Source organism: Chimaeribacter sp. YP20170169 (assembly GCF_056739715.1).
Genome location: NZ_CP176824.1, coordinates 1,321,109 through 1,436,451, shown reverse-complemented (window position 1 = coordinate 1,436,451; position 115,343 = coordinate 1,321,109). Strand labels below are relative to the sequence as shown.

The 115,343-nt window shown below is 60.4% G+C and carries 94 protein-coding genes, 5 tRNA genes and 8 pseudogenes (2 of these 107 running past the window's edge); 56 read left to right on the top strand and 51 right to left on the bottom strand.

What is annotated here, in order from left to right:
• From ACK3SD_RS06360 to ACK3SD_RS06320, 9 genes are all read left to right on the top strand, one after another.
• Window positions 1-291 carry the 3' portion of an efflux transporter outer membrane subunit gene (locus ACK3SD_RS06360; protein WP_481127149.1) on the top strand. Its footprint begins 1,089 nt before the window's first position, so 291 of the gene's 1,380 nt are visible here — the last part of the coding sequence; the start codon falls outside the window, past its left edge; its stop codon occupies window positions 289-291.
• Between the two features lie 1,767 nt (window positions 292-2,058).
• Window positions 2,059-2,541, top strand: coding sequence for a type VI secretion system tube protein TssD (gene tssD / locus ACK3SD_RS06355; protein WP_481127148.1), 483 nt, complete (start codon window positions 2,059-2,061; stop codon window positions 2,539-2,541).
• Between the two features lie 2 nt (window positions 2,542-2,543).
• Window positions 2,544-2,903: a tlde1 domain-containing protein gene (locus ACK3SD_RS06350; RefSeq protein ID WP_481127147.1), complete on the top strand. Its 360-nt coding sequence runs from the start codon at window positions 2,544-2,546 to the stop codon at window positions 2,901-2,903.
• On the top strand, window positions 2,867-3,337 hold the full coding sequence (locus tag ACK3SD_RS06345) for a hypothetical protein (RefSeq protein ID WP_481127146.1): 471 nt from the start codon (window positions 2,867-2,869) through the stop codon (window positions 3,335-3,337). The genes ACK3SD_RS06350 and ACK3SD_RS06345 overlap by 37 nt, the downstream gene beginning before the upstream one ends.
• Window positions 3,338-5,034: 1,697 nt before the next feature.
• Complete coding sequence (locus ACK3SD_RS06340) at window positions 5,035-6,249, top strand: HlyD family secretion protein (protein WP_481127145.1); 1,215 nt, start codon at window positions 5,035-5,037, stop codon at window positions 6,247-6,249.
• Complete coding sequence (locus ACK3SD_RS06335) at window positions 6,246-7,814, top strand: DHA2 family efflux MFS transporter permease subunit (RefSeq protein WP_481127144.1); 1,569 nt, start codon at window positions 6,246-6,248, stop codon at window positions 7,812-7,814. Before ACK3SD_RS06340 ends, ACK3SD_RS06335 begins: the two co-directional genes overlap by 4 nt.
• Window position 7,815: 1 nt before the next feature.
• Window positions 7,816-9,378, top strand: a complete 1,563-nt coding sequence (locus tag ACK3SD_RS06330; RefSeq protein WP_481127143.1) for an efflux transporter outer membrane subunit — start codon at window positions 7,816-7,818, stop codon at window positions 9,376-9,378.
• A gap of 394 nt (window positions 9,379-9,772) precedes the next feature.
• Window positions 9,773-10,990 (top strand): conjugal transfer protein TraF, encoded by a 1,218-nt coding sequence (locus tag ACK3SD_RS06325; protein ID WP_481127142.1) that lies wholly within the window; start codon window positions 9,773-9,775, stop codon window positions 10,988-10,990.
• A 72-nt stretch (window positions 10,991-11,062) separates the two neighbouring features.
• On the top strand, window positions 11,063-12,331 hold the full coding sequence (locus tag ACK3SD_RS06320) for a DUF445 domain-containing protein (RefSeq protein WP_481127141.1): 1,269 nt from the start codon (window positions 11,063-11,065) through the stop codon (window positions 12,329-12,331).
• Window positions 12,332-12,369: 38 nt separating this feature from the next.
• On the opposite strand, the gene ACK3SD_RS06315 is transcribed toward ACK3SD_RS06320, so the two are convergent.
• Window positions 12,370-13,467, bottom strand: a complete 1,098-nt coding sequence (locus tag ACK3SD_RS06315) for a glycerol dehydrogenase (RefSeq protein ID WP_137762747.1) — start codon at window positions 13,465-13,467, stop codon at window positions 12,370-12,372.
• A 533-nt stretch (window positions 13,468-14,000) separates the two neighbouring features.
• On the opposite strand from ACK3SD_RS06315, the gene ACK3SD_RS06310 reads away from it, so the two are divergent.
• Window positions 14,001-14,270, top strand: a complete 270-nt coding sequence (locus ACK3SD_RS06310) for a hypothetical protein (RefSeq protein ID WP_481127140.1) — start codon at window positions 14,001-14,003, stop codon at window positions 14,268-14,270.
• A gap of 103 nt (window positions 14,271-14,373) precedes the next feature.
• On the opposite strand, the gene ACK3SD_RS06305 is transcribed toward ACK3SD_RS06310, so the two are convergent.
• Window positions 14,374-16,023 carry a glucan biosynthesis protein D gene (locus ACK3SD_RS06305; RefSeq protein WP_481127139.1) on the bottom strand — a complete coding sequence of 550 codons (1,650 nt, stop codon included), beginning with the start codon at window positions 16,021-16,023 and terminating at the stop codon, window positions 14,374-14,376.
• A gap of 555 nt (window positions 16,024-16,578) precedes the next feature.
• On the opposite strand from ACK3SD_RS06305, the gene ACK3SD_RS06300 reads away from it, so the two are divergent.
• Window positions 16,579-17,160: a flavin reductase family protein gene (locus ACK3SD_RS06300; RefSeq protein WP_481127138.1), complete on the top strand. Its 582-nt coding sequence runs from the start codon at window positions 16,579-16,581 to the stop codon at window positions 17,158-17,160.
• Window positions 17,161-17,164: 4 nt separating this feature from the next.
• Here the strand turns inward: ACK3SD_RS06300 and ACK3SD_RS06295 are convergent, their stop codons facing one another.
• A complete protein-coding gene (locus ACK3SD_RS06295; protein WP_481127137.1) occupies window positions 17,165-18,019 on the bottom strand; it encodes an AraC family transcriptional regulator in 855 nt (284 codons plus the stop codon).
• A gap of 315 nt (window positions 18,020-18,334) precedes the next feature.
• Between ACK3SD_RS06295 and ACK3SD_RS06290 the strand changes: the two genes are divergently transcribed.
• The 3 genes from ACK3SD_RS06290 to ACK3SD_RS06280 all read left to right on the top strand — a co-directional run bounded on the left by ACK3SD_RS06290 (window position 18,335) and on the right by ACK3SD_RS06280 (window position 22,681).
• Window positions 18,335-20,176 carry a DUF2264 domain-containing protein gene (locus tag ACK3SD_RS06290; RefSeq protein WP_481127136.1) on the top strand — a complete coding sequence of 614 codons (1,842 nt, stop codon included), beginning with the start codon at window positions 18,335-18,337 and terminating at the stop codon, window positions 20,174-20,176.
• Window positions 20,177-20,237: 61 nt separating this feature from the next.
• A complete protein-coding gene (locus tag ACK3SD_RS06285; protein WP_481127135.1) occupies window positions 20,238-21,506 on the top strand; it encodes an oligosaccharide MFS transporter in 1,269 nt (422 codons plus the stop codon).
• Window positions 21,507-21,526: 20 nt separating this feature from the next.
• Entirely contained in the window at window positions 21,527-22,681 is a 1,155-nt protein-coding gene (locus tag ACK3SD_RS06280; RefSeq protein ID WP_481127134.1) for a glycoside hydrolase family 88 protein, read from the top strand.
• A gap of 29 nt (window positions 22,682-22,710) precedes the next feature.
• Here the strand turns inward: ACK3SD_RS06280 and ACK3SD_RS06275 are convergent, their stop codons facing one another.
• On the bottom strand, window positions 22,711-23,412 hold the full coding sequence (locus tag ACK3SD_RS06275) for a GNAT family N-acetyltransferase (protein WP_481127133.1): 702 nt from the start codon (window positions 23,410-23,412) through the stop codon (window positions 22,711-22,713).
• A gap of 857 nt (window positions 23,413-24,269) precedes the next feature.
• Here ACK3SD_RS06275 and rcsA point away from each other — a divergent pair.
• Window positions 24,270-24,899, top strand: coding sequence for a transcriptional regulator RcsA (gene rcsA / locus ACK3SD_RS06270; RefSeq protein WP_137762739.1), 630 nt, complete (start codon window positions 24,270-24,272; stop codon window positions 24,897-24,899).
• A gap of 519 nt (window positions 24,900-25,418) precedes the next feature.
• Here rcsA and dsrB read toward each other — a convergent pair.
• The 7 genes from dsrB to ACK3SD_RS06235 all read right to left on the bottom strand — a co-directional run bounded on the left by dsrB (window position 25,419) and on the right by ACK3SD_RS06235 (window position 29,577).
• Entirely contained in the window at window positions 25,419-25,613 is a 195-nt protein-coding gene (dsrB, locus tag ACK3SD_RS06265; protein WP_137762738.1) for a protein DsrB, read from the bottom strand.
• A 298-nt stretch (window positions 25,614-25,911) separates the two neighbouring features.
• Window positions 25,912-26,121, bottom strand: coding sequence for a transcription antiterminator/RNA stability regulator CspE (gene cspE / locus ACK3SD_RS06260; RefSeq protein WP_168195817.1), 210 nt, complete (start codon window positions 26,119-26,121; stop codon window positions 25,912-25,914).
• A gap of 337 nt (window positions 26,122-26,458) precedes the next feature.
• Window positions 26,459-26,800 carry a hypothetical protein gene (locus ACK3SD_RS06255; RefSeq protein ID WP_137762736.1) on the bottom strand — a complete coding sequence of 114 codons (342 nt, stop codon included), beginning with the start codon at window positions 26,798-26,800 and terminating at the stop codon, window positions 26,459-26,461.
• A gap of 100 nt (window positions 26,801-26,900) precedes the next feature.
• Window positions 26,901-27,911, bottom strand: coding sequence for an AI-2E family transporter (locus tag ACK3SD_RS06250; RefSeq protein ID WP_481127132.1), 1,011 nt, complete (start codon window positions 27,909-27,911; stop codon window positions 26,901-26,903).
• 84 nt (window positions 27,912-27,995) lie between these two features.
• Window positions 27,996-28,664, bottom strand: coding sequence for a metallophosphoesterase (locus ACK3SD_RS06245; protein WP_481127131.1), 669 nt, complete (start codon window positions 28,662-28,664; stop codon window positions 27,996-27,998).
• A 193-nt stretch (window positions 28,665-28,857) separates the two neighbouring features.
• Window positions 28,858-29,007: a hypothetical protein gene (locus ACK3SD_RS06240; protein ID WP_168195816.1), complete on the bottom strand. Its 150-nt coding sequence runs from the start codon at window positions 29,005-29,007 to the stop codon at window positions 28,858-28,860.
• Between the two features lie 231 nt (window positions 29,008-29,238).
• Entirely contained in the window at window positions 29,239-29,577 is a 339-nt protein-coding gene (locus ACK3SD_RS06235) for a hypothetical protein (protein ID WP_481127130.1), read from the bottom strand.
• A gap of 179 nt (window positions 29,578-29,756) precedes the next feature.
• On the opposite strand from ACK3SD_RS06235, the gene ACK3SD_RS06230 reads away from it, so the two are divergent.
• On the top strand, window positions 29,757-30,518 hold the full coding sequence (locus tag ACK3SD_RS06230; RefSeq protein WP_481127129.1) for a DUF2076 domain-containing protein: 762 nt from the start codon (window positions 29,757-29,759) through the stop codon (window positions 30,516-30,518).
• A gap of 16 nt (window positions 30,519-30,534) precedes the next feature.
• Here ACK3SD_RS06230 and ACK3SD_RS06225 read toward each other — a convergent pair whose 3' ends face one another.
• The 3 genes from ACK3SD_RS06225 to ACK3SD_RS06215 form a co-directional block, all read right to left on the bottom strand.
• A complete protein-coding gene (locus ACK3SD_RS06225; RefSeq protein ID WP_137762731.1) occupies window positions 30,535-30,798 on the bottom strand; it encodes an ABC transporter ATP-binding protein in 264 nt (87 codons plus the stop codon).
• An 84-nt stretch (window positions 30,799-30,882) separates the two neighbouring features.
• On the bottom strand, window positions 30,883-31,230 hold the full coding sequence (locus ACK3SD_RS06220) for a phage holin family protein (RefSeq protein ID WP_481127128.1): 348 nt from the start codon (window positions 31,228-31,230) through the stop codon (window positions 30,883-30,885).
• An 82-nt stretch (window positions 31,231-31,312) separates the two neighbouring features.
• Window positions 31,313-31,486, bottom strand: coding sequence for a hypothetical protein (locus ACK3SD_RS06215; RefSeq protein WP_481127127.1), 174 nt, complete (start codon window positions 31,484-31,486; stop codon window positions 31,313-31,315).
• Window positions 31,487-31,950: 464 nt separating this feature from the next.
• Between ACK3SD_RS06215 and ACK3SD_RS06210 the strand changes: the two genes are divergently transcribed.
• Window positions 31,951-32,334, top strand: a complete 384-nt coding sequence (locus ACK3SD_RS06210) for a helix-turn-helix domain-containing protein (protein WP_481127126.1) — start codon at window positions 31,951-31,953, stop codon at window positions 32,332-32,334.
• 124 nt (window positions 32,335-32,458) lie between these two features.
• On the top strand, window positions 32,459-32,815 hold the full coding sequence (locus ACK3SD_RS06205) for a hypothetical protein (RefSeq protein WP_481127125.1): 357 nt from the start codon (window positions 32,459-32,461) through the stop codon (window positions 32,813-32,815).
• A 71-nt stretch (window positions 32,816-32,886) separates the two neighbouring features.
• On the opposite strand, the gene ACK3SD_RS06200 is transcribed toward ACK3SD_RS06205, so the two are convergent.
• Window positions 32,887-32,976, bottom strand: a tRNA-Ser gene (locus ACK3SD_RS06200).
• Window positions 32,977-33,069: 93 nt separating this feature from the next.
• On the opposite strand from ACK3SD_RS06200, the gene mtfA reads away from it, so the two are divergent.
• The 3 genes from mtfA (at window position 33,070) to ACK3SD_RS06185 (ending at window position 34,564) form a co-directional block, all read left to right on the top strand.
• The gene (mtfA, locus tag ACK3SD_RS06195; protein WP_481127505.1) at window positions 33,070-33,834 is read left to right on the top strand and encodes a DgsA anti-repressor MtfA; all 765 of its coding nucleotides are present in this window, start codon (window positions 33,070-33,072) and stop codon (window positions 33,832-33,834) included.
• Window positions 33,835-33,929: 95 nt separating this feature from the next.
• Window positions 33,930-34,005, top strand: a tRNA-Asn gene (locus ACK3SD_RS06190).
• A 483-nt stretch (window positions 34,006-34,488) separates the two neighbouring features.
• A tRNA-Asn gene (locus ACK3SD_RS06185) sits at window positions 34,489-34,564 on the top strand.
• A gap of 17 nt (window positions 34,565-34,581) precedes the next feature.
• On the opposite strand, the gene ACK3SD_RS06180 is transcribed toward ACK3SD_RS06185, so the two are convergent.
• Window positions 34,582-36,057 (bottom strand): EmmdR/YeeO family multidrug/toxin efflux MATE transporter, encoded by a 1,476-nt coding sequence (locus tag ACK3SD_RS06180; protein ID WP_481127124.1) that lies wholly within the window; start codon window positions 36,055-36,057, stop codon window positions 34,582-34,584.
• Window positions 36,058-36,454: 397 nt separating this feature from the next.
• Window positions 36,455-37,375: a nitrogen assimilation transcriptional regulator NAC gene (gene nac, locus ACK3SD_RS06175; protein ID WP_481127123.1), complete on the bottom strand. Its 921-nt coding sequence runs from the start codon at window positions 37,373-37,375 to the stop codon at window positions 36,455-36,457.
• A 359-nt stretch (window positions 37,376-37,734) separates the two neighbouring features.
• Here nac and ACK3SD_RS06170 point away from each other — a divergent pair.
• The 6 genes and pseudogenes from ACK3SD_RS06170 to ACK3SD_RS06145 all read left to right on the top strand — a co-directional run.
• Window positions 37,735-37,810: transfer RNA gene (locus ACK3SD_RS06170), tRNA-Asn, on the top strand.
• A 479-nt stretch (window positions 37,811-38,289) separates the two neighbouring features.
• The gene (gene dctP, locus ACK3SD_RS06165; protein WP_481127122.1) at window positions 38,290-39,342 is read left to right on the top strand and encodes a TRAP transporter substrate-binding protein DctP; all 1,053 of its coding nucleotides are present in this window, start codon (window positions 38,290-38,292) and stop codon (window positions 39,340-39,342) included.
• 429 nt (window positions 39,343-39,771) lie between these two features.
• Window positions 39,772-41,505 (top strand): hypothetical protein, encoded by a 1,734-nt coding sequence (locus tag ACK3SD_RS06160; RefSeq protein ID WP_481127121.1) that lies wholly within the window; start codon window positions 39,772-39,774, stop codon window positions 41,503-41,505.
• 149 nt (window positions 41,506-41,654) lie between these two features.
• Window positions 41,655-44,752, top strand: a pseudogene (locus ACK3SD_RS06155) (beta-galactosidase).
• 142 nt (window positions 44,753-44,894) lie between these two features.
• Window positions 44,895-44,970 (top strand) — tRNA-Asn (locus ACK3SD_RS06150).
• A 171-nt stretch (window positions 44,971-45,141) separates the two neighbouring features.
• Window positions 45,142-45,304: pseudogene (locus ACK3SD_RS06145) on the top strand (Arm DNA-binding domain-containing protein); the annotation flags it as partial.
• A gap of 22 nt (window positions 45,305-45,326) precedes the next feature.
• On the opposite strand, the pseudogene ACK3SD_RS06140 reads toward ACK3SD_RS06145, so the two are convergent.
• Together ACK3SD_RS06140 and ACK3SD_RS06135 are read right to left on the bottom strand one after the other, a co-directional pair.
• Window positions 45,327-45,455 (bottom strand): annotated as a pseudogene (locus ACK3SD_RS06140) (IS5/IS1182 family transposase); the annotation flags it as partial.
• Window positions 45,456-45,677: 222 nt separating this feature from the next.
• Window positions 45,678-45,932 carry a hypothetical protein gene (locus tag ACK3SD_RS06135; protein ID WP_481127120.1) on the bottom strand — a complete coding sequence of 85 codons (255 nt, stop codon included), beginning with the start codon at window positions 45,930-45,932 and terminating at the stop codon, window positions 45,678-45,680.
• Window positions 45,933-46,264: 332 nt separating this feature from the next.
• On the opposite strand from ACK3SD_RS06135, the gene ACK3SD_RS06130 reads away from it, so the two are divergent.
• Window positions 46,265-47,545, top strand: coding sequence for a zinc-dependent alcohol dehydrogenase (locus ACK3SD_RS06130; protein WP_481127119.1), 1,281 nt, complete (start codon window positions 46,265-46,267; stop codon window positions 47,543-47,545).
• Window positions 47,546-47,661: 116 nt separating this feature from the next.
• Entirely contained in the window at window positions 47,662-48,888 is a 1,227-nt protein-coding gene (locus ACK3SD_RS06125; RefSeq protein ID WP_481127118.1) for a zinc-dependent alcohol dehydrogenase, read from the top strand.
• A gap of 105 nt (window positions 48,889-48,993) precedes the next feature.
• Here ACK3SD_RS06125 and ACK3SD_RS06120 read toward each other — a convergent pair whose 3' ends face one another.
• From ACK3SD_RS06120 to ACK3SD_RS06065, 12 genes and pseudogenes are all read right to left on the bottom strand, one after another.
• The gene (locus ACK3SD_RS06120) at window positions 48,994-49,632 is read right to left on the bottom strand and encodes an RpiB/LacA/LacB family sugar-phosphate isomerase (protein WP_481127117.1); all 639 of its coding nucleotides are present in this window, start codon (window positions 49,630-49,632) and stop codon (window positions 48,994-48,996) included.
• Window positions 49,633-49,704: 72 nt separating this feature from the next.
• Window positions 49,705-50,466, bottom strand: coding sequence for a 2-dehydro-3-deoxy-D-gluconate 5-dehydrogenase KduD (kduD, locus tag ACK3SD_RS06115; protein ID WP_481127504.1), 762 nt, complete (start codon window positions 50,464-50,466; stop codon window positions 49,705-49,707).
• 143 nt (window positions 50,467-50,609) lie between these two features.
• The gene (locus ACK3SD_RS06110; protein WP_481127116.1) at window positions 50,610-52,184 is read right to left on the bottom strand and encodes an MFS transporter; all 1,575 of its coding nucleotides are present in this window, start codon (window positions 52,182-52,184) and stop codon (window positions 50,610-50,612) included.
• 226 nt (window positions 52,185-52,410) lie between these two features.
• Window positions 52,411-57,555 carry a RecQ family ATP-dependent DNA helicase gene (locus tag ACK3SD_RS06105; RefSeq protein ID WP_481127115.1) on the bottom strand — a complete coding sequence of 1,715 codons (5,145 nt, stop codon included), beginning with the start codon at window positions 57,553-57,555 and terminating at the stop codon, window positions 52,411-52,413.
• Between the two features lie 229 nt (window positions 57,556-57,784).
• A complete protein-coding gene (locus ACK3SD_RS06100; RefSeq protein WP_481127114.1) occupies window positions 57,785-59,227 on the bottom strand; it encodes a SulP family inorganic anion transporter in 1,443 nt (480 codons plus the stop codon).
• Window positions 59,224-59,853, bottom strand: a complete 630-nt coding sequence (locus ACK3SD_RS06095; RefSeq protein WP_137762703.1) for a carbonic anhydrase — start codon at window positions 59,851-59,853, stop codon at window positions 59,224-59,226. The genes ACK3SD_RS06100 and ACK3SD_RS06095 overlap by 4 nt, the downstream gene beginning before the upstream one ends.
• A gap of 330 nt (window positions 59,854-60,183) precedes the next feature.
• The gene (locus ACK3SD_RS06090) at window positions 60,184-60,645 is read right to left on the bottom strand and encodes an N-acetyltransferase family protein (protein ID WP_481127113.1); all 462 of its coding nucleotides are present in this window, start codon (window positions 60,643-60,645) and stop codon (window positions 60,184-60,186) included.
• A gap of 60 nt (window positions 60,646-60,705) precedes the next feature.
• Entirely contained in the window at window positions 60,706-61,356 is a 651-nt protein-coding gene (gene alkB, locus ACK3SD_RS06085; RefSeq protein ID WP_481127112.1) for a DNA oxidative demethylase AlkB, read from the bottom strand.
• Window positions 61,337-62,421: pseudogene (gene ada / locus ACK3SD_RS06080) on the bottom strand (bifunctional DNA-binding transcriptional regulator/O6-methylguanine-DNA methyltransferase Ada). Before ada ends, alkB begins: the two are co-directional and overlap by 20 nt.
• Before the next feature lie 86 nt (window positions 62,422-62,507).
• The gene (locus tag ACK3SD_RS06075; protein WP_481127111.1) at window positions 62,508-63,521 is read right to left on the bottom strand and encodes an alpha/beta fold hydrolase; all 1,014 of its coding nucleotides are present in this window, start codon (window positions 63,519-63,521) and stop codon (window positions 62,508-62,510) included.
• A gap of 202 nt (window positions 63,522-63,723) precedes the next feature.
• Window positions 63,724-64,056 carry a PTS system regulator TmaR gene (gene tmaR, locus ACK3SD_RS06070; RefSeq protein WP_137762698.1) on the bottom strand — a complete coding sequence of 111 codons (333 nt, stop codon included), beginning with the start codon at window positions 64,054-64,056 and terminating at the stop codon, window positions 63,724-63,726.
• 134 nt (window positions 64,057-64,190) lie between these two features.
• Window positions 64,191-65,255 (bottom strand): FUSC family protein, encoded by a 1,065-nt coding sequence (locus ACK3SD_RS06065; RefSeq protein WP_481127503.1) that lies wholly within the window; start codon window positions 65,253-65,255, stop codon window positions 64,191-64,193.
• Window positions 65,256-65,427: 172 nt separating this feature from the next.
• Between ACK3SD_RS06065 and ACK3SD_RS06060 the strand changes: the two genes are divergently transcribed.
• Complete coding sequence (locus ACK3SD_RS06060) at window positions 65,428-65,796, top strand: GtrA family protein (protein ID WP_137762696.1); 369 nt, start codon at window positions 65,428-65,430, stop codon at window positions 65,794-65,796.
• Window positions 65,793-66,725, top strand: coding sequence for a glycosyltransferase family 2 protein (locus ACK3SD_RS06055; protein WP_481127110.1), 933 nt, complete (start codon window positions 65,793-65,795; stop codon window positions 66,723-66,725). Before ACK3SD_RS06060 ends, ACK3SD_RS06055 begins: the two co-directional genes overlap by 4 nt.
• On the opposite strand, the gene ACK3SD_RS06050 is transcribed toward ACK3SD_RS06055, so the two are convergent.
• Both ACK3SD_RS06050 and ACK3SD_RS06045 read right to left on the bottom strand, forming a co-directional pair.
• The gene (locus tag ACK3SD_RS06050; protein WP_481127109.1) at window positions 66,722-66,988 is read right to left on the bottom strand and encodes a hypothetical protein; all 267 of its coding nucleotides are present in this window, start codon (window positions 66,986-66,988) and stop codon (window positions 66,722-66,724) included. The two genes, ACK3SD_RS06055 and ACK3SD_RS06050, sit on opposite strands and share 4 nt — an antisense overlap.
• A gap of 67 nt (window positions 66,989-67,055) precedes the next feature.
• Window positions 67,056-68,135 carry a mechanosensitive ion channel family protein gene (locus ACK3SD_RS06045; RefSeq protein ID WP_481127108.1) on the bottom strand — a complete coding sequence of 360 codons (1,080 nt, stop codon included), beginning with the start codon at window positions 68,133-68,135 and terminating at the stop codon, window positions 67,056-67,058.
• 1,029 nt (window positions 68,136-69,164) lie between these two features.
• Between ACK3SD_RS06045 and ACK3SD_RS06040 the strand changes: the two genes are divergently transcribed.
• A complete protein-coding gene (locus ACK3SD_RS06040; protein WP_481127107.1) occupies window positions 69,165-70,397 on the top strand; it encodes a hypothetical protein in 1,233 nt (410 codons plus the stop codon).
• Window positions 70,398-70,599: 202 nt separating this feature from the next.
• Here the strand turns inward: ACK3SD_RS06040 and ACK3SD_RS06035 are convergent.
• Window positions 70,600-71,096 (bottom strand): annotated as a pseudogene (locus ACK3SD_RS06035) (integrase); the annotation flags it as partial.
• 179 nt (window positions 71,097-71,275) lie between these two features.
• Between ACK3SD_RS06035 and sbcB the strand changes: the two are divergent.
• Entirely contained in the window at window positions 71,276-72,703 is a 1,428-nt protein-coding gene (sbcB, locus tag ACK3SD_RS06030) for an exodeoxyribonuclease I (protein WP_481127106.1), read from the top strand.
• Window positions 72,704-73,014: 311 nt separating this feature from the next.
• Window positions 73,015-73,222: pseudogene (locus ACK3SD_RS06025) on the top strand (IS3 family transposase); the annotation flags it as partial.
• 110 nt (window positions 73,223-73,332) lie between these two features.
• Here ACK3SD_RS06025 and ACK3SD_RS06020 read toward each other — a convergent pair.
• From ACK3SD_RS06020 to ACK3SD_RS05990, 7 genes and pseudogenes are all read right to left on the bottom strand, one after another.
• Window positions 73,333-73,575 (bottom strand): annotated as a pseudogene (locus tag ACK3SD_RS06020) (DUF943 family protein); the annotation flags it as partial.
• A 179-nt stretch (window positions 73,576-73,754) separates the two neighbouring features.
• A complete protein-coding gene (locus ACK3SD_RS06015) occupies window positions 73,755-73,901 on the bottom strand; it encodes a DUF3289 family protein (protein ID WP_481127105.1) in 147 nt (48 codons plus the stop codon).
• Window positions 73,888-74,295 carry a DUF943 family protein gene (locus tag ACK3SD_RS06010; RefSeq protein ID WP_137762691.1) on the bottom strand — a complete coding sequence of 136 codons (408 nt, stop codon included), beginning with the start codon at window positions 74,293-74,295 and terminating at the stop codon, window positions 73,888-73,890. The genes ACK3SD_RS06015 and ACK3SD_RS06010 overlap by 14 nt, the downstream gene beginning before the upstream one ends.
• Window positions 74,288-75,544: a PAAR domain-containing protein gene (locus tag ACK3SD_RS06005; RefSeq protein ID WP_481127104.1), complete on the bottom strand. Its 1,257-nt coding sequence runs from the start codon at window positions 75,542-75,544 to the stop codon at window positions 74,288-74,290. The genes ACK3SD_RS06010 and ACK3SD_RS06005 overlap by 8 nt, the downstream gene beginning before the upstream one ends.
• 112 nt (window positions 75,545-75,656) lie before the next feature.
• A complete protein-coding gene (locus tag ACK3SD_RS06000) occupies window positions 75,657-75,815 on the bottom strand; it encodes an MbeB family mobilization protein (RefSeq protein WP_481127103.1) in 159 nt (52 codons plus the stop codon).
• Window positions 75,816-75,978: 163 nt separating this feature from the next.
• Entirely contained in the window at window positions 75,979-77,367 is a 1,389-nt protein-coding gene (locus tag ACK3SD_RS05995; protein ID WP_481127102.1) for an APC family permease, read from the bottom strand.
• 331 nt (window positions 77,368-77,698) lie between these two features.
• A complete protein-coding gene (locus ACK3SD_RS05990; protein WP_481127101.1) occupies window positions 77,699-79,117 on the bottom strand; it encodes a glutamine synthetase family protein in 1,419 nt (472 codons plus the stop codon).
• A gap of 279 nt (window positions 79,118-79,396) precedes the next feature.
• On the opposite strand from ACK3SD_RS05990, the gene puuD reads away from it, so the two are divergent.
• The 3 genes from puuD (at window position 79,397) to ACK3SD_RS05975 (ending at window position 82,169) form a co-directional block, all read left to right on the top strand.
• Window positions 79,397-80,179 carry a gamma-glutamyl-gamma-aminobutyrate hydrolase gene (gene puuD / locus ACK3SD_RS05985; RefSeq protein ID WP_481127100.1) on the top strand — a complete coding sequence of 261 codons (783 nt, stop codon included), beginning with the start codon at window positions 79,397-79,399 and terminating at the stop codon, window positions 80,177-80,179.
• On the top strand, window positions 80,176-80,733 hold the full coding sequence (puuR, locus tag ACK3SD_RS05980) for an HTH-type transcriptional regulator PuuR (protein ID WP_481127099.1): 558 nt from the start codon (window positions 80,176-80,178) through the stop codon (window positions 80,731-80,733). The genes puuD and puuR overlap by 4 nt, the downstream gene beginning before the upstream one ends.
• Window positions 80,734-80,891: 158 nt before the next feature.
• Complete coding sequence (locus tag ACK3SD_RS05975; RefSeq protein ID WP_481127098.1) at window positions 80,892-82,169, top strand: NAD(P)/FAD-dependent oxidoreductase; 1,278 nt, start codon at window positions 80,892-80,894, stop codon at window positions 82,167-82,169.
• Window positions 82,170-82,172: 3 nt separating this feature from the next.
• Here ACK3SD_RS05975 and ACK3SD_RS05970 read toward each other — a convergent pair whose 3' ends face one another.
• The 4 genes from ACK3SD_RS05970 to yieE all read right to left on the bottom strand — a co-directional run bounded on the left by ACK3SD_RS05970 (window position 82,173) and on the right by yieE (window position 86,971).
• A complete protein-coding gene (locus tag ACK3SD_RS05970) occupies window positions 82,173-82,964 on the bottom strand; it encodes an ABC transporter ATP-binding protein (protein WP_481127097.1) in 792 nt (263 codons plus the stop codon).
• Entirely contained in the window at window positions 82,961-84,043 is a 1,083-nt protein-coding gene (locus ACK3SD_RS05965; protein WP_137762681.1) for a FecCD family ABC transporter permease, read from the bottom strand. The genes ACK3SD_RS05970 and ACK3SD_RS05965 overlap by 4 nt, the downstream gene beginning before the upstream one ends.
• A gap of 379 nt (window positions 84,044-84,422) precedes the next feature.
• Window positions 84,423-85,895, bottom strand: a complete 1,473-nt coding sequence (locus ACK3SD_RS05960) for an amino acid permease (protein ID WP_481127096.1) — start codon at window positions 85,893-85,895, stop codon at window positions 84,423-84,425.
• Between the two features lie 188 nt (window positions 85,896-86,083).
• A complete protein-coding gene (gene yieE, locus ACK3SD_RS05955) occupies window positions 86,084-86,971 on the bottom strand; it encodes a DNA-binding transcriptional regulator YeiE (RefSeq protein ID WP_137762679.1) in 888 nt (295 codons plus the stop codon).
• Window positions 86,972-87,218: 247 nt separating this feature from the next.
• Between yieE and ACK3SD_RS05950 the strand changes: the two are divergent.
• Together ACK3SD_RS05950 and nfo are read left to right on the top strand one after the other, a co-directional pair.
• Window positions 87,219-88,277 (top strand): annotated as a pseudogene (locus ACK3SD_RS05950) (YeiH family protein).
• Window positions 88,278-88,345: 68 nt separating this feature from the next.
• Entirely contained in the window at window positions 88,346-89,209 is an 864-nt protein-coding gene (nfo, locus tag ACK3SD_RS05945) for a deoxyribonuclease IV (RefSeq protein ID WP_481127095.1), read from the top strand.
• A gap of 46 nt (window positions 89,210-89,255) precedes the next feature.
• Here nfo and fruA read toward each other — a convergent pair whose 3' ends face one another.
• Genes fruA through fruB form a run of 3 tightly spaced genes read right to left on the bottom strand, consistent with a single transcriptional unit; the run spans window position 89,256 to window position 93,045 of the window.
• The gene (gene fruA / locus ACK3SD_RS05940) at window positions 89,256-90,965 is read right to left on the bottom strand and encodes a PTS fructose transporter subunit IIBC (RefSeq protein ID WP_481127094.1); all 1,710 of its coding nucleotides are present in this window, start codon (window positions 90,963-90,965) and stop codon (window positions 89,256-89,258) included.
• Window positions 90,966-90,979: 14 nt separating this feature from the next.
• Window positions 90,980-91,918, bottom strand: coding sequence for a 1-phosphofructokinase (gene fruK / locus ACK3SD_RS05935; RefSeq protein ID WP_137762675.1), 939 nt, complete (start codon window positions 91,916-91,918; stop codon window positions 90,980-90,982).
• A complete protein-coding gene (gene fruB / locus ACK3SD_RS05930; protein ID WP_481127093.1) occupies window positions 91,915-93,045 on the bottom strand; it encodes a fused PTS fructose transporter subunit IIA/HPr protein in 1,131 nt (376 codons plus the stop codon). The genes fruK and fruB overlap by 4 nt, the downstream gene beginning before the upstream one ends.
• A gap of 249 nt (window positions 93,046-93,294) precedes the next feature.
• Here fruB and ACK3SD_RS05925 point away from each other — a divergent pair, with 249 nt between their 5' ends.
• The gene (locus ACK3SD_RS05925) at window positions 93,295-93,717 is read left to right on the top strand and encodes a nucleotide triphosphate diphosphatase NUDT15 (RefSeq protein WP_481127092.1); all 423 of its coding nucleotides are present in this window, start codon (window positions 93,295-93,297) and stop codon (window positions 93,715-93,717) included.
• Window positions 93,718-93,846: 129 nt separating this feature from the next.
• Entirely contained in the window at window positions 93,847-95,103 is a 1,257-nt protein-coding gene (locus ACK3SD_RS05920; RefSeq protein ID WP_481127091.1) for a sugar efflux transporter, read from the top strand.
• Here the strand turns inward: ACK3SD_RS05920 and ACK3SD_RS05915 are convergent, their stop codons facing one another.
• Window positions 95,104-95,358, bottom strand: coding sequence for a YkgJ family cysteine cluster protein (locus tag ACK3SD_RS05915; protein ID WP_481127090.1), 255 nt, complete (start codon window positions 95,356-95,358; stop codon window positions 95,104-95,106). It abuts the gene before it with no gap.
• 229 nt (window positions 95,359-95,587) lie between these two features.
• Between ACK3SD_RS05915 and mtr the strand changes: the two genes are divergently transcribed.
• Window positions 95,588-96,826, top strand: a complete 1,239-nt coding sequence (gene mtr, locus ACK3SD_RS05910; protein WP_481127089.1) for a tryptophan permease — start codon at window positions 95,588-95,590, stop codon at window positions 96,824-96,826.
• Window positions 96,827-96,947: 121 nt separating this feature from the next.
• Window positions 96,948-97,523, top strand: a complete 576-nt coding sequence (gene yeiP, locus ACK3SD_RS05905) for an elongation factor P-like protein YeiP (protein WP_137762669.1) — start codon at window positions 96,948-96,950, stop codon at window positions 97,521-97,523.
• A gap of 39 nt (window positions 97,524-97,562) precedes the next feature.
• Here yeiP and uxuA read toward each other — a convergent pair whose 3' ends face one another.
• Window positions 97,563-98,765, bottom strand: a complete 1,203-nt coding sequence (gene uxuA, locus ACK3SD_RS05900; RefSeq protein ID WP_481127088.1) for a mannonate dehydratase — start codon at window positions 98,763-98,765, stop codon at window positions 97,563-97,565.
• A gap of 339 nt (window positions 98,766-99,104) precedes the next feature.
• On the opposite strand from uxuA, the gene ACK3SD_RS05895 reads away from it, so the two are divergent.
• Window positions 99,105-100,577: a mannitol dehydrogenase family protein gene (locus tag ACK3SD_RS05895; protein WP_481127087.1), complete on the top strand. Its 1,473-nt coding sequence runs from the start codon at window positions 99,105-99,107 to the stop codon at window positions 100,575-100,577.
• Here ACK3SD_RS05895 and ACK3SD_RS05890 read toward each other — a convergent pair.
• Window positions 100,574-101,974: an aminotransferase-like domain-containing protein gene (locus ACK3SD_RS05890; protein ID WP_481127086.1), complete on the bottom strand. Its 1,401-nt coding sequence runs from the start codon at window positions 101,972-101,974 to the stop codon at window positions 100,574-100,576. The two genes, ACK3SD_RS05895 and ACK3SD_RS05890, sit on opposite strands and share 4 nt — an antisense overlap.
• A gap of 183 nt (window positions 101,975-102,157) precedes the next feature.
• Here ACK3SD_RS05890 and ACK3SD_RS05885 point away from each other — a divergent pair, with 183 nt between their 5' ends.
• From ACK3SD_RS05885 to ACK3SD_RS05830, 12 genes are all read left to right on the top strand, one after another.
• Entirely contained in the window at window positions 102,158-103,237 is a 1,080-nt protein-coding gene (locus tag ACK3SD_RS05885; RefSeq protein WP_481127085.1) for a hypothetical protein, read from the top strand.
• On the top strand, window positions 103,227-103,487 hold the full coding sequence (locus ACK3SD_RS05880; RefSeq protein WP_240775729.1) for a 2Fe-2S iron-sulfur cluster-binding protein: 261 nt from the start codon (window positions 103,227-103,229) through the stop codon (window positions 103,485-103,487). The genes ACK3SD_RS05885 and ACK3SD_RS05880 overlap by 11 nt, the downstream gene beginning before the upstream one ends.
• Window positions 103,488-103,490: 3 nt before the next feature.
• Complete coding sequence (locus ACK3SD_RS05875; RefSeq protein ID WP_481127084.1) at window positions 103,491-104,225, top strand: iron-containing redox enzyme family protein; 735 nt, start codon at window positions 103,491-103,493, stop codon at window positions 104,223-104,225.
• A gap of 24 nt (window positions 104,226-104,249) precedes the next feature.
• Window positions 104,250-105,497: an ATP-grasp domain-containing protein gene (locus ACK3SD_RS05870; RefSeq protein ID WP_481127082.1), complete on the top strand. Its 1,248-nt coding sequence runs from the start codon at window positions 104,250-104,252 to the stop codon at window positions 105,495-105,497.
• Window positions 105,494-106,657, top strand: a complete 1,164-nt coding sequence (locus ACK3SD_RS05865) for an ATP-grasp domain-containing protein (protein ID WP_481127081.1) — start codon at window positions 105,494-105,496, stop codon at window positions 106,655-106,657. The genes ACK3SD_RS05870 and ACK3SD_RS05865 overlap by 4 nt, the downstream gene beginning before the upstream one ends.
• The gene (locus ACK3SD_RS05860) at window positions 106,654-107,898 is read left to right on the top strand and encodes an ATP-grasp domain-containing protein (RefSeq protein ID WP_481127080.1); all 1,245 of its coding nucleotides are present in this window, start codon (window positions 106,654-106,656) and stop codon (window positions 107,896-107,898) included. Before ACK3SD_RS05865 ends, ACK3SD_RS05860 begins: the two co-directional genes overlap by 4 nt.
• Before the next feature lie 193 nt (window positions 107,899-108,091).
• Window positions 108,092-109,072 carry a CobW family GTP-binding protein gene (locus tag ACK3SD_RS05855; RefSeq protein ID WP_481127079.1) on the top strand — a complete coding sequence of 327 codons (981 nt, stop codon included), beginning with the start codon at window positions 108,092-108,094 and terminating at the stop codon, window positions 109,070-109,072.
• Window positions 109,073-109,131: 59 nt separating this feature from the next.
• The gene (locus ACK3SD_RS05850; RefSeq protein WP_481127078.1) at window positions 109,132-109,836 is read left to right on the top strand and encodes a phosphatase PAP2 family protein; all 705 of its coding nucleotides are present in this window, start codon (window positions 109,132-109,134) and stop codon (window positions 109,834-109,836) included.
• 446 nt (window positions 109,837-110,282) lie between these two features.
• A complete protein-coding gene (mepS, locus tag ACK3SD_RS05845; protein WP_481127077.1) occupies window positions 110,283-110,858 on the top strand; it encodes a bifunctional murein DD-endopeptidase/murein LD-carboxypeptidase in 576 nt (191 codons plus the stop codon).
• A 165-nt stretch (window positions 110,859-111,023) separates the two neighbouring features.
• The gene (locus ACK3SD_RS05840) at window positions 111,024-112,601 is read left to right on the top strand and encodes a cyclic di-GMP phosphodiesterase (RefSeq protein WP_481127076.1); all 1,578 of its coding nucleotides are present in this window, start codon (window positions 111,024-111,026) and stop codon (window positions 112,599-112,601) included.
• A gap of 96 nt (window positions 112,602-112,697) precedes the next feature.
• Complete coding sequence (locus tag ACK3SD_RS05835) at window positions 112,698-114,509, top strand: extracellular solute-binding protein (RefSeq protein WP_481127075.1); 1,812 nt, start codon at window positions 112,698-112,700, stop codon at window positions 114,507-114,509.
• Between the two features lie 29 nt (window positions 114,510-114,538).
• Window positions 114,539-115,343 carry the 5' portion of a microcin C ABC transporter permease YejB gene (locus ACK3SD_RS05830; RefSeq protein WP_481127074.1) on the top strand. The gene runs 284 nt beyond the window's last position, so the window shows 805 of its 1,089 coding nt (coding positions 1-805); the start codon lies at window positions 114,539-114,541; its stop codon lies off the right edge, out of view.

Sequence of the window (115,343 nt, the reverse complement as noted above, 5' to 3'; positions counted from 1 at the left end):
CGCCAGAGCGTGCTGACCGCCTTTGAGGAGGTGGAGAACTATCTGGTCAAGCTGAACACGCTGGAGGGCGAACTGGCCACCCAGCGCCGCGCCGCCGATGCCGCCGCGGAGTCCGCGCGCGTGACCTACAACCAGTACCAAGCCGGGATGATTGACTATCTGGATGTCGCCACCACCGAGGCGACGCGCCTGTCGCAGCAGCAGAGCGTGCTGTCGTTGCAGGGCGAGCAACTGGTCGCCAGCGTGCAGTTGATTGCCGCGCTGGGGGGCGGGTATGGGGGGCCTGGCTGAGGCCCGGGCAGCCAGTTTTAGGCACTGGAGAGTGCCAGTGGCCGCACTGGGGCCGGAGCAGGGCCTGCTGGCGCGCTGGCCCTGCACCACGCGGGCGTGTTTAACCTTCGGTTTGTCTCTGTCTTTGGCTTCTGTATTTTCTCTCGGCCACGCTGGGGCCGGAGCAGGGTTTCGGTTGTTTGGGTTCCTTTTTCTGCTTTGGCTCCCGAGCCTCAACCGAGCAGGGCCTGCCGGCGCGCCGGCCCTGCACCCGCGCGCGTTGGGTGAAGTGGCTAATCATTGCCCGCTCTCGCGGGTGACCCTCGTTGCGTCTCCGGGCTTTCGGGCCGGCCCAGACGCGCTCCCGGCGCGGCTGGCCCTTTCGCGGGCGTCCTGCCCGCTCACCCGGCCCTGCGACTTCACTCGGCAATGATTTAACGCCCCCACCATTGTGCAAATGCTTGGCTATATAAAGGGATGATTTAGGCATCGTGGGTGCCTGTAGCTCCGTTAGGCCGGAGACGGGTTTCGGTTGTTTGGGTTCCTCTTTCTACCTGTGCTCCCGAGCCTCAACCGAGCAGGGCCTGCCGGCGCGCCGGCCCTGCACCCGCGCGCGTTGGGGTGGAATGGCTAATCATTGCCCGCTCTCGCGGGTTCCCTCGCTGCGTCTCCGGGCTTGCGGGCCGGCCCAGACGCGCTCCCGGCGCGGCTGGCCCTTTCGCGGGCGTCCTGCCCGCTCACCCGGCCCTGCGACTCCACTCGGCAATGATTTAACGCCCCCACCTCCTCTGCAAATGCTTGGCTATGTGAGGAAAAAGTTGGGGGGATATTTGTGGGGTGTTGTGGGTGGGCATCACGGGTGCCTGTAGCCGCGCTAGGCCGGAGAAGGGTTTCGGTTGTTCGGGTTCCTCTTTCTACCTGTGCCTCGGCACCTCAACCGAGCAGGGCCTGCCGGCGCGCCGGCCCTGCACCACGCGGGCGTGTTCACCTTCGGTTTGTTTATGTCTTTTTCTGCTTTAGCTTTCGTGGCTATTTTTGGCCTCGCTGAGGCCGGAGCAGGGTTTCGGTTGTTTGGATTCATTTGTCTACCTGTACGCCTGCGCCTCAACCGAGCAGGGCCTGCCGGCGCGCCGGCCCTGCACCCGCGCGCTGGGGTGAAATGGCTAATCATTGCCCGCTCTCGCGGGTGACCCTCGTTGCGTCTCCGGGCTTGCGGGCCGGCCCAGACGCGCTCCCGGCGCGGCTGGCCCTTTCGCGGGCGTCCTGCCCGCTCACCCGGCCCTGCGACTCCACTCGGCAATGATTTAACGCCCTCACCGTTTCTGCAAATCCTTGGCTATGTAAGGAAGGAATAGGGGAGTTCGTTATATATGTGGAGTGTCGTGAGGGCATTGTTGTTGCCTGTATCCTCACTAGGCCGGAGCAGGGTTTCGGTTGTTCGGGTTCCTTTGTCTACCTGTACGCCTGCGCCTTAACCGAGCAGGGCCTGCCGGCGCGCCGGCCCTGCACCCGCGCGCGTTGGGTGCCCCGGCTAATTATTGCCCGCTACTGCGGGTTCCCTCCGTCAGCTTCCGGCCTGTCGGCAATAATTAAACGCCCCCACATCCCCTGCGCGCTGTAAGTATGTGAGGAAATAGTAGGCATCTGGTTTTATTAATATTTTAAATAATTAACTTATTATAAAAAAATTATCAACCCCTGCTTAATATAGTATTTTACAACGATTAATATCAGTCTTTCTTCTACTAAGGCATATTTAATTATGCTAATAAATAGTTGGAGAATGAGATGGCTATACCTATTTACTTGTGGCTTACCGACGACGGCGGACATCAGATAAAGGGTGGGGTTGAAATTATTGGTAGAGAACGGAGCATCGAGATTTTAGAGTACATGCACAACATTATGCTTCCCGTAGATGATTTGAATGGAAATATAACAGGAAAAAGAATACATAGCGGATTTAGCTTTGCTAAAGAGAAAGACCCTTCATCAGCCTATCTTTATCAAGCATTAACCTCAGGAAAAAGACTAAAATCAGCCGCATTCTGCTTCTATAAAATAAATGATCACGGTGAAGAAGAAGAGTATTTTAGAGTCACACTGGAAAACTCAGTCGTTTCCAACATTCACTCATATTTTCTAAACGTTAAAAATCCAAAATACTCAAAGTATTCTCACTATGATTATGTAGAATTATCTTACGAAAAGATATCCTGGCATTATCTTCAAGGGAATGTTATTTATACTGATAGTTGGAATGGAGTATAGTCATGTGGGTTTACAAAGTAAATTCGGGCATGCTTTATCATAATGGGACGTTTGTAGAAAAGGGCTATTCTGGAGCGGTAGGTTATAGGAATGACAGTAGTTTTGAATGTTTAAAAGATAAAGGCCCTATCCCAAGAGGGGAATACATTATAGGGAAACCTTTCAATCATCCCAAAACTAAAGCATATACTATGAGGTTAACGCCAGTTCATACAAACAATATGTGTGGGCGCGATGCATTTATGATACATGGCGATAGCATTAATAAACCTGGAACTGCGTCAAACGGATGTATTATTCTATCATTCTTAACCCGGAAAGAAATATGTTCAAGCAACGACACTCGCCTTCTTGTAGAGTAATATTTCTACTTAGCCTCGCCTTCATAAGCCCTGTGTTTGCTGCTGGCCCGGATTGCAGTGACATAAACCGCTGGCCGACGCAAAGCACCGCGAATAGGTTATCTGATTTTGGCATTCCTGCTGCTACCATCCAGTTTGAAAAAACCAAAACGACACTGATTGCTTCAGAAGCCATGAGCAAGTCGCAACGGGAGGCATGGCTACTCCGAGAAAATGAACGTTCGCACCAATTAGGTTTTGCCAACAGCAATAATTCTTTGGTCGATAAAAATTTCCCGAAAATTATTTATAAACAGCTCTACCGCGTAACATTTACTGATAAATCCGAGCGGCACGTTGAATTTATTATCACGACACTCGCGTCTGATGAAGAGTGCTCTATCGGCGTTGAATCTGTCGCCTTAATATCAAAAGAAATCATCTGGCCGAATTAAAAAACACCCAATGTTTATAAGTACAACGCCAACAACTCTTTCCTCACATAGCCAAGCATTTGCAGAAACGGTGGGGGCGTTAAATCATTGCCGAGTGGAGGCGCAGGGCCGGGTGAGCGGGCAGGCCCTGCTCGGTTGAGGCTCCAAGGCACAGGTAGACAAAGGAACCTAAACAACCGAAACCCTGCTCCGGCCTAAACGCGGCAACAGGCCACAGTAAGCCTCACCCACAACACCCCACAAATAAAAATCCCCCCAACTCTTTCCTCACATAGCCGAGAATTTGCAGAAACGGTGGGGGCGTTCAATTATTGCCGACGGAGGATTCCGGGCCGGGTGAGCGCACAGGGATGTGCGCGAAAGTGGCAGTCGCGCTGGGAGCGCGTCTGCCGCGGCCCGACAGCCCGGAAGCTGACGGAGGGAACCCGCGGTAGCGGGCAATAATTAGCCGAGGCACCCAAAGCGCGCGGGTGCAGGGCCGGCGCGCCGGCAGGCCCTGCTCGGTTGAGGTGCCGAGGCACAGGTAGAAAGAGGAACCCGAACAACCGAAACCCTGCTCCGGCCTAAACGCGGCAACAGGCAACAGCAAGCCTCACCCACAGCATCCCACAAATAAAAATCCCCCCAATTCTTTCCTCACATAGCCAAGAATTTGCAGAGGAGGTGGGGGCGTTCAATTATTGCCGACGGAGGATTCCGGGCCGGGTGAGCGCACAGGGATGTGCGCGAAAGTGGCAGTCGCGCTGGGAGCGCGTCTGCCGCGGCCCGACAGCCCGAAGACGCAGCGAGGGTCACCCGCGAGAGCGGGCAATGATTAGCCATTTCACCCCAAAGCGCGCGGGTGCAGGGCCGGCGCGCCGGCAGGCCCTGCTCGGTTGAGGCTCGGGAGCCAAAGCAGAAAGAGGAACCCAAACAACCGAAACCCTTCTCCGGCCTGACGAGACCACAGGCAATAATAATGCTCCCGCGACACTCCACATATATAAAGAACTCCCCTATTCCTTCCTCACATAGCCAAGCATTTGCAGAAATGGTGGGGGCGTTAAATCATTGCCGAGTGGAGTCGCAGGGCCGGGTGAGCGGGCAGGACGCCCGCGAAAGGGCCAGCCGCGCCGGGAGCGCGTCTGGGCCGGCCCGCAAGCCCGGAGACGCAGCGAGGGTCACCCGCGAGAGCGGGCAATGATTAGCCATTCCACCCAAAAGCGCGCGGGTGCAGGGCCGGCGCGCCGGCAGGCCCTGCTCGGTTGAGGCTCCGGGGCACAGGTAGAAAAAGGAACCCAAACAACCGAAACCTTGCTCCGGCCTCAGCGAAGCCGCACACAACAAAGAAGCCAAGCAGAAAAAGACATAAACAAACCGAAGGTGAACACGCCCGCGCTGGCAGGCCCTGCTCGGTTGAGGCTCCGAGGCACAGGTAGAAAAAGGAACCCAAACAACCGAAACCCGTCTCCGGCCCCAGCGGGGCTACAGGCACCCAAGAGTGCCTGAAACCTTCCCCCGCCCCCAGCGGAAGTCCAGGTATCCACCATCCCCAAACCCACCTTTACACTTATTGACAAAACGTGCCCTTTCCCCCTGGAATACCTGCGTTTTCAGGCTATTCCCGGCAGCATACTTGCAAACTCTCGATTAGGCTCTAGCTTGAAAGAGTCACTTTTATTGGCGCAGCGGTTTGCTGCCATAACATGATGAGACCTATGAACAGCGATAAAAATAACGCGTCACAGGACGCATCTGCACCGGAGGAGTCCGGGCATCGGGATAACGCCCAGCATCAACACGATAATGGGCAGGGCAAACAGGAAAAACAGGACAACCAGAAAGGATCGGGTAACGATCAGGATAAACAGGACGATAAGGAGGGCGGCAAGCGCAAAGGCCCCGGCAAGAAGCCGCTGATTATCCTCGGCGTGGTGGTGGTGGTGATTGTCATCGTCGCGCTGATCTCCTGGTTCCTGACACGTAACCAGGAGACCACCGATGACGCCTTCACCGAGGGCGACGCGGTGACCATCGCGCCAAAAGTGGCTGGCTATGTCACGGATCTGGCGGTCAACGACAACCAGCTGGTGAAAAAAGGCCAACTGCTGGTGAAGATTGACCCGCGTGACGCCGTTGCGGAGCGTGACCGCGCGCAGGCGCAGCTCGGCACGGCGCTGTCGCAACTGCACCAGTCGCAGGTGCAACTGGATCTGGCGAAAGTGCAGTATCCGGCGCAACTGGCACAGGCCAAAGCGCAACAGGCGCAGGCAGAGGCCAATCTGGTCAACGCGCAGGCGGATTATAAACGCCAGCGTGGCGTTGACCCGCGTGCCACGACCCAACGCAACATCGATGCCGCCAATGCGCAGCTGCGATCCGCCGCCGCGCAACTGGAGAACGCCAAGGCGCAGGTACAGGTGGCATCACAGGTGCAGTTGCAGATCCGCCAGGCTCAGGCCAACGTCGAGGCGGCCCAGCAGCAGGTCGAGCAGGCGAAGGCCCAGCTGGAAACCGCCAACCTTAACCTCTCCTACACCGAGGTGCGCGCGCCCTTTGATGGCTACGTCACCAAACGCAATGTCCAGCTCGGCACGCTGGTACAGGCCGGATCCTCGCTGTTCTCGCTGGTCTCGCCCAACATCTGGGTCACCGCCAACTTCAAGGAGTCCCAACTTGAGCGGATGAACCCCGGCGACAAAGTGGAAGTCAGCATCGATGCCTACCCGGATATCGAACTGCATGGCCACATCGACAGCATCCAGCAGGGGTCGGGATCGCGCTTCTCCACCTTCCCGGCGGAAAACGCCACCGGCAACTATGTGAAAATTGTCCAGCGCGTGCCGGTGAAAATCGTTATCGACAGTGGGCTGAACCCCAACCAGCCGCTGCCGCTTGGCCTGTCGGTGGTGCCTAAGGTCACGGTGGAATGAGCAACGATCGTCAATGGCAACCCGCCAGCAACCCATGGGCGGTGGCGGTGGTGGTGACGCTGGCGGTGTTCATGGAGATCCTGGACACCACCATCGTCAACGTGGCGCTACCCCACGTCGCCGGCTCACTCTCCTCCAGCTATGATGAGTCCACCTGGGTACTCACCTCCTATCTGGTGGCGAACGGCATCGTGCTGCCCATCTCGGCCTTCCTGAGCCGGGTGTTCGGCCGCAAGACCTACTTCCTGATCTGCATCACCATGTTCACCGTCAGCTCCTTCCTGTGCGGCATCGCCACCGAACTGTGGCAGATGATCCTGTTTCGCGTCATGCAGGGCTTCTTCGGCGGCGGGCTGCAACCGGTGCAGCAGTCAGTCTTGCTGGATTACTTCAAGCCAGCCGATCGCGGCAAGGCGTTCGGCCTCTCCTCCATCGCCATCATCGTCGCGCCGGTGGTTGGCCCGACGCTCGGCGGCTGGATCACCGATCACTACAGCTGGCGCTGGGTCTTTTTGATCAACATCCCGGTCGGCATCCTGACGGTGCTGGCGGTGATGCAACTGCTGGAAGATCCGCCGTGGGAGAAGAAAGTCGAGAGCAAGAAGCTGAGCATCGACTACATCGGCATCGGGTTAATCGCCCTCGGCCTCGGCTGTTTGCAGGTGATGCTCGACCGCGGCGAGGATGATGACTGGTTCCAGTCCAGCTTTATCGTGCTGTTCGCCACGCTGGCGGTGATCGGCATCGTCGGCGCTGTCTACTGGCTGTTCTACGCCAAACGGCCGGTGGTGGATCTGCGCTGCCTGCTTGACCGCAACTTCGCGGTCGCCAGCCTGCTGATGGCTGGCATGGCGATGATCCTCTACGGCAGCTCGGTACTGATGCCACAACTGGCGCAGCAGCAACTGGGCTACACCGCCACCCTCTCCGGGCTGGTGATGTCGCCGGGGGCGATATTGATTGTGCTGTCGATCCCGCTGGTGCTGAAGCTGATGCCGATCATACAGACGCGGATCATCATCGCCTTCGGCTTCTTCCTGCTGCTGATGTCATTCGTCTACTCCAGCCATCTGGTGCCGAATGTCGATTTCGAAACCATGGTGCTGATGCGCAGCGCGCAGTCTATCGGGCTGGGCTTCCTGTTCGTGCCGCTGACCACCATCGCCTTTGTGACGCTGTCACCAAAATTGAACGCCGATGGCGCGGCGCTGTTCACCATGTTCCGTAACGTGGCCGGGTCGATCGGCATTTCGTTGGCGACGGCGGCGATCACCGAGCGGTCGCAGGCGCACAGCGCCCATATGGTCAGCCACATGACGCCGCTGGATGAGCAGTTCCGGCAGGCGGTGCAGCAGGGCGCGGAGGCGATCCGCAACTTTACCGGGCTGGCGGGCGACCCAACGTCGCTGGCGACCGGCCAGCTTTACCAAGAGATGATCAGCCAGACCCGCATTTTGGCCTACAACGACGTGTTTATGCTGTGCGGGCTGATGTCGCTGATCATGATTCCACTCTGTTTTTTGCTTTCGCCGATCAAGAGCGAAGGCAGTGCGGGAGGGCACTGACATGGCTGTCTCTACTCTTTACTCCCTGCGGGCGCCCTTCCGCCTGCGGGCCACAGTACTCCTGACGGCGCTGGCGCTGGCAGGGTGCGCGGTCGGGCCGGACTACCAGCCGCCACGCGCCCAGACGCCCACCGCCTTCAAGGATGTGCAGACCCCGACACAGGCCAGCTCGAAGGCGCTGGCCGCCTCCCCTGACCCGGCGTGGTGGCGCAACTTCCGCGACCCACAGCTCGATAGCCTGATCGCGCGCGCCATCAATGGCAACCTGACGCTGCAACAGACGGTGCTACGCATTGCGGGCGCGCGTGAGCAGGTGACGCAGGCGCAGGGGGCGTTCTTCCCCTCGGTGAATGCCAATGCCAGCGTCAACCGCCAACAGCTGGGGCTGGAGGGCATTTTGAAGGCGCACGACGTGCGCGGCCAGCTGGAGGAGAATGAACCCGGCTCCGGCGAGATCCTCGACAGCGCCACCCAGCCGGTGACGCTGTTCCAGGGCGGCTTTGACGCCTCCTGGGAACTGGATCTGTTCGGCAAGACCCGCCGCTCGGTGGAGGCCGCCGACGCCCAGCGTCAGGCCAGCATTGAGCGGCGCAATGACGCGCTGGTGTCGCTGGAGGCGGAGGTGGCACGCACCTACCTGCAACTGCGCGGCGCCCAGAGCGTGTTGCAGACGTTGCAAACCCAGATCGACATCGCCCAGCAGACGGTGGAACTGACCCAGAGTCAGGCGCAGAACGGACTGGCGCCACAGCAGGACGTGGAGAACGCGGGCGCGCAGCTGACTTCGTTGCAATCCCAGTTGCCGACCTACCAGTCCCAGACACAGCAGGCGATGAATGCGCTGGCAGTGCTGGTCGGCCAGCCGCCGGGCGCGCTGGATCGTGAGTTGCAGGCCACCAAGGCGCTGCCGGCCATCCCTGCCGTGGTGGCGGTCGGCGTACCGGCCGAACTGGCGCGCCGCCGCCCGGATGTGCGACAGGCGGAAGCCTCACTGCACGCCGCCACCGCCGAGATTGGCGTCTCGGTGGCGCAGCTATTCCCCAGCCTGTCGCTGACTGGTCAGATCGGGATGCGCAACACCGACACCGACTACCTGACCGACTGGAGCAGCCACTTCTACGCCTACGGGCCGCAGATCTCGCTGCCGATCTTCCAGGGCGGGCAGTTGGTCTCCAGTGTGCGGCTGGCGCGGGCGCAGCAGGCCAGCGCGGCGCTGGAGTACCGCCAGACGGTGCTGACCGCGTTGCAGGATGTGGAGAATGCGCTGGTGAGCTACCGCACCGATCAGGATCGCACCGAGCGACTGGAGCGTACCGCCAGCTCGTTGCAGAACGCCTACGACCTGTCACGCGAGAGCTACCGGCAGGGCATCACCACCTTCATCAACGTGCTGGATGCCCAGCGGCAACTGGCGCAGGCGCGCCAGCAGGCCACCGAAGCGCACGTGCGCACCAGCACCGATCTGGTGGCGCTCTACAAGGCGCTCGGCGGTGGCTGGCAGCCCTACCAGAGCATCAACCCTACCCAGTATTCGGTGTTTGGCCCAGCCGTCACCGTTCCCTGATCCCAGCGCCCTGCGGGGCGCTGTTCCCTCCCCCACGCCCCTCTCCCCGGCTGAAAAGTGAAATTGTGACTGCTTTTTAAACAATTGCGCGACGAAAGCATTTTATGTCACTTCGAAAAAAATCCTTACATCTCTTTGTGTTAATCATGCTTTAAAGAAATCACACCATTTCACTTTTCACTTTTTTGTTGAAAAAAGTTTCGATTTCATGAAAATCACTGATGCGTTCCCATGCAGACCCTGCTGACTGGCCACCTATAAGCGCCAGCGGCGTCACTGCGCATCGCCTGCGAACGCCTTTCCTACTCACAGCAGCCGCTGCCCTGCGCCCCACTCCGGCGCGGGGATCTGACCTTTTTCCTGCCTGGTGCAGGGACATGCTTTTGGGATCGCTATGTTGCCTCAATGCCACTTCAATTTGTTACGCGCGCGTGTTGCGCCCCTGCTCCTTCTTGCGCCGTTCAGCGCGCTGGCCGCTGGCCACGGCGTCGAGGCGCGCAATGACGCGATGGGCGGCGTCGGCGTCGCCTCCTCACTCTACGGCTCGGCCGTGCTCGCCAACCCGGCGCTGATGACCCACGCCGCGGAAGGCGCTGGGGTCAGCGTGATCCTGCCCGCGGTGGGGGTGCAACTCACCGACGGCGACCATACGCTCGACAAGATTGACCAGATCCCCGATGCGATTGACCGCTTTCGCACCGGGGTGACCGACTACGCCAGCCTGCGTGGCGCGGCGGGCAGCCTCGCCAGCCAGTTGCGCGACGTACAGGGCAATCGCGCCTGGGGCCACGCCGGCGCGGCGCTGGCGGTCACCCTGCCCGACGACGAGTGGCCGATGGCGCTGGTGGTGAATGCCTACGGCAGCGCCCGCGTCACTGCCGAGATCAATCAGGGCGACATCGACTACCTGCAACAGATTGCCGATGGCCGCCGCCTGCCACGGCCCGGCGATCAGGATCAGCTCACCTCACGCGGCCACGGGCTGGCGGCGCTGGTGACGGATTACGGCGTGGCGCTGGCGCACCCCTTCCGCGTCGGTGGGATGCCGGTGTCGTTCGGTATCACGCCCAAGATCCAGCACACCGCGCTGTTCAACTATGACCGCGCAATCTACGACTACGACAAGTCAGACCTGACCAGCGGCCGCTACCAGCGTAACCAGACCGGCTTCAACCTCGATGCGGGCCTTAGCGCCCAGCTGGGTCGCGACTGGACGCTCGGGCTGAGCGCCCGCAATTTGGTGCCGCGTGACCTCGACACCAAGGAGGTGGAGGGCCGCCGCGACACCTACCGCATCCGCCCGCTGGTGACCAGCGGCGTGGCCTGGCAGCATGAGCGTTTGACCGCCGCACTGGACGTCGATCTGACGCCTGACAGCCGCTTCCGCTCCGAGGGCAAACGCCAGTATGCCGGTGCGGGCGTCGAGTACCGGGCGCGCGAGTGGCTGCAACTGCGTGCTGGCTACCGCGCCGATATGCGCTCTACCGACGTCAATGTGGTCACTGCCGGTGTCGGCCTCTCCCCCAGCCCGCGCGTGCGGCTCGATCTGGCTGGCATGGCCGGTGAGGAGCGCACCTGGGGGGCGGTGGCGCAGTTGAGTTTGACCTTCTAAGGAGATTCCTGTTTTGCCGCTGCCCGGCGGCAAAACCTCCCCTTTTCCCGTAATTGCTCCTAAACTCCTCTTATGGATAAAGAAAAAGAACTGAAACGCAGCAAGCGTAACGCCCTGCTGCTGCTGTTGGCGGCTGCCGCCATCTTCCTCGTCACCCTGTTCCTGCCGCGTAACCTGTGGGTAGACGGCGTCAAGGCCGTGTCAGAGGCAGCAATGGTGGGTGCGCTGGCGGACTGGTTCGCCGTGGTGGCGCTGTTCCGCCGGGTGCCGCTGCCGCTGGTGGGCGCACACACCGCCATCATCCCGCGTAATAAAGCCAAGATTGCCGATAATCTGGCGCTGTTCGTGCAGGAGAAATTCCTTGACGCCAACTCGCTGGTCGGGCTGATCCGCCGCTACAACCCGGCGGGGATGTTGGCCAGCTGGCTGAATGCCCCCGGCAATGCCGACCGCATCGCCAACTATCTGGTGCGGCTGCTGCGCGGCCTGTTCGAGATGACCGATGACGTGCGCATCCAGCGCTTCTTGAAGAAGGCGTTGTTCACCCTGATTGATAAGCTTGACCTGACCAGCTCGGTCGCTGGCATTCTGGAGAGCATGACCAAAGAGGGCCGCCATCAGGAGCTGCTCGACAGCGCGGTGAGCCAGCTGATTCGCACACTGCAACAGCCCAACACCCGCGCCACCCTGTCACGCCAGATTGTGCGCTGGGTGAAGCGCGAGCACCCGATCAAGGAGAAGATCCTGCCGACCGAGTGGCTGGGCGAGCATGGCGCGGAGATGATCGCCAACGCCGTCGGCACGGTACTGGATGAGGTGAGCGCCGATCGCGGCCACGCGCTGCGGGTGCGCTTTGATCTGGCGGTCGCCGGGTTCATTGAGCGCCTGAAGCACGATCCATCGATGGCGCAGCGGGCGGAGGAGATCAAGGAGTACCTGAAGAGTGACGAGACGCTGAGCACCTATGTCCGGGCGCTGTGGGGCGACCTGCGTGAGTGGATGCGCGCGGATCTGGAGAAACCGGACTCGCTGCTGCAACAGAAGATGCGCGACGCTGGCCGCTGGGTGGGCGAGACGCTGGCACAGGATGAGAACCTGCGTAACTCCCTCAACCGCCAGCTGGAGCAGGCCGCCGGTAAGATGGCGCCCGATTTTGCGGCCTTCCTGACGCAGCACATCAGCGACACGGTGAAGAGTTGGGATGAGCGCGAGATGTCGCGCCAGATTGAGTTGAACATCGGCAAGGATCTGCAATTTATCCGCATCAACGGCACGCTGGTCGGTGCCTGCATCGGCCTGCTGCTCTACCTCTTCTCGCTGCTGCCGCTGCTGTTGCGCTAAGGCAGGCGCGCCGCCCGGCAGCGGCGCGCCCTGTCAGGTTACTGCACGGTTTTGCTGAAAGCGTCCACCGCCAGAATGGCGTTCGCCACATCCTCCGCCGTCAGGTTGGGGTTGAGGTTCTTCAGCGTGTCGCCCTCACTGCCAGCCAGCGCGCCAATCTTGACCAGATTCTCGAAGCTCTCCTGCTCCAGGTGCATCTCCGCCAGCGTGGTCGGCATCTTGATGGCGCGGTAGAAGCGCACGTAGGCGGCGATCTCCTCGTCCGGGCGCTGCTCCAGCACCATCTGCGTCAGGGTGCCGTAGGCCACCTTCTCACCGTGGGTCAGGTGATGGATATCACCCTGTACGGCGGTAAAGCCATTGTGGATGGCGTGCGCCCCCGCCAGCCCGGCATTCTCAAAGCCCAGCCCGGAGAGCAGCGTATTGGCCTCCACCACCGCTTCCACCGCTGGCGTCACCAATTTTTGCTCCACCGCCTTGTAGGCGCTGTAGCCGTAGGTCAGCAGCGTGCGCTCGCAGGCTTCGGCAATCGCCATGCCAGCAATGGTCGGGTCGCCGTCCACCATCGATTTGGCGTGGGCGCGCTTCACCGCCTGCGCCTCAACGTAGGTCGCCAGCCCATCGGCAATGCCAGAGGCAAACAGCCGCGCCGGGGCCTGCGCGCAGACCGCGGTGTCCACCAGCACCAGATCCGGGTTTTTGTCATAGAAACGGTAGCTGTCAAACACCCCTTCGTCGGTGTAGATCACCGAGAGCGCGCTGCACGGCGCATCGGTGGAAGCGATGGTGGGCACAATCGCCACCGGCTGGTGCAGCTCGTCCGCCACCGCCTTGGCGGTGTCCAGCGTCTTGCCGCCGCCCAGCCCCACCACCAGCGTGGTGCCCGCCTGACGCGCACTGTCAGCCAGCCGGCTGATCTCATTGCTGGAGGCCTCGCCGTTGAAGCGCTCAAAGTGCAGCGCCACCTCCGCCTCTTTCAATGCGCGCTGCACGCGCTCGCCAACAATCTTCCACACCACGTCATCAGCGATCAGCAGCGCATGGTTGCCCAGCGCGGGCAAGTAGCGGCCCAGCTCATCCATCACGCCGCTGCCCTGCACATATTTACGTGGTGACGAGAAAACAAATTTACTCATACTCACTCCTCCGGATGTGATAACCAATCTGGCTGTGGCGGCAACCTGCCAACGCAGTAGGCTGTCGCGATGATGTATATTTAATGTTAATTTTCAACATTAAATATACATAACCCACCGCCAGTACGCTTTTCCTGGCTAAGCCTAGTGCATCATGGCGCAGGGCGAGATGAGGTACAGGGGAAAGCGCATGATTTGCAAAGTGAATCGCAATAATCTTTATCACTGATCAATTATGAAACGCTTTATTTTCGTTTCTCCCGATACATTATGGCAAAAAGCCATGGCCTATTATCGCCGTGAATACCGGGCACCCTGCCCTATATTCGGCGATTTTTTTTGACCAGATGAGAAAAATGACAAATAAAAGTCTGTAGCAATCCCCATGCCCGCACGGCAGTTCATGCAAATTGAAAAGTTATCCTGCGTCCTGTTTGGCAAATTCTGGCGAAAAAAAAAGAAATGGGTGAAAAAATAGCGGAGGCTTTCCTATAATCATCCAGTAGCTCCGTCACCTATTAAGGAAGAGATGAATGAAACCACTATTTCTGACGGCCGCATTGTGGCTGGTGATCGGCACTCCTGCCCTAGCTTCCCACCATACCACGGTCGCCAATTATGATCAGGCCAGCCTGCGGACATTGGATGCGCGTTACCCGGCCACGGCGATTGCCCGTAGCGGCTGGGCCACCCAGCCAAATAGCGCGGCGCGCGCGCAGGCCAGCGCACAGGGTAATCTGCCGGTGCAGCAGGAAATAAAAAGCGCAAAACCGCACGCGCCCCACGCGATTATTACCCAATAATCCCGGCGTGTCTGGCCCCGGCCGATGGCCAGCAAGCGTTTGAAAAATGAGTGGTAATCCCGGAAAACACCCCCGGCAAATTGCCGGGGGCGGCATGGGCTAATTAACGCATCTGGCGGTCGTCAATATATTGCCGTTTATCTGCCGGCGGCGGGAAATATTGGTAGAGCCAGGTATCACTCAATGTCTCCTGGCCGGAGCGCAGGAACATGCGTAATTCCACCGGATCGGTCTTATCGCTATCGGGATACCAGTCAAACAGAATGCGATAACCGTTCATCGGCTCGACATAGAGAATTTCAATATTATTGATGCGGCCGGCGGAGGCATTAATCACCGGTTCGATCCCTTTATCTGCGAAAGATTTCAGGTCACCGCCAATATAATCGACGGCAAACCGACGCGCCCAGACGGTCGGGTAGTGCTCGCCCGGCGCCCACCCCTCCGGGAACCCGCCCATGCCGGTGCGTGTCGCCTTGACGTTGGCCAAGGGGCTGCGCGCTGGCGGTTGGGCGCACCAGTGGAGGCGGTAGCGGTAGCTGTGCTGCTGCCCGGCCTGCAACGGCTCGGCTGGCTGCCAGAAGCAGACGATGTTGTCGAGGGTCTCGCCGGTGGTCGGGATCTCCATCAGGTTCACCGCCCCCTTGCCCCAGTTGCCGACCGGCTCCACCCACAGGCTGGGGCGTTTGCTGTACCAGCCAATGATGTCCTGATAGTTCTCGAAGTCATGGTCGGTCTGCAACAGGCCGAAGCCGCGCGGGTTTTCGTCGTCGTAGGCGTTGAATTGCAGGCGCTGTGGGTTGTTGAGCGGGCGGCAGATCCACTCGCCATTGCCGCGCCACATCGCCAGCCGATCCGAGTCATGGATCTGCGGGTGGATGGTGTCGCACATGCGGCGCTCATTGGTGCCGCAGCTGAACATGCTGGTCATCGGCGAGATGCCAAGCTGGGTGATGGTCTTGCGCGCGTGCAGGTGCTTCTCAATGTCCATCACCACCCGGTCTTTTTCGCAGTGGATGGTGAAGCGGTAGGCGCCGGTGGCGCTTGGGCTGTCGAGCAGCGCGTAGACGGTGAAGGTGGTGTCCGCCGGCGAGGGGCGATCGAACCAGAAGGCGGTGAAGTCCGGGAACTCCTCGTGGTCGGAGAAGGTGTCGATCGCCAGCCCGCGCGCGGAGAGGCCATACTGGTAGGTGTCATCCACTGCGCGGAAGTAGCTGGCCCCGAGGAAGGAGACCACGTCACGGCGCGTCAGCTCCGGGGCCTTGTTGACCTTGAAGCCAGCAAAACCGAGGCTCTCATGCCCCTCCAGCTGTTTGGTGTCCACGCCCGCATCGTTGTAGTTGAACAGCGCCGGGCGGAAGTGGATCTCGCGCGCCTGATGCTTCTGCGCATCCACCGAGAAGACCCGCACCCGGCGCTTAAAGCCCATGCCGACGTGGAACAGCTCCACATCCAGCTGGCGGTCAGGGCCGTTGCCATTCCACAGCGAGTGGTCATGATCATACTGGATCTTGTTGTAGGCTTGCGGCGTCAGACCGGCCAGGGTGGGCGGCAGCGCGGCGGGCGGCCCGCCATAAGGGGCGGCGGCCAGTTCCTGCGCCATGGTTTGCAGGGTGGAGAAGTCGAACGGGGTCACGTCACCGTCGGCCACTTCCGCCGCGGCCGCGGTGCGGCTGAACAGTGACGACATTGCCGGCATACCGCAATAGGCGGCGAATGCCAGTGAAGCTTTGAGAAATGCTCTTCTTTCCATGCCTGGAGAAGTTCCTGTGCTGGGCAAAGTATCAGTCCGGGCGCTCTGGGCGGCTCATCATGAACCGGGGCCGGCGCGCCGGGGCTCGAAAAGTTACGACATCAAGGGTTGCGGAAAATTCATGGAGTGAACAGCCCAATGCCCAACGATGCCAGCACCTTACGCGTTGCCGCGCAGCGTGGAGAAGTTCCGCAACGCCGCAGTGTAAGCGGGCTGCGCACCTGCCGCAATACAGTGCTCGGCGGTTGACGAAAAGTTCATCCGGCACGGCTTTTTAAGAAGATTCTGGCGCGGCGATTGAGACAAATTGGCGGAAAAACCGGCAGGCGGGGTTTCCCCTCCCCTACCCGCGGCGCGCCAGCCTGATCGGCAATCACCCCGGCCTGCTTCCACGGCCTTTTTGCCTGTCTAGCCCGGCCACGTCGTTCCCAATCGCCACCGGTAGCAGGTAAGTGTTTTTAAGTATGTTGTAATGATAATGCGCTTGCGCACGGTTGACTTGCCGTGGTGGGCAGCGGATGCCGTACACTGCTCTTTTTGCCTGAGAGGATCGCCATGAGCCATTTTCGCCCGGTCGCCCCGGAACACGCCAGCCGCCTGCTGAACCACGGCCCAACCATTCTGGTCACCAGTCGCAGCGCGGACGGCACACAGCGCAATGTGATGGCCGCCGCCTGGTCAACGCCAGTGGAGTTCACCCCGGCGCGCGTCGCCATCGTGGTGGACAAAGGCACCCTGAGCCGGTCGATGATTGAGGAGAGCGGCGTGTTCGGCATCTGCGTGCCAACGGCCGCCTTTGTCGATACCGCCTACGCGGTCGGCAGTGTCTCGGGCCGCGACGGCGATAAGTTCGACCGCTTCCAGATCGCCAGCCAGCGCTGCCCGGAGAGCGGCGTGCCGCTGATTGAGTCGGGCTGCTCGGCCTGGCTGGCCTGTCGCCTGCTGCCGGAGCCGAACGCACAGACGCGCTACGACACCTGTTTCGGTGAGGTGGTGGCCGCGGCGGCCGATGAGCGGGTCTTCCGCGACGGGCGCTGGATGTTCACCGCCGAAAACCGTGACCTGCACGCGATCCACCACTTGGGCGGCGGCCGCTTTGTGCTGACCGGCGACAGCATCCAGGCCGCGCCACTCTGAGTGCTCACTGCGGCTGGGCGCGGCTGCTGGTTTTGCGGTACTGCAACGGGGTCTGGCCCATCAGCTTCTTGAAGCTGGTGATGAAATAGGGCGTGTCGGAGAAGCCGCTACGCTGGCCAATCTGCTCTACCGTCAATTCGCTGTTGCGCAGCAGCTCGCAGGCGCACTTGACCCGGCGGGTCACCAGGTACTCCTGGATGGAGCCGCCGGTCTCCTGGCTGAAGACGCGTGAGGTGTAGCTGCGCGACAGGCCAATCGCCAGCGCCAGCCGCTCCAGCGAAAATTTGCTGTCATAGTTCCCCTCAATCCAGTTCATCACCTTGGTGGCGGTGGTTTCGACCCGCGCCGGGTGCGGCGCATCCTGCTGCGGCATAAAGCTCATCAGTTGCAGCATCAGCACGGCCACATCCTCCAGCTGGTGCTGGTTCTGCTGGCAGAGGCGGTGGAAGCTCTCAAGCAGGTAATCCAGGTGCTCGGCCTGCTCGCTGAGATCGTAGACGCGCGCTGGCCCTTGGCTGTCACAGAGTTGGTGGAAGATCCTCTGCCGGGTGGGAAAGGGTTGCAGGGTGCTCTCCAGTACCACGTTCTCCACATGCAGCGTGGTGCGCTCATAGGGATTGGCGGCCCCCTGCTCGACAAATACCTTGTGCAGCTTGAAGGGTGGGAAGATGAACATCCGGCCGGGGCGCAGGGTGTACTGCTGGTTATCGACAATCACCAGCCCGTAGCCGCGCATCACAAACAGGATCTCAAGGCACTGGTGCCAGTGGTAGTAATTGGCGCTGGTCGCGCTTATTCGGTTGAAGGAGATATAACGTTCATTAAGTGCAATGCGTTCCAAAAAATCATTTTCCGCCATTCGGAGGCTCCCGGCTGAGGTTTTATTATTGTTGAAACCCTTTTCCCTTTATGGCGAAGACAACAAAATGAAGTTTTTGCGCGTTTTTTTATAATTTAGGCCACTTTAGACCTTGAAAATCAACGTTTATTTTGCAATGCCCGCTATTTTGTGAGCGAGCTAACAAATGGTAGCGCACGGCTCCCTGTACTATTCGCTGCGTCGGCCGGACGACGGTTTTAAATAAATTGATTTCAAGATTAGCGTAATTTTTTATTTCTTTGGCGTTTTTTAACCTTATTTCTTTCACCCAATCCTGAATGTCAGGAGGCCCTGATGTGTCCTGAAAACAGATCTGTGCCCGCCGCGCCGCAGCCGGCGGAACTTGCCACCCGGCCGCAGATGCAGGCGGCCCTGAACCGGCTGCTGGCGGCGGTCGAGCCTTACTGCCAGCCCGGTGCCAGCGGCATCCCGCTCGGCCACTTCACCGCCCACTATGGCCCGCGGGTGGCGGAGATGGAAGCGCTGGCGCGCCTGCTGTGGGGAATCTTCCCGCTGCTGGCCGGTGGCGGCCAGCCGGCCGCGCTGCCCTTCTGCCTGACCGCGATTGATCACGGCACCGATCCGGCGCACCCCGGCTATTGGGGCGAGGTGGGGGAGTATGACCAGCGCTGCGTGGAGATGGCGGCCTTTGGCGTCGGCATGGCGCTGCTGGGGCCGCGCTGGCAGACGCTGTTTGCTGCGCCACAGCAACAGCGCATCACGGCCTGGCTGGCGCAGGGGGCGGAAGCAGCCATCCCGGACAACAACTGGCACTACTTCCCGATTCTGGTGCAGGTCGGTTTCCACCGCACCGGCCAGCCCTATGATGCCGACTGCGTGGCGCGCCACTTCGCCAGCATGGAGCACTACTATTTGGGTGACGGCTGGTATGCCGACGGGCCGGGGCGGCCGCGCGACTACTACATCTCGATGGGCTTCCACTTCTACGGCCTGCTCTACGCCACCCTGATGGCCGACGAAGATCCGGCGCGTGCCGCCTGCCTGCGGGAGCGCGCCACGGCCTTCGCCCAGGATTTCATCCACCAGTTTGCCGCCGACGGCTCCGCCATCCCGTTTGGCCGCAGCCTCACCTACCGCTTCGCCGAAGGGGCGTTCTGGAGCGCGGTGGCCTTCTCCGGCCTGCCGGTGTTCAGCCCCGGTATTGTCAAGGGGCTGGTATTGCGCCATTTGCGCCACTGGCTGCAACAGCCAATTTTTGACCGCGACGGGGTGCTGAGCGTCGGTTACCACTACCCGAATCTGGTGATGGCCGAGGATTACAACGCCCCCGGCTCCCCCTATTGGGCGCTGAAGCTGTTTCTGGTGCTGGCGCTGCCAGCGGAGAGCGCTTTCTGGCAGGCGGAGGAGCAGCCGCTGCCGCCACTGGATCGCCTGCGCGCCCTGCCCCACGCCAGCCAGCTGATTGTGCGCGACGCGCCCGGCGATCACCTCTACCTGCTCACCGCCGGCCAGCTGGAGCTGAATAACTTCGTCAACAGCGGCCCGAAATACACCAAATTTGCCTACTCCAACCGCTTTGGCTTCTGTCTGGAGCGCGGGCGCTATGGCCTGCCCCATGCGGCGGTGGACTCCATGCTGCTGCTGGCGGAGGAGGATGAGTACTGGCGCGGGCGGCGCGAATGCCACGAGGTGGTGACGCGCGCTGACCTGATCTTCTGCCGCTGGTCGCCGTGGCGCGATGTGCAGGTGGCGAGCTGGCTGATCCCAGCGGGTGACGGCCATCTGCGGCTACACCATCTGGTGACGGCGCGCCAGCTGGCCTGCGCCGAGGGGGGCTTCGCGGTGATCGCCGCACCTGACACCCGCGTCAGTCAGCCCTCCGGCGGCCGCTGTGAGATTGCGGCGCGCAACGGCGTCAGTGTGATCCAGAGTTTGGATGAGGACGAACGGCGGCAGGCGGAGTGGGTGCGCACCCCGCCCAACAATAACCTGATGTTCGCGGAGACCGCCGCCATCCCGGTACTGCGCGGGGTACTGCCGCCCGGCGAGCACTGGCTCGCCTGCTGGGTGGCGGCCAGCCCGCAGCCGCAGCCGAATGACACCCCGCAACTGGTTCGCACAGCGCAGCGGCTGACCCTGACCTTCCGCCACGGCCAGCGCCATATCTGGCTCTGACCCCCCTTTCCGGCCCGCCGGCCACCGGCGGGCCTCCCTGACCCTGTACAGGAGAGTGCCTATGGACGCTTCCGCCCCGGCCGTTGCCCGCACGGCCTATATAAAGATGAGCAGCTTTATCTTTCTCTACTTCTTTACCTGGTCGGCCAGCTTTGGCCTCTACGCGCTGTGGCTAAGCCAGAAGGTGGGCCTCGACAGCATGACCATCGGCACGGTGTTTGCCGTCAACGGCGTATTCGCCGTGGTGATGAAACCGCTCTATGGCTACATCATGGACAAGATCGGCATGAGCAAGTGGCTGCTCTGTTTTGTGGTGGTGGTCTCCGCACTGATGGCCCCCTTCTTTACCTATCTCTACCAGCCGCTGCTGGTTTCGCGGCCACTGGCTGGCATCCTGCTCGGCGCGCTCTACCTCAGCCTCGGCTGGTATGCCGGGGTGGCGGCGTCGGAGTCCTATGCCGATCGCTTCAGCCGCCTCTATGAGCTGGAGTTCGGCCAGATCCGCATGTGGGGATCGCTGGGCTGGGCGCTGGCCGCCGCCGCCTCTGGCGTGCTGTTCAACCTCTCGCCGCTGTTCAACTTCTGCCTGAGCAGCGCCACCTCCCTGCTGATGCTGGCGGTGCTGGCCAGCCTGAAGATTGGCGAGGCGCAGCTGCGCAATAACCAGGTGATCGCCGAACAGAAGATCGTGTTTGCCGACGTGATCCAGCTACTGCGGGATCGCAAATTCTGGATGTTCAGCCTCTATGTGGCGGGCGTTGCCTGGATGATGTTTATCGCCGAGCAACAGTTCCCGCGCTATTTCGCCTCCTTCTTTGCTAGCCAGCAGCAAGGCAACGCCCTCTATGGCTACCTCAGCACGCTTCAGTCCGGGCTGGAGTTTTTCATGATGATGGTGATCCCTTGGCTGGTAAACCACTTTGGCGCCAAGAAGGGGCTGCTGCTGACCGGCGTGGTGGTCGGGCTGCGCCTGATCGCCTCCGGGCTGGTGCATGAGGCGTGGCTGATCGCGCTGATCAAGCCGCTGTATGGCCTGGAGATCTCGTTGCTGCTGATCTCGGTGTTCAAGTATATCGCTGAGCATTTCCCGAAACGGGTCAACGCCACCATGTACCTGCTCGGCTATCAGGCGATGATCTATGTCGGGTCGGTGGTGGTCGCGCCGCCAGCCGGCTACCTCTATGACCGCATCGGCTTTGGCTCCACCTACCTGCTGATGGGCACCACTGCCCTGCTGTTTACCCTGGTGTCGGCCTTTACCCTGTCAGCCTGCCAGAGCCGCCGCGCCGCGCGCCCGGCAGCGCCGACGGCCGATCTCTCCCGCCTTTAACCTTTTATCAGGAGAAGCGTATGACTTTCCCCTTTACCCCACCCGATCGCCCGCGGTTCGCCGCCCATCTGGAGCAAGCCTGGGCCACGGTGCTGGCGCGCCTTGACGCCACCCGCCTGCTGGTTGGCGAACGGTTCCCGGCAGAGACCTGCGCCAACGGCCACTACCCGGTACGCGATAACGTCGAGTGGACCACTGGATTCTGGAGCGGCCAGCTCTGGCTGGCGTACCAACGCACCGGCAACCCAGCCTACCGGGCGCTGGCGGAGCGGCATGTCATCTCTTTCGGCCAGCGCATCGTGCAGCGCATCGATACCGCCACCCATGACCTTGGCTTCCTGTATACCCTCTCCTGCGTGGCCGCCTGGCGGGTGACCGGCAGCGCCAGCGCGCGCGGTATCGCCCTGCTGGCGGCCGAGGCGCTGCTGGAGCGCTTTAACCCACAGGCAGGCATTATTCAGGCATGGGGGGATCTGAATGACCCGGCGCAGCGCGGGCGGATGATCATCGACTGCAACCTCAACCTGCCGCTGCTCTACTGGGCCAGCCAGCAAACTGGCGATGGCCGCTTCGCCACGGCGGCGCGCTCCCATGCCGAGCAGGCGGCGCGCTATCTGGTGCGCCCGGACGCCTCGACCTTCCATACCTTCTATATGGATACCGAGAGCGGCGCGCCACGCTTCGGCAACACCCATCAGGGCTACGCCGACGACTCCTGCTGGGCGCGCGGCCAGGCTTGGGGCATCCTCGGCTTTATGTTGAGCTGGCGCTACACCGGCGACAACCAGCATGTTGCACTGGCGCGGCGGCTGGCGGACTACTTCCTGCCCCGCCTGCCGGAGGATGGCGTCTGCCACTGGGATCTGGCGCTGCTCGGCACCGGGGCGCTGCGTGACAGTTCAGCGGCGGCGATTGCGGTGTGTGGGCTGCTGGAACTGGCGGCGGCGCTGCCACCGGCTGAGGCGGGCCGCTACCATGATGCCGCCTGTTTCATCATGCAGAGTCTGACAGCGGACTACCTCAGCGCGCCCGACGAGGTGGGCAGTGGCCTGCTGAAACATGCGGTCTACCATCTGGCGGACAATAAGGGGGTGGATGAGTGCTGTAGCTGGGGGGATTACTTCTACGTCGAGGCGTTGACACGGCTGACGCAGGTGTGGCAACCCTACTGGTAAAGAGAGGCGGGGCCGCGCCCCGCCTCTCCCTATGGCATCAGCGCCTGCAACCGGTGGCGCTGCTCGCCCTGCTCGTCAAAGTTCTCCGGCGCCAGCCACTGCGCCAATGCCTGCCGCACCGCTGGCCACTCGCTGTCCAGCAGGGCGAACCATGCGGTGTCGCGGTTGCGCCCCTTGGTGACGATCGCCTGCCGGAAACAGCCCTCATACTGGAAGCCATAACGCAGCGCCGCGGCGCGTGATGGCGCGTTGAGGCTGTCGCACTTCCATTCACAGCGGCGATAGCCGAGATCGTCAAACAGGTAGCGCAGCATCAGGTAGATGGCTTCGGTGCCGGTGCGCTGGCGCTGCATCCGCAGTGACCAGTTGATCCAGCCCAGCTCCGCCACGCCATGCACCGGCTGTATGCGCATAAAGGCCGCGCTGCCTACCGCCTCGCCACTCGCCTTGTCAATCACCGCCATGTGCTGATCCTCACTGCCAGCCAGCCCCTCCAATAGCGCCTGAAACCCACGCTGGTCTGCCGGTCGCTCCACGGGCAGGTAAGTCCACTCCTCGGTATAGGGCACGCTGTAGTAGGCATCATAGAGCGCCTGACGGTGGCGCGCCGGCTCCAGTGGCTCCAGCCGGCAATAATCGCCCGGCAACATGATGCGGGCAGGCCGCGGGCGGGCAGTCCAGCCGGTTAAGGGTTCGCCGATGGGCTGGCCGAAATGATTAATGACAGGCATAAATTTCATCCTTGTACCAGTTAGTGCCCCCAATGAAAGCTATCACACTGATGGGGGGCGGTAAGTAGGAGGGAATCAGGTGATTTCACCTCTCTACATGACAACAACTACCTGATGTTACTAAGAAAAAATCAGATTTTGTCGCAGAAATCTACACAACCGGTTAACGGCAAAAGAGGCAAATCCCCGCTGAAACCCGGGCGATTTCACATGCAACTGTTTAGATTTATAGATTATTCGTACAGCTAAAATGCTTTTACTTCACAAAATTGAATAAAAAGTATACGCGCAGGCTGTAAAATGAGTTACAAAATAAGCACGCATACGTGATTTTAGTTTCAAAAAGGTTTCAAATTTGTGGAATATCTGATCATTTTTAAACTAATTCTTATTACCCAAACGAGCCTCATTATTTAACTTATTGTTTTTAAAACATAAAATATCACACCCCCTGTATAAAAAACAACCACCTCAGTGGCATTAAGGAATGGTTAAGCAGCGCCGAACAATAGATGAATTATTTTTAACAGTTGCCCAAACAAAAATAACTTGTCTATAACACCCACTTCTCGCCCCAACAGCGCCAATGCGCCGTCTATCAGCATTTATCCTAACCTGAACGAGGTAGACGCCCCGTTTTGCCCCCCTAGAACCCGGTTTACCGACCCCCACTGACTTAAGGCAAATTTATAGTTAACGGGGAAACAGCGGCATAGTCTTAAATTCTCATTGAACTGATGATGGGTTTGTTGGTAGAACATACACCAACGTTATGTATCCGATCTATTTTTCGTCTTCAGGATTTTTCTTACTGTACTTTAACGGTTAAAAACGGATTTAAATTGAGGGGTTCTCTTATGCCGACGATCATTATGGATTCATGCAGCTACACACGCCTGGGCTTGACCGATTATCTCACCAATAATGGGGTCAAAAAGAAACATATTAATGCCATCAACGATATTGAAGGCCTTCATGAACGCTGTGAAAAATTAAATCCCAGCGTGGTCTTTATTAACGAAGACTGCTTTATTCATGAAGCCAACGCCAAAGAGAGAATTAAACGTATCATCATGCAGCATCCGGATACGCTATTCTTTATTTTCATGGCAATTACCAATATCCATTTCGAAGAGTATCTGTTCGTTCGCAAGAACGTGATCATCTCTTCCAAGGCCATCAAGCCGCAGACGCTCAACGAGCTGCTGAAGGGCTACCTGGAGAAGAACAGCCACGCCGCAGAGCGCCCGAAGCTTGATGTGACGCCGGTGACGCTGAGCCAGACCGAGTCCAACATGCTGCGCATGTGGATGTCCGGCGAGGGTACCATCCAGATCTCCGATAAGATGCAAATCAAGGCAAAAACGGTTTCCTCCCACAAAGGAAATATTAAGCGCAAAATTAAAACCCATAATAAGCAGGTTATTTATCATGTGGTGCGCCTGACCGATACGCTGACCAGCGGTATTTATGTTAACTCCCGCTGAGTGATTGACGCTTTACCTATTTATCGCCAAAAGAGCTATTGTCATTTTTAATTGCTTCGGCAATTAAAAATGAGTGTGTCTCCCAGTGACTTTTTTTGCGCGCTTGCCCCACACGAAGTGATTCGTGTGGGGGTTTTTATCCCGCTCCACCCGCCAATGTGTTTACGCGTTTTATCTTGACTGCGCCTACGCATCTCGCGTTGGCCTCGCTACATTTCATATAAAATTATCCGTTGCGTACTTAATTTCACTCATTTTTAAGAACATTCCGAACAGCAACCTCAGAATTTTATACTAGCGCGTAGGCCGCGCCATACCTGGGTTCATGCCCCTTTCTTATCAATGCCCGTGTGAAATTTGCCTATTATTTAACCGATTAAAGTTATTGCCCGCGCTGCCGATAATGCTGTTCTGGGGCCTGCCTGAGCATAGCGCAAGGCAGCCAGACGGGAGGAATAAAGCGGGTAGGAAGGAAGAGTTGGCGGGCGGCTGGGGGCAGCGGGTGCCGCCCCCACGGGGTCAATCCTGTGCTTTCGGCTCCACAAAGGTACCATCCAGGCTGTCCACCTCATTGAAGAACCAGATGCCGGTGGGGTAATCCTCCAGCTTCACCAGATACATCACCCCTTCATTAAACTGCTCCACCGCCAGGATGACGCCCTCACGGCGTGGCCCCCCGTCGGTCTTCACTGTTACCACGTCATTGACTTTCATGGCCGCTCCTCGTTATCAGATGGCCCACTAAAGCTACCATAGCCTGCGCGTACTGTCTTTGACCTGCATCTTTTCAAATCTTTAACAGTTAGCGGCGAGAATCTTGCACCCGCTTTGCCCTAGACTACGTCTGTACTACCCCCCAAAGTAGTCGCTTTAAAAAACGATGTAACAAGGAACTTTGCCCGCGCACAGCGGGCTTTTTTTTGCCCATTTTCCAGGCGACAAAAACAAAAAAACCCGCCGAAGCGGGTTTTTTAACTGGTGCGGCGCCGCATAAGGCGGCACGGCAGTCAGCTTAGATAGCGGTAACGTTAGCCGCAGACGGACCTTTAGCACCGTTCTCGATGGAGAACTGTACGTTCTGGCCTTCAGCCAGGGTCTTGAAGCCGTTGCCTTGGATAGCGGAGAAGTGTACGAACACGTCTTTGCTGCCGTCAGCCGGAGTAATGAAACCGAAGCCTTTAGACTCGTTGAACCACTTAACCTGACCTTTCATCATAGTCATGATAAATTCCTTAAAAATAAAATGAGACGCCGAAGGCGAAATATAGCCGGCTTTCAGTCATTACTTATGAGGCACTCAGAAGGAAATTCGTCACAGAAGGGCTATCAACGATAACGCTTAGATTGAAACTACTTTACTCAGGATGTCGTGCATAAATAGGTCTGTTCCACAGGCCGAGACTCATTTACTCATAGCCGCCCCCTAATAGCAACCTTTTTTATGACGAGGCATGGCAACTGCTGCTATTCCCGGCACCTGCCACGGCGTGTCTGCCCCGCCAGATGCAGCAGGGGCGCGGCCCCAGCGGGTGTCGCGCCCCTTTTTCAGCCCGCTGGGCCTACCCTAAAATTTGTGATACCGCATGTCGCACGTAGGCAGTGATCTGCGCCAACTCCTCTGGCCCGGCGTGCTCGCCGCCCAATTGCCGCACCTGATCATCCAGTCGGGCGATGTCCTGCTCCACCTTATGCGCCATCTGCACCTTGACGATGGTATCCACCGAGCCAATCAGCGCCCGCAGCACCGCCTTGATGGCGAAGGTTTCGCAGAACGAGTCGTAAGTCCGGCCATTGACAGTGGGGGGAAGACGTTCCGGGCGGGGGGGTATCGCTTTCAGGTGCTCTGCTTGCTCAATCAGAAGATCGATATCTCTGAGTAACTGATCTAAATCTTTTGCCACTTTTTTCCCTTCGCCCACGAAAGTCACAGAGAATACCACCAGCTCCCGGACGGGAGAAGCCACCCCCGACCGGGATCACACTTTTTATTTCGCGCCGCAATCAAATCAGCGCCGCATGGCGTAACTCATTCTTCAGATAGGCATAGTAGATCGGCGCGGCGATCACCCCCGGCAGCCCAAAGGCGGACTCAAACACCAGCATCGCCAGCAGGATCTCCCAGGAGCGGGCATTGATGCGGGTGCCAACTATGCGCGCGTTCAGGAAGTACTCGACCTTATGGATGATAATCAGGTAGCTGAGCACCAGAATCCCCACCCACAGTGAGAGGGAGAGACCCACCAGGAAAATGAGGGCATTGGAGATGAGATTGCCGATCACGGGGATCAGACCACAGAGAAACGTCACCACCACCAGCGTCTTGGCCAGCGGCAGGTGGATGCCGAACAGCGGCAGCACGCCAAACAGGAACAGCGCCGAGAGCACGGTGTTAATCAGCGAGATCTTGAACTGGGCGAAGACGATATTGCGGAAGGCGCTCGCCAGCAGGCGCACGCGCTGGGTCAGCTCCGCCTTCAGCGGCGGCTGCGGCTGGGCGCCGTCATCACGTTGCAGGGAGACAATGGCGCCCAGCACCATGCCAATCAGCATGGTGATGAAGGTGTGCGCCGCGTTCTTGCCGATGTTTTGCAGCATGGCCACGTGGGCGCGCAGCCAGAGCAGGAACTGGTGTTGCAGCTCCTCAATGTTGGAGGGCAAGTAGCGCGACATCACCGGCGACAGGCGTGATTGGGCATCCTCCAGCAGCACCGCCAGCTTGGCGCTGAAGACCGCCATGTTCTGCACATCCTGCATCAGGAAGCTGATGATGCCGGCCACCGCGGCAATCAGGCCGCTCACTACCACCGTACTGATCAGCGCCACCACCAGCCAGCGGGCGCGGTCGCCGCTGATCACCTTCTGGAAGTGCGGTGTCAGGGTGTTGACCAGCTCATACACCACAAAGCCCGCGATAAAGCAACCGAGCAGGTGCAGCGGCAGCACCAGTATCAGCCCCCCCATCACCACAATCAGGCTCAGCCAGCGGACTTGGTTCAACGACATGATCTGCATTGCAAAATTCCTTATGCCCAAAGCAGCGCCCAGCGCGCCCGCTGCGCATCATAGCACTTCGTCGGGCCTGCGCGGCAGTGCCATCTATCGTGACGAAAGAGGTTCAGGCCGCTTGATGCGCAGCAGCGTCAGGCGGCCGCCAAAGACCGCGCCGGTATCCAGGTAGAGTTGGTTAAGGAATTTGAGTGGCCGCTTGAGGGGCGTATGGCCAAACAGGAACAGGTCGGCACCGCCAATGCGCTCCCCCTCCCCCTCCAGCGCCCGGCTGATGCGATCGCGGTTCCAGACCAGCGCCTCGGCATCCACTGGCTGCTCATAGCGGTAGTGCGCCGCCGGATAGTCCGCGTGGGCGATGACAACACGCTGCGGCAGGTGGGTCACCTCCATCACCAGCGGCAACTGCTCACAGCGGCGCAGCAGGCGCTCGGCCCGCAAACGCGCTTCGCCGCGCAGCCGGCTGAACCAGTCGCCGCCATTGCGTTGCCAGTGCTGCTCCATGCCGCTTAGCAGCGCGGTAAAGGCCATCTGCTCGTGGTTACCCAGCACCATGCGGAACCAGGGTGCCTCTAGCAGCCCAAGGCAGGAGAGGCTCTGTGGCCCGCGATCGATGATGTCACCGACCGAGAGCAGCAGATCCTGTTCGGGGTCGAATTGGTAGGTTTGCAGTTGTTGGTGAAGCAGTTGGTAACAGCCGTGGATATCGCCGGCGACCAAAATTTGCCGGTATTGGCTGCCGTCGATGCGAAGGTACATAGCACGCCCCATGCAGAAAATATCCTGCAAGTATAGCGGCTCGGGAGAGAGGAGGAGCGCATCCGGCAAGGGGCCGGATGCGCCTGCGCGTCGTGAAACGAACGCATCCTAAGTCAAAAAATAAAAATGCGTGGTTAGGACATGCCCATTTATTTTTTAAATCAGTGGTGATTGCTGTGGCAGCGGGCACGCTTTAACTATGGCTGTGGTGGCGACGACGGAACGACATCATTCGCGAGCGCACAATCAGCCGTTTTTTCTCTTTTTGGCCACGATGCATTTTAAATGCGTAAAAGGAGACAACCAGTAATAACAGTGCCAGGCAAGGCCAGACGATAGACATACAAAACCTCCGTAACAAGAGACGATTTAATCAGTAATCCTTATTATTGCTTTACTGCGATTTGTCTTAGACCTTCCGACCATCACATAGCCACCCAGGCAGTGCAATCAGTGAAATGTAAAACCTCCTCAGATTTTACGACTTTTCACTTTATTTTCTGTCCGCACGTCACGAGAAAAGTGAAATCCGAGAGAGTTAACTTTGCAACCGCATGATAATTAATGACTAAATTCAAACCCCCTGCGTTTTGCTTTTTTTCATGCCGTTTGGCTCTTTTTTCCTAAATGAGCCGTTGCCCTCCCCTCTCTTTGGCTTTTTTTGGCAAATGCCTTCCACAAAACCGCTAAAAATTCGGAACAAAGAAGCATAAAACATCGACATGGCTAATAAATCACCCCGGAAATGACCGGCTTTGACCCGGATGCAATCTTTATAAAGGCTGTCAACCCCCCAAACCGCGCGGAATAAAAGTGAAATCCGCTTCAGAGATCGTTTGGCTTGTCTATAGGCGGCGGATGAAAGCGCGAAAAGGGGCAAAAGAGCGGGAGCTGGCGCAGCGGACTGGTGCAAAATCCATCTAAGGAACTAAATAGTAACAAATTTCTGGACAGCTTTACTTTTGGCGCGTTTATTCACTGCTCGAAAGGATGTAACGTCAACTATTATTAACCTGAATACCGTGCAGTCAATTGGCCTTGCCATTAGCCGCGTCAACGTAATGCGGCGCTGCAAAACCACTGGAGGTTTCTATGCAAAATGAAGAACAACGCCTGATTGACGGGCTGTTTGATCGTCTCAAACAGACCGAGTCCCAGACCGCAGCCCGCGACCGTGGCGCAGAGCAGCACATCCAACAGCGCCTGCGCGATCAGCCCGCCGCACCTTACTATATGGCGCAATCCATCATCATTCAGGAAGCGGCGCTGAAGCGGATGGATCAGCGGGTGCGTGACCTGGAAGCGCAGGTCAATGCGCTGCAGCAACAGGCAGCGGCCAAGCCCCAGCAGAGCGGCGGCTTCCTCTCCAGCCTGTTTGGCGGCGGCCAGCGCAATAACGCCGGTTCACAGCCGATCCCAGGCCAGAACAATTATCAGGCCGCGCAGCAAAATCAGGCGGCCTGGAACAACGCGCCCCAGCAGCAGCCCTATGGCCAGCCCTATGCGCAGCAGCAGGCCCCTTCACGCGCGGGCAGTTTTATTGGCGGCGCGCTGCAAACGGCGGCCGGTGTGGCAGGCGGGGTAATGCTGGCAGATATGTTGACGGGCATGTTCCATCACTCCCAGCCGGAAGAGATTGTGAACATCGTGAATGAAGAGGCGCCGTTGCCGGTCAATACCGCGGAAGACCAGCAGATGTTCCAGGACTTTGACCAATCCAATAACCTGGATACCTTCAACGGCAACGATGACCAGTTTGCCAGCAATGGCTTCCTTGATCAGCAGAACGATACGTTTGGCGGCGGCTTCGGCGACGACAGCTTCGGCAGCGACGACGACGACTCCTTCCTGTAACGTTGGTGGGTACCGGTCAGGCGACCGGTGCCCCCTGCTCCCGCTCCAGCCCACGCAGCTTTCTTTTATAAGCGTTCGCCTTACGCCGCTTTGTCCAGGCCTTGACGGTCGCTACCGCACAAAATCCCCCAGAGAGCACCATCGCCCCGATGGGCTGGCCGTAGCAGGCCATCAGAATAAAGTAGGCGCCTGAGACGGCGGCCAGCCAGGTCGCACTGTGGCTGATTTGGTGCTTCTCATGCGCCTGACGACGGAGATGTTCTTTTTCGCTAATGCCCATTTTTCTCTCCTAGGTTGGGTTGACAGAAAAGGCTATATGGGGGCATCGCTTTATAATTTCAAGGAATAACGCGTTTTTTCTGCGCTATTTGTTTCCCGGATCGATAAAAGGTGGGATACGCCGGCTCTCCCAGGCGGAGAGGATCGCGTCACGGATGCGATCCGCGCCGATAAAGCCCACCAGAATGCCGATGATTGGCATCCAAGCGGCATGTAGCCCACTGGAACGCATCGCGCCCACCACCGCTAGGGTGATCAAGACGCAGACAATGCCGCCGGTCAGTAACCGGCTGCCGCGCCGCCCCTCCGCCAGCCCTGACCAGCAGGAGACCACAAAGGCAGACAGGCCGGTAAAAAAGCCCAGTGGATGGTCCAGCAGCCACTGGCCCAGCTGCCACAGGTGAAGCAGCCATTCGGGTTGTGAAGTCGACATAACGCCTCCAACGCTCTGGTGAATGTGCCCATGCCCGGCCATCGGCAAGCGCGCCACCCTGCTGCATGGCGCGCCGCACGGGTCAGATCGGGACAATTTTATAACCGTATTGGTTTAATAATTCTTCATAGGATTCCGGCGTAATGATCACCTGGTCATCCGCAAGCGGTAATACCCAGATAATCTCTTCGCCATCGGTATACAGTTCATACCGCCCCGCCACCGAGATATATTCACGTAAGTTGTCAAACGTCATAGCCGTCATTCCGATTAATTGTTCATCCCCTGCGGGGGCCTGTCCATTTAATCCTTGCGCGCGAATTATTATCTAATACCTGAATGGGCTATTCATCAAATTAGCCGCGCTGAAGTCGGGAGAGAAAGGGGCATTCCCCCGGTTTTTTATTACCGGCGCCATTCTGTTAGCCATAAACAGCGGTGGCGCGGCGTACCTTCAGCCGTTAAATTTATGCGTGGTGTATGTCTGACACTTAAACAGGAATCATCCCTGCCGGCAGAATCACCGGCGGCTCCCCCACAGGATGCCCTGTGCAAAAGATGAGCGGAGGTTAACCCTGCTGGCTCACCACTCTCACTGAGAAGCCTCACCAGCCTCATAAAGTGGTGGTCTTTTCACCATAGCACAATAAGCCTTGGGCTTACAATAAATTCAGGTTCAAGCTTATTCATAAGCTTAAACCTTATGGATATACTCGATTGATGAAATCACTAAACCGCGCCGATCATGCCCTGGCCACCCGGCTGGATGAACTGATCAAAATGAAGGGTATCTCGAAAGCCGAGATGGCCAGGATAGCTGGCGTCAGCCCGCAGTCGGTTAACGGCTGGTACCGGCGTGGGCAGATTAGCAAGACGTCGGCCCTGCGGCTGGCGCAGGCGCTGGGCATTCCGCTGCCCTGGCTGCTGGGTGAGCAGGTGGAGCCGGTCTCCGGCCTCAGCCACCGTCAGCAACGGCTACTTGACCTGTTCGACCAACTGCCGGATCTGGAGCAGGAGAACATGCTAGCGGTGTTTGAGCAGCGCCTTAAGGAGTTGGATGCCTTCACTGAGAGCTACCTGCTGCGCCGCAAACGCGACCTCTGAGCGGCATGAGGTGCTGACCATCAGGCTGTACGTTGACAGCTTATAAGCTTCAGGCTTATATTTGGTGTATCAGTTCCTGCCCGTCGGCACTGTGCCGACAGCGTGTGCGTTGCGGGAGGTTGCCATGTCGATATTATTGCAGCAAAGGGCGCGCCGGCCGCGGATCACGGCGGCCACCTATGTGGCGCTGGCCGCGGAGAATGCGGCTCTTAAACAGCGCGTGGCAGAAGCCAGAAAGCTCGCCAGCTGTGGGCGGGTGGTGTTTGCCATCCAGACCCTTGGCGGCGCGTTGCAAAACATTCCCCTGACCAATGCCGTGATTGCGGACATTGAGACACAGGCCACCAGCAAAATCATCGCTTATTTGCGCCAGCAGGCGGAGCGCGCCAGGCAGAGAGGGTATTTGGCGCAGGCCAATGCGCTGAACCATGCGGCCGCCGTGACTGAGCAGTTTGCCAATGGGGTGGTGTCGCGGAAATAGTCTTGCAGAGGGATTTAACAGACGGGCGAGAGGTTTATCACAGACAGGAAGGGCAGTAAGTGCTTGAATAGTGGCGGAGAGAGGGGGATTTGAACCCCCGGTAGAGTTACCCCTACTCCGGTTTTCGAGACCGGTCCGTTCAGCCGCTCCGGCATCTCTCCGTAATTGCGGTTGCCATCATGCCCTGTTTTGCGGCATTTTTACAGTCCTAACCTGCGCCAATCCGTCCGAATGAACACTTTGCGAGCAAGATGATGATTAAGTGGCCGTGGAAAGCTCTCTCCCCTCCCGCTACGCCGCCTGTGCCCTGGCAGGAGGCGCTCGCTATCCCTTTGCTGGCACCGCTCAGCGCACCGGAGCAGGCGCAACTGGTCACCCTGGCGCAGCAGTTCCTGCGCCAGAAGCGGTTAGTGCCGTTACAGGAGTTGGCGCTCACCCCGCTGATGGCTGGCCGTTTGGCATTACTGTTCACCCTGCCGGTGCTGTCGCTTGGGGTGGAGTGGCTGGGCGGTTTCCATGAAGTGCTGATCTATCCCGAACCCTTTATGGTGGAGGATAACTGGCAGGATGAGCATGGATTGGTGCACAGCGGCCCGATGGTGCACGCCGGGCAGAGCTGGGAGCAGGGGCCGATCGTGCTGAACTGGCTCGACGTGCAGGACTCCTTTGACCTCTCTGGCTATAACCTGGTGATCCATGAGACGGCGCATAAACTTGATATGCGCAACGGCGGCGTGGCGAACGGTGTCCCTCCCCTGCCCCTGCGCGAGATTGCCGTCTGGGAACAACAACTGCACCTGGCGATGGAGAGTATCCAGGATGAGATTGACCAGGTGGGTGAAGAGGCCGCCAGCATGGATGCCTACGCCGCCACCGATGCCGCCGAGTGCTTCGCGGTGCTTTCCGAATATTTCTTTAGTGCGCCAGAGTTGCTGGCCGAACGCTTCCCGGCACTTTACCGCCATTTTACTGCCTTCTACCGGCAGGATCCGCTACAGCGGCTGGCGTTGCGTGGCTAAACAGTTGCTTAGATGATGAGCGGTTGCACATTCAATGCAATTTAGCCGTTGACAGCATCCTGAAGGCTGGATATGATGCGCCCCGTTCACACGATTCCTCTGTAGTTCAGTCGGTAGAACGGCGGACTGTTAATCCGTATGTCACTGGTTCGAGTCCAGTCAGAGGAGCCAAATTCGAAAAGCCTGCTTTTAAAGCAGGCTTTTTTCATTTCATGCCGCATATATTCCCTTGCGGCATGGAAACGCTTATTTTCTCCGCACTCTGGATTTATTAGAATAAATTTGCCAGCCGCGTCTCTCCATTTCTATTGCCAATTTTCGCTCTTTTACCAATATGGCGTGCCGGATAAAAGAGAATAGGCTTAATAGTGACAGTAACACCGCTAATACTATCCAACCATTCTGGGACATCTCGTAATTTCCGCTATCGATCATCATTAAATAGAGCGCGGGCTATAATAGCCTGATGAGATGCAGGTGTTTTGCGTTAGGGCAATAAAAAGGCGGGTAGTGGCCTTGAGATGGACAGGATCAGGGATGTCATCGGCGAGAAAAAGCGCACCCTGCTCAAGAAGAGAGCAAACGCGCCGCGAACAACGATTCGGCTTTGACAAGGCAGGGGGGCATCGTTATTATGCACCCCGTTCACACGATTCCTCTGTAGTTCAGTCGGTAGAACGGCGGACTGTTAATCCGTATGTCACTGGTTCGAGTCCAGTCAGAGGAGCCAAATTTAGAAAAGCCCGCCTAGCGCGGGCTTTTTGCTTTCTGCCAGCGACGGGCTGGCGGCGTGACGGTGACCCCGCCGCGTTGGCGCGGATACTTCCACAGCCAGCGGCCGCTGACCAGCCGCCAGTAGAAGCAGATGCCCCGTACCGCCCAGTCGCACACCATACCCAACCATACCCCCAGCACGCCCATTCCCAGCATGATGCCCAGCGTATAACCGGCCACAATGCGACAGCCCCACATGCCCAGCAGCGATACCCACATGGCGAAACGGGCGTCACGCGCCCCTTTCAGGCCAGCAGGCAGCACCCAGGAGGCGGCCCAGATAGGCATAAACAGGGCGTTGAGCCAGATAAGCTCCTTCACCACCTGTTTGACCTCCTCGTCATGGGTATAGAAGGAGGCCAGCACGCCAGCCAGCGGTGCGGTAACCCAGGCAATCATCGTCAGCCCGATGGTGGAGAGCCAGAAGACGTGGCGCAGCTGGCGCTCCGCCTGACCAATCTGCCCCTTGCCCAGCCGCTTGCCGACAATGATGGTGGACGCCGACCCGAGGGCGTTGCCCGGCAGGTTAATCAGCGAAGCGATGGAGAAGGCGATAAAGTTGCCGGCAATCACGCTGGTGCCCATGCCAGCAACGAACATCTGCGTCAACAGCTTGCCGCCGTTGAACAGCACTGACTCGATGCTGGCCGGGATGCCGATCGCCAGCACCTCCCACAGGATATTGAGCTTGAGCGGCGTAAAATAGCTACGCAGCGGAATATGCAACGCCGGGTTAAAGCCGATCATCAGCACATAGAGAATGCCGATCGCGCCAATATAGCGTGAGATGGTTAGCCCCAGCCCGGCACCGATAAAGCCCAGGCCTTCCCAGTTGAACAGGCCATAGATCAGCACGCTACTGATCATGATGTTAAGGATGTTCATGCCGCCATTGATCAGCAGCGGAATTTTGGTATTGCCCGCCCCACGCAGCGCCCCACTGCCAATCAGCGCGATGGCGGCGGCCGGGTAGCTCCAGACGGTAGTCTGTAGGTAGGAGAGTGCCATCGCCTTTACTTCGGGGGTGGCTTCGCCAGCGATCACATCGACAATGCGCTCGCCCTCAATATGGATGCCAATCGCCAGCAGCAGCGCGACAAGGGTCATCAGCACCAGCGACTGTCGTGCCGCTGCCCGCGCCCGCTTGCGGTCACGCTTGCCGAGGCTAAAGGCCACCACCACCGTGGTGCCGAGATCGACCGCGGCGAGGAAGGAGATCACCACCATGTTGAAGCTGTCTGCCAGCCCCACCCCGGCCATCGCCTCCTTGCCCAGCCAACTGACCAGGAAGGTGCTTAGCACCCCCATCAGCAGCACACAGGTATTTTCCAGGAAGATAGGGATTGCCAGCGGCGTGATCTCACGCCAGAACAGCACCCGATAGCTCTTTCGATTTACGTACCAGTGCGTATTCATTACGCGTTGGCGCAATACAGCGTATACGTTCAATGTTGGCCTGCGAGGGAGAGTGAAACCACATTTCAAATAATGAGTTACTCGCGACAGTTCTGCCACCCTTTTTTTGAGGGCACCGGCAGGAGGCGCCATTTTGGCAAAGGTAGTTTCTTTAAGCTTGGGTTACTCCTGCCGCTGTTCCCGCTTGCACAACCTCCGTCAGCGCGACCGGATTGAAGGCCAGGTGGCTGGGGAGGTACGGTCGATGGAAGTGTTTTAGATAGGCAGAGTAGTGTCACTGTGGGGGACGGGCATAGAGAGTATTGCGGACGACGGCCATGACCAGCCGCCCGTGCGATACAGAATCCGTGGCCCTTTGTGACCGGGCCGCCGTGAATAACGGCCCGTCATACACCAGGGTAGTGCCCTTTTGCACGGTTGGGGTCGCTCCTCAGGCCACGGCAGCCATGCGGGTACTGGATGCGCCCTCGCCCATCAGCGACAGCAGGATCTTTTTCACCGCCTCGGCGGCGGGCGTCAGTGGCCGGTTGTCCGCCAGACAGAGCGACAGCGGCACCTGGATGCCGGGGCCGCTGATGCGTGACATCCACGCCTTGGCCGGGCCGACCATCGCCCGCGCCGCTGACTCTGGCAGGATAGTGGCCCCGAGGCCGCTGGCTACGGCGGCCGTCAGGGTCGGCGCGGACTCAATCTCGCCAATCACCTTGGCCTGCAAGCGGCGTAACGCCAGCGCCTCATCCACCAGCTTGCGCATCACATGGTAACTGCGTGGCAGGAACAAGCTCTGCTTCGCCACCTCCGCCAGTTCGATAAACGCACCGGGATTGGACACTGCCGTGCTGCCCACCAGATAGAGATCCTCATGGGCCAGCGGCGTGTAGCGCAGGCCAGCCGGTGCCTTGTTGCCGTAGAGCACCGCCAGATCCATGCGGCCACTGGTCATCGCCTCGCCCAATGCCGCGCCGGCGTTCTCACTTAGATAGAGTAAAATGCCAGGGTGTTGGTCACGCACCGCCTGCAACAGCGGCAATGCCAGCTCAGAGGCGGCCGAACCGGTCGCCAGACCCACGGCCACCTGCCCGCTCAGCGCCTGCCCGGCACTGTAGACCGCATGTTGCGCCTGCTCGCACTGGCGCAGAATGGTCTGCGCGTGGCCATACAGGATATTGCCCGCCTCGGTGGGCGTTACGCCACGCTTGGTGCGGATCAACAACTGTTGGTGCAGTTCTCCCTCCAGGGTCGCCAACTGCTGGCTCAGGGCAGGCTGGGCGATATGCAGGATCTCTGCGGCCTGGGTCAGACTGCCGATATCGACGATTTTCACGAAATATTTTAACCGTCTTAAGTTCATCGCTGCCTCCAAATGCATCAGGAAAGGGAAAACCTGCATGACTACAGCAAGAAGCAGGCCAACTGCCTCACAATCAGCAGGGATTATCTGCTAATCATCGGGAAACTAACGGGAATCCTTGGCTGGCAACGTCGTGGGCCGTGAATAAGTACGTATTCAGCCGGGGCTAACTGGGGCAGGCGCTGCACCAACATAATGCAAACTTATGACCCCTCCCGCACTGTCATAAGCCGATTAAATGCCCAAACCGGCCAACCCGACAGCAAATTGGTGAAGGTTAAGGCAAACAGTTCACCAAGGAGGTGTCAGGCTTTGACAAGCCTAATTGGGGCCGTTATTATGCGCCCCGTTCACACGATTCCTCTGTAGTTCAGTCGGTAGAACGGCGGACTGTTAATCCGTATGTCACTGGTTCGAGTCCAGTCAGAGGAGCCAAATTTTAGTTTCGGGACATCCCAGCGAGTCCGGAGACGTTAAAAATAAGACGTTATTTTTACCCGTCAGCCCTTTAAAGGGCTGACGGGTTTTTTACATCCCGCATTTTTGGGTCTCAGGGTTATTTGCGAAAATAGCCTCCCCACCTATTCCATTTGCCAATGCCACCGCCATAAACATTAAACCCGTCAATAACTCCTTCTCTCTTCCAGACAGCTCGGAATTATCACTGCTGAGCAAACCCTACGGCCCAAAACTCTGGTTCATGAACTACCACTTTGATGGCAAAGAGAAAAACCGGCCTTTGGCCTCTACCCGGATATCTCCTTTTTAAGGCGCGGCAGCAACGTTGAGAGGCAGATAAAGGAAGCACGACGATAAATAACATCCTATTTTGCTTTAATCAGGGAGATAGAGAGAATATCGCCCACGGCAACGCCGAAAAATTATTTAACTTTTCATCAAAGCGAAGGACATGCATGAAAAACGAATATTTGCACCACACGCTGATGGCCCTTTTCCTCGCCACATCGCTGCTCCCCGCTGCTGCGTCGGCGACCCGGACGCTCATCTACAGCGATCATGAGCCGCTGGGGGGAATGCGTACCCGTTTTATCAACGACGTATTGTTTCCGGCTATTGAAAAGGAGTCGCACGGTCGTCTGAAAATCGACGCGCATTGGGGCGGCGAGCTCAATACCAGCTATGAGGCGTTGGGTAAAGTCAGCAAGGGTGACGTCGATATGGCAACCATCGTGCCGGAATACAGCGCCAGCCAGCTGCCGCTGCACCAGATCTTCAAAAGCTTCCCCGTTGGCCCAACCGGGGCGCAGCAGGTTGCTTTCTTCCGCCGCGCTTACGCCGATATTCCGGCCTTCCCGGCAGAGTTGAAGAAAAATAATGTGGTGGGTATTTTTCTGGAAACGGGCTATCCGCTGGCCTTTTTCAGCAGCAAACCCATCTCAAACCTGAGTGAGATCAGCGGCACCTGGCGTTCCGCCAGCTTCTGGCACCGGGATTTTTTGCACAGTGCAGGCGCGACGCCTGTGACAATGCCTTGGGGTGAGCCAACCTATAACGCGCTGAAAAGCGGCGCGATTGACGGCATGATGCTGAACGTCGATAGCGGTTACGATCTGAAAGCCTACCAGTTTGCCCCCAACGTGCTAATCGCCAAAGATCTGTGGCTAGGACACCTTTACATTCTGGCGATCAACGAAAAAATCTGGGACACCCTCTCCCCACAGGATCAGGCGGCGATCCAGCGCGCAGCGCAAACGGCGTATCACTCCTTGGGCGCAGTGATGGACAGCAGCTTCACCACCCAAATAGACGATTTGCGTAAAATTGGTGCCACAGTGCGCCTTCTGAACTCGCAGGAAGTGGCGCAATGGCAAACCACCACCCACTATCAGGCCGCGCAGGCTAAGTGGGTAAAAGAGCAGGAAGCGCAAGGCATCAAGGAGGCAGGAACGGTAATGAAGCAGGTGAATGCCCTTATGGATGACACCCTGCGGCAGACCGCACACTAAGGCGGATAAACCGCCAGCGCCAAATGTAGAAAAGCCCGTACAGGCAACTGTCCGGGCTTTTTGCTGCGTAATTTTTACCACGGTTTATTATAATAAATAGCCAGCACCGTTATTATCCTGTGATTTTATTTAACCCTTCATTTTAATTAATGCCCCATCCTGCTGCTCAGCACAATAAATTTGTGAGGCTTCGCACAGCGTAAAACATTTTTTCAATAAGCGACACTGCACTATTTTCAGGCAAATGAATTCTGTCGCGACGCCACAGGAATAATCTATAAAAACCCTTATAAATCATTAACTAAAACCCTTTAACACTATTCCTGATAAAAGCAGTGGACGAGATAAATTCCATCAATTATTACTATGGACGGTGGCCACCAAAATCATTGTTATTTATCCCGCTAAATTAACCATGAGGTATTAATAATGGACAGTTGCCAAGATATTGCCACACTACGCACTATTGAGCCGTGGGAAGATGGCCAGCTGATGCAGGTCATTAGTTATTATTCTGACTGGGCGGAAAAAAACGATCGGCCGAGTGGCGGCGGCACCTTTGTGGCCCTGTTTAATGACACCAAAACCCCGGATGATGGCGGCGAATATATTGTCACCAAAGGGGGCAAGCGCTGGCGTCGCACAGCGGAGCAGTTATTGCCGGTGCACTTTGGCTGCATCCCCGGCGGCAATGAGGATTGCACGGTGCAGATGCGCCACTATCTGGCCGCCTCCGCCGACAAGTCGGTGCTTTTCCAGCATGGGCCGTGGCGCGTCAGCGGCACCCTCGACTTTACGCTGATCAAACGCGTGATGTCCGACGACTCCGGCCGCTTCAAGGTCAACCCCAAGAATTTCGACGGCGACTATGTCATCACCATGGGCGATCCCACCGATACCCCCAACGCCGGGCGCAGCAGCCGGATGGTAATCGACGGCGATCTGGTGCTCGATGCCGACAACCGCGATACCGAGCTGAACGGCATCTACATCAAGGGGCAGTGGTTCGTTGGCGGCCATATCCGCGTCAGCGGCTTTAACGGCACCGGCATCAACATGGATTCGGTCTGGGACTCCACCTTCGAGCGGTTGAGCGTTGAGCGCTGCGGCAATATCAATAAGTGGGCACTGGAGCTTGGCTCCTCCGGCGATACCTTCAACGCTACCCACATCTCCTCCATCCAGTGCGAGCAGGCTTACCATCGCGGCATTTTCATCAATAACAACGTCCGCAATGTCTATGACAACATCCACGCCGAGCGGCTGATCGTGCTGACAGAGGATGACGGCACCACCGGGCTGGCCTCCGGGCTGAAGTACACCAACCACAACATTATTATCGGCAACAGCACCATCAATCAGGTGTTTATGGACTCGGATCTGAAGGACTCCACCACCGGCCAAAGCCCTGGCGTGACCACCACCCTGTCGGTGAATATCGGTACTGACCGGGCGGAGATCAGGAACGTCAACGCGGCTGGCGCCATTTGCAGCACCAGCTATGGCTCCAAGTCATTGTTCTCCAGTTGCCGCTTCAATGCCTGGACCATCTCCGCGCCCGCCGCCAATATCACGTTGGTTGAGCCAGAAATTACCAACAAACTGATGCTGGAAAACAACATCACCGTCATTAACCCGACGGCCGGGCAGATTGATTTCCGCTACAACGCGCAACATGTGAAGATCATCAAGGGCGAGGTCAAGGATCTCAGCCTCACCAGCAACATATTAGGTAGCCTGACCTTCTATGACACCAAATTCACCGGCACCATCAGCGGCACCCGCAGCCCAGGGGCGGGCTACGCGCCAGTGACCTTCAACAACTGCAACGTCACCGGCACCTTTGCCGGCTCCTATCAGGCACAGGCGATCTTCAACGGCGGTTATATCGCCAAGGCGGTGCTCGCCTCCGCGGCCTCCGTGCAGTTCTATAACGTTGCCTTTGACAGCTTCAGTTGCTCTGGCAACATCAGCTTCATCACCCGCGGCTGTACCGCCAAGACCGCGAGCGGCTGGAAAACGCCCAACCACACCTACCCGGTCTACCCGGCGGGTACCATGACGGAGCGGCTGGGCCAGCCAGCAGCGAAGGATGGCATTATCTATATCAATGCCGATGGCACCCCCACCGGCTGGAAAGTGCTGGTGGCCATGCCCGCCTGATGCCCATGCCCGGCGCCTTTCTGGCGCCGGTCTTTTTTCCCGCAAAGTGTGAGCCACCTCACCCCGCGCCGGGCCGCTGCTTTACAGCCAGCCGTCGCCGCGTCAGTGTACCCTCAATTGTGAGCGCATAACATTTTAGCGGAGATCCTATGCAACCTGAACCTGCCGCCCTGTCGCTGGCCGACCTGCTGGCCCAGCGCCCCTGGGAGATGCCCCATCTGACCCACCTCCACCGGCTGGCGGCCCACCCGCCGTTTGCCAGCTGGCGTGACCCGCAAGCCGCCCGCGATGAGGCCCCCTCTCCCAGCCATCTTGGCCTGAATGGCGAGTGGGCATTTAGCTACTTTCCGCGGCCGGAGGCGGTGCCAGCCAGTTGGCTGGAGGCGGATCTGCCAGAGGCCGCCACGCTGGCGGTGCCCGCCAACTGGCAGCTGGCGGGCTACGATGCGCCCATCTACACCAACGTGCAGTACCCGATCCCGGTCAACCCGCCCTTTGTGCCCGCCGAGAACCCCACCGGCTGCTACTCCCGCCATGTGCGCGTGCCGGAGGCGTGGCTGGCCGAGGGGCAGACGCGCATCATCTTTGATGGCGTCAATGCCGCCTTTGCCCTCTGGTGCAACGGGCAGTTCGCCGGTTTCTCCCAGGACAGCCGCCTGCCAGCTGAATTTGACCTGACGCCGTTCCTCCATGCTGGCGAGAACCGGCTGGCGGTGATGGTGCTGCGCTGGTGCGCCGGCAGCTACCTCGAGGATCAGGATATGTGGCGGATGAGCGGCATCTACCGTGACGTCAGCCTGCTGCACAAACCGGCGGTGCACCTGACGGACGTGCGGCTCACCACGCCGCTGGCGGCGGATCTGCGCCACGGCAAGCTGGTGGCCGAGGTGCACGCCAACCTGACGCCGGAGCAGCAACAGGCCTACCGGGTGGAGGTGACGCTGTGGGACGGCGATGAGCAGGTGGCAACGCAGGCGCTGCCATTTGGCAGTGAGACAGTGGATGAGCGCGGTGCCTACCATGACCGCGTGACGCTGCGGCTGCCGGTGGCCGCCCCGCGCCTGTGGAGCGCGGAGCAGCCGGCGCTCTACCGCGCGGTGGTGGCGCTCTATCAGCTCTCTGGCGAGCTGGTGGAGGCGGAGGCGTATGACGTCGGGTTCCGCCGGGTGGCGATTGAACATGGTCTGCTGACGCTCAACGGCCAGCCGCTGCTGATCCGGGGGACTAACCGCCACGAGCACCACCCGGAGCATGGGCAGGTGATGGATGAGGCCACCATGTTGCAGGACATCCGGCTGATGAAGCAGCACAACTTCAATGCGGTGCGTTGTTCACACTATCCCAACGTGCCGCTCTGGTATCGCCTGTGCGATCGCCACGGGCTGTATGTGGTGGATGAGGCGAACATTGAGACTCACGGTATGCAGCCGATGAACCGGCTGTCAGACGACCCGCGCTGGTTCCCGGCCTTCAGCGATCGCGTTACCCGCATGGTGCAGCGCGACCGCAACCACGCCTGCATCATCATCTGGTCACTAGGCAATGAGTCAGGCCATGGCAGCACCCACGATGCTCTCTACCGCTGGATAAAATCGGCTGACCCGACCCGCCCGGTGCAGTATGAGGGCGGCGGCGCCAACAGTGCCGCCACGGACATTGTCTGCCCGATGTATGCCCGCGTAGATGAAGACCAACCTTTCCCGGCCGTACCCAAATGGTCGCTGGCGAAGTGGATCGCCCTGCCCGGCGAGCAGCGCCCGCTGATCCTCTGCGAGTATGCCCACGCGATGGGCAACAGCTTTGGCGGCTTTGACCGCTACTGGCGAGCCTTCCGCCAGCACCCGCGGCTCCAGGGCGGTTTCGTCTGGGACTGGGCAGATCAGTCCCTGACGCGGCTGGACGAGGCGGGCAACCCGTGGCAAGCCTACGGCGGCGATTTTGGCGACACGCCGAACGATCGCCAGTTCTGCATGAACGGGCTGGTGTTCGCCGACCGCACGCCGCACCCGGCGCTGCTGGAGGCGCAGCGCGCCCAGCAATTCTTCCAGTTCCGGCTGCTCGGCCACGACCCGCTGACGCTGGAGGTGAGCAGCGAGTTCCTGTTCCGCCACAGTGACAACGAGACTCTGCGCTGGCGGGTTGAGCACGACGGCGAACTGCTGGAGAGCGGCGAACTGGCGCTGGATCTGCCGCCGCGCGCCACCCGCACCCTGACGCTGCCAGCCACCCTGCCGCGCGCGCCGCTGGGTGGCGAGTGCTGGCTGCTGGTGGAGGTGGTGCAGCCAGCGGCGACCGGCTGGTCAGACGCCGGCCACCGCAGCGCGTGGGATCAGTGGCAACTGCCGCAGACGCTGGCCCTGCCAACAACGCCGCCCCTGGCGAGACACCGCGCCTGCACAGTAGCGATGCGACCTATGAGGTAACGCACGGCGACCAGCGCTGGCACTTCTGCCGCACCACCGGCACGCTGACGCAGTGGCAGTCACAGGGCGCGCCGGGGCTGCTCTCTCCCTTCGAAGACCAGTTCACGCGCGCGCCGTTGGACAATGACATCGGAGTCAGCGAGGTCACGCGCATCGATCCCAACGCTTGGGTAGAGCGCTGGAAGCAGGCCGGCTACTACCGGCTGGAGCCGCGGCTGCTGGCCTTGACGGCGGCACAGTTGCCGGACGGTGTACTGTTGACCAGCGACCACGCCTACGAGGCCGATGGCCGGGCGCTGCTGCGCAGCCGCAAGCTGTGGCGCATCGACGATCAGGGCACGCTGCATGTTAGCGTGGAGGTCGAGGTGGGCGCGGGCCTGCCGCCGCCCGCACGCATTGGCCTGCGTACCCAGCTGGCGACGGAGCAGGATCAGGCCAGCTGGCTGGGACTGGGGCCGCATGAGAACTATCCGGATCGCCAGTTGGCGGCGCGCCCTGGCCGCTGGACACTGCCATTGGCGGCGCTCAGCACCCCCTACGTCTTCCCGACCGAAAATGGCCTGCGCTGTGACACCCGCCAACTTACCTATGGTGACTGGTGCATTGAGGGCCACTTCCACTTTGGCCTGAGCCGCCACAGCCGGGAGCAACTCACCGAGGCCAGCCACCGCCACCTGCTGCGTGAGGAGCCGGGTGCCTGGCTGAACCTCGACGGCCACCACATGGGCGTCGGCGGGGATGACTCCTGGAGCCCCAGCGTCCATAAAGATTTCCTGCTCAGCGCGCCGCGTTACCACTACCAACTGCGATTCACCCGCGGCTAACCCCCACGGCGGCGCGCAATGCGCCGCCACTTTGCTAAAAATATCAACAGCATGGGCAAAATAGCGGCAAACAAAACACTTTTGCTGACAACCCTTTGACAGCACCACGGCAGGTCGTTATTATGCGCCTCGTTCACACGATTCCTCTGTAGTTCAGTCGGTAGAACGGCGGACTGTTAATCCGTATGTCACTGGTTCGAGTCCAGTCAGAGGAGCCAAATTAAGGGAAGCAGACGTTCACTGACGTCTGCTTTCTGCATTTCTATCAGTTGGTTATCCCCTTCTTCACGTTCACCCGCGTTCACTAAACACCACTCGAAGCCATATCATTTTGATAGTAAAAATGCTGGTTCGATCTCCCTTTTACCAACAAACAAGGGAGTGTTTTCATGTCACTGACTGATATTAAAGCAAAAAATGCAAAACCCTTGAGAAGGGATACAAGCTAACGGATGGCTTTGGTATGTTCCCCCTAAAGGTTCGAAATACTGGCAAATGGCTTATCGTTTCGAAGGGAAACAAAAAATCTTCTCTATTGGTGTTTACCCTGCTTTTCGAGGAATGACTACTTTTCCCAGAACATACCGTTGATAATTTTACGATGCTCAGCCCATGGACGTGCGGCCCGTGGGGATAAGGGTTCAGCAGGCCGTAAAGGCTGGATGATAATCCATGCTTCATCAGGAAGGTCGTAGCGAGCCATAGATCAAGATGTGGTGAAAACAGACAGTGACTCTAGCTCAAACGATTAAGGGACACAGCCTAGGTTAGGGCGGCAGAAAACTCCTGTATGTCCGAGTTAGGGGGACAAAGGCGCGGTTCAGAGCGGCCAAATCACGCTGGATTGATTTAACGCAATATTCTGCCCGCGCCCATAAAAAAGCCCGCACCAACGGGTGCGGGCGGTGTGGCCATTGGCGGCCGATCAATATTTGATGTCGCGCGCCTCCTGGCGCCCGTCCTGTTTCTTCTCGCGTTTATCTTTGCGGCAGTCGTGGTTGCTTTGGTCATCATCCAGCACACAGCGGCGTTTGTCCTGCCGCGCATCCTGGCGGGTATCCTGCCGCGTGTCGCGGGCCTCGCGGCGCTGTTGCGCCTGCTCGGTGGCGTGGGCGGGTGCCAGCGCACCCATCAGCATCAGCGCGCTGGTCAGCACCGTGCCGGCAATCTTTCTGTTCATCACTCTCTCCTCCATTATGCTCGCCAGCGTCGCCGGCAAATCTGTTTACGCGGCGTTGATCATAGGGTGCCGCCCGGCAAGATTCAGCGGGGAGAAGCGTAACAACCGTTGCCGGCGGTATAAAAAGATTAAAGAGTGCAAGCAGCTGTTTCGTCGTATTTATTAGATGGATGAATAAAATTTCATAATAGAAAAACTAAATAATGCCCAGTTTCCCCCCGCCGAGAATTGTCTGATTTTTCACCGAATCCGGGCGAGGCTGCCTTTCACCCGGCAAAGGGCGGCGCTTGCCACTACAGTTAAAGGGTCTTCTCCACTATAAGGATAGAACGATGAAAGCCCTGACTTATCACGGCCCCTATCAGGTTAGCGTCGATAATGTTGCCGACCCGGGGATTGTTAACCAGGATGACATTATCCTGCGTGTGACGGCCACCGCCATCTGTGGCTCTGACCTGCACCTCTATCGCGGCAAGATCCCCCAGACGGAGCACGGCGACATCTTCGGCCATGAGTTCATGGGCGAAGTGGTAGAGGCTGGCCGCGAGGTGACCGCCGTCCAGAAGGGTGACCGGGTGGTGATCCCGTTTGTGATCGCCTGCGGTGACTGCTTCTTCTGCCGGATGCAGCAGTTTGCCGCCTGTGAAACCACCAATACCGGCCGTGGCGCCATCATCAACAAGAAGCAGATCCCACCGCCGGCGGCGCTATTTGGCTTCAGCCACCTCTATGGCGGCATCCCCGGCGGGCAGGCGGAGTACGTGCGAGTACCGAAGGCCAACACCGGCCCGTTCAAGGTGCCGGATGTGCTGTCAGATGACAAAGTGCTGTTTTTGAGCGACATCCTGCCGACCGCCTGGCAGGCGGTGAAGAATGGGCAGGTCGGCAAAGGCTCGCGGGTGGCGATTTTCGGCGCTGGCCCGGTGGGCCTGCTGAGCGCGGCCTGCGCCCGGATGCTGGGTGCCGAGCAGATCTTCATGGTGGATCACCACCCCTACCGGCTGGCATTCGCCCAGCAGCGTTACGGCGTCATCCCCATCAACTTTGATGAGATTGATGACCCGGCGGAGACCATCATTGAGCAGACGCCGGGCAACCGTGGCGTGGATGCGGTGATCGACGCGGTCGGCTTTGAGGCCAAGGGCAGCATGACCGAGACCATCCTCGCCAACCTCAAGCTGGAGGGGAGCAGCGGCAAGGCGCTGCGCCAGTGCATCGCAGCGGTACGGCGCGGCGGCATCGTTAGCGTGCCGGGCGTCTACGCAGGTTTTATCCACGGCTTCCTGTTCGGTGACGCCTTCGACAAGGGGCTGACCTTCAAGATGGGCCAGACCCACGTTCAGGCCTATCTGCCGGAGCTGCTGCCGCTGATTGAGCAGGGGCTGATCTCGCCAGAGGAGATCATCACCCACCGGCTGTCGCTGTCAGAGGCCGCCCGTGGTTACGAAATTTTTGAGAAAAAAGAGGAGGAGTGCCGCAAGGTGATTCTGGTGCCCGAGACGTTGGTGCCGCCGGAGCCGCTGGTGGTGCCGGAGGCCACTGCCCAAGGCATTGAGAACGGCCAGCCGCTGGTGGCCCCGGTCGTCCCGGTGGTGCCAAAAGCCACGCCGTAGCCCCTTCCCGCGCGGGCCGTCCTGCCCGCGCGCTTTCCATTTTCGCAAAGCCAGTTTTCGCAAAAAGCGTGATCTTATCCCATACTTTTCTGAAACCTAATGAAAAAGGAGCAACTATGAAAGCGCTCGTTTGGCATGCCGTCGGGGATATCCGTCTGGATGAGGTCGCTGACCCGCAACTGGAACAATCCACGGATGCCGTTATCCGCCTCACCTCCTCCGCCATCTGCGGCACTGACTTGCACTTTGTGCGCGGCACTTTCAGCGGCATGAAGGCTGGCACCATCCTTGGCCATGAGGGCGTCGGCATCGTCGAGCAGCTTGGCAAGGAGGTGCGCAACCTGGAGATTGGCGACCGGGTGGTGGTCTGCTCCACCGTCTCCTGCGGCGTCTGCCCGCCGTGCCGCGCTGGTAACACCGCGCAGTGTGACAACGCCAACCCCAATGGCCCGGAGGCCGGCACCTGCTTCTTCGGCGGCCCAGAGGCCACTGGCCCGGTGAACGGCTTGCAGGCGGAGAAGGCGCGCATCCCGCACGCCGCCAATACGCTGGTCAAGGTGCCGGATGAGGTGACGGACGATCAGGCCATTCTGGTCAGTGACATCTTCCCCACCGGCTGGTTCGGTGCTGAACTGGCTGGCATCTCGCGCGGCGACACCGTGACGGTGTTCGGCTGCGGCCCGGTCGGCCAGTTCGCCATTGCCAGCGCGCTGTTGATGGGGGCTGGCCGGGTGATTGCGGTTGATGGACATGAGGATCGGCTGGCGATGGCGCGCCGTCAGGGGGCGTTTACCGTCAACTTTGAGCAGGAAGACCCGGTCGAGGTGATCAAGTCCCTGACCGGCGGCATTGGCGCGGACTGCGCGATTGATGCGGTGGGCGTTGATAGCCAGCACGCCCACCACGGCCCGGCGGCGGCGGAGGCTGCGGAGAAAGCGACCAAGTTCCAGCAGGAGGTGCAGCAGGTCGCGCCGGAGAACGCCGGTCACCAGCATGTCCACAATGGCAACTGGATCCCCGGTGACGCGCCGACGCAGGCGCTAGAGTGGGCCATCGCCACGCTGGCGAAGGCTGGCCGCCTGAGCATCATTGGTGTCTACCCGCCAACGGCGGAGACCTTCCCGATTGGCAAGGCGATGAACAAGAACCTGACGATGCGGATGGGCAACTGCAACCACCACGCCATCATCCCGCACCTGCTGGAGCTGGTGCGCACCGGCGTGATTGACCCGGTGAAGGTGCTGACCCAAGTGGAGCCGCTGAGTGACGTGGTCGCCGCCTATGAGGCGTTCGACAAGCGCGAGCCGGGCTGGATCAAGACCGAGCTGCAACCGGCGCAGTAAGCCGCCGAAAAGCCCGCCTGGGGGCTGATGCCGCTCAGTTGAACGATCCGGCGGGTATCAAAAAAGCCCCATCAGTTTCCTGATGGGGCTTTTTTATCGGGCCGTTTAGCCCAGCACGCTGCGCACGTAGGCTTCAATCTCTTTGTCCTGACAGTGCTCGAAGAAGCACTGCTGGAAGCGTTCGCCGGAGACGGCGGTTTTCACCAGTTCCGGGTCCAGCGCGCGCAGGGTGTCAATGCAGCCGCCCTTCAGCATACTGGTTTTCACCTGATTGAGGATGCCAGCGTTGCGCACCTGCGGCTCTTTGCGCTCTGGTGGGTAGCCTGCGCCGCGCTCGCCGGTGAAGGCTTTCTCAAAGATGAAACGCACGTTCAACTCTGCGCCCCAGCCAAAGCCCTTGGCATACGGCAGGGCCAACGCGTTGCCGTTGTTGATCTGGGCAAACAGGTAGGCGTCGGCCGGATCGATGCAGTAGCCGCACACCACGCCGGGGTGCAGGTTGAGCGAGAGCAGCGCGCCCTGCCCGGTGCCGCAGCCGCTCACCACAAAATCGACTGCCTTGGCGTTCAGCAGCAGGCTCGCCATGATGCCGAGATGGATGTAGGTCAGGTGGTGATCCTGCTCGTCGCTCATGCCGACGTTGAAGACCTGATGGTCGCGCTCGGTTGCCACCTCGGTCAGCTGTTTCAGCACCACGGCATTTTTCGCTGCCTGGCTGTTCTCCATCATCAATGCAATCTTCATCTCGCTCTCCTTATGGGGCGGCAGGCCGCCTCCGGTTGTCGCGTGGCCCGGCGCACCGGGCCGCAGAAAGGGTTAACGTGCCAGCCAGCCGCCATCGACGGCCAAGGTGTAGCCATTAATATAGTCGGCCGCCGGCGAGGCGAGGAACACTACTGGCCCCATCACGTCGCCCGGCGTACCCCAGCGGCCTGCCGGGATGCGTCCCAAAATCTCCTGGCTGCGGGACTCATCGGCGCGCAGTTGCTGGGTGTTGTTGGTCGCCATGTAGCCCGGCGCGATGGCGTTGACGTTGATGCCATGCTTCGCCCACTCGTTAGCCAGCAGGCGGGTGACGCCCATCACCGCGCTCTTGGAGGCGGTGTAGGAGGGAACGCGGATGCCGCCCTGGAAGGAGAGCATCGAGGCGATGTTGATGATTTTGCCGCCGCTGCCCTGCGCGATGAACTGCTTCGCCACCGCCTGCGACATAAAGAACACCGATTTGATGTTCAGGTTCATCACGTCATCCCAATCCTTTTCGCTGAACTCCAACGCGTCCTCGCGACGGATGATGCCAGCGTTATTGACCAGAATGTCAATGCGGCCAAACTCCGCCACCGCGCGCGCCACCAGATCCGGCACAATCGCAGTGTCACGCAGGTCGCCGGTCAGGCTAAGGAAGCGACGGCCCAGCGCCGTGACCTGCTGCTCGGTCTCGGCAGGCTCAACGATATTGACGCCAATGATGTCACAGCCCGCCTGCGCCAGCCCCACCGCCATCCCCTGCCCCAACCCAGTGTCACAGCCCGTCACCAGGGCGACCTTGTTCTGTAGTGAAAATGCCTCAAGAATCATCATAGTTCCCTCAATGTGCCGCCGCCCCCATTGGGCTGCTTGGATGGCAAGGATCCTAACGCAAATAAAAACGGGCGACAAACAAAAATAAAACGTTGTTTCATAAATTTTGACGGCCGTCAGAAAAACCTGGACGCCTGCCGTCAGGCGTCGGTGGTTGGCTGCGCCGGACGGGCCAGCGTCTGCTGGTCGAGCATCTTGCGGCAGATTGGGCTGTTGCCCCAGCACGCCTCATAGGGGTAGCCCACCAGCTCCTCCACTACATTGCGCGTCAGCGGCGTGACATCAGCGATCCGGCCGCCAGCGCGGATGCGCGCCACCTCATCCAGCACAATCTGGTGGGTGGTGCGGTTGAGGGTCATCTGCTTGCTGAACACCATCGCCACCAGCGCCAGCGACACCACGCCGATGCAGAACACCAGCGCAATGGCGATCACCGCGCTCTCCGGCTGGGTGTGGGACTTGGACTGGAAGCCGTAGAAGCTGAGGATCGCGCCCATCACGAACACCACCACCGAGCGCATCAGCTTGCCGGAGAAGGTCATCGCCCCGGCGTAGATCCCCTCACGGCGGCGGCCAGTGAAGATCTCATCCACGTCCGCCAGGAAGGTGTAGACCGTCCACGGGATGTAGTAGACGCCGCCGGTGCCGATGCCAAACACCACGGTGATGCTGAGCATCGCCACCGTGGCGTAGGTGGCCGGCAGTTGCAGGAAGTAGAGCAGCGTGTAGCAGCCAACGGCGAACACCACAATCCCCAGCGCCAAAATGTAGGGGTTGCTGAAGCCTTTGCGCACGCACAGCCCGATAAAGATGGCGGTGGAGAAGAGTTGCAGCAGCGAGTTCAGGCTGTTGAGGCCCGCGACCATCGCCGGGTCATACTGCAACACGAAGATGATGAAGTAGGTGAAGACCGAGGCGAACAGCCACTCGGCCCCGAAGCCAAACAGGTACATGCCGAGGTGTTTGCGGAACACCCGCAAGTGGAAGGTGGAGACCATATCGCGCCCGAGCGACAGCATGGTCTGCCCCAGCGTCTTTCTGTGCAGGTCGAGAGCGCGCAGCGGCGCCTGCTGGCGCTCCCAGGTGCAGAAGTAGAGCAGGCCGATGGCGATGAACAGGATCGCGCCGTAGGTCAGGCCGGTGTAGAAGAAGGGCTTGGCCGACTCCTTGCCGTAGATCAGGATGAACTGGCCGGGAATGAAGGCCGCGAGAAAGTTGGCCATCTTGCCAAAAATGGCCTTGTAGCCGGTGAGTTTTGAGCGCATGGCGAAGTGGGTGGTCATTTCGGTGGCCAGCGTCTCATAGGGCACCATCACCGAGGTGTAGATCAGCTCAAAGATCACGTAGGTGCTGAGGTAGTACCAGAAGCCGAAGCCCTCGACCCACAGCAGCGGGTAGAACAGCATCAGCGGCGCGCCAATCAGCAGGAAGAAGCGGCGGCGGCCAAACAGCTTGCCAAGGCGCGTGTGGCCGAAGTTATCGGTCAGGTAGCCCATCAGCGGGTTGCTGAGGGCGTCGATGATGCTGGCGACAGAGAAGATCGCCGACGCCTCCAGCAGCGTCAGGCCGCAAAAGGTGGTGTAGAAGTAGAGCAACCAGGCACCGGCGATGGCCAGTGCGCCGCTGCCCAGCAGGTTGCCACCGCCATAGGCCATTAGGTGCCGGAAGAGAATCGGCCGCTCTGCGTCACCTGGGGCCATCTGCTGCTTTTCCATAATTGAACCGCCGTTTTAATTTAACATGAATGGCGTTCTTATAATCAGGAAGCAACAATTTTGATGTGAATGGACTCACAGTTAGCCGCGTAATTGTTCACTGTTTATCCATTTTTGTGAACTGGCCGGGCCAATTCACCTTTCTCCTAACATGACAGGGGGTTAACCGCGCGCTTTTGTGCTACGCGCTATGGGGCGGCACACTTCACGCCCCATCAAGCCGGGTTTATGCCCGTTTCCGTTGGCCCCACAGCCGGGGCACCACCACCTCCCACTGATCCACCTTCACCGGGTACTTCTCCGGGTCGCTGCTTTCGCTGGCGTAGCGCACACAGATGGCCGCCACCTCGCAGTGCGTCACCTCCATATCCAATTCGAACGCCCGGGCCGTGCGGCCCACGACCCGGCCCTGCGGGGTCAACAGCCTATATCCCCCTTGGCCCGCCTCCAGCCGCAATGGGTCACCCGGTTTCAGGGCGCGCACATCGGCATGTACCGCATGGCTGGCGGGCTGGCGGCCAGCAAAGCCAATGTCCACCTCCTTCAACGTCAGGTAACGGTAGTGGCGATCCAGCTCTGGGCGGTGGCTGGCCTGATAGCGGCGGCAATCCGCTTCCTCTGCCGCCAGCTCACGGCTATAGCTCTGGCCGCGCTCGCACTCGCCAAGGGTCAACGTCTCTTTGGCGCGGGTCATGCCGACGTAGTAGAGGCGGCGATCCTCCTCGAGGTTGTTGCCGCTGCCCCACTTACCATCCAGCAGCACCACATGGCGAAACTCCAGCCCCTTGGTGGAGTGCACGGTGCCGACGTAGAGGCCGGGTTTCGGCTGCTGGCGGATCTCGCGGGCATAGTCATACAGCCACGACACCACCGTCGCCGCGGGCAGCGGGTGCTCACCCTGCTCGCTGCGTAATTGCCACAGCGCCTCCTGGAAGAAGTGCTGCCAGCGGGGCTGCGTCCACATCGGGCCAAGGCGCGCCTCCAGGTCGCTGACGGGCAGCGCCGGTTGCGCGCGGATTTGCTCAAGGGTGGCGACAAACTCCCGCTCACGCGTCAGGAAGGAGCCGCCCTGGCCGTCGGCGGCCAGATGGTAGGGCACGCCCTCCTCTTCACACCACGCTTGCACCGGCTCCAGCAACTGGTGGCTGCGCGCCAGCACTGCGCAGCCGTCCCAGCTGCTCTCCCCCTCCAGCCGTCGCAGCCGGATCAGCTCGGCGAGCGCGGCCTGCGCCTGTACATTGGCATAATGCCCCTTGTGACCGGCAATCAGCAGGCGCGTGACCCGCCCCTGTCGGTCGGGATCCAGCTCGCGCCAGCGCCCGCCATCCGGCGTTTCTTCCCGGCTGGCATTGATGCGGATCGGGTAGTCAGCCTTCAGGCGCTCAGGGATGCGCATGATCACACTGTTGGCGGCGTTAATGACATGCCGGCTAGAGCGATAGTTCTCCACCAGATAGTCGATTTTCGCGTCATATCGCTGCTCGAACTCGCTGATATAGCGGTTGTCGGTGCCGCGCCATTCGTAGATGTTCTGGTCATCATCGCCTACTGCCATGATGCAGAGCCGCCCCTCCTCCTCCTCCTGACGTCGGCCCGCCAGTGCGCTGACCAGCCGATACTGGCGTGCATCGATATCCTGATACTCATCCACCAGAATGTAGCGGTAGCCGCGCAGCAGCCGCTCGCGCAGGTCATCCTCTCCCTCCTCTTCGGTGGCGGCCTTGCCCTCCAGCAGATCCACAGCGTGTTGCAGGATCTTGTCGAAGGCCGATTCGCCCTTCGCTTGTGGCTCCTCTGCCTGCTCGCCCTCCAGCCGTCTGCCGGTCAGCCGCATCGCCATGCTGTGGTAGGTGAGGATGGTCAGGCCATAGGCCTCCGTGCCCACCAGCGCCACCAGCCGCTGGCGGATCTCGTTGGCCGCATGGCGATTGAAGGTCAGCGCGATGATGCTGGCCGCCGGGATGCGGCGCACCCGCAGCAAATAGGCGATGCGGTGCACAATCACCCGCGTCTTGCCAGAGCCGGGGCCAGCCAGCACCAGCCGGTTGATGTCCTCGTCGTCGGCCACAATCGCCTTCTGCACCGGGTTGAGGTTGCCGACAATCATCTCCCACGACTCCTCGCTGGTCGCCAGCTTCAGCACCCCCTCGCGCCCACGGAAATACTTCTGGATAAACTCATGGGAGAGCACGCTGAAGTAGTCGAGCACCAGATTCAGCGCCTGCCCCATCTCCTTCAGCGCCATCTCGGCGTATTCGCGCATCACATGCACCTGCACCCGCTTCTCGCGGTAGTGCTCATCCAGACGCGCGTAATCCTCCTTCAGGTAGCTGCCCTTTTTCTCTGGGTTGACGTGCAGGGTCATCGCCCGCCGCATCACCGTCATGCCGTGGTTGAGGCAGAGGATCTCCTGCTGGTGAAGGTAGAGCAGCACCTGCTCGGTGCGCGTTTTGCGCGCCTCCAGCGGGATGTGGCAGGCGATCTCCGGCTGCGTGGCAATCATGTCTGCCAGCTCGCCGAAGGTGGTCTCTACCAGCAGATCCTTGCCGCGCTGCCCCTGCAACTTCTTCACCAAAAAGGTGACCAGCGCCGCGGCCAGCAGCCGGCGGCTCTCGCCCTGCTCCTGGATCTGTGACCAGCTCAGCCCGCCCTTGACCTGCAACCGCAGCGCATCGCGGTTAAGCTGCCGCAGCTCAAAACAGCCGCGCTGCTGGCTGTCGCCGTCGCGATCCTGCGACAAACTGCGCAGCAGTTGCAGCACCTGCACCGGCAACAGTTCGCGCCCCGCCAGCCGCTGCGTCAACTCCGCGGTCAGGGATTGCAGGTTGATCTCCAGCCAGCCGCCCGGCTCGTGATCCGGGTAGCTCTCTTGGAACAGCGCAAACAGCGCCTGCTCCAGTTGGCAGCTCTGCTCCAGCCGACGCTCCGAGCTGCCGACTACGCCATAGCGCAGGTAGAGCGTCAGTTGCGCATCATTCTCAATCAGCTGCAACGCCTCCATCTGGCGCAGCGCGCCGACAATCTCCTCATGGGTCTGGCTGGTCAGCACCATCAGCCGGTCAGTGTCGATGCGCTCATCGGCTGGCGAGTCCGTGAGGAATTGCAGGATCGCGCGGTACTCCTCGCGACGACGCGCTGGCAGGTCGGCCTCTTGCAAGCGGCGCTCCGCCTCTTCGCCACGCAGCCGCACATGGGCCGGGAAGATGCGGGTGTGGTTTTCGCCGCGCGTCAGGAACCCGCCGCGCTCCAGCCAGGCGATGGCGGTCGTGACCTTGGTTTCGGCATCCCGGTCATCAATGCTGAAGCTGGTGTCCACGCTGTCATCGAGCAGGATTTCGCCCGCCGTAATAATCAGCGGCCCCTCCTTGCAGCGCACGCTCTCCTGCCGCACCTTGCTCAAAATCTGCTTGATGTCACGAATACTTAGCCGGGCGCGCTCGCTCATGCCAAACTGCGACTCAATGTCCTGCGGGTCATACAGCAAGATGCAGCGGGAGGGCTGCTGATCACGGCCAGCGCGCCCGGCCTCCTGCAAATAGTTCTCCAGCGATCCGGGGATGTCGGCATGCAGCACCAAACGTACGTCCGCCTTGTCAACGCCCATGCCAAAGGCGTTGGTGGCGACAATCACCTGCAATGCGCCAGCCTTGAAGTTTTCCTGAATCAGCTTCTTCTCGCCCGGCGGCAGGCCAGCGTGGAAGTGGCGGCACCTCACCTCGTGCTGGAGCAGGTGGGCCGCCAGCTCCTCGGCATTTTTTCGGCTGGCGACAAACACCACCGCGCCGCCCTCGCCCACCCCTTCGGCAAGCAGTTGCCGGGTGAGCGGCCACTTCTCATTGCGCGTGCAGGGGATGACATCAAAGGCCAGGTTGGTGCGCTCATGCGTGCCGAGGAACTCGCGAAAGCGGATGCCCAGCTCCTGCTTGAAGTGGCTGCGGATATCCTCCAGCACGTCCGGCTTGGCGGTAGCGGTGAAGCAGCCGATGGCCGCCAGCGGCTGCCCGGCGCTGAACTCACGGATAAAGCGGCTGGCGTAGAGGTAGTCGGGGCGAAAATCATTGCCCCACTTGGAGAGGCAGTGCGCCTCATCAAAGATCCACGCGCCAATCTGCCGCTGTTGCAGCGCCAGACAGAAGGCACGGTTGCGGAACTGTTCCGGCGAGACCAGCAAAATGCCGATGTCGCCCATGCGGATCTTCTCCAGCACGTCGGCGCGCTCCGGCATGGTCAGCAGCCCATTGAGGGTCGCCGCGCACTGGATGTTGTGGGCCAGCAGCCCATCCACCTGGTCTTTCATCAGCGATTGCAGCGGCGAGATGATCACCGTCAGGCTGCCGTTGCGGTGGTAGCGGTTCAGGGCGGGCAACTGGTAGCAGAGGGATTTGCCGCCGCCGGTCGCCAGAATCGCCAGCACGTGCTGGTTCTGCATCCCCGCCAGCACGATGGCGCGCTGGAGGCTGCTGCCGGGCCGCTCCTCGCGGAACTGGCTGAAGCCAAAGTAGCGCTGTAGCTCATGGCGCGGATCGTGGGTGGTCGCGCAGTAGGTGCAGCTGGCGTCATCGCACGGCACATCACGCAGTTCCGTCACCAACTGGCTGACGGCCGGGTACTGGTGGCGCACCCAGGGTGCCAGCACCGAGTTGCCGCCGGAGACGCGCAACCAGGCGAGCAGGTAGGCGATCGGCTGGTGCAGTTCCGGCCGCGGCAGGTCATCACGTAGCAGGCTGCGCAGCCGGGTCTGGCACACCTTCAGGGTGCGTCGCAGCGTGGGGTCTGTCTCACGCATCAGCCGCCAGATCATCGTGTGCAGCATGTTGGCCGGCAGCGGCGGCTGGCCGGTCAGTTCGGTAAACAGCGCCTCAAAGCCACTGCCCTTGGGGGCCAGCAGGCTCTGGTAGCAGAGCAACTCCTGACGGTGCTGGGCGTTGAGCTGGCTGAACGCCTGCTTCTGATCCTGAAATAGCGTCACGGTGGCATGGCAGTCTGAGAGTGGCGAATTGAGGCTGCTGCGGATCAGCTTGTAATCTTTAATCAGGCGGTGGTAGGGGTTTTGCGGGAAGGCCAGCGGCGACAGGGTGAGTGTATCAATCGCCGGCAGGTGACCGGCCAATAACCGCAGGCTGGGTTGCACCTGCCGTAATAATGGCAGGTCATGCTCCAGAATATTATGCCCGAGAATAAAGGCCGCCCCGTCAGAGAGGGCATCCAGCCGCGCCAGTACCTCTGGCAAATTGTTATTTACCTGGACTTCCAGCTGCTCGCCCACATCAGGGCGATAGCCGCCGACCTGAATAATGGTGGCCGGTTGCTGTTCGGTCGCGGGCACGGCCTCCAGATCAAACACCAACCCATTAATTTCATTACCTGCCATAACGATTGCGATCCTTGCGCGAATACACCGGCTTTCCCAGAATTGCCTGGCCGCCAGCGCTCATCGGAAATAATAACGGCATTTTATACGCTAACGGAGGGCGGCAAAATAACCGTGTTCGCACAATCGCTCAAATAATCTTAATAGGCGAGCCGGAAAGTCATTGCGCAGCGAAATAATCACCTGCCAATAAAAAAGCCCGCAGCAGCGGGCTAAGTATTTATACCGGTCAGGCGGGCCAGCGATTGAGGGTGATATTTCGCGTGGCGGCCTTTTCGCGGAATTCACTGAGCAGCGCCCTGACATCCGGGTCAATATAGTCAGCGTTTTCGCGATCCACCATCACCACGCTGTTATCCGGGATCTCCGCCAGCAGGCGGTGCAGCCGTGGGTTGTGCAGGAAAGTCAGGTTTTGCTGGAAACGTACCACGTAGTGGTTGTCATAGCGCGAGAGTTGCAGCGCGTTGGCGTGGCTTTTGTAGGTGCTGCACAGCAGTTGCGCCAGCAGCCCAACGCCAATCCCGGCCAGCATCCCCAGCAGCATGATGCCCGCGACGGTGGTGACAAACGGCACATACTGCGCCCAGCCCTGCTTCCACTGCGCCAGCCAGATGGCCGGTGAGGCCAGCTTGTAGCCGGTGTAGAGCAGTACCGCCGCCAGTACCGCCAGCGGGATGGTGTTCAGCAGCCCGCTGAAGAACAGCCCGCAGATCAGCAGCAGCACGCCATGCAGCAGGATGGATATTTTGCTGCGCGCGCCGGTGTTGACGTTCACCGAACTGCGCACGATTACCGCAGTAATTGGCAGGCCGCCAAGGAAGCCGCTCAACAGGTTGCCGATCCCCTGCGCGCGCATCTCCTTGTCCGGCGAGGGCGGTGGCGTCTGCTCCTTCAGCTTCTTCAACGCCTCCTGGCTGAGCAGCGTCTCCAGACTGGCGACCAGCGCCAGCGTCACCGCGATCAGGTAGACCGACGGATTGCGCCACGCCTGCCAGTCGGGACGCGCTAGCTCCCCGGCCAGCGCCTCAAGGCTGGTGAAGGCTGGCAGCGCGATGCGCGGCAGTGCCCCCTCCGGCAGCAGGCGCTCACCGAACACCACCGCCAGACTGCCCCACAGCACCGCCACCAGCGGGCCGGGCACGTAGGTCAGCCAACTGATGCGCTTGAGCGGCGGCGTGGTCCAGAGCCACATGATCAGCAGCGCCACCAGCGCGATGATCGCCGCCGCCGGCGAGATCATCAGCCCGTCGCCCTGCCCCTCTGGCAGGCCGAGCGCCACCGGGATCTGTTGCACAATCAGCAACAGCCCGATGGCCACCAGCATCCCCTGGATCACCGAACCTGGCACCAGCGAGATAAAGCGGCCAGCGCGCGCCACGCCCAGCAGGATTTGCAGGAAGCCAGCGAGGATCAGCGCCAGCAGCAGGGTGGAGAAGCTGCCGAGGGTCTCCATCGCGGCGGTGACGATGGTCACCAGCCCGGCGGCCGGGCCACTGACGGCAAAGCGCGAGGGGCTAAACAGCGTCACCACCAGCCCGCCAATCACGCCAGTCAGCAGGCCGACGAACGGCGGCAGGCCGCTGGCCTGGGCGATGCCGAGGCAGAGCGGCAGTGCCACCAGAAACACCACCACCCCAGCCGGGATGTCATGGCGCAGGGTTGAGAGCGTCATGCTGGCCCCTCCATGCTGTGCTGCTCCACCAGCTTCTTCAGGTGCCCGCTGTGCAGGTCGTAGACGCAGCCGTAGACCTCCAGCGGCCGCTGCTGCTGCCAGGCGAGGCGCACCGGCCAGCAGGCGGTGAGGTGGGCGAACTGGCGGCGCACGTGCGCCTCGACCAGCGCATTCAGGCGCGCGTCATCATCCTCATGCGGCTGTGCCAGCGCGGGCGATAGCGAGCGGCGCAGCACGCGCAACCGCCGTGCCAGCGCGCTCTCCTCCTGCGCCAGCGGCATCTCCGGCAAGACGCTGGCGGCCTGCACGCCGCCGCAGCCGTAGTGGCCGCACAGCACGATGCCCGTCACCTTCAGGTACTCCAGCGCGTACTGCAACACGCTCATCAGGTTGTCATCCTCCTCCATCACCATGTTGGCGATGTTGCGGTGGACAAAGAGTTCGCCGGGCTGGGAGCCGGTCAGCACCTCGGCCGGCACCCGGCTGTCGGAGCAGCCGATCCACAGGGAGTGCGGCTGCTGCGGACGGGCGGTGTGGCGGAAAAAGTGGGGATCGTTCTGCTGCTGCCTTAAGGCCCAGCTACGGTTCTTGGCCAGCAAGGGGGTCAGTATCGTCACGGCTTGTATCTCTCTGTTGGGGGACAGGCAGGGCTTTCCCGCCCACCCGGTTACCCATTAACCTGGGAAGACATTCATCAGAAAAACCAAACATTGTCAGGCTGTACACTGTCCATGTGTGCGGATGTCGGGGCTGGGCCATGCCGGCTGGCGGGCCGCGTTGTTGAGTGACATCCCAGTGAAAGGTACGGGATAAGAGTAATCGGCAAGTTACATTGATGCTTTTTTATTTACACAAAAATACTTTTCGATACAAAATGACAACATTAGTCATATTTGAGTTAACCAAAAGCCGATGGAAAGCCGGAAATTAGATAAGCGAAACTTATGTTGCCGCTGTTACCAGCGGCGGTAGGTCAGCAATGAAGTGCGTTCGCCGAGCTGGTCATAGAGCGCGCGGGCGGCGGTGTTGGTTTCGTCGGTGGTCCAGTAGAGGCAGTGGCAGGGCTTCTCATCCGCCAGCTGGCAGGCGGCTTCCACTAGCTGGCGCGCGATGCCCCGGCGGCGCGCGGCCTCGCTGACGTAGAGATCCTCCAGATAGCCACAGCCCTGCTCGCTCCAGGTGGAGGGGTGGAAGGCCAGGTGCGCCAGGCCGAGCAGCGTGCCGTCCGGCGCTTCAGCCACCAGCCCGGCAAGGCGCTCACCGATGCAGAGCCGCTCGAAGGTCAGCAGGGTAATGGCTTCATTGAGGCTGCGCTGGCAGGCAAACAGGTAGCCGTCCCACAGCGGCAGCCAGTGCGGGTAGTCCGCGCTGGCCAGCGGCCGGATGCGGAGTGGCAGGGTGGGGTCAAAGGTTGTCATCAATCACCTCCCGGTCGTCGCGTAACGGTACGTTCAGCATACTGCATGATGCGGCAACCGTCAGCCCGCCACCCGGAAAGTAAGATTGATGCGCTGCGCCCCCATGCGCGGGTGCGCCCCCTCGCGGATCGGCAGGATGCCGTGGAAGCGCAAGCGATCCCCCCCGCCCCACACCAGCATGTCGCCATGCAGCAGCGGGTAGCGCTGCACCGGATCGCTGCGCGCCAGCCCGCCAAACTGGAAGATGGCTGGCAGGCCCAGCGAGAGCGAGACGATCGGCTGGCTGAAGTCCTGCTCATCCTTGTCCTGATGCAGGGACATTTTCGCCCCCGGTACATAGCGGTTGATCAGGCAGGAGTCGGGACAGAAGCCGGGGTAGCCCGCTTCTGCCGCCGCCCGCTGCGCCAGATCGGCCAGCACCGGCGGCATGGGCGGCCAGGGTGCCTGCCCGCGCAACGGGTCGCCCGCCTGATAGCGGTAGCCCTGACGATCGCTCAGCCAGCCCAGCGGCCCGCAACTGGTGGTGGCGACCGACATCGGCCGGCCACCGGGGGTCAGCATCTTGCGAAAAGGCGCGGCGGCGATCACCGTGCGCAGCGCCGCCAGCAGCGCCTCCTCCTCCTCCAGCGCAAAGCCGTGCAGCAGCACCGCACCCGCCGACAGGTGCTCGTGCCACGGCGCACCGGCTGGCTCAAACAGATCCGCTTGCATCCTCTACCTGCTCCTCATCGTGAAGGGCACCCTCCCGCTGTAGCAGCGCCCGTTTGCGTTCCACCCCCCAGCGATAGCCGGAGAGCGCCCCATCCTGCCGCACCACCCGGTGGCAGGGGATCGCCACCGCCAGCGGGTTGGCGGCACAGGCCAGCGCCACGGCGCGTACCGCCGACGGCATGCCAATCTGCGTGGCCAGCGCGCGGTAGCTGACGGTAGTGCCGGGCGGGATGGCGCACAGCGCCTGCCAGACCCGTTGCTGGAACAGGGTGCCCCGGATATCCAGCGGCAGTGGCAGCCCGGCCTGCGGCTGGTCCATCAGCCCGGCCACCTGCGCCATCACCTGCGCGAACGCTGGCCCGGCCGCTGCCAGTTCGGCACGCGGGAAGCGATCCTGCAACTGCTGCACCAGCGCCTCCGGCGAGGCGTCCAACAGGATGGCACAGAGGCCGCGATCGCTCTGCGCCACCAGCAGCGCCCCCAGCGAGCACTCGCCGACGGCAAAGGTGATGCGCTCCCCTGCCCGCCACGGCGGAAGTGCTGCGGGGCCATGCCAAGCGCCGCCGGGCTGGCGGCATAGAAGCGGCTGCTGGAGCCATAGCCCGCGGCGTAGATCGCCTCGGTGACGCTGGCGGCCTGCGGCAACCCGTCGCGCAGCCGCTCGGCGCGGCGGGCGGCGGCATAGGCGCGCGGCGTCACGCCGGTCAGCGCCCGGAAGCGGCGGTGGAAGTGCCAGGGCGTCACACCGGCGTCGGCGGCCAGCGCCGCCAGCGTCGGCGGATCGCCCTCCTCCAGCTGACGGCAGGCGTGGGTGATGCGTGCCGCCCAGCGCTGCTGCTCGCTCTCCGCCTCTGGCCGACAGCGGCGACAGGGGCGATACCCGGCGGCCTGCGCCTCTCCGGCATCGGCAAAAAAGGTGACATGCTCCGGCCGCGCCCGGCGTGACGGACAGGCCGGGCGGCAGTAGATGCCAGTGGTGCGCACCGCATAGACAAACGTCGCCTGCGGGTCACGCGCCAGCAGCTGCGCCCAGCGCGGGTCTTCGGTGATGGGAAGCGTGTTCATGCTGACTCTCCTGCGGTAAGGGAAACCCCGCCAGCTTACGCCAGCCGGGCCGCGGCGGCCTCCCGTCCCTTGCGCTCAAATCCAGTTTAGGGACGTTGCAGCAGATCTTTCATCGCCCGCTCCATAAACTCACTCTCCTGCTCAAAGCGTCCCGGCAAGCCAGCGGAGTGGCCGTAGGGGGAGACGAGCGGCCGGAACTCGCCGCGCGGCAGCAAATCGCACTCGATCCGCGCCTCCGCCATGGTGAAATAGTTATTGGTATCGCAGGGCATAATGATGGCATCTGCGCTTATCCGCCGCAAACACGTGGCGAAATCGCCGCTGAGCCGGGTGTCATGGCTGATGTCCGCATGGCGCCAGGTCTCCAGCTGGGTCAGCAGGTCATTGGCATCCTGCTGCTGGTGGTTGCGCTCCCACGCGCGCATCAGCGCCTCCAGGCTCTCATAGCCCATTCCCCGGAACAGCTCGTCACGGAAGAAGGCCGCCGAGTAGGCCCAGCCAGCGTAGCTGCGGCCAAAGGCGGCCAGACCCCGCAGCGGCGGGATCAGGTAGTCACCGTTGGCGAAGGCGCTGTCGGTCAGCAGCGCATTGCGCATCCCATCAATGAACACCCGGCTGAGCGGGCTGCAACGCGCCGCGCCGCACACCACCAGCAGCCGTTTCACCCACTCCGGGTAGGCGGCCGCCCAGTGCCAGGCGAGCATCGCCCCCACCGACCAGCCCGCCACCAGCGCCAGCTGCTTGACGCCCAGGTGCTGGTGCAGCAGCTGGTGCTGGGCATGGACGTTGTCCGCCACGCTGACCAGCGGAAAGCGGCGGCCGGGCTGGCTGACGCTGTTGCTCGGCGAACTGGAGAGGCCATTGCCGAACATATTGACCAGCACGATGAAGTAGCGATGCGGATCGAGCACCCGCTCCTCGCCAATCAGCGGCACAAAGGAGTAGTGCCCCTGTGAGTAGTGGCCAAGCAGCAGGACAGCGTTGTCCCCCGCCGCGTTCAGCTCGCCGTAGGTCTGGTAGGCCAGCGAGGCGCCAAGCAGCGTGCCCCCCTGTTGCAGCGGCAGATCGCCCAGTGAAAAGTGTTGGAACTCGTTTCCCATGGTCATCCTCAATCAACGTTCGCGTTTTTTTATTTTGACGTTGGCCTGATGCCCCAGAGGGGCAGAGATGCACGGCCCTAACCCATTACCTTACGCGGGCGCTCGCCGTCGCGGTAGGTAAGCCGTCCCAAAAACGGCGGCAGGGGAACGAGGGGCATAAAAAAACCGGGCGCGGTGGCCCGGTCAGGAAGCGGAGAGAGGGTTACTTGACGGTGTGTGCCTTCACTTCGCCCATCGCCTTCAGCTTGCGGGAGATCTCGCGGCGCTCTTTGGAGAGATCAGCGTTCTTGATGATGTAGTCATCCACGCGATCCTCGTAGTCACCACGCATGTTGGCGATGATCGCCTGAATCTCTTCGATGCTCATGCCCGGCTTGATATAGTCACTCAGGTTGTCCAGCAGCAAAACACGTTTCTGGTTGTCGCGGATCTTTTTCTCATTGTCTACGATTTCGCGTTGGAGCTTGTTCTTACGACGGAACAGACGAACGAACTCCAGTACATCCTGGAAACTTTGCTTGTTTGCATTATCCATTTTTACACCTTTGCTTAAGTTTTACACAAATTCATTCACTGACGCGCGGCTGACCACCCTACCCTATCACCAGGGTCAGAGATAGCCCTGATCGTCCTATCTTACCCCCTTTGCCCGGCAAACAACACTGCCCCTCACGCGGACTTCTGCATCGCCAGCGTCAGCAGATCGCCCAGCTCTTTCAGCTGTTTGGTCAGCTCCAGGCTCAGCCAGAGGTAGCCATAGATGGGCGGCTCCAGCGTGTGGCCGCCGCCAGCCCCGTGCAGTAACGATTTTAGCTCATCGGCAATCTCTTCCATCTCGCGCGGGAAGTCGCGCTCACGCTGCGGATCGCCATTGCGCAGGATGTCCGCCAGCGTCTCCATCGAGTGCAGGGTCAGCAGCTGCGCGCTGCGCAGGGTGCGGGCATTGAGCATCAGGAAGTGGCTCTCGCGGGATGCCCAGTAGGCGTCCACCAGCAGCTCCAGGGTGCAGACCAGATTGCGGCTGAGGGTCTGGATCGCCTCGAATACCTCCTTCTGGATGCCGGTCTCCTTGCTGGCCGGGGCAATCAGCGCGCGCAGTTTGACAATCTGCGCCAGCAACCCCTTCAGCCGTCCCTCCAGGTGGGGGCGCTCCACCATGTTGGGCGACTGGTAGGCACCGTAGAGTTTGTTGAGGTTGGTCAGCCCCTCCGCCATCTGCAACCGCCAGTGGATAAAGGCGCGCTGCGGGTAGATGCTGGTGAACAGCAGCGCCAGAATAGAGCCGAAGATCACGTCGCCGCTGCGCCAGAGCGCGGTTTTGATGTCGCCGGTCGCGCCGCCGCACACCACCGCCAGCGTGATGCCAATCAGCAGCGCCATGTAGGGGCGCTTGCCAAGCGTCAGGTAGCCGCAGGCGAACATTACCAGCAGCGACCAGATTAGCATCAGCGGCAGGGAGTACATCTCCAGCCAGAGCGCCACCAGCCCGGAGAGCGAGCCGAACACCGTACCCGCGATGCGTTGCAGCGCGCGTGGCAGCACATTGCCCCAGAAGGAGATCGGCCCCATCACCACCACCAGCGTGATCAGCGGCCAGGTGCCCTCGGGGATTGCCAGCAGGCGCACAATTAAAAAGGTCAGCACAAAGGCCAGCGCGATGCGCAGGCCATGCATGATGCGGTAGTGGCGATAAATAACATGCTCAAAGGGTGAGATTTTCTTGTCCAGACGCACAATTTGCCTGTGGGTTAAGCCGTAGAGTAGCCCAGTGTAGCCCAGCGGGCGCGGGGTTCCCATCCCCGGTTGGCTTGCCCTTGGATTTCAGTCTTTTACATCTTTTTACACTTACTGATCCTTTTCTGGGTTAATGCTACACTCGCGTTTTGCTCATTACAGGTCACTCAGGATGATAAAGCTGTTTACCAAATATGCGCTGGTGGGGGTGATCAACACCCTGATTCACTGGGTCACATTTGCCCTGCTGTTCTACGGCGCGGGCGCGGATCAGGCGCTCTCCAACTTTGGCGCTTTCTGCGTCGCGGTGACCTTCTCCTTCTTCGTGAATGCGAAAGTGACGTTCAAAAGTGACGCCACCACCATCCGCTACATGTTCTACGTACTGTTCATGGGCGCGCTGTCGGTCACTGTCGGCTGGGTGGCGGAAATCAGCGGCTTGCCCGCCCTGTTTACCCTGATCACCTTCTCCGCAATCAGTCTAATCGTCGGTTTCCTTTACTCGAAATTTTTTGTGTTTAAGGCTAAGGAAGCATCATGAAAATTTCCCTTGTTGTCCCGGTATTTAATGAAGAGGCAGCCCTGCCGCTGTTCTATCGCGCGGTGCGCGATTATGCCCCGTTGCAGGCTTACCAGATTGAGATCATCTTTATCAACGACGGCAGCAAGGACAGTACCGCAGAGATCGCCGCCGCGCTGGCGCTGGCTGACCCGCTGGTGACACTGATTAACTTCACCCGCAACTTTGGCAAGGAGCCGGCGCTGTTCGCCGGGCTGGAGCACGCCACCGGCGAGGCGGTGATCCCGATCGACGTCGATCTCCAGGATCCGATCGCCGTGGTGCCGGAGCTGATCCACGCCTGGCAGCAGGGGGCGGATATGGTGCTGGCCAAGCGCATCGACCGCTCTACCGATGGCCGTCTCAAGCGCAAGACCGCCGAGTGGTTCTACAAGTTGCACAACAAGATCAGCAGCCCGAAAATTGAGGAGAACGTTGGCGATTTCCGGCTGATGTCGCGGGAAGTGGTGGATAACATCCTGCGCCTGCCCGAGCGCAACCTGTTTATGAAGGGGATCCTCTCCTTTGTCGGCGGCAAGGTGGACGTGGTGGAGTATGCTCGCGCCGAGCGCATCGCTGGCGACTCAAAATTCAATGGCTGGAAGCTGTGGAACCTGGCGCTGGAGGGGATCACCAGCTTCTCCACCCTGCCGCTTCGCATCTGGACTTACCTGGGATTGGGCGTGGCGGCGCTGGCGCTGCTGTATGCCGTCTGGATGGTGATCGACAAGCTGATCTGGGGCAACCCGGTGCCGGGCTACCCCTCCCTGATGGCGGCCATCCTGTTCCTCGGCGGCATTCAACTGATCGGCATTGGCGTGTTGGGTGAGTACATTGGCCGCATCTACATCGAAACCAAGAACCGCCCGCGCTACATCACCAAAGCGATCACCAAGAAGTCGCCCCGCTAGCCGATAATCCCCTGCACGTGGCTGCGCAGGAAGGTCACCTCCTCCCCCACCCGGTAACGGCAAGGGGTGGAGGCCGGCTCCAGAATATCGGTCTCCACTACCTCGCCAACATAGTGGCCAGCATTGAGGCCAGTGATGCGCACCACCAACTGGTGGCTCTCGGGTGGGCTGCCCTGCGGCACCATCACCAGCAACACGCGGTCGCCGCTCTGTAGCTCCGGCACCAGCGGTTGCAATGCGGGTTCAAACAGCTCTTCGTCCATCGCGTTTACCTGCTCATCAAAGGTGGTTATCTGCCGGCGCCGTGCGGCCCCGGCCGTGGGCGGCCGCTCAGGCCGCTTGCTGCTCCGGTTTTTCAGGCGTAATCATGATCTGGCTCGGCAGCGCCAGCCGTACCCCCATCTTGTCCAGCTCCTCAATCAGCCGGATATTGATCTCCTGCTGCAGATCCATGTACTGGTTATAGTCGGCGGTGTTGACAATGTGCACCACCTCAAACGTGAGCCGGTCCGGGCTGAAGGCGGAGAAGTGGGCGCGGTCAAACCGGGTGCCGCCTACGTCCTGGATGATTTTTTTCAGCAGCGCGCCGATTTTGCGCAGCTTCTCCGGCGGCGTATCAATCGAGACGCCAAAGGTAAAGACGATCCGGCGGGTCTGCATACGCTTGTAGTTGTGGATGGTCTGCTGCAACAGGATGGTGTTGGCGCAGACAATCTGCTCGCCGCTCAGGCTGCGGATGCGGGTGGTCTTCAGACCAATGTGCTCAATGGTGCCGGAGACGTTGTTGAAGATCACGAAGTCGCCAATCTCGAACGGCTTGTCAAAGCCGATGGAAAGCGAGGCGAACATGTCGCTCAGCACCGTCTGCACCGCCAGCGCGATGGCGATACCGCCCACCCCGAGGCTGGCCATCAGTGCGGTGATGTCCACGCCAGCGTTTGCCAGAATGGAGAGCACCATGATCGCCCACACCAGCGTGCGCAGGATGACGCCCAGAATCACCAGTGTCACCGGGTTGCGGCGCGAGCCGGGGGAGTAGATCAGCTTTTTCAGCCAGGACTGGATCGCCTGATCCAGCCAGATGGCGAGCTGGATCGCCAGCACCAAAAACCACGCGTGTGACAGCGTGCCGTAGAGGCGATCGGGTATCGGCACAAAGCGCAGGCTGAACAGGAAGGCTGCCACCAGAATCAGCAGCTTTTTGGTTTTGCCAATCACCTCGGAGATGATGAGGTTGGCGTTATTCTGTTTCTCATTGGCCCACGCCAGCATCCGCTTATGCACCAGCAGGATGATTCGGGTGATGACCCAGTAGGTGACAATGGTGATCCCCAGTACCAACAAGACATCCACCCAAAATGGCAACGTCAAAAATAGCCCTATATAGTTAATATTCTGTAACGTCTCCATTCTCCCTCACCGTATAATTATCTTCAGGAACATCGGCCTGTTAGTATAGTCCAGCCTGGCAGGCCACGCCGGACGCGGCCCGCCCGCCGCCGCTGCGGTGCCTTCAGGCCTGGGGGATTATGGCTTACCATAGAGGGAGCTGCGTCGGCGCACTCCCGGCGTGTCATGACCCCGGACGGCGCACAGTGCGGCACCCCATCCTAGCTAGAGAGCCTCCGTGAAAAACGAAAGCCACCAGCCTACGTTCTACTCCACGCTACGCACACCGTTTATCTTCTATTTGATTTTATTGTTTTAATTTGTATTAATTATTTTTTTGTACGCATCGGTGATTTTGCTCTTGTATCAATCCACTTTTAAACGGCAACCTCCTTATAAGGATGCAAAGGCTTAGAACGTGTTCCAAACCCTTGCGTGTCCCAAAATGATCCCACCCTCCTCGCTGATCAACAATCGCACACTGCCCTTTACACTTAATCCAAACTGAGTCTAGACTCCATCCTCGCAGTATCGAGGGTTGAACAAACTTCAGTCTCATTGATGGAAGTGTTACCAAGCTAGTGTGATAGATTCAGGATTAAGGATAAGTTATGTTTTTGGTTATAAAAAGGAATGCATTCTGGATAATGTCTTTATGTGCAATATGTATATGCGTTCTTCTCTTTTATTCTTGGAATAAACTCACCATTGTCGATTACTCAACCCTTAAGCTTGAGGGGAGCGAGTCGGTAACGATGCACATTGACGATTGCTATAATGACCATGACAGAATGTATATTAGGGGGTGGATTTATTCAGACACTTACCCACAGCACGGCCACTTGACAGTCACATTAAATGACGGAAGCCGCGAGTATCTCGTCCCTATAAAAACGGAATTAAGAAGAGATGTGTCAGCAGCGATGAATCTTAATCAGGATTTCGAAAGATATGGCTTTTCAGCCTCAATAAGGAAGTCAGGCACCATTGAGAAAACTAACATTATAAATTTAAACATTATTGATGGTGATACTATAAGGAGGAATCCTCATGTTTGCCCATGATAGAAAAGAAAAGGCATTGAAAATATTTTATATCGCATTTTTGCTTTCCTTGTTTATTATAATCGCAAGAAAAGTTCAGGTGACCTCCGCCTTTGATGACTTCTTTTTCGCCCATGCACTAGATAACACCTCTCTGATTGATTATTTGAAGAACAGGTATGAAGTGTGGACTGGAAGGTTAGCTATTGAAGCGTTAATGGTCTCCACCATAAACTATTCTTTGATATGGAGATTAGGAATACCAGCCTGTATTTTGCTAGCCTCATACTCAATATGGTCAATGACATTAAGGCACGTTCTCGGCCATAGAATTGGCATTCCATTCGTTGCAGTGCTTATCTTAACGATTGAAAAATCAGTAGCTAATGATTCAGTGTGGTGGGTGACAGGCTTCTATAATTACTTAATGCCAGTTTCTCTTGGCTTGTACTGCCTAAGCGTATTCATCAGAGAAGAACAGGCATCTAGAGCGTCCAAAGCATTATCTTTACCCCTAGTTTTTATCGCTTGCTCTGCTGAGCAGCCAGCCATATGCGTGTTGCTTTCATGCATGTTAGTTGCTGCTTTTAAAAGAAAGTTAAGCAGCTACTACATGATATTCTTGATTGTAGCCATCGCCTCCTCTTCAATCCTATTTTTAAGCCCAGGGAACTATTCTAGATTCATAGTTGAGTCCTCTAGGTATATGCCAGAAATACATTCCTATGGTCTATTCCAAAAGGTTTCTTTTGGTTTGGATAGGCTGCACACTCATTTAAGGAGTGCTCACAATAAGACATTCCTTCTATCATTGATATTGACAATCATCTTTGCAGTGAAAACCAAATCATATAAAGGGTTGCAGGGCATAGTTTGCACATCAATATTGGTGATTGCAGTATTTATCTTCCTGTCTATTCGTTGGTACACGCAAACCAGACTGAGTTATTTAAACGGAATATTTCAGTTTAGCCCTGTAAATTGGTCCTTATTTTACTCCTACACTTCATTTGCCTTCTCTCTTTTGACTATTTGTTCAATGCTATGGATGAGTTTAAAGGACAACGCAAATGGTGCGACAGCATTCATCGCCCTTGCAGTCGCAACTATTGTGACGGTAGCCATTGGCATGTCACCTACCGTTTATGAGTCAGGGCAAAGAGTGCTATTTGTTTTTGACATTGGATTAATAATATATATTTGCGATATGGTTTCTAGAATTGTAAAAAGTATGAAGTAGAAAACGCCCGCGCGTGCGGGCTTTCGATACATTGCTGAGTTCTTCAGCCAGATTGAGTAAACCGGCTTTGTGTTTGATGGCGGGATAGGTAGTAGGAAGCATGAGAGTGACCTCGTATTTTGTATAAGGATTCGACACCCATATCAAAATCGGTCACTCTCAACCTTTCAAGGCCATGTGTCAGATCAAGTCGCGACTAATACATAATTGATGAGCTATCGATCACCTGACGCCTTATGCACCAGTTAGTGGCTGTCCTGGCCTGGGACAGCAACTGCCGGGCTGGCCGGGGATTCTCTTTTTCCTCTTTCGAGAAAAAATCAACCCACTGCTTTACAGTTATATCGGCCATAGGCCTGCCGGGGAATGCGCCTTCTAAGTGTTTAAGCACGATTGATGTGTACAGAGCCTGCGTTTTCGGCCGTAGGGCAACGTCGACGTAATGCTCCTTCCAGTAGCGCAGGCAGTCGCCGATCGTCATAGAGTCATCGCCAGAGGTTTTTTCAAAGTAAGCGCGTGGGTCAGTGCCGCCGTCATAAAGAAGGCGTAACTCTCCAGTAAGTGCGCGGGCGTCTTTCAGGCTCAAGGCTGGATATCGGCCTAGGCCGAGGCGCTGAGGCCATCTACATCTGAAACTTCTGGAGAACCGGAATATGGTTTACCATGTAATGAACGGAGTTTGGTGCCGCTCAAAGCCATAATTATTTTCTGTACGCAGTGAAAATGAATTTCTGTACCAACTGTGTATGCAATATTGCATGGCTAAAGAGAACATCAATCAACTGATGTGAACACATGCGGGCAAGAGCGGGGATGTTTGGCGGGTTTGTTACTGCTTAAACAGTACATTATTAAACAGAAGTGAACGGATAAAAATTTTGGCAAACAAGAGCGAACAACCTACCTTCTATATCCACGACTACGAAACTTTCGGCAAAAGCCCATGGCGTGACCGCGCGGCGCAGTTTGCTGGCGTCCGCACCGACATGGACTTCAACATCATTGGCGAGCCGCTGGTGATCTTCTGCCGGCCCGCCGACGACTACCTGCCAGAGCCGGAGGCGGTGATGATCACCGGCATCACCCCGCAGCACGCCCGCGCCCAGGGATTGCCGGAGGCGGAGTTTATCCGCCGCATCCATGATGAGTTCAGCGTGCCCAACAGCTGCATCATGGGCTACAACAACATCCGCTTCGATGATGAGGTGACGCGCAACCTGCTCTACCGCAACTTCTACGATCCTTACGCCTACAGCTGGCAAAATGGCAATTCGCGCTGGGATCTGCTGGACGTGATGCGCGCCTGCTATGCGCTGCGCCCGGAGGGCATTGAGTGGCCGGAGAATGAGGAGGGCTTCCCCAGCTTCCGGCTGGAGGAGTTGACGCGCGCCAACGGCATCGCCCACGAACATGCCCATGACGCGATGTCTGATGTGTACGCCACGCTAGCGATGGCAAAACTGGTGAAGCAGGCGCAGCCGCGACTGTTCAATTTCCTGCTGACCCATCGCAGCAAGCACGCACTGACGGCGCTGCTGGATATCCCGCAGATGGCACCGCTGGTGCACGTCTCCGGCATGTTTGGCGCGGCGCGTGGCAACACCAGCTGGATTGCGCCGCTGGCCTGGCACCCGGAGAACAAAAACGCGGTGATCGTCTGTGATCTGGCGGGCGACATGACGCCGCTGCTGGAGCTGGAGGCCGGTGCGCTGCGCGAGCGGCTCTACACCCGCCGCGACCAACTGGCGGGCGAGGCGGCGGTGCCGCTGAAGCTGGTACACATCAACAAATGCCCGATCCTTGCGCCAGCCAAGACGTTGCTGCCAGAGACTGCCGAGCGGCTGGGCATCGACCGCCAACGCTGTCTCGCCAACCTGCAACTGCTGCGGGATAACCCGCAAGTGCGGGAGAAGGTGGTGGCGCTGTTTGCTGAGGCGGAGCCGTTCAACGGCAGTGACGACGTGGATGGCCGCCTGTATGACGGCTTCTTCAGCGACGCCGACCGCGCCACCATGAAGATCATCCAGCAGACCGAGCCGCAGAACCTGCCAGCGCTGGAGTTGCCTTTCCAGGATGCGCGCATGGCGCCGTTGCTGTTCCGCTACCGGGCGCGCAACTACCCCGCGACGCTGGATGACGCCGAGCAGCAGCGCTGGTTGCAGCACCGCCGCGAGGCGCTGAACCCGGAGCGAGTGCAGCGTTATTTGCAGGAGCTGGAGGAGCTATACAACCTGCACGAGGGGGACAAAGAGAAGATTGCCCTGCTCAAGGCGCTGTATGACTATGGCCGCGAACTGGTGGGCTGACCGCCCCAGCCGGAAACAAGCGAAAAAAAGAGCGCCAGTGGCGCTCTTTTTTATGGGCGGTGACCCGTTCTAACTAACATTGACACATTTTCCTGACTCCATGAGGAGAATGTGATGAACCAGTATGTTAAACGCACGCAACGTGATGACTCGCTATCCTTTACACTGGCCGTTGTTGAGCAGGTCGAAAAAGGTGGACTGACGGTAACGCGGGTCTGCCGGATGATGGGTATCAACCATCAGGCCTGGTATCAGGCGCTACAGCGGGAACAACGCCGGGAAAGCCAGGCGGGCTGCATCATCGAACGGGTGACCGCCTGTTCCATCTGCTCCGGTGCAGTCGTTTGCTGGTTCGCCCGCCAAAGGCTTATCACAAAACGACGCAAAGCCATCACCGTTTTTACCGGCATCCCAACCTGCTGAAAGCCGGTCGTTGCAGTGCGCCCTGAGCAGGTGTGAGTGGCGGACATTATCTCTCTTCCGCTTCGTTCGGGGGTGGCCTACGTGAGCCTCGTAACAACGAGGCGATGAAGATCTATAACGCAGAGAGAACGCCGGATGCAGTACATCAGGCGTTCTGAGGGCATAAAAGTGTCAACCTATGTTAGGGCGAGTCAACAACTCCCTCGCTAATAACTATCAAATATTAGTCCTGTATTCCGACTAAAAGTCACAGACAAAAGAGGGTTACGGTCAATACATCGAGCATCAGTCTGGATATCATCAAAACAGAAAACTTCATCAGTAGAAAACAACAGGCTCTCATTCGGTGCTGTACGGTATCCATCACCAAAACCTGCAACGAACACGCTATAACCACCATCACTGTATAGGGTGTGTGGCACCCCATACTTAGCTTTGATCATGTCCTTATTGGCTTCCCACTAGGCTATCTGACGGCTTTTCAGGTACGGAAAATGCTTCACCAGTATCGTATCGCCATCATGTACCGCGACAATCTCAACCGGTGTCAAATACTGGCAGAGTAGATAACCACAGACAGCAACCGCAGCTACTCCCGTAATCAGTCGCTTATTCACCCAGCCTCCCGCTAATTTTCACGGTCGTATTCATCCCAGCGCTGAAGCGTGAACCACAACCGGAAAATACGAAATTCCCGATATAGCGGGTTCAACACATCATCATTGAGGCCAAAGTGATCCTGAATACGGTAATCAATTACGTTAATACGACTCATATTTAAGCCCGTAATTCCTACTCCACCTCACGTCAAAAAGTGGCTTTCTATCAATACACCGAACCTCTGTCGGGATGTCGTTAAAACAAAAAACTTCATCTGTGGAGAACAGCAGGCTTTCATCCGGTTCCGTGCGATACCCATTCCCAAAATCAATAATCCACACATGGTAAAAGCCATCTTTCCCCTTGTGAGGTATCCCGTATTTCGCCTGTATCATGTCTTTATTGGCTTCCCACCAGCCTATCTGACGGCTTTTCAGGTACGGAAAATGCTTCACCAGTATCGTATCGCCATCATGTACCGCGACAATCTCAACCGGCGTCAGATACTGCCAGAGCAGATAGCCACCGGCAGCAGCAGCGATAACGCCTGCTATCAGCCGCTTATTCACCCCGCCTCCCGCTGATTTCCACGGTCGCATTCATCTCGGTGATAAACGGCCTGTAGCCGTATTCATCCCAGCGCTGCAGCACAAACCAGATCCGGAAAATTCGGCCCTGATGGAAAATAGGGTTCAGGATATCCGCGTCATCAAGACCGAAGTGATCCTGCACTCGGTAATGCACTGTCGCCCGGTAGCTGTCGCCCGTCACCTCCAGTGACTCAAGCGTGATATGCGTTGCCCATGTGTCGTGGACGGTAATAACCAGTCCATTAGTCTTGTCAATCAGACGGTCAAACTTAGGCAGGACAGCTTTATTAACTTCCTTAACGTTGCCCTTTCCGTCGAATAAATCATCCTTTTTATCGAGCGGAATAAAGCCATATTCATAGCTGACAGCATCATCTAGAGCCCTTTTAATTCCCAACAACGAGCTATCACTCGAACGGTCATTCAGGATCTGCTCCTGTAGCGCCCTGTCCAGCAATGGGCTGCTGTACGGTATGCCGCTGTTCTCCTGCATGTGATCAATCATCTCGGTGATGATGTTTTTATACGGGCCATGAAAGGAGAACACCTTCGCCAGCTCCCGGAACTCATCGAACATCAGCCGCGCGCTCTCTTCCTTACTCACCTTTCTGACAGGCTCATTCGGCAGCATGGCCTGCTCATAAGGGGACAACAAGGGATAGGGGTTAAGCGGCGCTTTTTGCGTCAGGGTGTACGGATTAACCTTTGTCGATACCGTATCAACCTCGATACCAAAGCGGTTCCTGAGCATCAGGATATCCAGATCACCGTGATGCATGTCTTTGGCCTGATAGTCATCCATCCGGTTCTTTGTTTGGTAAATTAGCGCTGGAAGCGGCATCTGCTCAATGCCTTTGTCCTTCGCCTCCCTTAGTTTCTTCTGTTTTGCTGTCTGCTTCCGCTCCGCCACGCGACCGGCGTTGCAGTCACTGTCATAGGTATGCGAGAGAACTGACGGAATAAACCGGGCGCGACAGGGGCAGGAGCTGTAGCTGTCCAGCGAACCCGCCCACTCTTTCAGCTCTCCGCTCACCTGGTAGGTATCCCCCATGCCGCCGCAGACGCGGAAGCGTCCTTCATGCTTCCCACAGGTTACCGGGTCACCCTCCCTGACCTGCTGCCTCACAATGCCGCCTATTTCGTAGGTGTCATCAGAGGCACCGGCAAGAATGCGTCCCCCGCAGGTGGTTTTATCCAGGTGGTAGAGAAAAAAACCTTTGCTCGCCATACCAAATCCCTCTGTTTTGCATGGTTATAGAGTCAACGCATCATAACAGGGCATCACTTGGGAGAGCCACATCGGCAATAATTGAATCTGACATCCGCTTGCTGCACCAGCTTCACCGCACGGTCATGCGCAGCACGTCCAGCCGGTTCGATTTCATCGCCTCGTTCATGCCCGTCTCGTGGGCGCGGGTAGCGTCGCTGATTCTCTTCGCACTTAAGCTCAGTGCCGCGCTCACAGACTGCTCGTGCTTGCTGAACGCGCGCTTCAGCATGTGCTCTGAGCAGGCGATAAACATGGTCAACGAGGCGGTGAAGATCTATAACGCAGAGAGGCCACACCTTTCCCTGAAATAGAAAACGCCTGATGCAGTGCATCAGGCGTTCTGAGGGTATAAAAGTGTCAACCTATGTTAGGACGAGTCAGTGGAAAGCGGCTTAGGCCAGCTCTTCATCCAGCTCTTTCTCATCCATCTGCGGCGGGGCCTTGGTGAAGAAGCGGGTGATGAAGGCCAGGTAGGCCAGACCAATCGCGCCCCACACCAGACCGAGGTTCATGGAGCTCGGCTCCAGGTTCAGCCACAGCGCGCCCACGGTCAGGGCACCAATCACCGGCAGCACCAGATAGTGCAGGATATCCTTGGCGGTTTTGTTGCGCTTCTCGCGGATAAAGAACTGCGAGATCACCGACAGGTTGACGAAGGTGAAGGCCACCAGCGCACCGAAGTTGATCAGCGCGGTGGCGGTCACCAGATCAAACCAGACGGCGGAGAGCGCCACCACACCTACCAGCAGCACGTTGAATGCCGGGGTGCGCCAGGTCGGGTGCACGAAGCCAAAGATCTTCTGCGGGAAGACGCCATCGCGGCCCATCACGTAGAGCAGGCGGGAGACGCCCGCGTGCGCCGCCATGCCGGAGGCCAGCACGGTCACGCAGGAGAAGCAGAGGATCACCGACTGGAAGAACTTGCCTGCCACATACAGCATGATCTCCGGCTGCGACGCGTCCGGGTCATGGAAGCGCGAGATGTCCGGGAAGTAGAGCTGCAGGAAGTAGGAGACCACGATAAAGATGACGCCACCAATCAGCGCGGTCAGGAAGATCGCGCGCGGAATCACCTTGGCGGCGTTCGGCGTCTCTTCTGACAGCGAGCTGATGCCGTCAAAGCCCAGGAACGAGAAGCAGAGAATGGTCGCCCCGGTGATCATCGGCACCACGTGCGCATTCTCAGACCAGAACGGCTTGCTGCTCACCAGCTGGCCGGTGCCCTCACCCTGGTAGACGCCGTGGATCAGCAGCCCCAGGAACACCACCATGATGGCGACCTGCACCACCACGATGAAGCTGTTGAGGTTCGCCACCAGCTTGATGCCACGCAGGTTGAAGAAGGTCATCAGGCCGACCAGCGCCACCACGAAGATCCAGGAGGGCACGCCGGGGAAGATCGCTTCCAGATAGATTTTCGCCAACAGGATGTTGATCATCGGCATGAACAGGTAGTCCAGCAGGGATGACCAGCCCACCATAAAGCCGATGTGCGGGTTAATGGCTTTCTGGGCGTAGGTGTAGGCGGAGCCAGCGGAGGAGAAGCGCTGGACCAGTTTGCCGTAGCTGACGGCCGTGAACAGCACCGCGATCAGCGCGAAGGCATAGGCAGTCGCGACGTGGCCATCAGTCAGGCCGGTCACGATGCCGAAGGTATCAAAGATGGTCATCGGCTGTAGATAGGCCAGGCCCATCATCACCACCTGAACCAGTGTCAGGGTACGGTGCAGCTTAACGCGTTGGTAGGCCGGCGCAGCGGCAGCGATAGCATTAGTGGACATGACGCAGTCCCCCACAGCAGACACCGGCGGGCACCGGCAGGTACGTTACAAATTGCCCCATCTTCTTTTCCTCATAGTGGCGACCTGTTGTTGGGGGTCGCTCACGAACTGGTTTATCTATCCGGTTCTAAGCCCGGCCTCTTGGTTGGTAAAATCGCGCCCCCAGAATGGAGACACGGGTACGACACAATTAGGTTGCATTGAGTATAAATGCAAAAAAATAACCGACGCCGGAAGCGTCGGTTATTTACAAGCGCAGTATTTTGCCGAACCGTAACACGAATGACAAGGCCTGAGACATCCAGAAACAAAATCTTTTGTCTATGAGCTATCAGGCGTTTTTAAGCATCCAGTCAATTTCGGTTTCTGTCACCAGCCGCTCGAATTGCAGCAGCTCGTCACTCTTACAGGCATGGTAGACGTGGCAGAAGCGTTCGCCCAGATAGTGCTTCAGCGTCGCCTGCTCCTCAAACTCACACAGCGCGTCGCTCTGGCGGATCGGCAGCGGCACGCCCTCCTGCTCCAGCCCGTTGCCGGTGACCGGCTCTGGCAGCGGCAGTTCGTGCTCCAGCCCATGTAGCAGGCCAGCCAGCACGGTGGCGACCACCAGATAGGGGTTGGCGTCCGCACCGGCCACCCGGTACTCAATGCGGCGGCTCTCGGCTTCGCCACACGGGATGCGCAGCGCCACCGTGCGGTTATTGTGGCCCCAGGAGGCCTGCGTCGGCACGTACATGCCCGGCTGGAAGCGGCGGTAGGCGTTGACGTTGGGTGCCAGCAGCGCCATCGAGCCGGGCATCAGGTCGACCATGCCCGCCAGCGCGCGCCGCAGCAGCGCCGAATCCTCACCCGAGGCGTCGGCAAATTGGTTGTTGCCCTGCCCGTCCAGCACGCTGACGTGGATATGCATCCCGCTGCCGGCGTACTCCTCGTAGGGCTTCGCCATAAAGGTGGCGTGCATGTTGTGGTTTTCCGCCACCTGGCGTACCAGCCGCTTCAGCGCCAGCGCATCGTCACAGGCGCGCAGTACGTTGTCAGTGTGGTGCAGGTTGATCTCGAACTGGCCGGGCGAGGACTCCGCCACCGCGCCATCGGCTGGCAGGTGCTGCATCTGGGCCAGCGTGTCGATCTCGCTCAACACGTCGGCAAAGTGATTCAGGTTGTCCACCGAGTAGACCTGGGTATGAACATTGCGCTCCTGGGTGCCGGGGGCGCACGGCGGCTGGAGGTAGCCCTCGCTGTCCCGCTGCCGGTCAATGAGATAGAACTCCAACTCTACCGCTACCACCGGGAACAGGCCGCGCTGGCGCAATGCCTGCCAGACGGTGTTCAGCACATTACGGGGTTCAACGTCAAAGGGAGTACCATCTTCATCCAGCATGGTGAGCAGCAGCTGGCCGATGTGCTCCGGGTCAGCGGCGGAGGGCACCAGCGTGCCGGGGATCGGCATACAGACGTGGTCTGGCTCGCCCAGCTCCTGGCCAAGCCCAGCCTCCTCCACCACATTGCCGAGGATGTCCATCGCAAACACGGACGCGGGGAAGTAGCAGCCTTTTTCGACTTTTTTCAATGCTGAGACAGGGATTCGTTTACCGCGGAAACTGCCGTTGAGATCGGTGAGGAGGACGTCGATGTGTTGGGTGAGGGGGTGGCGTTCCAAGTATTGTTCGACTTCACGTTGGAACGCGCTACTTCGTCTCTCGTCGCTGTGTTTTGCGAATTTTTCAACTTCTACCAGATTGGTTTGCATAAATCACCTGCCGTTGTGAGGGTCAGGCGCTGCGCGTTGGGGAAGCGCACGCCTTTAACTGACTGTTTTCAAAGCCTGGATCCTGTGATAAGGAGCACGCCGAGGCGCTCAAAATATAAACCATCTGCTAGAAACATAGCTGCAACAGAATCGATTTGCAAATGTTATGGTCGGTTTGAATATTAACCAATGGACTGCTAAATTGATAAAATAATGACCATAACGTCACAAAAAGGGCGTGTTTTGGCAACGATTTAGTCCAGTCTGGGAGGTTAAAACATGGGCAATATATTTAACAGGCCGGTGATCGGCGTGGTGATGTGCCGGGAGTGCATCGAAGGTCACTACACCCAGACCGTGGAGGAGAAGTACCTGAATGCGGTCTTTACCGCGGGCGGGCTGCCGGTGGCGCTGCCGCAGGTGCTGGCCAGCCAGCCCTATGCGCTTGATAGCGTGGTGGCGCGGCTGGATGGGGTGTTCCTCACCGGTAGCCCCAGCAACATTGAGCCGCACCACTATGGCGAAGAGGGCATTGAGGAGTGGAACGATCCGGGCCGCGACCAGCTGGCCCTGACGCTGATCCGCTCGATGCTCGACCAGCGCCTGCCGCTGTTTGCCGCCTGCCGGGGGATGCAGGAGTTGGTGGTGGCGACCGGCGGTGCGCTGCACCGTCAGGTGCACAACGAACCGGGCTTTATGGATCACCGCGAGGATCTGTCGCAGTCGGCGGATATTCAGTATGGCCCGGCGCACCCGGTGATTGTCGAGCCGGGCGGCCTGCTGGAGCAGCTGTTGCCCGGTACGCCGCTGTTTGAGGTCAATTCGCTGCACGGCCAGGGCACACGGCGGCTCAGCCCGTCCATGCGCGTGGAGGCCAGCGCCCCCGACGGCCTGATTGAGGCGGTCAGCGTGCGTGACCATCCGTTCGCCCTGGGGGTGCAGTGGCATCCGGAGTGGCGCATCGAGGAGAACCCGGTGTCACGCCAACTGTTTGAGGCCTTTATTTGTGCCTGCCGCGACGCGATGGTGGAAGAGCGGCCGGTGCCGGAAAACGTACTATGAATGACATCAGCGTGGCGCCGGGGCGACGGCTGTCCCAGATCCGCCAGCAACTGGGGCTGTCACAGCGCCGGGCCGCCGAACTCTCCGGGCTGACCCACAGCGCCATCAGCACCATCGAGCAGGACAAGGTCAGCCCGGCCATCAGCACGCTGCAAAAGCTGCTGACGGTTTACGGCCTCTCCATGGCGGAGTTCTTCGCCGATGACCAGCGGCTAAAAACGCCGCAGGTGGTGATCGAGCCGGAGAACCTGATTGAGATTGGCAGCCAGGGGGTGTCGATGAAGCTGGTGCACAACGGCAACCCGATGCGCGCGCTGGCGATGCTGCTGGAGACCTATGAGCCGGGGAGCAGCACCGGCGAGAAGATTCGCCATCAGGGTGAGGAGGTCGGCACCCTGCTGGAGGGGGAGATCGTGCTGACCGTCAACGGCCAGAGTTTCCCCCTGCGGGCTGGCCAGAGTTACACCATTAACACTGGTATGCCACACAGTTTTACCAACCTGTCGGCGCGCGTGTGCCGCATCGTCAGCGCCCACACCCCGACAACCTTTTGAGCGGTCACTCCGCAGGCAATGGCATAACGTTTGCATTGATGTTTGCATAAATTTGATGCCATCCATGGTGCGCGCCCAGCCATCGGGACGCCGGCCTGAGGTCGCCGCGTCGTCCCTTGGGGGCCAGAAGCCCGCCAAGCCTGCATAAGGAGAAGGATATGACCGAGCATATTGCCAGTTACTATGCGGCCACCGCCAATCCGCATGAACCCTGGCCGCAGCTTGCCGGCAGCATAGAGTGTGATGTCTGTGTGGTGGGGGGCGGTTTCACTGGCCTCTCCTCCGCGCTCTACCTGACGGAAGCCGGCTATGATGTGGTATTGCTGGAGGCCGTGCGCATCGGCTGGGGTGCCACCGGGCGCAACGGTGGCCAAGTGGTCAACTCTTACAGCCGTGACGTGGATGTGATTGAGGAGCGTTATGGTGAGGAGAGTGCCCGCATATTGGGCAGCATGATCTTTGAAGGGGCGGACATCATCCGCCAGCGCATCGATCAGTACGCGATTGATTGTGATTACCGCCCCGGCGGCATCTTCGCCGCACTCAACCACAAACAGCTCAAACAGCTGCACCAGCAAAAGGCGCGCTGGGAGAAATATGGGCATCACAGTCTGGTCATGCTGGATCAGAGCGGTATCCAGCATGAGATTGGTTCGCGGCGCTACGTCGGCGGTATGCTTGACCCGCGCGGCGGCCACCTCCATCCGCTCAATCTGGCGCTGGGTGAGGCCGAGGCAATCCGCCGCCACGGCGGCCGGATCTATGAACACTCCGCCGTCACCCGCATCGACTATGGCTCGCCAGCGCGAGTGCACACCGCACAGGGCGAGGTTAAGGCGCGCTTTGTGGTGCTGGCTGGCAACGCCTACCTTGGCGACCGGCTGGAGCCGCGCCTGTCACGCCTGAGTATGCCGTGCGGCTCGCAGATTGTTGCCACCGCGCCGCTGCCGGAGAGCGTGGCGCGCACCCTGCTGCCGAACCGCTACTGCGTCGAGGATTGCAACTACCTGCTCGACTACTTCCGCCTCACCGCCGACCGGCGGCTGCTGTTCGGCGGCGGCGTGATCTATGGCGCGCGCGACCCGGCAGAGATTGACCCGCTGATCCTGCCGAAACTGCACAAGACCTTCCCGCAGCTGCGCGACGTGAAAATCGACTATCGCTGGAGCGGCAACTTCCTGCTGACCCTCTCGCGGATGCCACAGTTTGGCCGGCTGGAGCACAACGTCTACTACATGCAGGGCGACAGCGGCCACGGTGTCACCCTCACCCACCTGGCCGGCAAGCTGATCTCCGAGGTGATGCGCGGCGACGCCGAGCGCTTTGACGCCTTCGCCCGGCTGCCGCACCTGCCCTTCTTCGGCGGCCGCAGCCTCCAGGTGCCCTTCACCGCCATCGGCGCGGTCTACTACGCGCTGCGCGACCGGCTGGGCTAGTGCTTAGAGCGACGGCCGGCTTACCAGGCCGTCGATCATCACCTGTGGGTTCCCCTGCGAGCAGCGCTCGATGCGCCCGCGTACGCCATACACCGCCGCCAGACTCTGCGGCGTGATCACCTCGTCTGGCGCACCGTCGGCAATCAGCTGGCCGTTTTGCAGCATCAGCACATGGTCGCCATGGCGCAGCGCGATGTTGATGTCATGCACCACCACCACCGTCACGATGTTGCGCTTGCGGGTTTCGCGCCGTACCAGATCCATCACGTGGAACTGGTAATTGAGGTCGAGAGCGCTGAGCGGCTCATCCAGCAACAGCAGCGACGGCTGGCGGATCAGCGATTGCGCCAGCCCCACCAGCTGCTTCTGGCCGCCGGAGAGCTGGTCGAGGTAGCTGAGGGCCAGATGGGCGATGCCGAGCTGTTCCAGCAGCGCCATCACCTCCCCCTCGCCGCCCGTCCGCTGGCCGCGACCACCGGAGGCGCGCTGGGCAACGATGATCGACTCCAGCACATGCAGATGCACCCCAGCCGGCAGCGACTGCGGCAGGTAGACCACCTGCTCGGCGCGGCGGGCGAACGGCATCTGCATCAGATCCTGTCCGTCCAAGTAGAGTGCGCCCTGCGCCGGGTTGAGGCCAGCCAGCGAACGCAGCAGCGTGGATTTGCCGCTGCCGTTCGGCCCCAGCAGCACGGTGATGTGGCCGCGCGCCAGGTGCGGCACGTTCAGGTTCTGGATCACCGGCCGTTTCGGGTAGCCAGCGTGGAAGTGCTCAATACGCAGCCCTGCGGTCATACGTTCCCCCGGTGGCGCAGAATGATGCTCAGGAAGAAGGGCACGCCCACCAGCGAGGTGACGATGCCCACCGGAATGATGACGCCGGGGATCAGGTTTTTCGAGGCCACTGAGGCCATCGACAGCACCAGCGCGCCAATCAGCGCGCTGGCTGGCAGATAGAAGCGGTGATCCTCACCGAACATCAGCCGGGCGATGTGCGGTGCCACCAGCCCAATGAAGCCAATCGGGCCAACGAAGGCCACCGCCAGCGCCGACAGGATGCTGATGCGCAGCAACGTCGCCAACCGCAGGCGGCGCACGTCAATGCCGAAACTCACCGCCCGATCCTCGCCGAGGCGCAGCGCGGTCAGTTTCCACGAGCTCATCATCGACAGCGGCAGCAGCAGCGCCACCGCCAGCAGCAGGATGCCGAGCTTCTCCCAGGAGGCGCGCGCCAGACTGCCCATCGTCCAGAACACCAGCCCCTGCAACGTGTCCTCGGTGGCGATGAACTGCATCATCGACACCAGCGCGTTGAAGGTGAAGACCAGCGCGATGCCAAACAGCACCACGCCGGAGGTGGCGACCCGCGTCCAGCGCGTGACGCCATCGAGCATCAGCGCCGCCAGCAGCGCGAAGATAAAGGCGTTGGCGGAGATAAACCACTGCGCCGGCACGCCCGGCAAGCCAATGCCCAGCACGATCGCCAGCGCCGCGCCGAAGGCCGCCGCCGAGGAGACGCCCAGGGTGAAAGGACTGGCCAGCGGGTTATTCAGGATGGTCTGCATCTCCGAGCCAGCCAGTCCCAGCGCCAGCCCGACCACCACCGCCATCAGCGCATAGGGCATCCGGATATCCCAGACAATGACGCGGGTGCCAGCATCCACCGTCTCGGGTGATACCAGCGCCTGCCACAGGGTCGGCAGCGACAGCCCGGCCGGGCCAAGGGTGAAATCCAGCACCAGCGAGGCGGTGATGGCGACGACCAGCAGCGCCAGAATCAGTAAACGGTGCCGGACAATGTGACGGTAACGCCCCATCACGCCAGCGGGCAGTGCGCTCTCCGGGCGGAGGGTGGGGTCAGTGGTGATGCTCATCTTCTTACCCTGTTGCGAGTCTCATGGCGCCGGGGCGCGCGGGCGTCCCGGAAAACGTATGGTGCAGCGGTGGCACGGCGGGCGGCACGGTAACACCGTGGCGGCCAGCAGGCCAGGCCCAGCGGGTAACGGCCCGTGTCCGGCCATTGCGCAGCCAACGATAAAGCAAACGAGAATCCTTATCAATCAGATTGATAGCTTCGGGCGATTTTTAGGATAGGTAACCTGCTGTTTAAGTTATATTTTATCGGCAACCGGTAAGGGCAGTTTGGGGATAACGGTAGGAAAGTAAGCCGGAGGGGGAGCGGGCAACGGCGGACACGCCTTGTTGCAGTTTGCGGTGCGCAAAAACAAGGGGCGCACTGGGCGCCCCTGCAAATTACTCTTTGTGATCCGGGAATTCCATCTCACGGTACTTCACGACACGGGTGCCGCGCGTCAGCTTGTAGCCGAACCAGATAATCAAGAACAGCGGGATGCCGATGTAGGTGGCTGCCACCCCAGTCCAGTCAATGGTATCTGCCAGGAACGCCTGATAGTTCTGGCCAAGCGTAATGATCAGGCAGAGCACGAAGGCGAAGATTGGCCCCAGCGGGAACAGCCCGGAGCGGTACGGCAGCGCGTTCAGGTCACGCCCCTGCGCCATATAGCCACGGCGGAAGCGGTAGTGGCTGATGGCGATCCCCAGCCAGGCGATAAAGCCGGTCATGCCCGAGGTGTTCAGCAGCCACAGGTAGACCTGCTGGTCGCCAAACATGGAGGTCAGGAAGCAGAGCGCGGCCACGGCGGTGGTGGCGTAGAGCGCGTTGCGCGGCACGCCGCCCTTGGAGAGGCGGGCGAACAGACGCGGTGCCTTGCCTTCGCTTGCCAGGGTGAACAGCATCCGGGTGGAGGCGTACATGCCGGAGTTGCCCGCCGACAGCACCGCCGTCAGGATCACCGCGTTCATTACCGCCGCGGCAGAGAGCAGGCCAGCGTTGCGGAACACCAGGGTGAACGGGCTGACGCTGATGTCCGTGACGTCATTGCGCAGCAGGTTCGGGTCGGTGTACGGGATGATCAGGCTGATGATCAGGATGGCGAAGATGTAGAACAGCATGATGCGCCAGAACACCTGCCGCACTGCGCGTGGGATGTTTTTCGCCGGGTCTTTGGACTCGCCCGCCGCGATGCCGATCAGCTCAGTGCCCTGGAAGGAGAAGCCGGCGATCATCGCCACGCCAATCATCGCCGAGAAGCCGCCAGCAAAGGGCGCGTCACCGATGGTCCAGTTCTGCCAGCCAGCGTGCTCGCCGCCCTTCATGATGCCAACGATCATCAGGATGCCAATGATGATGAAGATCACCACCGTCACCACCTTGACCAGCGAGAACCAGTACTCCGCCTCGCCAAAGCCCTTCACCGAGATCCAGTTCAGCAGGAACATCAGGCCAAGGAACAGTGCGCTCCAGATCCAGCCGGGGGTATCGGGGAACCAATAGCTCATCAGCAACTGCGAAGCCACCAGCTCGACGGCGATGGTCACTGCCCAGTTGTACCAGTAGTTCCAGCCAAGGGCGAAGCCGAAGCCCTCCTCGACATATTTAGCCCCGTAGGTGGAGAAGGAGCCGGAGACCGGCATGAAGGCCGCCAGTTCGCCGAGGCTGGTCATCAGGAAGTAGACCATCAGGCCAATCAGCGCGTAGGAGAGCAGCGCGCCCCCCGGCCCGGCCTGTGATACGGTGGCGCCAGAGCCGACAAACAGCCCGGTGCCGATGGATCCGCCAATTGCGATCATCGTCAGATGACGCGCCTTTAACTCCCGGCGCAGGGCCGTGGGTGGCTGCGGGTTATTAGTATGTTGTTGAGCCATTTTTACCCTATATCTGCTCGTCCTGGGAAATTTTGAGGGCGGATTGTAACAAAACAGGCCCCAAGATATAGCAGGATTCCCCGGTTATAAGACACCTTCATGATCCGGTGCAGATTATAAGTAACAGCCCAGCAACAACTGTCGAAGAGGTGTGCGGATCGCCTATTAACCCGGCGAATCAGCGTGTTTTACTGGCGCAACTTGCAGTAGTCGAGGAAGCGCTGCAATACACTGGAGATATGTTTTTGCCGGTGATGTATCAGGTAGAGCGTACGGGTCAGCGGCTCACCCGGCAGCTGGATTTCGCTCAGCGCGCCGCTGGTCAGCTGCTCGCCCACCACCCGCCGCGACAGGCAGCTGATGCCGATATTGTGGCGCACCGCGTGCTTAATTGCCTCGGAGTTGCCCAGCTCCATCACCAGATTGAAGGCCGGCAGGCGCGCCAGCAGCAGGTGATCCAGCACCTCGCGGGTGCCGGAGCCGCGCTCACGCAAAATCCACGGCGCCTCGGCCAGCGCCGCCAGCGATACCGGTTTGGCTGCCAGCGGCTCCCCCTGCTTCACGCGCTGCGGCGCGGCGAACACCACCAGCTCATCCTGCAACCAGGGCTGGGTAATCAGCTCCGGCATGTGGCATGGCCCCTCAATCAGGCCAAGGTCAACGCGAAAATCGGCCACCGCGTTGATCACATCCTGGCTATTGCCGACGTTCAGCTCCAGCGGGGTATTGGGGTAGTCGAGCCGGTACTCGGCGATCATGCCCGGCAGCATGTAGTTGCCGATGGTGCTGCTGGCGGCGATGCGCAGAGAGCCGTTGTCATGGTTGAACAGCCGCTCAATCTCGCCGGCCTGCTCCAGCAGCGCCAGCGCGCGTGGGTAGAGCAGCCGCCCATGCTCATTGATCACCAGCCGCTTGCCGACCCGGTCAAACAGCTGGACGCCAAGCTGGTTCTCCAGATCGGCCAGTGCGGCGCTGACCGCGGATTGGGAGAGCGACAGCACCACCGAGGCCTGAGTGGTTGACCCGCTTTTCAGCACTTCAGCAAAGACTTCAAGTTGTCGGAGTGTGATATGCATAGCGATCTCTGTATGGCGATGCGGGTGGGCCAGTGGCCCGCCTCTGGTGCAGGTGCTTTGTTATTAAGATTATCACGTTTGCCGCAATCCGTGAGATTACGCCCCTTGGCGGCAGTGCACCGGCGGGTGGATAGTTTCACCGGGCTGATAGTTATACCACTTTAATCGATAGATTATAGAACTATTATCCGTTTCACCTTTAAGGTTTCTGCCCCTAAGCTACCCCTACTATTTTTGGAGGTATGCCATGAACACCCTGCCGCTGCGCGTTGCGCTCAGACCCGCTTTTTCCCTGCGTCCCCCGTTTGGCCTGCTGCCGGGGTTGCTGCTCTGTGGTGGGCTGGCCTGGCTGGCCGCGCGGCTTGGCAGCGCCAGCTGGCTGAGCGGTCTGGGCCTGGGCACCCTGACGCTGGCCATTCTGGCGGGCATGGTGGTGGGCAACGCCCTGCCCGCCCGGCTGCGCCCGGTGACGCTCTCGGGCATCGATTTCGCCCGCCAGCGGCTGCTGCGGCTGGGCATCATTCTCTACGGCCTGCGCCTGAGCGTGCAACAGGTAGCGGCGGTGGGCACCTTCGGGCTGCTTATCGATTTTTTGGTACTTGGATCGACTTTTTTTCTCGCCTGTTGGCTGGGGCGGCGGTTTTTTGGGCTGGATCGCGAGACCACCCTGCTGATTGGCGCGGGCAGCAGCATCTGCGGCGCGGCGGCGGTGATGGCGACCGCCCCGGTGGCGCGCGCTGACAGCAACCGGGTGGCGGTGGCCGTCACCACGGTGGTGGTCTATGGCACGCTAGCAATTTTTGTCTACCCGTGGATCTGCCGCCTGCTGCCCGCCGGGCTGGGCGCGCAGGCGTTTGGCATCTACACCGGCTCGACGGTGCATGAGGTGGCACAGGTAGTGGCGATCGGCCATGCCCTTGGCGCGGAGGTGGAGAATGCCGCGGTGATCGCTAAGATGATGCGCGTGATGATGCTCGCGCCCTTCCTGCTGCTGCTCTCTGCCTGGCTGGCGCGGCGCACGCCGCGAGGCGCGCGCGCCGCTGGCGGTGCCGTGGTTCGCGCTGCTGTTCATTGTGGTGGCGGGCGTCAACTCGCTGCACCTATTGCCCGCCCACTGGATGCCGACGCTGTTGGCGCTGGATAACCTACTGCTGGCGATGGCGATGGCAGCGCTCGGCCTCGCCACCCGCTTCCATACCCTGCGCCGCGCCGGGCTGCGCCCGCTGCTGCTGGGGGCGTGCTGTTCCTGTGGCTGGTGCTGGGCGGCGCGGCCATCAACCTGTTGGTGACGGCGCTGCTGCGCTAAACGCCGCGAGGGTACGCTTGCCGCCACAAAACCATTACACTGTGCGCCGACCACCAGAGGAGAGAGAAATGAAGTTTGTCGGAGCCCATGTCAGCGCCGCCGGCGGGGTCGATCAGGCCGTGGAGCGCGCCAGCGCGCTGGGTGCCACCGCCTTCGCCCTGTTCACCAAGAACCAGCGCCAGTGGCGCGCCGCGCCGTTGACCAGCGCGGTGATTGATAAGTTCAAGCGCGCCTGCGAGCGTCACGGCTACACCAGCACGCAGATCCTGCCGCATGATAGCTATCTGATTAACCTCGGCCACCCGCTGGAGGAGGCGCTGGAGAAGTCGCGCGTCGCCTTTATCGATGAACTGGCACGCTGCCAGCAACTGGGGCTGAGCCAGCTCAACTTCCACCCCGGCAGCCACCTGACGCAGATTGATGAGGAGACCTGTCTGGCGCGCATCGCCGAGTCGATCAACATCGCGCTGGATCAGACCGAGGGGGTGACGGCGGTGATTGAGAACACCGCGGGTCAGGGCAGCAACCTCGGCTTCCGCTTTGAGCACCTGGCGGCCATCATTGATGGCGTCGAGGACAAGAGCCGCGTTGGCGTCTGCATCGACACCTGCCACGCCTTCGCCGCCGGTTATGACCTGCGCAGCGCCGAGGCCTGTGAGGAGACCTTCCGCCAGTTCAGCGACATTGTGGGCTTTGAGTACCTGCGCGGTATGCACCTGAATGACGCCAAGAGCGCCTTCGCCAGCCGCGTTGACCGCCACCACAGCCTCGGGATGGGCAACATCGGCAAGGCCGCCTTCAGCTACATCATGGCTGACGCGCGCTTCGACGGCATCCCGATGATTCTGGAGACGGTGGATGACACGCTGTGGGCGGAGGAGATCGCCTGGCTGAAGTCGCAGCAGTTCAGCAGCGATCCGCAACCAGCCTGATCGGCGGGCAATAAAAAAGGCGCTCAGTGAGCGCCTTTTTTGCCGCTTAGTTGGCTTCAATCTTCTCGGCCATTTCCGCGTCAGAGCGCTTCAGGATGGCGTAGGAGATGCCTGCCAGTGCCGTACCGGCAACGATGGCCACCAGATAGAGCAGTACCGGCTGGATGGCACCCGGAATCAGCAGCACGAACAGCCCGCCGTGCGGTGCCATCAGCTTGGCACCGAAGGCCATGGAGAGTGCGCCGGTCAACGCGCCACCGGCGATGCAGCACGGCAGGACACGCATTGGGTCACGCGCCGCAAACGGGATCGCGCCTTCTGAGATGAAGCACAGCCCCAGCACCAGCGCAGCCTTGCCACCCTCCTGCTCGCTCTGGGCAAACTTGCGGCGCGCCAGCAGCGTCGCCACACCCATCGCCAGCGGGGGCACCATGCCAGCCGCCATGATGGCTGCCATCGGCGCGTAGACCGAGGAGCTGAGCAGCGCCACGCCAAAGGCGTAGGCCGCCTTGTTGACCGGGCCACCCATGTCGGTGCACATCATCGCACCGAGGATCGCGCCCAGCAGCACGGCGTTGGCGGTGCCAAGGGATTGCAGCCAGTTGGTCAGGCCAGTCATGATTTGCGCGACCGGGGTGCCAACCACATAGATCATCACCAGGCCGGTGATCAGGCTCGCCACCAGCGGGATGATCAGAATCGGTTTCAACGCCTCCATACTGGCTGGCAGACGCAGCTTGCCGCTGATGGCGCGCGCCACGTAACCGGCCAGGAAGCCGGCGATGATGCCGCCGATAAAGCCAGCACCGGTGCTGACCGCCAACATGCCGCCAATCAGGCCCGGCGTCAGACCGGGACGGTCAGCGATGGAGAAGGCGATGTAACCGGCCAGTACCGGCACCATCAGGGCGAAGGCCGAACCGCCGCCGATCTGCATCAGCGCCGCCGCCAGCGTACCCTTCTCTTCGAATGCCTTGATGCCAAAGATAAAGGAGAGCGCGATACAAAGGCCGCCCGCCACCACCATCGGCAGCATGTAGGAGACACCCGTCAACAGGTGACGGTATGGCCCGGCGCTCTCTTGCTTCTTGCTGCTGGTCGCCGCCGCGCCCGCGCCGGCCGGGCGGTACACTTCCGCCTCTGCCACCGCTTTGTCCAGCTCCTGTTTGGTCTTCTTCAAAGCCAGACCGGTCGAGGTACGGTACATCGGCTTGCCAGCGAACTTCGCCAGATCAACCTCGATGTCTGCCGCTACCACCACCAGATCCGCCTGTGCCACCTCTTCCGGGGTGATCTCGTTGCCCGCGCCCACGGAGCCACGGGTCTCCACCTTCACCCACCAGCCACGCTTCTTGGCTTCCGCCTCCAGCGCCTCAGCGGCCATAAAGGTGTGCGCCACGCCTGTCGGGCAGGCGGTGATGGCGACAATGCGTTTTGGCCCACTGGCGGCAGCGGCAGCCGGTGCGGCGGCCACGGCAACCTGCGGTGCCTGATACGGCGTGGCCTCGTTGGCGGCGCGCGTCAGCACGCCCTGCGGGTCACGTACCGCCTGTTCGACGGAGGCCAGATAGACCTTTTTGCCGGTCAGCCCGGCATCGGCGGCGGCCTGTTCGCCCAGCACCACCACCAGTTCGGCGTCAGTCACACTTTCAGTCAGCGTTGCCCCGGCCTTGCCAGCGGCGGCAGTCAGCATGCGTTTCGCCAGGTGGCTCCGTGCCTGCCCTTGCGAAGGATCGGTCATCAGCAGCGTTTTCATTGTGCCTCCTGCTGTCAGTTAAAGGGTTTCAAATCAACACGGGCCATCATCGCCGCCAATTGGGTGCGGTCGGTGACGCCCACGTTGCTCTGGCTTACGGCCAGGGCCGCCACCGCAGTGGCGAGACGTAAAGTATGTTCGCTGGACTCACGCATCAGCAGACCGTAGATCAGGCCGCCCACCATTGAGTCGCCCGCGCCCACGGTGCTGACCACCTCGCAGGCCGGCGGACGCGCCAGCCATGCGCCGGAGGCGTTGACCCACAGCGCGCCCTCTTCGCCCAGCGAGATCACCACATGGGCAATCCCCTGATCGCGCAGCGCGTGGGCGGCTTCCACCACCTCCGCCAGGGTCGGCAGTTTTTTGCCGGCCCACATCTCCAGCTCGCGGCGGTTGGGCTTCACCAGCCACGGCGAAGCCTTCAGGCCCGCCACCAGCGCGTCGCGGCTGCTGTCGAAAATGATGCACGGGCACTGGCTGCGCAGGCGCGTCATCCAGTCGGTGAAGGCGTCCGGGTCAACCCCGGCCGGCAGGCTGCCGCTCACCGCCACCATGTCGAACTGGCCGAGCCAGCTCAGGGAGTCGGTGACGAAGCGCTCCCAATCCTGCGGCGTGACGCTAAAGCCCGAGAAGTTGAAATCGGTCACTTCCCCCGCCTTCTCCGTGAGCTTGACGTTGATGCGGGTGCGGCCATTGACCACCTGGAAGCGGTTGGCGATGCCCAGCTCGCTGAACAGCTGCTGGAAGCCATCCTGATTCTCTTTGCCAAGGAATCCGCCGACGGTGACGTCGATGCCGAGATCCTTCAGTACCTTGGCGACGTTGATGCCCTTGCCGGCGGCGTGCAGGCCAGCGGTCTGCACCAAATTGACCTCGCCGCGCTCAATTTCCGGGCAGAACCCGACCAGATCGTAGGCCGGGTTAAGGGTGATGGTGGCAACTCTGCGGCTCATACGCCCTCCCCCAATCCTTCTGCGATGGCAGTGCCAATCGCCTGCAACGCCTGTTCGGCGTCCGCGCCGCTGGCGGTAAAGCGCAGGCGGTGCCCTTTTTTCACGCCCAGCGCCACGACTTTCATCAGGCTGCGGCCATTGGCCGGCTTGCCACTGCCGTCGAGGTTGGTGACGGTGATGTCGCTGGAGAACTGTTTGATGGTGTTGACCAGCATGGTGCCGGGACGGGCATGCAGGCCGTGCTCGTTACGCACCACGAATTCGGCGGTGTGCACCTGGCTCTCCTCCGGCACTACGCTGGTCAGCAGCGCCAGCACCGTTGGGGCGTCGGCGTTCAGCAGACGTTCAGCTTTGTCATCCAGCAGCAGGTCGCTCAGGTAGTTCAGCACCGGCAGCGGCTGGTCATCCACCATTGCCACCGTCGCCAGCAGCGCCACGCGCTCGCCCTGGTGCTCAAAGGCTGTTGCCGGGCGGCTGACGGTCACAGCGCTGCGCAGGTTGCCCTGCGGGCTGTCGGCCAGCCAGATGCCCTGCCCGAGGCTCAGCGGCGCGCGGCTGACGGCGTCGCTGACAAACTGAGTATCGACCGCGCCCACCTGTTGCAGGCGGCCGGCGTTCAGCGCCTGTAGGGTGATCAGGTTGTCGGCGGCGACGTCAACGGCAATCAGCGAGGTGTCAAACAGCAACTCCGCGCGCTGTTTTTCGCCCATCAGCAGGCTGCGCAGGGTCTCCTTGGCATCCGTTTTCGCCATCTCCTCGGCTACGCTCTCATCAGAGAGCACGTGCGTCAGCTGGCGCAGCAGCGCCAAATGCTCATCCGATTTTGCGGCGATGCCGATCACCACATAGGCGGTCTGGCCCTCGCCCCAGGCGATGCCCTGCGGGAACTGGAACACCTGCACGCCGGTATTCAGTACCAGATCGCGGGTGTCAGTGGTACCGTGGGGAATGGCGATGCCGTTGCCAAGGTAGGTGGAGGTTTGCAGCTCACGCTGCTGCATACCGTCAACGTAGCCGGCACCGACGTAGCCCGCGTCAGTCAGGGCGGCCGCCACCTGCTGGATGGCCTCCTGCTTGCTGCCGGCGCTGGCGCCAAGGTGGATGTCTTGCAGTGACAACTGGAACATAATTCTCCTCGCTTGCCGAAATTGAATCGTTTCAGCTTCTATGAGAAAAAGGCGGCGCCAGGCTTGAGAGGGGTCATCAGCCGGCGCTGAAACGTTTCAATCAGTCTCTGATTGGCCTGTAGTTTATGCAAGCATTCTCGTTGTTGTTGTGACGAATCTTTGACTTCACGCACATTTTTTCACTCTTGCTGAATTTACATCAGCACGGGATGAGTAAAGCTGACGTTTTTGCTGATACGGAGAACCAGAATGAAGGTGGTGGTAGGGGTAGGTGTGATTATTGTGAACCCGCAGGGGCAGGTCTTGTTTGGCAAACGCAGCGGCAGCCATGCGCCCTACTGGTCAATTCCGGGCGGCCACCTGGAGCCGGGCGAGAGCTTTGAGCAGGCGGCGATCCGTGAGATAGAGGAGGAGACAGGCCTGCGCCTCGTCGCGCCACAGGTGATTGCCCTGAGCAATAACTTAGAGACCTGGGCGCAGGAGGGGAAGCACACGGTGTCGGTCTGCCTGCTGGCGCGCCACCCCGGCGGCGAGGCCCAACGACGGGAGCCGGAGAAGTGCGAGGCGTGGCGCTGGTGCGACCCGGATGCGCTGCCGCAGCCTCACTTTGAGGCGAGCCGCAATGCGATTGCGCTGTGGCGGCAGGGAGAATTTTACACCGCGGGCGCGTAGCCGCGGGCGACCTGTGACTTTCCGTGCGGAAATGCGCCAGATTGCTCATTTTCGCTACGGAAAACGGCTGTGTTTTTGGCGCCACAGGCGTAGACTGCGCCCCGCCCTTTCCCTTTTTATTGATAGATCATGACCACTCCCTCTGTAACAGCCCGGCGGCTGCCCGACATGACCTCGGCGGCGTTTCTGCTGGTGGCCTTTTTGACCGGCATTGCCGGTGCGCTGCAAACCCCTACCCTGAGCCTGTTCCTGTCGACGGAAGTCCATGTCCGGCCGATGATGGTGGGGCTGTTCTATACCGGCAGTGCGGTGATCGGCATTCTGGTCAGCCAGCTGCTGGCCAGCTGGTCAGATAAACGCGGTGACCGCCGCACCCTGATCTTCTGCTGCTGCCTGCTGGGCGCGCTGGCCTGTGTGCTGTTCGCCTACAACCGCAACTATCTGGTGCTGCTGCTAGTGGGGGTGCTGCTGTCGAGCTTTGGCTCCACCGCCAACCCACAGATGTTTGCGCTGGCGCGTGAGCACGCCGAGAAGACCGGCCGCGAGGCGGTGATGTTCACCTCCATCCTGCGGGCGCAGGTGTCGCTGGCCTGGGTGGTGGGGCCACCGCTGGCCTTTGCGCTGGCGCTCGGTTTTGGCTTCACCTTTATGTACGCCGCGGCGGCCGTGGCCTTTGTGCTGTGCGGCGCGCTGGTGCGCTACTACCTGCCCTCCATGCCGAAGGCGGCGCTAAAAACCATTGCGCCGTTGCAGGCACCGCGCCGCCACCGCCGCGACGCGCTGCTGCTGTTCGCGGCCTGCTCGCTAATGTGGACGGCCAACGGCATCTACCTGATCACCATGCCGCTCTATCTGGTGCATGAACTGCATCTGCCGGAAAAATTGGGCGGGGTGATGATGGGCACCGCCGCCGGGCTGGAGATCCCGATCATGCTGCTGGCGGGCTATGCGGCGAAACGGCTTGGCAAGCGCAGTTTGATGCGACTGGCGGTGGCGTCCGGGGTACTGTTCTATTTCAGCCTGCTGTTTATTACCGCCCCGCTGCCGCTGCTGCTGATACAGCTGCTGAACGCGCTGTTCATCGGCATTCTGGCTGGCATCGGGATGCTCTACTTCCAGGATCTGATGCCGGGACAGGCGGGCGCGGCCACCACGCTGTTCACCAACTCGACGCGCGTCGGCTGGATCATCGCTGGCTCCTTCGCTGGCGGCGTGGCAGAGCTGTGGAGCTACCATGCGGTGTTCTATACCGCGCTGGCGATGGTGGTCATCGCCATCTACTGCGTGTGGCGCATCCATGAGGCACCGGCCCGTACGGAGGAGAGCGCGCCGCTGGCAGAGCTGCTGCCGGAGAAAGCGGACAACGGCGGCCTGCCGCTGCCCTGATTAGGGGGCGGTTTCCGCCTCTAGCCGCGCCAGGTAGATCAGCGCCGCGTCACGGTGGGTGCCGCACATTTCGCGGCTGGCCTGTAAGCCGCCGCAGACGCGCGGTCGCAGCGGCGAGTGGAAGATGCGACAGCGCATCTGCTCATCCAGCTGGACGCAACGGGTATTGGCCGGCTTGCCGTCAGGCATTCCGGGGATCGGGCTGGAGATGGAGGGTGCAATACAGCAGGCCCCGCAATCGGCACGGCATTCCATGAAGAGATCTCAGGGCTGGAAAACGGCGACAATAGCAGGCTTGCGGGCGTGGCTCCAGTAAAGATGCTCACGCGCCAGCATTCACCCCGGCCCGGCCCTGCCCACGCCCGCTCCCTTTCACAGTACAAAATAGCAGCAACCCTCACCACGATGGTGCATCTGCCCATTTACTTGCCGTGCGACCGTCTGTACTATTGCGCTAGTACAAAGATTCAATCACGGAGTTGCCATGTCGTCTGACCTTACCCTGCCCCTCTCCCGCCCCTCCGCCTTCGGTGGCGCGATGATTATCGCCGGCACTGCCGTCGGCGCTGGCATGTTCTCCATCCCGGTCGTGACGTCGGGCGTCTGGTTCAGCGGCTCGGTCATGCTGCTGGCCTACACCTGGCTCTGTATGTTGCTCTCTGGCCTGTTTATCCTGGAAGTGGCGCTACGCTACCCGGCCGGGGCCAGCTTCCACACGCTGGTGCGCGACCTGCTGGGGCGGCGCTGGAGCGTGGTGAATGGCCTCTCCATCGCCTTCGTGCTCTATATCCTGAACTACGCCTACATCTCCGCTGGCGGCTCGATCATCGCCCACACCTTTGGCGACGGCATCAGCCAGAAGGCCGCCGGGCTGGCGTTCGCACTGGTGGTGGCGCTGATTGTCTGGCACTCGACCAAGGCGGTCGATCGCCTCAGCACCGTGCTGATTGGCGGCATGGTGATCAGCTTCGCGCTCTCCATCGGCAACCTGTTTACCCAAGCGCAGCCAGCTCTGCTGTTCAACACTGCCCAGCCAGACAGCCACTACGCGCCCTATGCGCTGGCGGCGCTGCCCTATCTGCTGACCTCCTTCGGCTACCACGGCAATGTGCCGGGGCTGGTGACCTACTACCTCCACCAGCCGCAGCCGGTGGTGCGCAGTCTGGTGGGCGGCACGCTGATTGCGCTGACGATCTATCTGGTGTGGCAATATGTGGTGCAGGGAAATATCAGCCGCGAGGCGTTCCGGGTGGTGATTGCCGAGGGCGGCAACATCGGCAGCTTGCTGAAGCAGATGGGCGACGCCAGCCACAGCGGCATGATTGTCACCCTGCTGAACGCCTTCTCCTATATGGCGCTGGCCAGCTCCTTCCTTGGGGTGGCGCTGGGGCTGTTTGACTACCTGGCGGACGTCTGCCGCATCCCGGGCAACCGTGGTGGCCGGGCGCTGGCGGCGCTGCTGACCTTTGCACCGCCGGCATTGGGCGCGCTGCTGTTCCCGAATGGCTTCCTCTACGCCATCGGCTTTGCCGGGCTGGCCGCCACGGTCTGGGCGGTGATTGTGCCAGCGTTGCTGGTGCGCGCCAGCCGCCTCCGTGAGCCTGCCGCCCACTACCGGGTGCCGGGCGGCAAGGTGGTGATTGTTTTCGTGCTGGCGTTCGGCGTGATCAATGCCATCGCGCACCTGCTGTCACTGGCCGATCTGCTGCCGGTCTACCACTGATCTTCTGGCGGCGCGCAAAAGCCGCGCCGCCCCACTCTTTTTGCGTTGCCCGCTTGCCTGAAAGACGCGGCGCGAGTACCTTGTCGCCACTTCTTATCATCTTCCAAACAGGTCACTTCTTATGGCAAGAGCGAACGAAATTAAGCGCGGCTTCGTGGTTAACTACAACGGCAAGCTGCTGCTGGTGAAAGACATTGATATCCAAAGCCCGAGCGCCCGTGGCGCCAGCACCCTGTACAAAATGCGCTTCGCTGACGTGCGTACCGGCCTGAAGGTGGAGGAGCGTTTCAAGGGTGATGACATCCTGGACACCGTGACCCTGACCCGCCGCAGCGTCAACTTCTCCTACATCGATGGCGACGAGTATGTGTTCATGGACGATGAGGACTACACCCCTTACATCTTCAAGAAAGAGCAGATTGAAGAGGAGCTGCTGTTCATTCCTGAGGGCGGGATGCCGGGGATGCAGGTGCTGACGCTGGATGGCCAGATTCTGGCGCTGGAGCTGCCGCAGACGGTGGATCTGGAGATTGTCGAGACTGCGCCGGGCATCAAGGGGGCGTCCGCCAGTGCGCGCAACAAGCCCGCGACCCTGAGCACCGGGCTGGTGATTGGCGTGCCGGAGTACCTGAGTGCCGGTGAGAAGATCACCATCCACATCGCCGAGCGCCGCTACATGGGGCGCGCGGACAAGTAAGGGTGAGGTAAAAAAGGCGGGGATCTTCCCCGCCTTTTTTTATGCCTGCCGTTCGGGCAGATCGGTGAACTGGGTGCGCTTGAGCGCCAGTTCCACGCCGCGCAGCTCCGCCAGCCCCTTCAGCCGGCCAATCGCCGAGTAGCCGGGGTTGGTGCGCTTGTGCAGGTCATCCAGCATCTGGTGGCCGTGGTCTGGGCGCATCGGGATGGCAGAGGGCTGGCCCGCGCGGTGGCGACGCTGCTCCTCGCGCAGCAGAGCCTGGATCACCGCCACCATGTCCACATCGCCGTAGAGGTGCTCCCCTTCGTGGAAGGTGTTGGGGTTCTCCTCGCGGCAGGTGGCGCGCAGGTGGATGAAGTGGATGCGGTCGCCAAAGGCGTCAATCATGCCTACCAGATCGTTGTCGGCGCGCACGCCGTAGGAGCCGGTGCAGAAGGTGAAGCCATTATGCGGGCTGTCCACCGCCTCTTTCAGCCACTGCATATCCTCCTGGGTGGAGACAATGCGCGGCAGGCCAAGGATCGGCCGCGGCGGATCGTCCGGGTGCACCGCCAGATTGATCCCCACCTCCTCCGCCACCGGCACGATGGCGCGCAGGAAGGCCGCCATGTTCTCACGCAGCGCGGCCTTGTCGATGCCCTGATAGGTGGCGAGTCGGGCACGGAACTGCTCCAGCGTGTAGCCCTCTTCGGCGCCCGGCAGGCCGGCGATGATGTTGGCCGTCAGTTGCGCACGTGACGCCTCGTCCATCTGCTCAAAATAGCGCGCCGCCTGCACGCGCTCCGCCTCGCTGTACTCCTGCTCCGCCCCCGGCCGCTCCAGCAGGTGCAGGTCAAAGGCCGCAAAGGCGATGTGGTCGAAACGCAGTGCCTTCGCGCCGTTTGGCAGCGTGTAGGCCAGATCGGTGCGTGTCCAGTCAAGCACTGGCATGAAGTTATAGCAGACAGTGCGGATACCGCAGGCCGCCAGGTTGCGCAGCGACTGCTGGTAGTGGGCGATGTGGCGCTCATAGTTGCCGCTGCGGGTTTTGATCTCCTCATGCACCGGGATGCTCTCCACCACCGACCACACCAGCCCCTTGGCCGCGATCTCCGCCTGTCGCGCGCGGATCTCCTCCACCGGCCACACTTCGCCGTTGGCGATGTGGTGCAGCGCGGTCACCACCCCGGTCGCGCCCGCCTGACGCACATCATCCAGTGAGACCGGATCGGCCGGCCCGTACCAACGCCATGTCTGTTCCATGCTCTGTCCTTTTTGGCTGGGTGGCAGCGGCCAGCGCGAAAGCTGTCATACCACCTGATTTAAGCTGTCATTCATCTTACTACCATACATGGACGCCCTGCCTTGTCAAAAGCCAGTAAGCAATGGCTTGATGCACCTCACGAATCTCAATGAATCTCGCTGTCGCTGATTTGCATTTGTGCCCGCCAGCAGTACACTGCCCCGGACAGCGTCACAGCGCGCCAGCCTTGCGCCGTCACCCAAAACAGGCAGATGCGAAAATTGGTCTGACCGCTTTTGCCGCCGCGCCGCGGCCCTCACCGTTTTTCCCGGCTGAGCCGGGATTTGTCAGGAGCACTCATGAAGACGATCGCCAACACCTCCCTCCCCGCCGCCGTGCAGCAACCGGGCTACGACCGCCAGAACTTACAGAGCCGCATCGTGCATATCGGCTTTGGCGCCTTCCACCGTGCGCATCAGGCGCTGGTCACCGATCGCGTGCTGAACGCCGAGGGCGGCGACTGGGGGCTGTGTGAGATCAGCCTGTTTGGCGGCGCGGAGATGATGCGCCAGCTGCGCGAGCAGGATCACCTCTACAGCGTGCTGGAAAAGGGCTCGGAGGGGAACCGGGCGATTGTCATCGGCGCGGTGCATGAGTCGGTGCATGGCAAAATTGAGGGGGTGCCAGCGGTACTGGAGAAGCTGGCCGAGCCGCAGGTGGCGATCGTGACGCTGACCATCACCGAGAAGGGCTACTGCATTGAGCCGGGCAGCGGTAAGCTCGACCTGAACAATGAGATGATCGTCAACGACCTCGCCCACCCCAGCCAGCCCACCTCGGTACCGGCCATTCTGGTGGAGGCGCTGCGCCTGCGCCGCGAGCGCCACCTGCCGGCCTTCACCGTGCTCTCCTGTGACAACATCCCCAATAATGGCCACGTGGTGAAGAACTCGCTGATTGGGCTGGCACAGGCGCGTGACGCGGCGCTGGCCAGCTGGATCGCTGACCACGTTACCTTCCCGAGCAGCATGGTCGATCGCATCGTGCCGGCCGCCACCCCAGAGACGCTGGCGGAGATCGCCGACGCGCTGGGCGGCGTGGAGGATGCGTGCGCCATCGCCTGCGAGCCGTTCCTGCAATGGGTGGTGGAGGATGAGTTTGTCGCGGGTCGCCCGGCGTGGGAGGTGGGCGGCGCGCAACTGGTCGCCGACGTCTTGCCGTTTGAGCAGATGAAGCTGCGGATGCTGAACGGCAGCCACTCCTTCCTCGCCTATCTCGGCTATCTGGCGGGCTACCAGCACATCAACGACTGCATGGACGATCCGGCCTACCGGCAGGCAGCACACCGCCTGATGCTGGATGAGCAGGCCCCGACCCTGACGGTGAAGGATACTGACCTGCCGGGCTACGCCGACCAGCTGATCGCCCGCTACGCCAACCCGGCGCTCAAGCACCGCACCTGGCAGATTGCGATGGACGGCACCCAGAAGCTGCCGCAGCGGATGCTGGAGTCGGTGCGCTGGCACCTGGAGCATGGCGGCTCCTACCGCCTGCTGGCGCTCGGGGTGGCGGGCTGGATGCGCTACGTCAGCGGCATTGATGATGCTGGCCAGCCGATCGACGTGAAAGACCCGATGGCGGCGCAACTGCGCGAGGTGGTGGCGACGTCGGCGGACGACGCCCGCCGGGTGGAGGCGCTGCTGGGGCTGACCGCGGTCTTCGGCGAAGACCTGCCGCAGCAGCGCGTCTTTGTTGAGGAGGTGACGCGCGCCTGGCTGAGCCTGCGTGACCACGGCGCGCGCCACACCGTGCAGCAGTGGGTGGCGGGCTAAGCGCCCTCTGCCAGCAGGGTCAGCATCCGCACCCTGACCGCATCATCATCACTGTGGGCGATATTGAAACGCATAAAGCGCCGGCTGCCGCCAAACAGCGTGCCCGGCGCAAGCGCGATGCCCTCCCGCAATGCCCGCTCTGCCAGCGCCTCGCCGTCGATGTGCGCGGGCAGCTCCGCCCACAAAAACAGCCCGTGCGCCTGCCGGGTCGGGAAGCGGCAGCCTGCCGCCCCCAGCCAGCCCCTCACCCGCGATGACGCCTCATTGAGCCGGCTGATCAGCCGACGCTGGTGGCGGTAGTAACTGCCATCGCGGAAAAATTGGTAGAGCGCCTGCTCGGTGAACTCACAGGTCACGCCGCCGGTCAGTGACTTCAGGCTGACAATCGCCTGCGTCAGCGCCGGATTGGCGGCGATATACCCCACGCGCATATTGGCGCTGAGCAGCTTGGAGAAGCCGGAGATATAGCTGGCGTTCGCCAGCCCGGCCAGCGCCGCCATCGGTTTCGGCGTTCCCTCCATCAGGTCGTGGTAGAGATCATCCTCAATCAAGTGGCAACCATAGCGGTTCAGCAGGGTCATGATGGCGAACATCTCCTCCAGCGAGTAGCTGTGCCCGGTGGGGTTGTGCATCAGCCCGGAGGTGATGAACACCTTGGGCCGGTGCGCCGCCAGCAGGCTCTCCAGCGCCACCGGATCGACCCCGTGGTGCCCGCGCGGCGCATGGATCACCCGTGCATGGTGCTGGCGCAGGTTGGCGCTGAAGTTGAAGTAGCAGATGTCATCCAGCAGTACGGTGTCGCCGGGCGTCAGCAGCACGCGCAGCAGGGTGTCGATGGCGTTCATGGTGCTGCTGGTCAGCACGATGTTCTCCACCGGCACCCGCAGCCCCGCCCCCGCCAGCTTCATCTGGAGGGTGTTGCGCAGCGGCAGGTAGCCGAGTGGGTGGCCATACTCCATAAAGCGCAGGCGCGGCGTACGGATGGTCTGGCGCAGCGCCTTGCGGAACAGCTCGGTATCCAGCCACTCCTCCGGGAAGAAGCCACAGCCGGGCCGCCAGCCCGCATGGGTGGCAAAGGCGCGCTTCAGGCGCGCGTGCAGATCGGGTTCCGGTGCGGCCGGGCTGAGGGGCACGCTGCTGGCCGGCGGGGCGATCCCACGGTTGATAAAGTAACCGCGCCCCTGGATGGAGGTGACGGTGCCGCTGGCGCGCAGGCGATCGAGCGCATCGACCACCGTGTATTTGCTGATGGACAGCTGCTCACAAAACTCCCGCAGTGACGGCAAGCGGCTACCCGGCGGCAGGCTGCCATCCGCCACCGCCCCGCTGATGAGGTCAACCAGCTGGTTGACCTTGGATACCCCGTCAACCAACTGCGTGCGGGTTAGACTTAACATAGCGCTCCTTTCTGTTCTCTACTGTACCGGCGATTTCACCAGCCAGGCCGGGCGGGAATTCGTGGTGCTTTCCCTGCCCTGCCCGGCCATCCTGCCCTATGGTTACGGCCATCCGCTCCGTACAGGCTGTCATCCATGCGTTCATTGTGTAAAACATCTTCCACAGGCTTAAATAACAACACGTTGAATGGAAAGGGCGCCGCCCTGCTATGGGTGCGCCTGCTGTCGGCGGTGGCGCTGTTCGCCCTGCTCGGGCAGGCCAACCTCTGGCTGGATGCCACCAGCAACATCCTGCTAGCGACCGGCTACCGCCTGCTGCTGATCCTCACGCCGCTGACGCTACTGCTGTTTGGTGCGCGGGCCTTGCGCGTCACGCTGCTGTGCGCGCTGGCCGGCCTGCTGCTGCTGGCACTGCCCGCCGCCCACGGCGTGGCGGCCGTGGCGGTGCTGCTGTTCAGCTATGGCATCGCGGTGGTGGGCTACATCGCCAAGCGGGATGCCGCCACCACCCCGGCCGGGGCGGCCAACAACAAAATCATGCTGAACCTTGGTAGCCTGCTGGCGGGCCTGCTGCTGCTCTACCCGCACTGGCAGCCCACCTTCTTCTATCTGGCGCTGGCGCTGCTGCTGTTGCCCTGCCTGCCCGCAGTGTGGCACCACAGGCCGCTGGCGGAAGCCAGCCCGGCCCCGGCCGTGGCGCGCCGGGGCCAGCTCAAGTGGGCGCTGGCCGGGCTGATGGCCGGTATCAAGCTGTTTGCGGTCTTCTCCATCCTGCCGCAGGCCATTCTGGCGCATCAGGCCACCCTGCCGGGCTGGTATGGCGCGATGATCATCCTCAACAGTGCGGTGGTGACGCTGCTGCAACGGCCCATCATGGCGCTGATCCAGCGCTGCGGCCGACGGGCGCTCTGGGCGGCGCTCGCCCTGATCCTCGCCGGACTGGTGGTGCTGGCGCTGCCGGGGGCGTTCCGGGTGCACACCCTGCCCGGCGCGCTGCTGTGGCTGGGCCTGCTCTCGCTGGCCGAGTGTGGCCTGAGCTACCTCGACTACTGCGCCGCCCAGGAGGGCGCGCTGCTGGTGAAGGAGCTATCCGTCAGCGCCGGTGCCGGGTTTACGGTCTTTGCCATGCGCACCCTGCCCACAGCAGCCAGCGCGGGGGTGCTCGCCGCCACGGCAATTATCGCCCTGCTTATTTGGCTATGGCTTTATCAACGCCAGCACAAGGAAAAGTATCATGCCCTCAATAATCTTTATGAAAAGTAAAACGGAATACCTGTTCCGTGACGTGATTACCTTAACGGATTGTCGTGAAAATATGAAGTTCGGATGCAGGACCGGCAACTGCGGTATTTGCAGAATAAGAATTATCTCTGGCAAGGAGAATATTACCCGCCCTACCTCTAAAGAAAAGAGACTGTTTAAAGCCCTGAATATTGTTGACCCCGACATTCGCCTGGCCTGCCAGTGCCAAATTACCGGCGATGTTACCCTAATTGAAAACTATCTGGAGTAAATAATGATCAACCGAATTAAAGACACCGCCATCATTCGCCAGCCGCTCTTTTTAGGCCCGGAGCGCAGCCAAAACGTAAAACGCGAAATTGATGATTTCCTCGACACCAAAATTATCGAATGGAACAACACGGTGCCCTCCGCAAAACACCTGGAGGGCAAGCAGGTCAATCAGGCCTATTATCGCCAGACCCTGATTGAGCACTGCTGGCGCATCCGCCTGATGCGCAGCGCCCAGTGCCACGCGCTGCACAAGATCACCCGCGTCAATGCCGAGGCGGCGCAGCTCTACGCCGCTTATCAGGATGAGGAGATGCTGCACGACACGCTGTTTATGCAGGACGCCGAAAGCCTCGGCATCAGCAAAGAGACCATCTACCAGACCGAACCGAGTTTTTATACCCGCCTGCTGGCCGGCTTCCTCTATTTTGTCGCGGAGCATGAAAAACCGCTCGGCGTGGTCTGTTACAGCTACCTGGTGGAATATACCACTCAGAAAATCACCCCCAAGCAAATTAAGGCGCTGGCCGACAGCGTTGGCAGTGACAAAATCACCGGCCAGGCCGCCCACCTCAATACCGATCTGGTCGAGGATCATACCCAGGAGATGTGGAATATTTTAAGCCTGCTGATTGAGAGCGATGAAGATATTACCGATGTGAAGCGCTATTTCGCCGAGATTCAGGAACTGCTGAAAATGTTCTTCGTGGAACTGCACGAAAAAACCATTCAGGCATAAGCCCTCAGGGAGGAGAGGCAATAAATGAAAAAATCCGTGCTTATTCTTTCCCACCAGACGCTCTCGATGGTTGATCCAATTAAACAGATCGTTGAGAGCTGGGGATATGGTTATTTTATTCTCTCCTCCGCCCCCACCCGGCAGGCTCTCCCGGCGTGGTCAGCCGCCCCCGGCGACCACCGGGTGACCGGGGGGCTGCACCTGACCCACACGGACATTGATCAGGTGGTGCGCGACACCGAACAGACGCACCAGTTCATTGGCTGCATCAGCGTCTGGGACGGCTACCGCCACCTGATGGCCTACGCCAACCAGATGTTCAACGCCACTGATATCACCGAGGAGACCGTCGCGCTGTTGCGCGACAAGTGGCGGATGCGCAACCGTCTGGTGGCCACCCAGCTGTCGCGCGTCTCCTGCCACCTGCTGGATGAGGCGCGGTTCCAGAGCATCACCGACCGGGAGAGGTACTTCATCAAACCGCGTACCGGGCTGGCCTCGATGGGCACCTTCCCGGCCGCCTCCCTCACCGCCTATGGCCAGCTGGCGCAACTGCGGGCGCAGGCGGCGGCGGATCGCTCCTACGCTGGCGTCTTCTCGGACGAGGCGGACTTTATCATTGAGGGCCTGATTGACGGGGTGGAGTGCAGTTTTGAGATCAGCCTGGATCAAGGGGCGCTGGCGGTGCTGGCGGTGCATGAAAAGCTGGAGGTTGCCCAGTCCGGTTTCGCCATGCTGGAGGGGGCGAGCCTCTGCCCGCCGCGTTCACTCTCTACGGCGCAGATTGACGCTGGCGTGACGCTGCTGCGCTGCGTGATGGCGACGCTGGGTGCCGACACCGGCGTCTATCACGTTGAGATGAAGTGTGATGCCAGCGGCCATTGGGAAATTATCGAGATCAACCCGCGCATCGGCGGCGCCTATATCGTCGAGAGCACCCGCCTGCACAGCGGCGTCTGCCTGCTGCGGCAGTGGCTGGCACTGATCATTGACGGCCCGCGTCAGGCGCGGCAGGCCGGTGCGCGCCACCTCTTTTTCCGCGTCTTTTTCGGTGTTCCGGGGCGCACGCTGGCGCGGATTGGCCGCCATCCTGACCTGCCGCAGGCGCTGAAGGAGAGCCTGCTCTATCAGCCCGGTGACACCCTGCCCCAGGTGGAGCGGGAGATTTTCCTTGGCATGGCGCTGTGGAATGTCACGGAGCTGACCACCGGGGAGCGGGCGGTACTGATTGCCGCCTCACAACGCTATATCGATACGGAGTATCTGGCATGAAAATTATTGTGTTCCACCGTATTCCTTTCGAGAAGATCCGCTATGAACAGGTCATCGATCACCGGGCGCATCAGGTCTACTACTTCTGCCTGACCCCTCCCGGCCCGCGCCTGCCAGCGGGCAGCGTGGCGGTGGTGCTCGCCCAGCCCCACTTTGACGCCCCCACGCTGATTGCGCACTACGCCCAGATTTTCGCGGGTGCTGACCGGCTGATCGCCCGCTCGGAGCATGATCTGATCGCCGCCGCGCAGGTGCGCGAGCACTTTGCCATTCCCGGCGATCGCCCCCAGCAGATCCTGCCGCTGCGCAATAAGTGGGTGATGCGCTATCGCTGCAAACAGCAACAGATCCGCCAGCCCGCCTTCTGGCACCCGCTGGAGTTTTTGCAGTTGCCGCCGCAGCCGGGCCGCTTCCTGCTTAAGCCGCGTGAGGAGGCCTCCAGCCTCGGCATCCTGACCGGGGATGACGCCGCCATCCGCGCCGCCATTTTCCAGCTCGACAACGCGGAGAGCATGATGGTGGAGACCTTTATTGAGGGCGCGGTGCTTCACTTCGACGGCTGGCTGTCGAACGGCAAGCCGCGGGCGTTTGTCAGTAGCCGCTACCTGCGCACCTGCCTCAGCTTCTCCAGTGGCTCGCCGCTGGGGTCGGTGCAAATCCGCACCACGCCAGCGCACCGGGCGCTGGTGACGGAGGTGCTGGCCGCGCTGGGCTACCGCGATGGCAGCTTCCATTTTGAGGCCATTGAGGATGCCGACGGCCACCTCTGGTTTCTGGAGACCGCCGCGCGGGTCGGCGGGGCGGGCGTTGCCGAAACCTTCCACCTGCGCACCGGCGTCAACCTTTACCACGCCGACCTGCGCTACCAGATCGATGGCATGACGCCAGCGGCGGTGGGCAGCATCAACCCACTGTTCTACGGCTGGTTTGTCTACCCGTCCCACCATCTGGCGGCGGCGTGGCAGTTGCCGTTTGATGCCGACAAGTGGGCGGCCTGCCTGCTGCACTACCAGCACAACACCGCCGCGCCAGCCGGTGGGACGATCTCCTACTCCCCGGATGCCTCACCGCTCAGCGGCGTGGTGGCCGGTGCCGAGCAGGAGATTGCCGAGGTGATCGACGCGATTTTCCATGAATGCAACCTGGTGGAGCTACGATGAGTACGCACTGTTTTATTGTCACCGGCTACAACAATGTCCGGATCTATGATGTCGAGAAGATGCGCCAGGCAGCGATGAAGCACTTTGACGCCCGGCTGGTGCTGGTGACGGAGCGGGCCAACGATCTGGACGCGCTGTTTGCCGACTGGGTGATTGAGGCGCCGTTCGACATGCAGCAGGGGGAGGCCAGCCTCGCCCACGTGCTGGCGAACCTGCAATGCCACCAGTTACAGCCGATCGGCATCCTGCCCTTCTCGGATCGTGGCGTGCCGCTGGGCGCGCGCCTCGCCCAGCACTTCGGCCTGCCGGGCGCGACGCCGGAAGAGGCGCTGGCCGGGCTGGACAAGCGCCTCTTCCGCCAGCTCGACAGCCAGGCGCTCAGCCATCCCGCAGGCTACCGCCCGCTCTCCAGCCAGCAGGTGACGAGCCTGCCAGCGCTGCAACAGGAGGTGGCGCGGCTGGGCGGCAAAGCCTTCCTCAAGCCAGCGCAGGAGGGCAACAGCCGGGGCTGTCAGGTGATTGGCCAGCAGGAGGAGTGCGCCCGCGCCTGGGCCGCCGTCGCGCCCTACCACGGCGGTGGCATCATTGTTGAGTCGCTGGTGGAGGGTGCGCGCGAGTACAGTTGGGATTGCGTCGCCGGGCAGCAGTGGATCACCGAGAAGCACACCACCGAGGGGCTGTACCGCGCGGAGTACCAGCAGATCGTGCCCGCGCCACTGCCGCCGGAGGAGGCGCGGCGGCTCTTGGCCGCCGGGGCGCATATGCAGTCGCTGGTCTCCGCCCGCCACGGCGCGTGGCACAATGAGATCTTCCTGCTGCCCGATGCCACGGCGGCGGTCGAGACCAACATGCGCCCGGCCGGGATGCACATCTGGGATCTGGCCCACCTAAGCTTTGAGGGGTTCGACCCCTGGCTGATGTGGTTGCGCTGGGCAACCGACGGCCAGCCAGTCGCCCAGCCGCTGCGCCCGCGCGGCTATGCTGGCATCCGTATGTTGCGCGCGCCGCGTGCTGGCCGCCTGCTGGCGCTGCCGGAGATGGAGGCACTGGCGTGCGAGGCAGGCATTGCGCTGCATCAGGGCCAATTCTCCGCTCAGTTGGGCGATAGGGTCGGCGCGGAGGTGCAGAGCAACGCCGATTTTGTCGGCCACATCATTCTCACCCATCCCGACTACCCGCAGCTGCTGGCGTCACTGGCGCAACTGGCCACCCGCATTGAGCAGGCGCTGACCATCGCCTGACCGCCCCTCCCCACGGGGCGCACATGCCGCCCCTTTTATTTGCTCCCGCCATTTTTTACGCCTATAAAATTTATCTTGTAAATCAGTCGCCACCCAGGCCACTATTTTTAGGCGCTGGCTGCGGCCAATTTGCGCTGAACAAGGGATACGGCCTGCGCCACTCCCGGCACCGCCATGAATAAAGGACAGACAGATGACCTACGTGAACCTGATTACCGGCTTTTTGGGCAGCGGTAAAACCACCACCCTGCGCCACTTGCTGAGCCAGAAACCCAGCCATGAGAATTGGGCTATTCTGGTTAATGAGTTCGGCGAAGTGGGCATTGACGGCGCGCTGCTGGCCGGACAGGGGGCGGTGCTCAAGGAGATCCCCGGTGGCTGCATGTGCTGCGTGAACGGCCTGCCGATGCAGATTGGCCTGAATATGCTACTCAAGCAGAAGCCCGACCGGCTGCTGATTGAGCCGACCGGCCTTGGTCACCCCAAGCAGATCCTCTCGCTGCTCACCGCGGAGACCTACCAGCCCTGGCTGACGCTACAGGCGACCCTCTGCCTGCTGGACGCGCGCCAGCTCAGCGAGGAACGTTACCGCGATAACGAGAATTTTCGCGATCAGCTGGCCGCCGCCGACCTGATCATCGCCAATAAGCAGGACACCTGGCAGGAGGCGGATCGCCAACGGCTGGCGGCGTGGGTAGCCAATGAGGCGGGTGGCCGCCCGGTGATTGAGGTGCAACAGGGCGAGGTGGATGCCGCGCTGCTTGCGCTGCCGCGCGAAAACCTGCGCACGCTGCCGGATGGCGCGCACCACCACGGCACTCCAGCGGCGCGTGGGCTGGCGGCGCTCAGCCTGCCGGGCAACCAGCGCTGGCGGCGCGCCCTCAGCCACGGACAGGGGCACAGTAGCTGCGGCTGGATTTTCGATGAGGAGACGGTGTTTGACACCATCCCACTGATGGAGTGGGCGCGGCTGGCCCCGGTGGAGCGCGTCAAAGGGGTGCTGCGGATTGCCGAGGGCACCCTGCTGCTGAACCGGCAGGGGCAGGATTTCAAGATTGAGACCCGGCCGGGTGCGCCGTTGGACAGCCGGGTCGAGGTGATTACCCAGGGTGACGCGGACTGGAATGCGCTTCAATCGGCTTTGTTGAAGCTACGTTTAGCCGATGACACTTAATTTATCCGCCAATTTTATGGATTTGATTTCATCAAATAACAAAATAGGTCATCACCGCTATGTGGCGCAAAAATCTTCCTGCAATCCTGTTGCTGAACCTGCTGGGCGTGGCACTGTTCCTCTCCTACTACCTGCCTGCCAACCACGGCTTCTGGTTCCCAATTGATGCTTCCATCTTTTTCTATTTCAACCAGCACCTGGCCACCAGCCCCGGCTTCCTGAAGCTGGTTGCCGTAACCAACAACCGGCTGTTTGATGGCTGCTCGCTGCTGGCGATGGGCCTGCTCTACCTCTCCTTCTACCTGCGACAGGAGCCGGAGGGGCGTCGCCGCCTGCTGGTGACCGGCGTGGTGATGCTGCTGACCGCCGTGGTGCTCAACCAGCTGGGCCACCTGCTGCCGGTGCAGCACCGTAGCCCGTCGCTCTACTTCCCGCACGTCAACCGCGTCAGCGAGCTGACCGGCATCCCGACCAAGGACGCCTCCAGCGACAGCTTCCCCGGCGACCACGGCATGATGCTGATCATCTTCGCCTGCTTTATGGGGCGCTACTTCACCCGCGGCGCCTTCGCGCTGGCGCTGGCGATTGTGGTGATCTTCTCGCTGCCGCGCCTGATGATTGGCGCGCACTGGTTCACTGACATCGCCGTCGGCTCCCTGTCGGTGGTGCTGGTGGGCATGAGCTGGTGGTTGCTCACCCCGGCGTGCGACCGCGTGATTGAATGGCTCAATAACTGGTTACCAGGAAAAACGCGCCGCGCATAATTCAAATAAAATAGACAGCCACACTGATATAAAAAAAGTATGCCCGCGGGAGCCAATGGCTCCCGTTTTTTATATTTATATTCGGCAACTCTCACCGGGAATTGACAATAAATTGACATTTCTCCCGCTTGTGGCGCTGATTTCAGCGAAATGCGGCTAAAAAGAGCACAGCGGATTCTGCTCCTGTGCTTACATCGACTTACATCATAAATTCTTATAAGAAATGCTTTAAAAGCACTCGCAATCCTTAGGGGGTTAAGGTAATCTCGGATTCGCTTTTGGAGTTATTGATTTTTTTCGCCTGAAATTTCATGAAATTTGTGCGTAAAGCCACAATTTTCAAGCAGGTGGATTGCTCGATACTCAGACGATAAGTAGGCTCTTTTCGTTTGGCATTTTCTGATAGCGACATTCGTCGTTAAGGACAGCAAGGGAAAACACTCATAATGGTCAAGTCTCAACCGTTTCTGAGATATATGTGGCGGGCAGTCCCCGCAATGGCGATGGCAGTCATGCTCTCCGCCTGTAGTTCGATGAATTCACAACACGCGCAGACTGAGACGCATGCAGTTAATGACCGGAACGGTTTTTTACTGCAAGCCTCTCAGGATGAGTTTGAAGAGATGGTGCGTAATGTTGACGTGAAGTCAAAAATTATGGACCAGTACGCGGATTGGAAAGGCGTGCGTTACCGCCTGGGCGGCACCAGCAAGCGCGGCATTGATTGCTCCGCCTTCGTCCAGACCACCTTCCGCGAGCAGTTTGGCCTGGATCTCCCGCGCTCTACCTATGAGCAACAGGACATCGGCCGTGGCATCCAGAAGAATAAGTTGCGCCCTGGCGATTTGGTGCTGTTCCGCGCCGGCTCGACGGGTCGCCATGTCGGGATCTATCTCGGCAACGATGAGTTTGTCCACGCTTCCACCAGCAGCGGCGTAATGATTTCCAGCCTGAGTGATGCCTACTGGAAAAAGCGCTACCGCGAAGCGCGACGGATATTGAACGACCGGACACATAGCTGAGCCTTTTCCCCTTGCTGCTCATGCCAAAGAAATAAAAGAGCGCCTTCCCTGGAAGGCGCTCTTTTATTTGCTGGCAATCACAGCCCATCGCCGATTGGTTAAAATTGGCGTCGTGCGCTGCCCGCGGTCAGTTATACTGGAACCATTCAGGCATGCCGTAAAGGAATGAACATTATGCGGTTAAAAACGGCATTAACGCATACCGTTTTGCCCAAGCGACGTTATTTACGACGCAGCTTCCTTCTCGCCTCCCTCTTTTTTCTTTTATTTAATGGCATCACCTTGTGGGTGGTTCACCAAGCCAATGAACGCCAGCAGCAGCGCCTGGCGCAGGACGTGCGGAACTTTACCGTCGAGTACCTGGCTGCGCTAAGGGAGAATATGGCGCAGATGGGCGACATGACTCGCCTGCCCTGCGACATGACGCAAGCCTCCCTCACCCAGCGCGCCGCCTTTACCCGTGGCGTACGTACCTTCCTGCTGGTGCGCGATGGTGAGGCCTACTGCTCCTCGGCGATGGGTGCCATCTCCCGGCAGGTGGCGGAGATCTACCCGGCGCTGCGCCTCCAGCTGCCGCAGGACATGGCGCTGCAACCGGGCACCGTGATGGTGCCGGAGAAGCCCGCCATCGGCGTCTGGCTGGCCACCCCTGGCGAGGCGCAGAGCGGCGTGCTGGCGACGCTGGATATCACCGTCAGCCCCTACCTGATATTTAGCCGCCGCTACGGCGGCCAGGGCCGCGATGGCATGGCCATCATGATTGGCGATTACGCGCTCACCAACTTCAGCGCCAGCCTGCTCAAGCGCGCGGCACTGACGGACAAGAATGCCCATGACCTGCCAGTACCCGGCACACCCGCGGTGCTGCGCTTCTACAGCCAGAGCCTGACGACTGGCGACGTGCAGGTCACGCTGCTGGCAGGGCTGCTGCTGGCCTCGCTACTCGGTGCGCTCAGCTACTATCTGCAACGGGCGCGCCACAGCGCCGGTCATGAGATGGTGGAGGCGATGCGCCAGTGCCAATTCCACATGGTCTACCAGCCGGTGATTGAGACCCGTTCACAGCAGGTGGCTGGCGTTGAGGCGCTGATGCGCTGGCACCACCCCACCGAGGGCGCGATCCCGCCGGATGTCTTCATTACCTATGCCGAGAACCAAGGGCTGATCGTGCCGCTAACCCGCCACCTGTTCCGGCTGATTGCGCAGGATGCCATCCAGTTGCAGACCATCCTGCCCGTCGGGGCCAAGCTGGCGGTCAACCTGTCGCCCGCCCACCTTAGCGATCCGCACTTTGAGCGTGACGTGCTGCACTTCCTCAACCGCCTACCTGCCCACCACTTCAACGTGGTGTTTGAGATCACCGAGCGTGGCATGGTGGCCGCCCGTGACGCGCAGCATAAATTTGACTGGCTGCGCGCCCAGCAGATTGAGATTGCCATTGATGATTTCGGCACCGGCCACAGCGCCCTGATCTACCTGGAGCAGTTCAATCTCGACTATTTGAAGATTGACCGTGGCTTTATCACCGCCATTGGCCGACAGACGGTGACCGCGCCGGTGCTGGACACGGTGCTCAACCTGACGCAGGAGCTAGGGCTGAAGACCGTGGCCGAGGGGGTGGAGACGCCCCAGCAGGCGCACTACCTACGCGAGCGCGGCGTGACCTATTTGCAGGGCTACCTCTATAGCCGACCGCTGGCGCTTGACGCGCTGCGGACGTTTGTGGCGGGCTACCGCCCCTAGCGACGTTTATCAGATTGGCTGGCGGCCGGGGGTGTGTTACAACGGCGCGTCGCATGATGTCTGGCGCGCCGCGCCAGCCACCTTCAGGAGCTGTTCATGGTGCCACGATTACTGCTTGCCCTGCTGTTGCTCGTCAGCCTGCCAGCGGCCCGGGCCGATATCATCAATGAGAGCTACGCCTTCGCCATCCTTGGCACACCGAAATATGGGGCTGGCTTCAGTCACTTCGACTACGTCAACCCGGCCGCGCCCAAGGGCGGCGCGCTGCGTCAAGCGGCGCTTGGCACTTATGACAACTTCAACCGCTTCGCCATGCGCGGCAACCCGGCCGCCCGCAGCGGCCAGCTCTATGACACCCTGTTTGTCGCCTCCAGCGATGAGATTGGCAGCTACTACCCGCTGGTGGCCGAGTCCGCCCGCTACCCCGACAGCCTGAAATGGGTGGAGGTGGCGATCAACCCGCGCGCCCGCTTCCAGGATGGCACACCGGTCACCGCGCGCGACCTCTCCTTCACCTTCCAGAAGTTCATGACCGAAGGGGTGCCGCAGTTCCGGCTGTTCTACAAGGGGGTGAAGGTGGCCGCCATCAGCCGGCTGACGGTGCGCTTTGAGTTCCCGACGCCAGACCGCGATCAGGTGCTGGGGCTGCTGGGCGGCCTGCCAGTATTGCCAGCGCACTATTGGCAACAGCACAAACTGAGCGATCCGCTGCCCGCCCCGCCGCTGGGCGGCGGCCCCTACCAGATTACCGACTACCGCCTCGGGCAGTATGTGGTCTACAGCCGCGTGCGCGACTACTGGGCGGCCGACCTGCCGGTCAACCGCGGCCGCTTCAACCTGGACACGCTGCGCTATGACTACTTTCTGGATGACAAGGTGGCGCTCCAGGCGTTCAAGGCTGGCAGTTATGACTTTCGCAGCGAAGGCTCGCCCAAGAGCTGGGCGACCCAGTACACCGGGCCAAACTTCAGCAAGAATTATATCGCCAAACGGGATGAGGAGAGCGAGGCGGCGCAGGACACCCGCTGGCTGGCCTTCAATACCCAGCGGCCGCTATTCCGTGATCGCCGGGTGCGAGAGGCCATTGGGCTGGCGTTTGATTTTGAGTGGATGAACCGGGCGCTATTCTACGGCGCCTACCAGCGCGCCGACAGCTACTTCCAGAACACCGAGTACGCCGCCCGCAGCTACCCGGACGCGGCGGAGCTGGCGTGGCTCGGCCCGCTGAAGGGCAAAGTACCGCCAGAGGTGTTCACCACCCTCTACCAGCCGCCGCGCAGCGACGGCAGTGGCAATGACCGCGCCAACCTGCTGAAGGCGACGGCGCTGCTGCGTGAGGCGGGCTATGAGGTGCGCGACCAGCGGCTGGTGGACGCGCGCAGCGGCGCGCCGTTCCAATTTGAGCTGCTGCTGCCCTCTGGCGGCAATAACCAGTTCGTGCTGCCGTTCCAGCACAACCTGCAGCGGCTGGGCATCACCCTCACCCTGCGCGAAGTGGACAACTCACAGTTCCTCAGCCGCCTGCGCAGCCGGGACTATGACATGCTGCCGACGCTCTACCGCGCGATGCAGTACCCGAACGGCGACCTGCTGGTGCGCTGGGCGTCGGGCTACCTCGACTCCAGCTACAACGCCCCCGGCGTGCAGGACCTGGCGATTGACCAGCTGGTGGAGGCGATCGTCCGGCACCAAGGCCAGCCTGAGCCGCTGCGCGCGCTCGGGCGGGCGCTGGACCGGGTGCTGACCTGGCAGCAGCTGATGATCCCGATGTGGTACTCCAAGCGTGAGCGCTACGCCTACTGGGACAAATTCTCGCAACCGGCCATCCGCCCGCTGTATGGCATGGATCTCGATTGCTGGTGGTACGATGTCAATAAAGCGGCCCGCCTGCCGGCCGAACGGCGCTAAGGGGCAACTATCAAAATGGGAGAGACACAGTGACCCGCTATGTGCTGCGCCGCCTGCTGCTGATCATCCCCACGCTGTGGGCGATCATCACGCTGAACTTTTTGATCGTGCAGATTGCCCCCGGCGGCCCGGTGGATCAGGCGATCGCCAATATCCAGTTTGGTCAGGGCAGCGGGCTGGCGGTCAATACCGCCGGCAGTGAGTCGCTCGGTAGCGCGCGCCCGGCGGCGGGCGATGGTGCCTACCGGGGCGCGCGCGGGCTGGATCCGGAGGTGGTGGCGGAGATCACGGCGCGCTTTGGCTTCGACAAGCCGCTGCATGAGCGCTACCTGGAGATGCTGTGGCGCTACGCCCGGCTCGATTTCGGCGATAGCCTGTTCCGTGGCGCGTCGGTGATGGATCTGGTGGTGCAGAGCCTGCCGGTCTCCGCCAGCCTCGGCGTCTGGAGCACGCTGATCATCTATCTGGTCTCCATCCCGCTCGGCATCCGCAAGGCGGTGCACAATGGCAGCGCCTTCGACACCTGGAGCAGTAGCCTGATTATCATCGGCTACGCCATCCCGGCCTTCCTGTTCGCCATCCTGCTGATTGTGCTGTTCGCTGGCGGCAGTTACCTCGACTGGTTCCCGCTGCGCGGGCTGGTCTCCGGCAACTTTGACACCCTGCCCTGGTATGGCAAGGTGGCGGACTACTTCTGGCACCTCACCCTGCCGGTGCTAGCGACGGTGATTGGCGGCTTCGCCACCCTGACCATGCTGACCAAAAACGCCTTTCTGGATGAGGTGCGCAAGCAATATGTGGTGACGGCGCGCGCCAAGGGGCTGGGCGAACAGC

Bases quoted from the DNA above. Each gene is read 5' to 3' on its own strand.
- tssD (WP_481127148.1), top strand. From the start codon at position 2,059: ATGGCTATACCTATTTACTTGTGGCTTACCGACGACGGCGGACATCAG.
- ACK3SD_RS06350 (WP_481127147.1), top strand. From the start codon at position 2,544: ATGTGGGTTTACAAAGTAAATTCGGGCATGCTTTATCATAATGGGACG.
- ACK3SD_RS06345 (WP_481127146.1), top strand. From the start codon at position 2,867: ATGTTCAAGCAACGACACTCGCCTTCTTGTAGAGTAATATTTCTACTT.
- ACK3SD_RS06340 (WP_481127145.1), top strand. From the start codon at position 5,035: ATGAACAGCGATAAAAATAACGCGTCACAGGACGCATCTGCACCGGAG.
- ACK3SD_RS06335 (WP_481127144.1), top strand. From the start codon at position 6,246: ATGAGCAACGATCGTCAATGGCAACCCGCCAGCAACCCATGGGCGGTG.
- ACK3SD_RS06330 (WP_481127143.1), top strand. From the start codon at position 7,816: ATGGCTGTCTCTACTCTTTACTCCCTGCGGGCGCCCTTCCGCCTGCGG.
- ACK3SD_RS06325 (WP_481127142.1), top strand. From the start codon at position 9,773: ATGTTGCCTCAATGCCACTTCAATTTGTTACGCGCGCGTGTTGCGCCC.
- ACK3SD_RS06320 (WP_481127141.1), top strand. From the start codon at position 11,063: ATGGATAAAGAAAAAGAACTGAAACGCAGCAAGCGTAACGCCCTGCTG.
- ACK3SD_RS06315 (WP_137762747.1), bottom strand. From the start codon at position 13,467: ATGAGTAAATTTGTTTTCTCGTCACCACGTAAATATGTGCAGGGCAGC.
- ACK3SD_RS06310 (WP_481127140.1), top strand. From the start codon at position 14,001: ATGAAACCACTATTTCTGACGGCCGCATTGTGGCTGGTGATCGGCACT.
- ACK3SD_RS06305 (WP_481127139.1), bottom strand. From the start codon at position 16,023: ATGGAAAGAAGAGCATTTCTCAAAGCTTCACTGGCATTCGCCGCCTAT.
- ACK3SD_RS06300 (WP_481127138.1), top strand. From the start codon at position 16,579: ATGAGCCATTTTCGCCCGGTCGCCCCGGAACACGCCAGCCGCCTGCTG.
- ACK3SD_RS06295 (WP_481127137.1), bottom strand. From the start codon at position 18,019: ATGGCGGAAAATGATTTTTTGGAACGCATTGCACTTAATGAACGTTAT.
- ACK3SD_RS06290 (WP_481127136.1), top strand. From the start codon at position 18,335: ATGTGTCCTGAAAACAGATCTGTGCCCGCCGCGCCGCAGCCGGCGGAA.
- ACK3SD_RS06285 (WP_481127135.1), top strand. From the start codon at position 20,238: ATGGACGCTTCCGCCCCGGCCGTTGCCCGCACGGCCTATATAAAGATG.
- ACK3SD_RS06280 (WP_481127134.1), top strand. From the start codon at position 21,527: ATGACTTTCCCCTTTACCCCACCCGATCGCCCGCGGTTCGCCGCCCAT.
- ACK3SD_RS06275 (WP_481127133.1), bottom strand. From the start codon at position 23,412: ATGCCTGTCATTAATCATTTCGGCCAGCCCATCGGCGAACCCTTAACC.
- rcsA (WP_137762739.1), top strand. From the start codon at position 24,270: ATGCCGACGATCATTATGGATTCATGCAGCTACACACGCCTGGGCTTG.
- dsrB (WP_137762738.1), bottom strand. From the start codon at position 25,613: ATGAAAGTCAATGACGTGGTAACAGTGAAGACCGACGGGGGGCCACGC.
- cspE (WP_168195817.1), bottom strand. From the start codon at position 26,121: ATGACTATGATGAAAGGTCAGGTTAAGTGGTTCAACGAGTCTAAAGGC.
- ACK3SD_RS06250 (WP_481127132.1), bottom strand. From the start codon at position 27,911: ATGCAGATCATGTCGTTGAACCAAGTCCGCTGGCTGAGCCTGATTGTG.
- ACK3SD_RS06245 (WP_481127131.1), bottom strand. From the start codon at position 28,664: ATGTACCTTCGCATCGACGGCAGCCAATACCGGCAAATTTTGGTCGCC.
- ACK3SD_RS06240 (WP_168195816.1), bottom strand. From the start codon at position 29,007: ATGTCTATCGTCTGGCCTTGCCTGGCACTGTTATTACTGGTTGTCTCC.
- ACK3SD_RS06230 (WP_481127129.1), top strand. From the start codon at position 29,757: ATGCAAAATGAAGAACAACGCCTGATTGACGGGCTGTTTGATCGTCTC.
- ACK3SD_RS06225 (WP_137762731.1), bottom strand. From the start codon at position 30,798: ATGGGCATTAGCGAAAAAGAACATCTCCGTCGTCAGGCGCATGAGAAG.
- ACK3SD_RS06220 (WP_481127128.1), bottom strand. From the start codon at position 31,230: ATGTCGACTTCACAACCCGAATGGCTGCTTCACCTGTGGCAGCTGGGC.
- ACK3SD_RS06215 (WP_481127127.1), bottom strand. From the start codon at position 31,486: ATGACGTTTGACAACTTACGTGAATATATCTCGGTGGCGGGGCGGTAT.
- ACK3SD_RS06210 (WP_481127126.1), top strand. From the start codon at position 31,951: ATGAAATCACTAAACCGCGCCGATCATGCCCTGGCCACCCGGCTGGAT.
- ACK3SD_RS06205 (WP_481127125.1), top strand. From the start codon at position 32,459: ATGTCGATATTATTGCAGCAAAGGGCGCGCCGGCCGCGGATCACGGCG.
- mtfA (WP_481127505.1), top strand. From the start codon at position 33,070: ATGATTAAGTGGCCGTGGAAAGCTCTCTCCCCTCCCGCTACGCCGCCT.
- nac (WP_481127123.1), bottom strand. From the start codon at position 37,375: ATGAACTTAAGACGGTTAAAATATTTCGTGAAAATCGTCGATATCGGC.
- dctP (WP_481127122.1), top strand. From the start codon at position 38,290: ATGAAAAACGAATATTTGCACCACACGCTGATGGCCCTTTTCCTCGCC.
- ACK3SD_RS06160 (WP_481127121.1), top strand. From the start codon at position 39,772: ATGGACAGTTGCCAAGATATTGCCACACTACGCACTATTGAGCCGTGG.
- ACK3SD_RS06135 (WP_481127120.1), bottom strand. From the start codon at position 45,932: ATGAACAGAAAGATTGCCGGCACGGTGCTGACCAGCGCGCTGATGCTG.
- ACK3SD_RS06130 (WP_481127119.1), top strand. From the start codon at position 46,265: ATGAAAGCCCTGACTTATCACGGCCCCTATCAGGTTAGCGTCGATAAT.
- ACK3SD_RS06125 (WP_481127118.1), top strand. From the start codon at position 47,662: ATGAAAGCGCTCGTTTGGCATGCCGTCGGGGATATCCGTCTGGATGAG.
- ACK3SD_RS06120 (WP_481127117.1), bottom strand. From the start codon at position 49,632: ATGAAGATTGCATTGATGATGGAGAACAGCCAGGCAGCGAAAAATGCC.
- kduD (WP_481127504.1), bottom strand. From the start codon at position 50,466: ATGATTCTTGAGGCATTTTCACTACAGAACAAGGTCGCCCTGGTGACG.
- ACK3SD_RS06110 (WP_481127116.1), bottom strand. From the start codon at position 52,184: ATGGAAAAGCAGCAGATGGCCCCAGGTGACGCAGAGCGGCCGATTCTC.
- ACK3SD_RS06105 (WP_481127115.1), bottom strand. From the start codon at position 57,555: ATGGCAGGTAATGAAATTAATGGGTTGGTGTTTGATCTGGAGGCCGTG.
- ACK3SD_RS06100 (WP_481127114.1), bottom strand. From the start codon at position 59,227: ATGACGCTCTCAACCCTGCGCCATGACATCCCGGCTGGGGTGGTGGTG.
- ACK3SD_RS06090 (WP_481127113.1), bottom strand. From the start codon at position 60,645: ATGACAACCTTTGACCCCACCCTGCCACTCCGCATCCGGCCGCTGGCC.
- alkB (WP_481127112.1), bottom strand. From the start codon at position 61,356: ATGCAAGCGGATCTGTTTGAGCCAGCCGGTGCGCCGTGGCACGAGCAC.
- ACK3SD_RS06075 (WP_481127111.1), bottom strand. From the start codon at position 63,521: ATGGGAAACGAGTTCCAACACTTTTCACTGGGCGATCTGCCGCTGCAA.
- tmaR (WP_137762698.1), bottom strand. From the start codon at position 64,056: ATGGATAATGCAAACAAGCAAAGTTTCCAGGATGTACTGGAGTTCGTT.
- ACK3SD_RS06060 (WP_137762696.1), top strand. From the start codon at position 65,428: ATGATAAAGCTGTTTACCAAATATGCGCTGGTGGGGGTGATCAACACC.
- ACK3SD_RS06055 (WP_481127110.1), top strand. From the start codon at position 65,793: ATGAAAATTTCCCTTGTTGTCCCGGTATTTAATGAAGAGGCAGCCCTG.
- ACK3SD_RS06050 (WP_481127109.1), bottom strand. From the start codon at position 66,988: ATGGACGAAGAGCTGTTTGAACCCGCATTGCAACCGCTGGTGCCGGAG.
- ACK3SD_RS06045 (WP_481127108.1), bottom strand. From the start codon at position 68,135: ATGGAGACGTTACAGAATATTAACTATATAGGGCTATTTTTGACGTTG.
- ACK3SD_RS06040 (WP_481127107.1), top strand. From the start codon at position 69,165: ATGTTTGCCCATGATAGAAAAGAAAAGGCATTGAAAATATTTTATATC.
- ACK3SD_RS06015 (WP_481127105.1), bottom strand. From the start codon at position 73,901: ATGAGTCGTATTAACGTAATTGATTACCGTATTCAGGATCACTTTGGC.
- ACK3SD_RS06005 (WP_481127104.1), bottom strand. From the start codon at position 75,544: ATGGCGAGCAAAGGTTTTTTTCTCTACCACCTGGATAAAACCACCTGC.
- ACK3SD_RS06000 (WP_481127103.1), bottom strand. From the start codon at position 75,815: ATGCTGAAGCGCGCGTTCAGCAAGCACGAGCAGTCTGTGAGCGCGGCA.
- ACK3SD_RS05995 (WP_481127102.1), bottom strand. From the start codon at position 77,367: ATGTCCACTAATGCTATCGCTGCCGCTGCGCCGGCCTACCAACGCGTT.
- ACK3SD_RS05990 (WP_481127101.1), bottom strand. From the start codon at position 79,117: ATGCAAACCAATCTGGTAGAAGTTGAAAAATTCGCAAAACACAGCGAC.
- puuD (WP_481127100.1), top strand. From the start codon at position 79,397: ATGGGCAATATATTTAACAGGCCGGTGATCGGCGTGGTGATGTGCCGG.
- puuR (WP_481127099.1), top strand. From the start codon at position 80,176: ATGAATGACATCAGCGTGGCGCCGGGGCGACGGCTGTCCCAGATCCGC.
- ACK3SD_RS05975 (WP_481127098.1), top strand. From the start codon at position 80,892: ATGACCGAGCATATTGCCAGTTACTATGCGGCCACCGCCAATCCGCAT.
- ACK3SD_RS05970 (WP_481127097.1), bottom strand. From the start codon at position 82,964: ATGACCGCAGGGCTGCGTATTGAGCACTTCCACGCTGGCTACCCGAAA.
- ACK3SD_RS05965 (WP_137762681.1), bottom strand. From the start codon at position 84,043: ATGAGCATCACCACTGACCCCACCCTCCGCCCGGAGAGCGCACTGCCC.
- ACK3SD_RS05960 (WP_481127096.1), bottom strand. From the start codon at position 85,895: ATGGCTCAACAACATACTAATAACCCGCAGCCACCCACGGCCCTGCGC.
- yieE (WP_137762679.1), bottom strand. From the start codon at position 86,971: ATGCATATCACACTCCGACAACTTGAAGTCTTTGCTGAAGTGCTGAAA.
- nfo (WP_481127095.1), top strand. From the start codon at position 88,346: ATGAAGTTTGTCGGAGCCCATGTCAGCGCCGCCGGCGGGGTCGATCAG.
- fruA (WP_481127094.1), bottom strand. From the start codon at position 90,965: ATGAAAACGCTGCTGATGACCGATCCTTCGCAAGGGCAGGCACGGAGC.
- fruK (WP_137762675.1), bottom strand. From the start codon at position 91,918: ATGAGCCGCAGAGTTGCCACCATCACCCTTAACCCGGCCTACGATCTG.
- fruB (WP_481127093.1), bottom strand. From the start codon at position 93,045: ATGTTCCAGTTGTCACTGCAAGACATCCACCTTGGCGCCAGCGCCGGC.
- ACK3SD_RS05925 (WP_481127092.1), top strand. From the start codon at position 93,295: ATGAAGGTGGTGGTAGGGGTAGGTGTGATTATTGTGAACCCGCAGGGG.
- ACK3SD_RS05920 (WP_481127091.1), top strand. From the start codon at position 93,847: ATGACCACTCCCTCTGTAACAGCCCGGCGGCTGCCCGACATGACCTCG.
- ACK3SD_RS05915 (WP_481127090.1), bottom strand. From the start codon at position 95,358: ATGGAATGCCGTGCCGATTGCGGGGCCTGCTGTATTGCACCCTCCATC.
- mtr (WP_481127089.1), top strand. From the start codon at position 95,588: ATGTCGTCTGACCTTACCCTGCCCCTCTCCCGCCCCTCCGCCTTCGGT.
- yeiP (WP_137762669.1), top strand. From the start codon at position 96,948: ATGGCAAGAGCGAACGAAATTAAGCGCGGCTTCGTGGTTAACTACAAC.
- uxuA (WP_481127088.1), bottom strand. From the start codon at position 98,765: ATGGAACAGACATGGCGTTGGTACGGGCCGGCCGATCCGGTCTCACTG.
- ACK3SD_RS05895 (WP_481127087.1), top strand. From the start codon at position 99,105: ATGAAGACGATCGCCAACACCTCCCTCCCCGCCGCCGTGCAGCAACCG.
- ACK3SD_RS05890 (WP_481127086.1), bottom strand. From the start codon at position 101,974: ATGTTAAGTCTAACCCGCACGCAGTTGGTTGACGGGGTATCCAAGGTC.
- ACK3SD_RS05880 (WP_240775729.1), top strand. From the start codon at position 103,227: ATGAAAAGTAAAACGGAATACCTGTTCCGTGACGTGATTACCTTAACG.
- ACK3SD_RS05875 (WP_481127084.1), top strand. From the start codon at position 103,491: ATGATCAACCGAATTAAAGACACCGCCATCATTCGCCAGCCGCTCTTT.
- ACK3SD_RS05870 (WP_481127082.1), top strand. From the start codon at position 104,250: ATGAAAAAATCCGTGCTTATTCTTTCCCACCAGACGCTCTCGATGGTT.
- ACK3SD_RS05865 (WP_481127081.1), top strand. From the start codon at position 105,494: ATGAAAATTATTGTGTTCCACCGTATTCCTTTCGAGAAGATCCGCTAT.
- ACK3SD_RS05860 (WP_481127080.1), top strand. From the start codon at position 106,654: ATGAGTACGCACTGTTTTATTGTCACCGGCTACAACAATGTCCGGATC.
- ACK3SD_RS05855 (WP_481127079.1), top strand. From the start codon at position 108,092: ATGACCTACGTGAACCTGATTACCGGCTTTTTGGGCAGCGGTAAAACC.
- ACK3SD_RS05850 (WP_481127078.1), top strand. From the start codon at position 109,132: ATGTGGCGCAAAAATCTTCCTGCAATCCTGTTGCTGAACCTGCTGGGC.
- mepS (WP_481127077.1), top strand. From the start codon at position 110,283: ATGGTCAAGTCTCAACCGTTTCTGAGATATATGTGGCGGGCAGTCCCC.
- ACK3SD_RS05840 (WP_481127076.1), top strand. From the start codon at position 111,024: ATGAACATTATGCGGTTAAAAACGGCATTAACGCATACCGTTTTGCCC.
- ACK3SD_RS05835 (WP_481127075.1), top strand. From the start codon at position 112,698: ATGGTGCCACGATTACTGCTTGCCCTGCTGTTGCTCGTCAGCCTGCCA.